Origin of the sequence: Variovorax sp. 22077 (assembly GCF_052044195.1) — a bacterium.
In the GTDB taxonomy this organism is placed as follows: domain Bacteria; phylum Pseudomonadota; class Gammaproteobacteria; order Burkholderiales; family Burkholderiaceae_C; genus Variovorax; species Variovorax atrisoli.
Window position 1 is genome coordinate 107,672 of the sequence record NZ_JBQEQC010000013.1, and the last position, 103,732, is coordinate 211,403.

The 103,732-nt window shown below is 67.3% G+C and carries 105 protein-coding genes and 1 pseudogene (1 of these 106 only partly in view); 60 read left to right on the forward strand and 46 right to left on the reverse strand.

Features of this window, described 5'->3' with window-relative positions; all coding sequences use genetic code 11:
• The 4 genes in view from ACTJLF_RS19770 to ACTJLF_RS19785 are tightly spaced (at most 50 nt apart) and all read left to right on the forward strand, a layout consistent with a single transcriptional unit that may run on beyond the window.
• A protein-coding gene (locus ACTJLF_RS19770; RefSeq protein WP_126186117.1) for a BlaI/MecI/CopY family transcriptional regulator crosses the window boundary here: on the forward strand, positions 1–299 show its 3' portion. It extends 85 nt beyond the left edge of the window; only the last 299 of its 384 coding nucleotides appear in the window; its start codon lies off the left edge, out of view; the stop codon is at positions 297–299.
• The gene (locus ACTJLF_RS19775) at positions 296–2,065 is read left to right on the forward strand and encodes a M56 family metallopeptidase (protein WP_440883769.1); all 1,770 of its coding nucleotides are present in this window, start codon (positions 296–298) and stop codon (positions 2,063–2,065) included. The genes ACTJLF_RS19770 and ACTJLF_RS19775 overlap by 4 nt, the downstream gene beginning before the upstream one ends.
• A gap of 50 nt (positions 2,066–2,115) precedes the next feature.
• Positions 2,116–2,937 carry a class D beta-lactamase gene (blaOXA, locus tag ACTJLF_RS19780; RefSeq protein WP_440883770.1) on the forward strand — a complete coding sequence of 274 codons (822 nt, stop codon included), beginning with the start codon at positions 2,116–2,118 and terminating at the stop codon, positions 2,935–2,937.
• On the forward strand, positions 2,934–4,106 hold the full coding sequence (locus ACTJLF_RS19785) for an acyltransferase family protein (protein WP_354413612.1): 1,173 nt from the start codon (positions 2,934–2,936) through the stop codon (positions 4,104–4,106). Before blaOXA ends, ACTJLF_RS19785 begins: the two co-directional genes overlap by 4 nt.
• A gap of 83 nt (positions 4,107–4,189) precedes the next feature.
• Here ACTJLF_RS19785 and ACTJLF_RS19790 read toward each other — a convergent pair whose 3' ends face one another.
• Positions 4,190–5,146: a LysR family transcriptional regulator gene (locus tag ACTJLF_RS19790; protein ID WP_132752812.1), complete on the reverse strand. Its 957-nt coding sequence runs from the start codon at positions 5,144–5,146 to the stop codon at positions 4,190–4,192.
• Positions 5,147–5,248: 102 nt separating this feature from the next.
• On the opposite strand from ACTJLF_RS19790, the gene ACTJLF_RS19795 reads away from it, so the two are divergent.
• The 6 genes from ACTJLF_RS19795 to aroQ are packed head-to-tail and all read left to right on the forward strand — an operon-like array spanning position 5,249 to position 9,585.
• Positions 5,249–6,178, forward strand: a complete 930-nt coding sequence (locus ACTJLF_RS19795; protein ID WP_145759951.1) for a ketopantoate reductase family protein — start codon at positions 5,249–5,251, stop codon at positions 6,176–6,178.
• A complete protein-coding gene (locus ACTJLF_RS19800) occupies positions 6,175–6,567 on the forward strand; it encodes a VOC family protein (RefSeq protein WP_440883771.1) in 393 nt (130 codons plus the stop codon). The genes ACTJLF_RS19795 and ACTJLF_RS19800 overlap by 4 nt, the downstream gene beginning before the upstream one ends.
• Before the next feature lie 26 nt (positions 6,568–6,593).
• Positions 6,594–7,055, forward strand: a complete 462-nt coding sequence (locus ACTJLF_RS19805; protein WP_440883772.1) for a MaoC family dehydratase — start codon at positions 6,594–6,596, stop codon at positions 7,053–7,055.
• The gene (locus ACTJLF_RS19810) at positions 7,052–8,281 is read left to right on the forward strand and encodes a CaiB/BaiF CoA transferase family protein (protein WP_019657423.1); all 1,230 of its coding nucleotides are present in this window, start codon (positions 7,052–7,054) and stop codon (positions 8,279–8,281) included. The genes ACTJLF_RS19805 and ACTJLF_RS19810 overlap by 4 nt, the downstream gene beginning before the upstream one ends.
• A gap of 13 nt (positions 8,282–8,294) precedes the next feature.
• Positions 8,295–9,116 carry a shikimate dehydrogenase gene (aroE, locus tag ACTJLF_RS19815; protein WP_184606566.1) on the forward strand — a complete coding sequence of 274 codons (822 nt, stop codon included), beginning with the start codon at positions 8,295–8,297 and terminating at the stop codon, positions 9,114–9,116.
• A 25-nt stretch (positions 9,117–9,141) separates the two neighbouring features.
• Positions 9,142–9,585, forward strand: coding sequence for a type II 3-dehydroquinate dehydratase (gene aroQ, locus ACTJLF_RS19820; RefSeq protein ID WP_019657425.1), 444 nt, complete (start codon positions 9,142–9,144; stop codon positions 9,583–9,585).
• Positions 9,586–9,598: 13 nt separating this feature from the next.
• On the opposite strand, the gene ACTJLF_RS19825 is transcribed toward aroQ, so the two are convergent.
• Entirely contained in the window at positions 9,599–9,964 is a 366-nt protein-coding gene (locus tag ACTJLF_RS19825; RefSeq protein ID WP_440883773.1) for a DUF1016 N-terminal domain-containing protein, read from the reverse strand.
• A gap of 210 nt (positions 9,965–10,174) precedes the next feature.
• Positions 10,175–10,957, reverse strand: coding sequence for an IclR family transcriptional regulator (locus ACTJLF_RS19830; RefSeq protein ID WP_416492096.1), 783 nt, complete (start codon positions 10,955–10,957; stop codon positions 10,175–10,177).
• A 162-nt stretch (positions 10,958–11,119) separates the two neighbouring features.
• Between ACTJLF_RS19830 and ACTJLF_RS19835 the strand changes: the two genes are divergently transcribed.
• The 5 genes from ACTJLF_RS19835 to ACTJLF_RS19855 all read left to right on the forward strand — a co-directional run bounded on the left by ACTJLF_RS19835 (position 11,120) and on the right by ACTJLF_RS19855 (position 15,963).
• The gene (locus tag ACTJLF_RS19835) at positions 11,120–12,127 is read left to right on the forward strand and encodes a TRAP transporter substrate-binding protein (RefSeq protein WP_019657428.1); all 1,008 of its coding nucleotides are present in this window, start codon (positions 11,120–11,122) and stop codon (positions 12,125–12,127) included.
• Between the two features lie 23 nt (positions 12,128–12,150).
• Complete coding sequence (locus tag ACTJLF_RS19840) at positions 12,151–12,594, forward strand: type II 3-dehydroquinate dehydratase (RefSeq protein ID WP_026346707.1); 444 nt, start codon at positions 12,151–12,153, stop codon at positions 12,592–12,594.
• A 72-nt stretch (positions 12,595–12,666) separates the two neighbouring features.
• Entirely contained in the window at positions 12,667–13,248 is a 582-nt protein-coding gene (locus ACTJLF_RS19845) for a TRAP transporter small permease (protein ID WP_126186086.1), read from the forward strand.
• Positions 13,245–14,525 carry a TRAP transporter large permease subunit gene (locus ACTJLF_RS19850; RefSeq protein ID WP_184606563.1) on the forward strand — a complete coding sequence of 427 codons (1,281 nt, stop codon included), beginning with the start codon at positions 13,245–13,247 and terminating at the stop codon, positions 14,523–14,525. Before ACTJLF_RS19845 ends, ACTJLF_RS19850 begins: the two co-directional genes overlap by 4 nt.
• 1 nt (position 14,526) lies before the next feature.
• Entirely contained in the window at positions 14,527–15,963 is a 1,437-nt protein-coding gene (locus ACTJLF_RS19855) for an ELWxxDGT repeat protein (protein ID WP_440883774.1), read from the forward strand.
• Here the strand turns inward: ACTJLF_RS19855 and ACTJLF_RS19860 are convergent.
• The 9 genes from ACTJLF_RS19860 to ACTJLF_RS19900 form a co-directional block, all read right to left on the reverse strand.
• A complete protein-coding gene (locus ACTJLF_RS19860) occupies positions 15,944–16,873 on the reverse strand; it encodes an alpha/beta fold hydrolase (protein ID WP_354327811.1) in 930 nt (309 codons plus the stop codon). The two genes, ACTJLF_RS19855 and ACTJLF_RS19860, sit on opposite strands and share 20 nt — an antisense overlap.
• Positions 16,870–18,036: a pyrroloquinoline quinone biosynthesis protein PqqE gene (gene pqqE / locus ACTJLF_RS19865; RefSeq protein WP_354327812.1), complete on the reverse strand. Its 1,167-nt coding sequence runs from the start codon at positions 18,034–18,036 to the stop codon at positions 16,870–16,872. The genes ACTJLF_RS19860 and pqqE overlap by 4 nt, the downstream gene beginning before the upstream one ends.
• On the reverse strand, positions 18,014–18,283 hold the full coding sequence (gene pqqD / locus ACTJLF_RS19870; RefSeq protein WP_019657435.1) for a pyrroloquinoline quinone biosynthesis peptide chaperone PqqD: 270 nt from the start codon (positions 18,281–18,283) through the stop codon (positions 18,014–18,016). The genes pqqE and pqqD overlap by 23 nt, the downstream gene beginning before the upstream one ends.
• Positions 18,280–19,029 carry a pyrroloquinoline-quinone synthase PqqC gene (gene pqqC, locus ACTJLF_RS19875; protein WP_354327813.1) on the reverse strand — a complete coding sequence of 250 codons (750 nt, stop codon included), beginning with the start codon at positions 19,027–19,029 and terminating at the stop codon, positions 18,280–18,282. Before pqqC ends, pqqD begins: the two co-directional genes overlap by 4 nt.
• Before the next feature lie 4 nt (positions 19,030–19,033).
• Positions 19,034–19,954, reverse strand: a complete 921-nt coding sequence (gene pqqB, locus ACTJLF_RS19880; protein ID WP_145759943.1) for a pyrroloquinoline quinone biosynthesis protein PqqB — start codon at positions 19,952–19,954, stop codon at positions 19,034–19,036.
• Between the two features lie 52 nt (positions 19,955–20,006).
• Entirely contained in the window at positions 20,007–20,081 is a 75-nt protein-coding gene (pqqA, locus tag ACTJLF_RS19885) for a pyrroloquinoline quinone precursor peptide PqqA (RefSeq protein WP_019657501.1), read from the reverse strand.
• Between the two features lie 39 nt (positions 20,082–20,120).
• The gene (locus tag ACTJLF_RS19890) at positions 20,121–22,349 is read right to left on the reverse strand and encodes an outer membrane protein assembly factor BamB family protein (RefSeq protein ID WP_126186093.1); all 2,229 of its coding nucleotides are present in this window, start codon (positions 22,347–22,349) and stop codon (positions 20,121–20,123) included.
• A gap of 116 nt (positions 22,350–22,465) precedes the next feature.
• A complete protein-coding gene (locus ACTJLF_RS19895) occupies positions 22,466–23,518 on the reverse strand; it encodes a ThuA domain-containing protein (RefSeq protein ID WP_260310637.1) in 1,053 nt (350 codons plus the stop codon).
• A gap of 626 nt (positions 23,519–24,144) precedes the next feature.
• A complete protein-coding gene (locus ACTJLF_RS19900; RefSeq protein ID WP_354327815.1) occupies positions 24,145–24,429 on the reverse strand; it encodes a ribbon-helix-helix protein, CopG family in 285 nt (94 codons plus the stop codon).
• Positions 24,430–24,911: 482 nt separating this feature from the next.
• Here ACTJLF_RS19900 and ACTJLF_RS19905 point away from each other — a divergent pair, with 482 nt between their 5' ends.
• Both ACTJLF_RS19905 and ACTJLF_RS19910 read left to right on the forward strand, forming a co-directional pair.
• Positions 24,912–25,922 (forward strand): Bug family tripartite tricarboxylate transporter substrate binding protein, encoded by a 1,011-nt coding sequence (locus ACTJLF_RS19905; RefSeq protein WP_416492131.1) that lies wholly within the window; start codon positions 24,912–24,914, stop codon positions 25,920–25,922.
• Positions 25,923–25,933: 11 nt separating this feature from the next.
• Complete coding sequence (locus ACTJLF_RS19910) at positions 25,934–26,299, forward strand: chorismate mutase family protein (RefSeq protein WP_354327816.1); 366 nt, start codon at positions 25,934–25,936, stop codon at positions 26,297–26,299.
• A gap of 65 nt (positions 26,300–26,364) precedes the next feature.
• On the opposite strand, the gene ACTJLF_RS19915 is transcribed toward ACTJLF_RS19910, so the two are convergent.
• The 4 genes and pseudogenes from ACTJLF_RS19915 to ACTJLF_RS19930 all read right to left on the reverse strand — a co-directional run bounded on the left by ACTJLF_RS19915 (position 26,365) and on the right by ACTJLF_RS19930 (position 31,052).
• Positions 26,365–26,553, reverse strand: coding sequence for a hypothetical protein (locus tag ACTJLF_RS19915; RefSeq protein ID WP_354327817.1), 189 nt, complete (start codon positions 26,551–26,553; stop codon positions 26,365–26,367).
• A gap of 300 nt (positions 26,554–26,853) precedes the next feature.
• Positions 26,854–27,521: pseudogene (locus ACTJLF_RS19920) on the reverse strand (manganese catalase family protein); the annotation flags it as partial.
• Positions 27,522–27,810: 289 nt separating this feature from the next.
• The gene (locus tag ACTJLF_RS19925; protein ID WP_440883775.1) at positions 27,811–29,976 is read right to left on the reverse strand and encodes an amylo-alpha-1,6-glucosidase; all 2,166 of its coding nucleotides are present in this window, start codon (positions 29,974–29,976) and stop codon (positions 27,811–27,813) included.
• Positions 29,973–31,052 carry a glycosyltransferase family 4 protein gene (locus ACTJLF_RS19930; RefSeq protein ID WP_354327878.1) on the reverse strand — a complete coding sequence of 360 codons (1,080 nt, stop codon included), beginning with the start codon at positions 31,050–31,052 and terminating at the stop codon, positions 29,973–29,975. Before ACTJLF_RS19930 ends, ACTJLF_RS19925 begins: the two co-directional genes overlap by 4 nt.
• Positions 31,053–31,253: 201 nt before the next feature.
• Here ACTJLF_RS19930 and ACTJLF_RS19935 point away from each other — a divergent pair, with 201 nt between their 5' ends.
• The 4 genes from ACTJLF_RS19935 to ACTJLF_RS19950 all read left to right on the forward strand — a co-directional run bounded on the left by ACTJLF_RS19935 (position 31,254) and on the right by ACTJLF_RS19950 (position 35,177).
• Positions 31,254–31,901, forward strand: a complete 648-nt coding sequence (locus tag ACTJLF_RS19935; protein ID WP_126186102.1) for a diguanylate cyclase — start codon at positions 31,254–31,256, stop codon at positions 31,899–31,901.
• 166 nt (positions 31,902–32,067) lie between these two features.
• Entirely contained in the window at positions 32,068–32,388 is a 321-nt protein-coding gene (locus ACTJLF_RS19940) for a co-chaperone GroES (RefSeq protein ID WP_019657453.1), read from the forward strand.
• A 56-nt stretch (positions 32,389–32,444) separates the two neighbouring features.
• Positions 32,445–34,067, forward strand: a complete 1,623-nt coding sequence (groL, locus tag ACTJLF_RS19945) for a chaperonin GroEL (protein ID WP_019657454.1) — start codon at positions 32,445–32,447, stop codon at positions 34,065–34,067.
• Between the two features lie 357 nt (positions 34,068–34,424).
• Positions 34,425–35,177 carry an IclR family transcriptional regulator gene (locus ACTJLF_RS19950; protein ID WP_416492091.1) on the forward strand — a complete coding sequence of 251 codons (753 nt, stop codon included), beginning with the start codon at positions 34,425–34,427 and terminating at the stop codon, positions 35,175–35,177.
• Between the two features lie 45 nt (positions 35,178–35,222).
• Here ACTJLF_RS19950 and ACTJLF_RS19955 read toward each other — a convergent pair whose 3' ends face one another.
• From ACTJLF_RS19955 to ACTJLF_RS19975, 5 genes are all read right to left on the reverse strand, one after another.
• Positions 35,223–35,711: an aminoacyl-tRNA deacylase gene (locus ACTJLF_RS19955; protein ID WP_019657456.1), complete on the reverse strand. Its 489-nt coding sequence runs from the start codon at positions 35,709–35,711 to the stop codon at positions 35,223–35,225.
• Between the two features lie 64 nt (positions 35,712–35,775).
• The gene (locus ACTJLF_RS19960) at positions 35,776–36,099 is read right to left on the reverse strand and encodes an AzlD family protein (RefSeq protein ID WP_126186103.1); all 324 of its coding nucleotides are present in this window, start codon (positions 36,097–36,099) and stop codon (positions 35,776–35,778) included.
• The gene (locus tag ACTJLF_RS19965; protein WP_354413635.1) at positions 36,096–36,866 is read right to left on the reverse strand and encodes an AzlC family ABC transporter permease; all 771 of its coding nucleotides are present in this window, start codon (positions 36,864–36,866) and stop codon (positions 36,096–36,098) included. The genes ACTJLF_RS19960 and ACTJLF_RS19965 overlap by 4 nt, the downstream gene beginning before the upstream one ends.
• Positions 36,863–37,762, reverse strand: a complete 900-nt coding sequence (locus ACTJLF_RS19970) for an AraC family transcriptional regulator (protein WP_440883776.1) — start codon at positions 37,760–37,762, stop codon at positions 36,863–36,865. The genes ACTJLF_RS19965 and ACTJLF_RS19970 overlap by 4 nt, the downstream gene beginning before the upstream one ends.
• 268 nt (positions 37,763–38,030) lie before the next feature.
• Positions 38,031–38,993 (reverse strand): LysR family transcriptional regulator, encoded by a 963-nt coding sequence (locus ACTJLF_RS19975; RefSeq protein ID WP_440883777.1) that lies wholly within the window; start codon positions 38,991–38,993, stop codon positions 38,031–38,033.
• Between the two features lie 91 nt (positions 38,994–39,084).
• On the opposite strand from ACTJLF_RS19975, the gene ACTJLF_RS19980 reads away from it, so the two are divergent.
• Genes ACTJLF_RS19980 through ACTJLF_RS19995 form a run of 4 tightly spaced genes read left to right on the forward strand, consistent with a single transcriptional unit; the run spans position 39,085 to position 44,424 of the window.
• Positions 39,085–40,311 carry a CaiB/BaiF CoA transferase family protein gene (locus tag ACTJLF_RS19980; RefSeq protein WP_440883778.1) on the forward strand — a complete coding sequence of 409 codons (1,227 nt, stop codon included), beginning with the start codon at positions 39,085–39,087 and terminating at the stop codon, positions 40,309–40,311.
• Between the two features lie 36 nt (positions 40,312–40,347).
• Positions 40,348–41,634: a DUF1254 domain-containing protein gene (locus ACTJLF_RS19985; protein WP_440883779.1), complete on the forward strand. Its 1,287-nt coding sequence runs from the start codon at positions 40,348–40,350 to the stop codon at positions 41,632–41,634.
• A 37-nt stretch (positions 41,635–41,671) separates the two neighbouring features.
• On the forward strand, positions 41,672–42,649 hold the full coding sequence (locus ACTJLF_RS19990) for a Bug family tripartite tricarboxylate transporter substrate binding protein (RefSeq protein ID WP_416492086.1): 978 nt from the start codon (positions 41,672–41,674) through the stop codon (positions 42,647–42,649).
• On the forward strand, positions 42,646–44,424 hold the full coding sequence (locus ACTJLF_RS19995) for a carboxylesterase/lipase family protein (protein ID WP_126186110.1): 1,779 nt from the start codon (positions 42,646–42,648) through the stop codon (positions 44,422–44,424). Before ACTJLF_RS19990 ends, ACTJLF_RS19995 begins: the two co-directional genes overlap by 4 nt.
• A 69-nt stretch (positions 44,425–44,493) precedes the next feature.
• Here ACTJLF_RS19995 and ACTJLF_RS20000 read toward each other — a convergent pair whose 3' ends face one another.
• Positions 44,494–44,865 carry a response regulator gene (locus tag ACTJLF_RS20000; RefSeq protein ID WP_019657465.1) on the reverse strand — a complete coding sequence of 124 codons (372 nt, stop codon included), beginning with the start codon at positions 44,863–44,865 and terminating at the stop codon, positions 44,494–44,496.
• A gap of 176 nt (positions 44,866–45,041) precedes the next feature.
• Between ACTJLF_RS20000 and ACTJLF_RS20005 the strand changes: the two genes are divergently transcribed.
• A complete protein-coding gene (locus tag ACTJLF_RS20005) occupies positions 45,042–45,329 on the forward strand; it encodes a hypothetical protein (protein WP_440883780.1) in 288 nt (95 codons plus the stop codon).
• A gap of 204 nt (positions 45,330–45,533) precedes the next feature.
• A complete protein-coding gene (locus tag ACTJLF_RS20010; protein WP_440883781.1) occupies positions 45,534–45,914 on the forward strand; it encodes a hypothetical protein in 381 nt (126 codons plus the stop codon).
• A 69-nt stretch (positions 45,915–45,983) separates the two neighbouring features.
• Here ACTJLF_RS20010 and ACTJLF_RS20015 read toward each other — a convergent pair whose 3' ends face one another.
• Positions 45,984–46,733, reverse strand: coding sequence for an SDR family NAD(P)-dependent oxidoreductase (locus tag ACTJLF_RS20015; RefSeq protein ID WP_354426354.1), 750 nt, complete (start codon positions 46,731–46,733; stop codon positions 45,984–45,986).
• A 193-nt stretch (positions 46,734–46,926) separates the two neighbouring features.
• Between ACTJLF_RS20015 and ACTJLF_RS20020 the strand changes: the two genes are divergently transcribed.
• From ACTJLF_RS20020 to ACTJLF_RS20055, 8 genes are all read left to right on the forward strand, one after another.
• Complete coding sequence (locus tag ACTJLF_RS20020) at positions 46,927–47,928, forward strand: LysR family transcriptional regulator (RefSeq protein WP_440883782.1); 1,002 nt, start codon at positions 46,927–46,929, stop codon at positions 47,926–47,928.
• A gap of 809 nt (positions 47,929–48,737) precedes the next feature.
• The gene (locus ACTJLF_RS20025; protein WP_440883783.1) at positions 48,738–49,670 is read left to right on the forward strand and encodes an isocitrate lyase/PEP mutase family protein; all 933 of its coding nucleotides are present in this window, start codon (positions 48,738–48,740) and stop codon (positions 49,668–49,670) included.
• Positions 49,670–51,070 carry a 3-isopropylmalate dehydratase large subunit gene (gene leuC / locus ACTJLF_RS20030; RefSeq protein WP_440883784.1) on the forward strand — a complete coding sequence of 467 codons (1,401 nt, stop codon included), beginning with the start codon at positions 49,670–49,672 and terminating at the stop codon, positions 51,068–51,070. The genes ACTJLF_RS20025 and leuC overlap by 1 nt, the downstream gene beginning before the upstream one ends.
• Before the next feature lie 16 nt (positions 51,071–51,086).
• The gene (gene leuD, locus ACTJLF_RS20035) at positions 51,087–51,704 is read left to right on the forward strand and encodes a 3-isopropylmalate dehydratase small subunit (protein ID WP_126186216.1); all 618 of its coding nucleotides are present in this window, start codon (positions 51,087–51,089) and stop codon (positions 51,702–51,704) included.
• A gap of 44 nt (positions 51,705–51,748) precedes the next feature.
• A complete protein-coding gene (locus tag ACTJLF_RS20040; RefSeq protein WP_126186215.1) occupies positions 51,749–52,483 on the forward strand; it encodes a Sua5/YciO/YrdC/YwlC family protein in 735 nt (244 codons plus the stop codon).
• 169 nt (positions 52,484–52,652) lie between these two features.
• On the forward strand, positions 52,653–53,651 hold the full coding sequence (locus ACTJLF_RS20045; protein ID WP_440883785.1) for a Bug family tripartite tricarboxylate transporter substrate binding protein: 999 nt from the start codon (positions 52,653–52,655) through the stop codon (positions 53,649–53,651).
• 89 nt (positions 53,652–53,740) lie between these two features.
• Positions 53,741–54,733 carry a Bug family tripartite tricarboxylate transporter substrate binding protein gene (locus tag ACTJLF_RS20050; RefSeq protein WP_440883786.1) on the forward strand — a complete coding sequence of 331 codons (993 nt, stop codon included), beginning with the start codon at positions 53,741–53,743 and terminating at the stop codon, positions 54,731–54,733.
• Positions 54,734–54,955: 222 nt separating this feature from the next.
• The gene (locus ACTJLF_RS20055) at positions 54,956–55,771 is read left to right on the forward strand and encodes a GntR family transcriptional regulator (RefSeq protein WP_126186213.1); all 816 of its coding nucleotides are present in this window, start codon (positions 54,956–54,958) and stop codon (positions 55,769–55,771) included.
• Positions 55,772–55,821: 50 nt separating this feature from the next.
• On the opposite strand, the gene ACTJLF_RS20060 is transcribed toward ACTJLF_RS20055, so the two are convergent.
• Complete coding sequence (locus ACTJLF_RS20060) at positions 55,822–56,742, reverse strand: AraC family transcriptional regulator (protein WP_440883799.1); 921 nt, start codon at positions 56,740–56,742, stop codon at positions 55,822–55,824.
• A 203-nt stretch (positions 56,743–56,945) separates the two neighbouring features.
• Here ACTJLF_RS20060 and ACTJLF_RS20065 point away from each other — a divergent pair, with 203 nt between their 5' ends.
• On the forward strand, positions 56,946–57,788 hold the full coding sequence (locus ACTJLF_RS20065; protein ID WP_416492075.1) for an oxidoreductase: 843 nt from the start codon (positions 56,946–56,948) through the stop codon (positions 57,786–57,788).
• Positions 57,789–57,807: 19 nt separating this feature from the next.
• Here the strand turns inward: ACTJLF_RS20065 and ACTJLF_RS20070 are convergent, their stop codons facing one another.
• From ACTJLF_RS20070 to ACTJLF_RS20100, 7 genes are all read right to left on the reverse strand, one after another.
• Positions 57,808–58,221, reverse strand: a complete 414-nt coding sequence (locus ACTJLF_RS20070; protein ID WP_416492074.1) for an ester cyclase — start codon at positions 58,219–58,221, stop codon at positions 57,808–57,810.
• A gap of 84 nt (positions 58,222–58,305) precedes the next feature.
• The gene (locus tag ACTJLF_RS20075; RefSeq protein ID WP_132752936.1) at positions 58,306–59,082 is read right to left on the reverse strand and encodes a molybdopterin-binding protein; all 777 of its coding nucleotides are present in this window, start codon (positions 59,080–59,082) and stop codon (positions 58,306–58,308) included.
• Positions 59,079–59,942 carry a cytochrome b/b6 domain-containing protein gene (locus ACTJLF_RS20080; protein WP_440883787.1) on the reverse strand — a complete coding sequence of 288 codons (864 nt, stop codon included), beginning with the start codon at positions 59,940–59,942 and terminating at the stop codon, positions 59,079–59,081. The genes ACTJLF_RS20075 and ACTJLF_RS20080 overlap by 4 nt, the downstream gene beginning before the upstream one ends.
• A 52-nt stretch (positions 59,943–59,994) precedes the next feature.
• Positions 59,995–60,624, reverse strand: a complete 630-nt coding sequence (locus ACTJLF_RS20085) for a hypothetical protein (protein ID WP_126186209.1) — start codon at positions 60,622–60,624, stop codon at positions 59,995–59,997.
• Positions 60,625–60,781: 157 nt separating this feature from the next.
• Positions 60,782–61,381 (reverse strand): TetR/AcrR family transcriptional regulator, encoded by a 600-nt coding sequence (locus tag ACTJLF_RS20090; RefSeq protein WP_126186208.1) that lies wholly within the window; start codon positions 61,379–61,381, stop codon positions 60,782–60,784.
• A 168-nt stretch (positions 61,382–61,549) separates the two neighbouring features.
• Positions 61,550–62,986, reverse strand: coding sequence for an MFS transporter (locus tag ACTJLF_RS20095; RefSeq protein WP_126186207.1), 1,437 nt, complete (start codon positions 62,984–62,986; stop codon positions 61,550–61,552).
• A gap of 23 nt (positions 62,987–63,009) precedes the next feature.
• Positions 63,010–63,483: a nuclear transport factor 2 family protein gene (locus ACTJLF_RS20100; protein ID WP_126186206.1), complete on the reverse strand. Its 474-nt coding sequence runs from the start codon at positions 63,481–63,483 to the stop codon at positions 63,010–63,012.
• A gap of 387 nt (positions 63,484–63,870) precedes the next feature.
• On the opposite strand from ACTJLF_RS20100, the gene ACTJLF_RS20105 reads away from it, so the two are divergent.
• On the forward strand, positions 63,871–64,443 hold the full coding sequence (locus ACTJLF_RS20105; RefSeq protein ID WP_240650232.1) for a TetR/AcrR family transcriptional regulator: 573 nt from the start codon (positions 63,871–63,873) through the stop codon (positions 64,441–64,443).
• A 115-nt stretch (positions 64,444–64,558) separates the two neighbouring features.
• Here the strand turns inward: ACTJLF_RS20105 and ACTJLF_RS20110 are convergent, their stop codons facing one another.
• The 3 genes from ACTJLF_RS20110 to ACTJLF_RS20120 are packed head-to-tail and all read right to left on the reverse strand — an operon-like array spanning position 64,559 to position 67,442.
• Positions 64,559–65,293, reverse strand: a complete 735-nt coding sequence (locus ACTJLF_RS20110; RefSeq protein WP_416492071.1) for a response regulator — start codon at positions 65,291–65,293, stop codon at positions 64,559–64,561.
• A 4-nt stretch (positions 65,294–65,297) separates the two neighbouring features.
• A complete protein-coding gene (locus ACTJLF_RS20115; RefSeq protein WP_440883788.1) occupies positions 65,298–66,074 on the reverse strand; it encodes a nuclease-related domain-containing protein in 777 nt (258 codons plus the stop codon).
• An 18-nt stretch (positions 66,075–66,092) separates the two neighbouring features.
• A complete protein-coding gene (locus tag ACTJLF_RS20120) occupies positions 66,093–67,442 on the reverse strand; it encodes a hypothetical protein (RefSeq protein ID WP_440883789.1) in 1,350 nt (449 codons plus the stop codon).
• Here ACTJLF_RS20120 and ACTJLF_RS20125 point away from each other — a divergent pair.
• Complete coding sequence (locus ACTJLF_RS20125) at positions 67,426–68,586, forward strand: porin (RefSeq protein WP_440883790.1); 1,161 nt, start codon at positions 67,426–67,428, stop codon at positions 68,584–68,586. The two genes, ACTJLF_RS20120 and ACTJLF_RS20125, sit on opposite strands and share 17 nt — an antisense overlap.
• Before the next feature lie 158 nt (positions 68,587–68,744).
• A complete protein-coding gene (gene pilQ / locus ACTJLF_RS20130; protein WP_416492862.1) occupies positions 68,745–70,859 on the forward strand; it encodes a type IV pilus secretin PilQ in 2,115 nt (704 codons plus the stop codon).
• A gap of 13 nt (positions 70,860–70,872) precedes the next feature.
• Here the strand turns inward: pilQ and ACTJLF_RS20135 are convergent, their stop codons facing one another.
• The 3 genes from ACTJLF_RS20135 to ACTJLF_RS20145 all read right to left on the reverse strand — a co-directional run bounded on the left by ACTJLF_RS20135 (position 70,873) and on the right by ACTJLF_RS20145 (position 73,736).
• Entirely contained in the window at positions 70,873–71,145 is a 273-nt protein-coding gene (locus tag ACTJLF_RS20135; RefSeq protein WP_126186388.1) for a hypothetical protein, read from the reverse strand.
• Positions 71,146–71,427: 282 nt separating this feature from the next.
• Positions 71,428–72,123 carry a response regulator gene (locus ACTJLF_RS20140; protein WP_019658728.1) on the reverse strand — a complete coding sequence of 232 codons (696 nt, stop codon included), beginning with the start codon at positions 72,121–72,123 and terminating at the stop codon, positions 71,428–71,430.
• Positions 72,120–73,736, reverse strand: coding sequence for an ATP-binding protein (locus tag ACTJLF_RS20145; RefSeq protein WP_440883791.1), 1,617 nt, complete (start codon positions 73,734–73,736; stop codon positions 72,120–72,122). Before ACTJLF_RS20145 ends, ACTJLF_RS20140 begins: the two co-directional genes overlap by 4 nt.
• A gap of 195 nt (positions 73,737–73,931) precedes the next feature.
• Here ACTJLF_RS20145 and ACTJLF_RS20150 point away from each other — a divergent pair, with 195 nt between their 5' ends.
• Both ACTJLF_RS20150 and ACTJLF_RS20155 read left to right on the forward strand, forming a co-directional pair.
• Positions 73,932–74,093 (forward strand): hypothetical protein, encoded by a 162-nt coding sequence (locus tag ACTJLF_RS20150; RefSeq protein WP_164713632.1) that lies wholly within the window; start codon positions 73,932–73,934, stop codon positions 74,091–74,093.
• Entirely contained in the window at positions 74,090–74,917 is an 828-nt protein-coding gene (locus ACTJLF_RS20155) for an intradiol ring-cleavage dioxygenase (RefSeq protein ID WP_126186390.1), read from the forward strand. The genes ACTJLF_RS20150 and ACTJLF_RS20155 overlap by 4 nt, the downstream gene beginning before the upstream one ends.
• A 55-nt stretch (positions 74,918–74,972) precedes the next feature.
• Here ACTJLF_RS20155 and bamA read toward each other — a convergent pair whose 3' ends face one another.
• Both bamA and ACTJLF_RS20165 read right to left on the reverse strand, forming a co-directional pair.
• Positions 74,973–77,375: an outer membrane protein assembly factor BamA gene (bamA, locus tag ACTJLF_RS20160; protein ID WP_126186391.1), complete on the reverse strand. Its 2,403-nt coding sequence runs from the start codon at positions 77,373–77,375 to the stop codon at positions 74,973–74,975.
• 83 nt (positions 77,376–77,458) lie between these two features.
• Entirely contained in the window at positions 77,459–78,127 is a 669-nt protein-coding gene (locus ACTJLF_RS20165; protein ID WP_126186392.1) for a nuclease-related domain-containing protein, read from the reverse strand.
• A gap of 201 nt (positions 78,128–78,328) precedes the next feature.
• Here ACTJLF_RS20165 and ACTJLF_RS20170 point away from each other — a divergent pair, with 201 nt between their 5' ends.
• Both ACTJLF_RS20170 and ACTJLF_RS20175 read left to right on the forward strand, forming a co-directional pair.
• Entirely contained in the window at positions 78,329–79,489 is a 1,161-nt protein-coding gene (locus ACTJLF_RS20170; RefSeq protein ID WP_440883792.1) for a porin, read from the forward strand.
• A 382-nt stretch (positions 79,490–79,871) separates the two neighbouring features.
• On the forward strand, positions 79,872–80,483 hold the full coding sequence (locus ACTJLF_RS20175; RefSeq protein ID WP_145759911.1) for an ATP-binding protein: 612 nt from the start codon (positions 79,872–79,874) through the stop codon (positions 80,481–80,483).
• A 24-nt stretch (positions 80,484–80,507) separates the two neighbouring features.
• On the opposite strand, the gene ACTJLF_RS20180 is transcribed toward ACTJLF_RS20175, so the two are convergent.
• Positions 80,508–81,434: a LysR family transcriptional regulator gene (locus tag ACTJLF_RS20180; protein ID WP_184606507.1), complete on the reverse strand. Its 927-nt coding sequence runs from the start codon at positions 81,432–81,434 to the stop codon at positions 80,508–80,510.
• Positions 81,435–81,552: 118 nt separating this feature from the next.
• Between ACTJLF_RS20180 and ACTJLF_RS20185 the strand changes: the two genes are divergently transcribed.
• Both ACTJLF_RS20185 and ACTJLF_RS20190 read left to right on the forward strand, forming a co-directional pair.
• Complete coding sequence (locus tag ACTJLF_RS20185; protein WP_132801826.1) at positions 81,553–82,518, forward strand: alpha/beta fold hydrolase; 966 nt, start codon at positions 81,553–81,555, stop codon at positions 82,516–82,518.
• Between the two features lie 106 nt (positions 82,519–82,624).
• Positions 82,625–83,416, forward strand: coding sequence for an SDR family NAD(P)-dependent oxidoreductase (locus ACTJLF_RS20190; protein WP_019658668.1), 792 nt, complete (start codon positions 82,625–82,627; stop codon positions 83,414–83,416).
• A gap of 125 nt (positions 83,417–83,541) precedes the next feature.
• Here ACTJLF_RS20190 and ACTJLF_RS20195 read toward each other — a convergent pair whose 3' ends face one another.
• On the reverse strand, positions 83,542–84,522 hold the full coding sequence (locus ACTJLF_RS20195; protein ID WP_164713621.1) for a LysR family transcriptional regulator: 981 nt from the start codon (positions 84,520–84,522) through the stop codon (positions 83,542–83,544).
• A gap of 43 nt (positions 84,523–84,565) precedes the next feature.
• On the opposite strand from ACTJLF_RS20195, the gene ACTJLF_RS20200 reads away from it, so the two are divergent.
• From ACTJLF_RS20200 to ACTJLF_RS20210, 3 genes are read left to right on the forward strand one after another with little or no spacing between them, the layout of a single operon-like run.
• Positions 84,566–85,879, forward strand: coding sequence for an MFS transporter (locus ACTJLF_RS20200; RefSeq protein ID WP_126186318.1), 1,314 nt, complete (start codon positions 84,566–84,568; stop codon positions 85,877–85,879).
• Complete coding sequence (locus tag ACTJLF_RS20205; protein ID WP_126186319.1) at positions 85,876–86,781, forward strand: polysaccharide deacetylase family protein; 906 nt, start codon at positions 85,876–85,878, stop codon at positions 86,779–86,781. Before ACTJLF_RS20200 ends, ACTJLF_RS20205 begins: the two co-directional genes overlap by 4 nt.
• Entirely contained in the window at positions 86,781–87,434 is a 654-nt protein-coding gene (locus ACTJLF_RS20210) for an aspartate/glutamate racemase family protein (RefSeq protein WP_126186320.1), read from the forward strand. Before ACTJLF_RS20205 ends, ACTJLF_RS20210 begins: the two co-directional genes overlap by 1 nt.
• 104 nt (positions 87,435–87,538) lie before the next feature.
• On the opposite strand, the gene iaaH is transcribed toward ACTJLF_RS20210, so the two are convergent.
• The gene (iaaH, locus tag ACTJLF_RS20215) at positions 87,539–88,975 is read right to left on the reverse strand and encodes an indoleacetamide hydrolase (protein ID WP_440883793.1); all 1,437 of its coding nucleotides are present in this window, start codon (positions 88,973–88,975) and stop codon (positions 87,539–87,541) included.
• A gap of 139 nt (positions 88,976–89,114) precedes the next feature.
• Between iaaH and ACTJLF_RS20220 the strand changes: the two genes are divergently transcribed.
• The 12 genes from ACTJLF_RS20220 (at position 89,115) to ACTJLF_RS20275 (ending at position 100,313) form a co-directional block, all read left to right on the forward strand.
• Entirely contained in the window at positions 89,115–90,122 is a 1,008-nt protein-coding gene (locus tag ACTJLF_RS20220; RefSeq protein WP_126186322.1) for an ABC transporter substrate-binding protein, read from the forward strand.
• Between the two features lie 27 nt (positions 90,123–90,149).
• Complete coding sequence (locus ACTJLF_RS20225) at positions 90,150–91,004, forward strand: ABC transporter ATP-binding protein (RefSeq protein WP_126186323.1); 855 nt, start codon at positions 90,150–90,152, stop codon at positions 91,002–91,004.
• Positions 91,001–91,759 (forward strand): ABC transporter permease, encoded by a 759-nt coding sequence (locus ACTJLF_RS20230; protein ID WP_126186324.1) that lies wholly within the window; start codon positions 91,001–91,003, stop codon positions 91,757–91,759. The genes ACTJLF_RS20225 and ACTJLF_RS20230 overlap by 4 nt, the downstream gene beginning before the upstream one ends.
• Entirely contained in the window at positions 91,738–92,496 is a 759-nt protein-coding gene (locus ACTJLF_RS20235; protein ID WP_019658673.1) for an ABC transporter permease, read from the forward strand. The genes ACTJLF_RS20230 and ACTJLF_RS20235 overlap by 22 nt, the downstream gene beginning before the upstream one ends.
• Before the next feature lie 147 nt (positions 92,497–92,643).
• A complete protein-coding gene (locus tag ACTJLF_RS20240; RefSeq protein ID WP_440883794.1) occupies positions 92,644–93,420 on the forward strand; it encodes a class II aldolase/adducin family protein in 777 nt (258 codons plus the stop codon).
• Between the two features lie 47 nt (positions 93,421–93,467).
• Positions 93,468–94,307, forward strand: coding sequence for a TauD/TfdA dioxygenase family protein (locus ACTJLF_RS20245; protein WP_019658675.1), 840 nt, complete (start codon positions 93,468–93,470; stop codon positions 94,305–94,307).
• A 97-nt stretch (positions 94,308–94,404) separates the two neighbouring features.
• Positions 94,405–95,139, forward strand: coding sequence for a GntR family transcriptional regulator (locus ACTJLF_RS20250; RefSeq protein WP_019658676.1), 735 nt, complete (start codon positions 94,405–94,407; stop codon positions 95,137–95,139).
• Between the two features lie 55 nt (positions 95,140–95,194).
• Positions 95,195–96,028 (forward strand): SDR family oxidoreductase, encoded by an 834-nt coding sequence (locus tag ACTJLF_RS20255; RefSeq protein ID WP_019658677.1) that lies wholly within the window; start codon positions 95,195–95,197, stop codon positions 96,026–96,028.
• Positions 96,025–97,200 (forward strand): pyridoxal phosphate-dependent aminotransferase, encoded by a 1,176-nt coding sequence (locus ACTJLF_RS20260; protein ID WP_440883795.1) that lies wholly within the window; start codon positions 96,025–96,027, stop codon positions 97,198–97,200. The genes ACTJLF_RS20255 and ACTJLF_RS20260 overlap by 4 nt, the downstream gene beginning before the upstream one ends.
• A 13-nt stretch (positions 97,201–97,213) precedes the next feature.
• Positions 97,214–98,095 (forward strand): alpha/beta fold hydrolase, encoded by an 882-nt coding sequence (locus tag ACTJLF_RS20265; RefSeq protein WP_019658679.1) that lies wholly within the window; start codon positions 97,214–97,216, stop codon positions 98,093–98,095.
• Positions 98,095–99,375, forward strand: a complete 1,281-nt coding sequence (locus ACTJLF_RS20270) for a Zn-dependent hydrolase (protein WP_126186326.1) — start codon at positions 98,095–98,097, stop codon at positions 99,373–99,375. Before ACTJLF_RS20265 ends, ACTJLF_RS20270 begins: the two co-directional genes overlap by 1 nt.
• Positions 99,372–100,313: a cupin domain-containing protein gene (locus tag ACTJLF_RS20275; protein ID WP_164713624.1), complete on the forward strand. Its 942-nt coding sequence runs from the start codon at positions 99,372–99,374 to the stop codon at positions 100,311–100,313. The genes ACTJLF_RS20270 and ACTJLF_RS20275 overlap by 4 nt, the downstream gene beginning before the upstream one ends.
• A 209-nt stretch (positions 100,314–100,522) precedes the next feature.
• Here ACTJLF_RS20275 and ACTJLF_RS20280 read toward each other — a convergent pair whose 3' ends face one another.
• From ACTJLF_RS20280 to ACTJLF_RS20295, 4 genes are all read right to left on the reverse strand, one after another.
• Positions 100,523–100,861, reverse strand: a complete 339-nt coding sequence (locus tag ACTJLF_RS20280) for a type II toxin-antitoxin system RelE/ParE family toxin (protein ID WP_126186328.1) — start codon at positions 100,859–100,861, stop codon at positions 100,523–100,525.
• Entirely contained in the window at positions 100,858–101,181 is a 324-nt protein-coding gene (locus tag ACTJLF_RS20285) for a type II toxin-antitoxin system ParD family antitoxin (RefSeq protein ID WP_126186329.1), read from the reverse strand. The genes ACTJLF_RS20280 and ACTJLF_RS20285 overlap by 4 nt, the downstream gene beginning before the upstream one ends.
• Positions 101,182–101,338: 157 nt before the next feature.
• Positions 101,339–101,842, reverse strand: a complete 504-nt coding sequence (locus tag ACTJLF_RS20290) for a hypothetical protein (protein WP_440883796.1) — start codon at positions 101,840–101,842, stop codon at positions 101,339–101,341.
• On the reverse strand, positions 101,839–103,732 hold a 1,894-nt coding region (locus ACTJLF_RS20295; RefSeq protein ID WP_440883797.1), incomplete at its 5' end, for an RHS repeat-associated core domain-containing protein. The genes ACTJLF_RS20295 and ACTJLF_RS20290, both read right to left, overlap by 4 nt.

Sequence of the window (103,732 nt, forward strand, 5' to 3'; positions counted from 1 at the left end):
TGAAGCAGGTTCATCTGGCCGTGCAGGTCGACCGGCCCGAAGCAACCTACGCCACCGTGTTGAGGCAACTTCAGCTCATGCATGCCAAGGGGCTGCTGCGGCGCGACGAGAGCGAGCGGTCCCATGTCTATGCGGCGGCCCAGAAGAAGAACGCGCTTCAGACCAATCTGCTCAAGGAGCTGATCAACAAGGCCTTCGCCGGCTCAGGGAAGGCGCTGGTTCTGGCCGCATTGCGAGGACACGTGACGCAGGAGGAGCGCGACGAGATACGGCAGATCCTGCACGGAGAGGACCAGTGAGCGAGCTGTCCTTCGGCGTCGTCGACGCCCTGGGTCACGCGCTGCTGCATTTCGTGTGGAAGGGCGCTCTGCTCGGCATGGCAACCGCCGTCCTGCTGAGATCGCTGCGCCACGGCAGACCGCAAGCCCGCTATGCGCTGCTTCTTGGAGCCTTGATGCTTTGCGTCGCCATACCCGCCCTCGACGCGTACCGGTACCTCGCCGCCGGCGCGGCAGTCCCTGACGCAGGGGGCATCAGGAACTGGCGTGGATGGCCGGCCGCTTTCCCGAGCGGCTTCATGCCCTGGCTGGTGGCAGCCTGGCTGCTTGGCGTTGTCGCCATGTCGATACGCCTCGCCTCCGGGCTGCTCTGGGTCGCTCGCGCAGCCGCCTGCCATCGTGGCCGGGAAGATGCGAAATGGCAGGCGCACGTGTTGCGCATGGCCGCGCACTGGGGCATTCGCCGCCACATCTCGCTGCGCATCGTGCCCCGGCTCGAACGGCCGCTCACCGCGGGCTGGTGGCGCCCGGTCATCCTGCTGCCCGCCGCATTGCTGACGCAGATGCCGGCCCCTTTGCTCGAGGCCTTGCTGGCGCATGAGGTTGCCCACATCAGGCGCTTCGATTACCTGTTCAACCTGCTGCAGGTTGCCGTGGAAGCCCTGCTGTTCTACCACCCGGTCGTGTGGTGGTTGTCCCGCGAGATCCGCATCGAGAGGGAAAAGATCGCGGATGAACTCGCAGCCAGCTATCTCGGTGAACCTCGCCGGCTCGCGTTGGCGCTGGAGCAATTGAGCCATCTCGATCCCGGCTCTGCGCCGACGCCGTTCCTCGGGCAATTTGCCGGCAGAGGCGAGCTTTCGGACCGCATCCGGCAACTGGTGCGTCCAGGTCATCGCTCGCCGCATTGGAGGGCCGTTGTTCCTGCCGCCACCTTCGCGGTGCTGGCGGCAGGCGTTGCGCTCGTCACGCTCCGTGCGGAACCCCTCCACGATGCGGTTGCACACGCCCCCGATGACGCGATCAAGGCACTTGGTGGTTCGATCCGATCGAATCACGCCTTGTTGATCGACGACAGCTCGGGAAGCGTGCTGTTGCAGAAGAACGCTTCAGAAGTCGCGCCCGTCGCCTCGCTGACCAAGCTGGTCACCGCCATGGTGGTACTCGACGCGAGGCCCGACATGGAAGCCATGGTCAGCATCGACGCGATCGATGCCGGCGGGGCGGATCGCGAGCGCGTGGGGATTCCCGTGGGAACGAACCTGCCCTTCAGGGAGGTCGTGCGGCTTGCGCTCATGTCTTCGGACAATCGTGCGACCTATGCGCTCGCCAGGCGGTATCCCGGAGGCATGGCCGCGTTCGAGACCGCGCTGCGAGCCAAGATATCCGCACTGGGTCTGGCGCATACCAGTTTGAGCGAGCCCACGGGACTTTCCGCGCGCAACACTTCCACTGCGGCCGACATGGCTGTGGTGGCCCTTGCAGCCTCGCGCTATCCGGCCATCGCGCAGGGAACGACGATCGCCGCCGACACCATCGACATCGACGGCAGGAAGATCGAATACCGCAACACCAATCCCCTCGTCGGCCAGCGAGGCTGGGACATCCAGTTGTCGAAGACGGGATTCATCGATGCGGCAGGGCGCTGCCTGGTCATGCGCCTGCGCTCTTCGGGACGCAGCTTCACGATGGTGCTGCTCAACTCCAGCGGGACGGCAGCACTGGCCGAAGACACCACCAACATCCGAAACGCGCTCCAGGGCATTGCCGCAGGGCATCGTGCCTGACGGCCGGTTCACGTCGCCATCATCCAATCCCTTTGCGAACTCGACATCGAATGAAGACACTGCGTCGCCTTGCTCCCACCGTTTCCCTCTGTATTGCCGCGCTGCTTGCGGCTCCCGTGGCGCATGCCCGGACGCTGTGTACCGTGATCGCGGATGCCGACACCGGTGAGTTCGTCGTCAAGCAGGGGCGGTGCGACGAAAGGGTCACGCCTGCGTCCACCTTCAAGATCGCGCTTGCCCTGATGGGCTTCGATTCCGGATTCCTGAAGAACGAGCATGCGCCCGTGCTGCCCTTTCGCGAAGGCTATCCCGCCTGGAACGAGAGCTGGAAGCAGCCGACGGATCCACAGCGCTGGCTGAAGTACTCGGTGTTCTGGTTCTCGCAGAGGGTGACGTATGCACTGGGCAAGGAGCGATTTGCACGCTATGCCGAGGAGTTCGCGTACGGCAACGCCGACGTATCGGGCGACCCAGGGAAAGGCAATGGGCTGGAGCGGTCCTGGGTCTCGTCCTCTCTGAAAATCTCGCCCCTGGAGCAGATCGGCTTCGTGAGAAAGCTGATCCACGACCAGTTGCCCGTATCGCGCGGCGCGTCCGAGATGACGCGCCGGACCATCGAGGCCATCGAACTGCCGGACGGATGGACTGCGCACGGAAAAACCGGCACGGCCTACCCCAAGATGCCCGATGGTTCCAGCGACGAGGCGCATGGATACGGCTGGTACGTGGGCTGGATCACCAAGGGAAAGAAATCCTTCGTGTTCGCACGGTTGGACCAGGACGAGAAGAAGGCATCGCCGCCCACCGGCTTGCGTGTACGTGATTCGCTCCTGCCGACGCTGCCTGCACTTCTCGGTCCCACGGCGAAGTGACCGCCGTCGGCGACGATCGACGCAGCGCGCGGATCGACGTGCTGCGGGGCATTGCGATCCTGCTCGTTCTGCTGCACCACTTCAACATCGCCTATCGGCTCGAGGACACGCTCCTTGCACGTGCCATGGGCTGGGAGGCGGTGCGAGCGCTGGTTCGCAACGGTAACTACGGCGTGACGATGTTCTTCGTCATCTCCGGCTTCCTGATCACATCGAATGCCAAGAGGCGGTGGGGTGCCCTCGAAAAGATCAGGCCGCTGGAGTTCTACGGCATGCGCGTGGCCCGAATCGTGCCGTGTCTCCTGCTTCTGCTGGTGGTCGTCAACCTCCTGGCTTGGGCGGGCATCGCGATCTTCCAGAACCGCCCGGCCTCGGGAGCGCCGGTCTCCCTCTGGCTCGTCAACCTGGCCTCCCTGACCTTCTGGATGAACGTCCTGCTGGATCGGTACGGGTGGGTCAACTATGCGCTGGGCGTGCTTTGGTCCCTGTCGGTCGAGGAAGTGTTCTACCTCTGCTTTCCGATTCTTTGCGTGGCGATGCGCCGGGAACGCCGCCTGCTGTTGTTCTGGACGACGCTGATCGCGTTCGCGCCGGTCTACCGCCTGATGCACCAGGGCGATGAAGCCGGATTCCTCTACGCCTACTTCGCATCGTTTGACGGCATCGCTGTCGGCTGCTGCATGGCCTTGCTCGACGAACGTGTGACGCTCACTGCGCGTGCAAGAGGATTGCTTCAGATCGGCACGGCAGCCTCCATGGTCTTCCTCTACCTCTACTGGCCCATCTCGCAGAGCAATGTCCTGGGCGTTACTGCGATGTCCTTCGGCACTGCCATCTTGCTGCTCGGTACAAGCGATCGATCAGGTGGAGAGACCAGCACTCGCATGGGATTGGGGCGTGCATTCGAATGGCTTGGGCGGCGCAGCTATGAGCTTTACCTGTTCCACCTCGTCTTGCTGGGAGGCTTGCGGACCATGTTCCCGCCCCGGCTGGCCGATGGCGACGAGAAGATGTTCCTGCTCAGCGCCTTCCTGATCCTGACGCTGGGAGTGGGCGAAGGCATCGCTCGTTTCTACAGTGAGCCCCTCAACTCGCGGATTCGCCGCCGCATCGCAGCCTCGAACCCCATGAGGGGCACCGGAGATCCAGCGAGCAGTTCGAAGAACTGACAGGGCTCGCAGGCCCGCTGCCACTGGGGCTGATGGTTGCAGCGAGGGCGAGGGCGAGGGCGCGGGAGCGGCGTGCCCCTCAGCTAGCTGCTCGACCTGCCCTTGACCCTCTTCGAAGCGAACAGCGCTTCGCAAGACGCGCGCAGCCAGCGGCTGGCCGGGTCCTGGTGATAGCGCGCATGCCAGTGCTGCTTGACGGTGAAGGGCGGTACCGGCACCGGGCAATCGTGGACCTTCAGGACGCCGGGATTCGAGTTCGCGAGGGTCTCGCCGATGTGGCGCGGCACGGTAGCGATCAGGTCGGTCGTGGACACGACGGCCGCAAGCCCGAGAAACCCCGGCAGCTCCAGCAAGACACGCCGCTCGACCTTCTGCCGCTGCAGTGCCGCCTCCAGCAGCAGCACACCGGTGCCCCCGACGATGCCGACATGGGCCTCGGCCTTGTACTCGCGCAGGCCCAATCCCTTGGCGCCGATGCGCGGATGGCGCGCGTTCACCAGGCACACCCAGTCCTGTGGATAGAGGACCTGCTGGTAGAAGCCCGATTCCAGCTGGGGCACCAGGCCGATCGCGAGGTCCGCCTCGCCCGATTGCAGCGCCTGGGCGGTTTGCTCGTCGATGCGCGCGGCCTCCAGGCGAACGCCGGGCGCGACTGCCCGCACGTGCGCCAGCAGGCGTGGCAGCAGGGTGATGTGGCTGGCGTCCGTCATGCAGATGCGAAAGCGCCGTGTCGCGATCGACGGGTCGAAGGGCTCTGCAGGCGCGGCCACGCGTCGCAGTGCGGCCAGGGCTTCCCGCACCGGCACGATCAGCTCCTGCGCGCGCGGTGTGGGCTGCATGCCCGTGGGGGTGCGAACGAAAAGATCGTCGCCCAATTGCCGGCGCAGGCGGCCGAGCCAGTTGCTCACGGTCGGCTGGCTCTGGCCCATGGCCTCGCCCGCCCGCGTCACGCTGTTCGTGCTGTAGAGCAGGTCGAACAGGCGCAGCAGCCTGATGCTGAGAAGGGACGCGTCACCTTCGATGTCGTCGTCATGGTCCAAGCCGCACCTCCATTTCAATATGAAATGTAGATCATGGCGGGCATGCTATGTGCAACATGGGTGCCGGAGCCTATCGTCGGGTCATTCCGAACGGAGACTCACATGAAGATCTATTTTCTCGGCGCCGGCGCCCTGGGTTGCGCCATCGGCGGGACCCTTGCCGCCGCGGGGTCCGACGTCACACTGATCGACCCCTACCAGGCCCACGTCGACGCGATCAACCGCGACGGCCTGCGCATGAAGGTCGGCGATTCGGAGCGTATCGTCAGGGTACGCGCCGCGCTCGACGCCGCGAAGCTGGAGGCCCCGGACCTCCTCATCGTGCTGGTCAAGTCCTTCCACACGCGAGCAGCCATCGAAGGGGCACGAAACATCGTGGGGCCCGACACGGCCGTGATGTCGCTGCAGAACGGCATGGGCCATGAAGAAATCCTCTCGGAGGTGGTGGGCGCCGGGCATGTGCTGGCCGGCAAGACCTACGTCGGCGGCGTGATGCTCGCTGCGGGTCATGTCATTGCCGGCACGCAGGGCAAGCGCACGGTGATCGGCGAGATCGACGGCCGCATCAGCGAACGCGCCAAGGCGATCGCCGCCGAGTTCGAGCGCGCCGAGCTGCCGTGCGAGGTCAGCGGCAACATCCTCGGCGCGATGTGGGACAAGCTCCTGATCAACGTGGCGACCGGCGCGCTCAGCGGCATCACCGGCCAGGTCTACGGAAGCCTCTACGCGGTGCCGGAGATCGAAGCCACGGCCATCGCCGCGGTGGCCGAAGCGATGACGGTTGCCGAGGCCGGCGGGGTGAAGCTTTCGATCAAGGCCCCGCGCGACGCATGGGTGATGGCTGCCGAGGGTCTGCCCTACGAATTCAAGACCTCGATGCTGCAGAGCCTGGAGAAGGGCTCGATCACCGAGATCGACTTCATCAACGGCGCGGTCGTGCGCATCGGCCGGAAATACGACATACCGACGCCCGTCAACCAGACGCTGGTCGCCGCGATCAAGGGCATCGAACGCCGCATGGAGGCGAAATGAACACCCGTGCCATACCGAAAGCCTACGTCGAGCACGTCGCCATCTGGGTGCGCGACATCCATTGGCACATCAAGTTCTTCCACGACGTGTGCGGCATGACCATGCGGGAGGTGCAGGGCACCGTGGAGGAGCCGATCCAGTACTGGACGCTCGGGGGCATGCAGTTCATGGCCAAGCCCGAACACGACGGCCCCGAGGGGCGGCTGGGCCATCTGGGCGTGATGTGCGAAGACCTCGAGGCCGCACTGGCGGCTGCAAAGGCCTTCGGCGTCACCGAGATGCCGCAAGGCCGCAACTGGCTGCGCCTGCCCGATGGCCTGGCCGTCGAATTCATCCAGGCCAGCCCCGGCGCCGTTGCCAAGGCGCTGGCGATCGATCCACGCGCCTGAACCTGATCGAACCGGAGACCTACGCAATGAACACACTCACCAACGAAGACAAGTACTGGGACGACGCCGTCGTCGGCGAGGAATGCATCAGCCCGCCGTACGAAGTGACGGAAGCCCGCGTGATGGCCTACGCCGATCTCACGGGCGACCACACGCCCGTCCATACCGACGAGGCCTACGCCCGCACCACGCCTTTCGGCACCCGCGTGGCCCACGGACTGTTCGGCCTCTCGATCGCCGACGGCCTGAAGACGAAGAGCGACATGCGCTTCATGCCGGGCATGTCGCTGGGCTGGGAGTGGAGCTTCGTCGCGCCCATCAAGCTCGGCGACACGGTGCGGGTGAGATTCCGCGTCGAGTCCAAGCGCGAATCGAAGAGCAAGCCCGGCTGGGGCATCCTGGTGCTGCCGTCGGAACTGATCAACCAGCGCGACGAAGTCGTGCAGAAGGGTGAGCATCGCGTGATGGTGCCCAGGAGGCCGGCATGAACGCGGCGGCACAGCAGGCATTGCCCCTGGCGGGAATGCGCGTCATCGACTACAGCCACTTCCTTGCCGGTCCCTACGTGGGCCGGTGCCTGGCCGCGCTGGGCGCCGAAGTCATCAAGGTGGAGCGCCCCGGCTCCGGCGATGCCGGCCGGCAGCATGCCTGGTTCGTCGGCGACCACAGCGGCTACTTCCTGCAGCAGAACATGGGCAAGAAAGGCCTGTCGGTCAACACCAAGGACCCGCGCGGCCGCGCGCTGATGAAGAAGCTGGTCGACAGCGCCGACGTCTTCGTCGAGAACTACCGCCCCGGTGCGCTCGAAAAGCTGGGCCTGGGCTATGCGGAACTGGCCGAGACCAACCCCGGCCTCGTCTACTGCTCGATCTCCGCATACGGCCATACCGGACCGGACTCGCACCGCGCCGGCTTCGGTCTCATTGCGGAAGCCAAGAGCGGCATCATGCAGATGGTCGGCAATCCCGGCGAGGCGCCGCCGCTGCTGCGCATCTCGCTCGGCGACATGTACACCGGCATCCACGCGGTGGCGGCGATCAACGCCGCGCTGCTGGGCCGCGTGAAGTCGGGCCGCGGACAGCATATCGACATGGCGCTGTACGACACGCTGGTGTCGATGCACGAATACGCGGTGCAGTGCTACACCCTGTCGGGCGGCAAGGAGGTACCGGTGCAGACCGGCCACGACATGCCCAATTCGACGCTGTACGGCGTGTTTCGCGCGCAGGACGGCGACCTCGTGATTGCGGCGCAGGTCGACGATGCATGGAAGCGCTTCGCCGCTCTCGTCGAGCAGAACGGCGGACCCGCCGGCTTCGGGAGCGACACGCGCCTGCACGATGCGGCCGGACGCAACGCGAGCCGCCTGGAGATCCTCGAAGTGGTTCGTCCTTGGGTGGCGCAGCGCCCCGTGGCCGAGATTCTGAAGATGCTCGACGGCATCGACGTGCCCTGTGCCAAGGTTCAGCGCATCGACGAGGTGTTGGCCGATCCACAGATCCAGGCGCGCGGCATGGTGGTGGAGCAGGAGCACCCGGTGCTGGGCAAGATCCGCCTGCCCAACCTGCCCTTCCGCATGTCCGGAGGCGACACCTCGATCACGCAGGTGGCACCGGAACTCGGCGAGCACAACGCCGAGATCGCCGCGAGCCTGGGCTACGACGCCGCCCAGATCGCCGAGATGCAGGCCGACGGCGTCCTTTACAGCGCATGAGCGGGAGGGCAGCATGACCGACCGCTACGCCGTCATCGGCAATCCCATCGGCCACACCAAGTCGCCGTTCATCCACGGCAGCTTTGCGCAGGCGACCGGCCAGGACATCGAATACGGCGCCATCGAAGGCTCCCTCGAGCGCTTCGCGGACGACGTGCACGCGTTTCGCAAGGCGGGCGGGCTGGGCCTGAACGTGACCGCGCCGTTCAAGCTGCAGGCACTGGCCCTGGCGACCGAGCGCCTGGAGCGTGCCGAGCTGGCCGGTGCCACCAATGCGCTCAAGTTCGAAGGCGACCGCATCCTTGCCGACAACTTCGACGGCGTGGGCTTGACCAGGGACATCCAGAGCAACCTGGGTTTCTCTCTCAAGGGCGCGCGCATGCTGGTGCTCGGTTCGGGTGGTGCGGTGCGCGGAGCCCTGCTGCCCTTTCTCGCGCAGCAGCCGGCCGAACTGGTGCTCGCGAACCGGACCTTGCCGAAGGCGGTCGACCTCGCTGCGCAGTTCGCAGCGCATGGCCCCGTGCATGCCTGCGCCTATGCAGACCTGGCCGGGGAGCGCTTCGACATCGTCATCAACGGCACCTCGGCCAGCCTCAAGGCCGAGCTGCCACCGGTGCCCGCGGAGACCTTCCAGAACGCCAGGCTCGCCTACGAACTGGCCTACGGCAAGGGCCTGACGCCCTTCCTGCGGCTGGCCCAGAACGCAGGCGTGCCCAAGCTCGCCGACGGCGTGGGCATGCTGGTCGAGCAGGCGGCGGAAGCCTTCCTGTGGTGGCGCGGCGTGCGCCCCGACACCCGTCCGGTCATCGAGCGAATGACCATCCCGCTGGTCTGAGGCCGCGACAACAAGGAGAGACCCGATGAAGATCCTCATGCTCCACGGCATCAACCACAACATGTTCGGCAAGCGCGATCCGAAGCAATACGGCACCACGACGCTCGCCGAGATCGACGCGAAGCTGCAGGCGCTCGGCAGGGAGCTGGGCGCGGAGGTCGAGAGTTTTCAGACCAACAGCGAAAGCGCCATGTGCGAGCGCATCCACCAGGGCTTCGCCGACGGCGTCGACGCGGTCCTGATCAACGCGGGCGCATGGACGCACTACAGCTACGGCATACGGGATGCGCTGGCGATCCTCACGGTACCGGTGGTCGAGCTGCACATGTCCAATATCCATGCGCGCGAGGAGTTCCGGCACCACTCGGTGTTCGCTGACATCGTGAAGGGCCAGATCTGCGGCTTCGGGCTGGACAGCTACCTGCTTGCACTGCGTGCTGCCGTGTCGGCGGTGCGCGGCGTGAGCTAGCGCGGCAGCGCGGCTATCGGGCGCTCGAACCGCGTGGGCGCGGTGCATCGCGGCCCTTTTCTCGCACAAGTTGTGCGAGAAATTCCGGCTCGGTGTAGGTCTCGTGGAACTGGCGCATGCGCCACAGGCTCGCTGCCGAAAACCCGGCGGTCCCGGGGAATGATGCCCGGAGATCCCGCGCCAGCCGGTCGACCACCGCATCGCCCCAGCCGCGACGTGCCTGCTGCTCGCGGATGGCCTGTCCGATGTCCCAGTACAGCCCCACCAGCTCGCGGTTGACCGCGCGTGCGGCGGACAGCCGCGCACCGTCGATGCGATGTTTGAGATCCTCGACGAAACGGGCGTAGTCGAACGGGGTGGAAGCGGTGGAGGCAGGCACCGGGCAAATATAGTGCCTTGAGTGCCTGTGGAAGGTGCTGCGCGCGTTCAGTGATGGGCTGCATCCCAGGCAAGGGCATGACGCACATGCGGGATGGGCGTTGCTTGCCGGGCTGCGCAGGGGTTTCGTGGCTTCGGTGCCCCGGTGCTCTAAGGCCGGCGCCTGCCCGATGGCAGGCGCAGACCATGGAGATCGAGAAAGAGAAGGGGGCTACGCCCGCTTCCTGAAAAGCGCCGATCCGCCGCTGGCGCGCGCGACATCGGCGGCAGCCTCCATCAACGTGGAACCGAGCTCCTCCATGCGCTGCGGCGTGAGCCGTACGGCCGGACCCGCGATGGTGATCACGCCGATGGCCTGTCCTGCGTTGCCCCAGACGGGCGCCGCCATGGCCGTCATGCCGGGAGCGAACACTTCGTTGATCATGCTGAAGCCGCGCTGGCGCGCGGCTTTCACGTAGGTCATCACGGCCTTGAGGGTGGTGGGTGCCTTGGGGCCGAAATCCTCGGGCTTGCCCAGGCCCTTCTTTGCGACGAGTGCCATCGCATCGTCATCGGCCAGGGTGGAGAGCCACGCGTGCCCCGCGGCGCTGCACGACAGCGCCACCGACAGGCCCATGTCGGGGTCGTAGCGCAGGCCGTGCGTCGCCCCCTGCGCCTTGGCGACGAAGGTGAGGTCGTCGCCGTCCACCACCGCGAGCCGCACGAGTTCGCCCGATGCCTTGGCGAGCTGGTCGAGCAACGGCTGCGCCACGTCCACGACGCCCGAGTTGCTGAGGAAGGACAGGCCGATGGAGACGAGCTTGATGGTCAGGACATAGTGGCCGTCGCGCGCCTCCTGCCGCACGTAGCCGTATCGGATCAGCTCGGTCAGCAGGCGATGCGAGGCGCTCAGCGGAATCTGCAGGTCGGCCGCGAGCGTGGACAGCGCCACGCCTTCCGGATGGTTCGCCAGATATTCCAGCACCTTGAAGCTGCGCCCCAGCACTTCGCTCATATGAATCTCCCGGTTGCACGTCGCGGCGTCCTTCGCGACGGAGTGAACTCTAGCAGAAGCAGGGAAGGGATTTCCATAGTGGAAATGTTTTCCGGAAATTTCTAGTATTCGGGCACCACGGTCCACGCACCGCCTCTCTGTTTCCTTCCTGGAGTCAACCTCGTGAAACTTCTTCGCACCCTCGCCATCGCTGGTTTCTGCATCGGCCTTGCCGCGCCCTCGTGGGCCCAGCAGGAGCGCACCATCCGCTTCGGCCACCTCAACAACACCGACCACCCGGTGAGCCTTGGCGTGAAGCGCTTCGCCGAACTGCTCGCGGCCAAGAGCGGGGGCAAGATGAAGGTGCAGGAATTCCCGGCCAATCAGCTGGGCAACGAGATGCAGCAGCAGTCGGCGTTGCAGGGCGGCGTGCAGCAGATGTCGGCACCGGCGACGACCTCGCTCGCGGGGATCGTCAAGGAGTTCGGCCTGATCGACTTTCCCTTCGCCGTCGCGAACTTCGAGCAGGCCGACCAGCTGCTCGACGGTCCGCTCGGCCAGGCGCTGATCGCCAAGCTGCCCGAGAAGGGACTGGTGGCGCTCGGCTACTGGGACCTGGGTTTCCGCAACGTGACCAACAGCAAGCACCCCATCACCAAGGCCGAAGACCTCCAGGGGCTGAAGATTCGCGTGATTCCGAACCCGGTGTTCCTCGACACCTTCAAGGCGTTCAAGGCCAACCCCGTGCCGATGCCCTTCGCCGAGCTCTATGGCGCGCTCGAATCGAAGGCGGTCGACGGCCAGGAGAACCCGTTCGCCGTGATCCTCTCGAACAAGTTCTACGAAGTGCAGAAGTTCGTGAGCGCCACCAACCACGTGTACGCGGCCAACATCGTGCTCGTGAGCAAGAAGTTCTGGGACCAGCTCACCCCCGCTGAACAGAAGTGGATGCGCGAGGCCGCCGACGAGGCGCGCAGCTACCAGCGGCAGGTCAGCCGCGCCGCGGCGCAGAAGGCGGTCGGCGAGCTGCAGGCCAAGGGGTCGCAGTTCAACGAAGTGAGCCCGAAGGAACAGGTGCGCATGCGCGAGATCACGCAGCCGGTGATCGACAAGTTCGCGACCCAGTACGAGCCTGCGACGGTCAAGCTCTACAACGACGAGCTCGCGCGCATCCGGGGCGCGAAGCAGTGAGCGAAGGGAACCGGTCGAACATCATGAAATTCCTCGTCCTTCACGGCCCCAACCTCAACCTCTTCGGTCGTCGCGAGCCTCACATCTACGGCAGCACGACGCTGGCCGAGATCAACGCGCGCATCGACAAGCTCGCGCGCGAACTCGACATCACGGTGGAGACGATCCAGTCGAACCACGAAGGCGCGCTGGTCGATTTCCTGCACGAGCACATCGACGACGCGCAGGGCGCACTGGTCAACCCTGCCGGGCTGACCCAGCACGGCGTGCCGCTGCACGACGCGATCAAGGCCATGCCGTTTCCGGTGGTGGAGGTCCACATGTCGAACATCGCGGCCCGCGAGACGTGGCGTGCGCACTCGATCATCTCGCCGGCCGTGCGCGGCACGGTGCAGGGGCTCGGACCCCAGTCCTACCTGGCCGCGCTGCGCGCGCTGGTCGAGATCGTCCGCGACGCGAAGCAGTAGGCCACACCCATCCACCCACCCCCAACCCGCCCGCCCGCCGCGGGCGGGTTTCCTTCGACAAGAAGAAACAACATGAATCGATGGATCGACCGTGCCTGCCGGGCCGTGGAGGCGCTCATCGCGGCCTGCCTCGCGGTGATGGTGCTGCTGGTGTTCGGCAACGTGGTGCTCCGCTATGGCCTCAACTCGGGCATCACCGTGTCCGAGGAGGTCTCGCGCTGGCTCTTCATCTGGATCACCTTCCTCGGTGCGCTGGTCGCGCTGCGCGAACGTGCTCACCTCGGCGTGGACATGGTGGTCGCCAAGCTGCCGCCGCTGGGCCGCAGGCTGTGCCTCGGACTGAGCCAGCTGACGATGCTCTACGTGCTGTGGCTGCTGTTCGAAGGCTGCCTGGCCCAGACGAAGATCAACTGGGACGTGGAGGCCCCCGTCACGGGCGCTTCGATGGCCGTGGTCTACGCCTCGGGCCTGGTGTTCTCCGTGCTGGCGGCGCTGCTCCTGGTCTTCGAGCTGGTGCGCCTTCTCACCGGCCGCGTTGCCGATGACGAGCTCGTCGCGATCCAGGAGTCCGAGGAGGCGACCGTGCTCGCACAGGTGCTCGCCGAAGGCTCTCCCGCAGCGGCGCATGTCTCGCAGAAGGAGCGCGGCAAATGACCATCGCCGTCTTTCTCGGCTCGTTGCTGATCGCGATGGCGATCGGCATGCCCATCTCCTTTGCACTGCTGGTCAGCGGCGTGGCGCTGATGTGGCAGCTCGACCTGTTCGATGCGCAGATCCTGGCGCAGAACCTGATCGGCGGCGCCGACAGCTTTCCGCTGCTGGCGGTGCCCTTCTTCATGCTCGCCGGCGAGATCATGAACGTGGGCGGCCTCTCGCGCCGCATCGTCGATCTTGCCCTCGCGCTGGTGGGCCATGTGCGCGGCGGCCTGGGCTACGTGACGATCATGGCCGGCTGCCTGCTGTCGGCGCTGTCGGGCTCGGCGGTGGCCGACGCGGCCGCGCTCACTGCGCTGCTGCTGCCGATGATGGTCTCGGCCGGGCACGAGAAGGCGCGCTCCGGCGGCCTGATCGCGGCCACCGGCATCATCGGGCCGGTGATCCCGCCGAGCATCGGCCTGGTGATCTTCGGCGTGGCGGCCAATGTCTCGATCTCCAAGCTCTTCCTCGCGGCGATCGTGCCGGGCCTGCTCATCGGCGGGGCGCTCTGGGTCACCTGGGCCTGGCTGGTGCGCCACGAGAAGATCGATCCGCCGCCGCGCAAGTCGGCCCGCGAGATCGCGACGGCCGCACGCTCGGCCGGCTGGGCGCTGATGCTGCCGGTGATCATCCTCGTGGGCTTGCGCATGGGCGTGTTCACGCCCACCGAGGCGGCCGTGGTGGCCGCGGTCTACGCGCTGTTCGTGGCGACCGTCATCTACCGCGAGCTGAGCTTCGCCGACCTCTACAAGGTGTTCGTGAGCGCCGCGAAGACCAGCGCGGTCGTGATGTTCCTGATCGCGGCGGCGATGGTCAGCGCGTGGCTGATCACGGTGGCCGACCTGCCTTCGAAAGTGGTGGCGCTGCTCGAGCCGTTCATGGGCAACAAGATCCTGCTGATGATCGCGATCATGGTGCTGGTGATGGCCGTGGGCACCGCGATGGACATGACGCCCACCATCCTCATCCTCACGCCGGTGCTGATGCCGGTGGTGAAGGCGGCGGGCATCGATCCGGTCTACTTCGGCGTGATGTTCATCATCAACAACTCGATCGGCCTGATCACGCCGCCTGTGGGCGTGGTCCTGAACGTGGTCGCGGGTGTCGGGCGAATGCGCATGGACGACGTCACGCGCGGCGTGCTGCCGTTCATGGCGGCCGAGTTCGCCGTCATGTTCCTGATGGTGCTCTTCCCGCCGCTGGTGACGGTGCCGGCGCGCTGGTTCGGGGGCTGACATGCGGATGCAGTCGTCCATCCACCTGGCACGCCCTGTCTTTGCGCTGTGCGTCGCGTTCTCGCTGCTGCTGCCGTGCGTCACGCAGGCGCAGGACCCGACGCGCGAGGTGCTGCCCGAGCAGAAGCAGGCGCGCGCCTTCGTTTCTCCGACCGGCCTCGCGCGGCTGGGTTCGCGCATGCTCTTCACGGCCTTTCACGTGGACACGGGCCAGGAGCTCTGGAGCACCGACGGCACCACGGCCGGCACCTTCCTGGTGAAGGACATCCACCCCGGCTTCCGCGGCGCGTTCCCGACCTGGCAGACCCGCTTCGGTCCGCATGTGTACTTCACGGCCACCGACGGCGACAGCGGCCTCGAGCTCTGGCGCAGCGACGGCACCGCCAAGGGCACGCAGCGCGTGGCCGACCTGAACCCGGGCATGGCCGATGCGTTGCCATCCGAGCTGACCGTGTGGCGCGACGCGCTCTACTTCGTCGCGAACGACGGCAGCCATGGCTTCCAGCTCTGGAAGACACAGGGTGACGCGCAGAGCACCCGGCGCGTGTCCTCGGTCGACGCCGGACCCGGTACGGTGGTGCGCCAGCTCACAGCGACCGGCCGCAGGCTGTTCTTCACCGCGACCAGCCGCGCGCAAGGCCATGAGCTGTGGGTCACCGAGGGCACGCCGGAGAGCACGCGGCTGGTGAAGGACATCCGGCCGGGCGCCGAGGATGCCGGCATCGCCAACCTCACGGCGCTGGGCGACGAGGTCTGGTTCACCGCGAGCGACGGCCAGCACGGCATCGAGCTCTGGAAGAGCGATGGCACCGAGGCGGGCACGGCGATGGTGAAGGACATCCGGCCCGGCGAGGCCTCCTCGCGGCCGGCGCATCTCACTGCCGTCGGGCGCACGCTGTACTTCGCCGCCGAGGACGGCGCGCATGGCATCGAGCTCTGGAAGAGCGACGGCACCGGCAAGGGCACGGTCCTCGTGAGGGATGTGCGCGCCGGCGCGGCGAGTTCGGTGCCCGGGCCTCTCGTCGCATTCCGAGGCCGGCTCCACTTCGCGGCCACCGACGGCGAATCGGGCGTGGAGCTGTGGACCAGCGATGGCAGCGCCGCCGGTACGCGGCTGCTCAAGGACCTGGGCCCCGGCCCGGGCAGCGGCTCGCCCGCTCGCTTCGCGGTGGCGGGGCAACGTCTGTGGTTCTCGGCGAACAACGGCGTGCACGGCGTGGAGCCCTGGATCACCGACGGAAGCACGGCAGGCACGCGCCTGGCTGCCGATGGGGCGCCAGGGCCGCGCCATGCGATGCCGCTGGGCTTCGTCGAGCTGGGCGGCGCCGTGTTGTTCGTGGCAGGCGACGGACTGGGCAACGAGCGCCTGTGGTCGGCGAAGCCGGGCGCACGTGCCGCAACGCTGATCGGCGATCCGCTCAGGGAACGCCTGCGCTGAAGCCGGCACAGGAATCCAGCGCCCGCTGCCAGGCGGCAGCAAGCGCCGGATGCGCGGGGTCGTGCCCCGCGCCCTGCACCAGTTCCAGGGTTGCCCAAGCGCCGAGCGCCTGTGCCAGTGCCTGAGCCCCGTCGGGCGGGCACAGGGCATCCTGGGCACCCTGAACGATGTGGACCGGCACAGCAGCTGGCGCGGCCGCGCAGCGTTGCAGCAGCGTGGGATCGTCGAGCCAGCATCCGTGACGCAGGTAGTGGCTCATCACGCGGTAGCGCGGCACCAGCCCTCGCAGCCAATCGGCGTCGTCTTCGGGGACCGGGGCATTCGAGCCCGCGAGGCGCTGTTCCCACGCGAACCAGCACTTCGCCGTCTCGCACTGCTGTTGCGGCGTGCCGCCGGCGAAGATATCGGCGAGCAGAAGCGGCATCGGGCAGTGCCGTTGCCGGGCCAGCTCCCACAGTGCCTGCCAGCCCGGGCCGCCTTGGTGCGCGGTGCCGGCGAAGAATTCGCGGACGTCGCTGTCGCGCGAGAGAAAGGGATTGCGCAGCACGAGGCCGGAGACGGCCTGCGGCTGGTCCACCGCGTGCACCAGCGCGAGCGTCGCACCCCAGGAGCCGCCCGCCACCAGCCATTGCGCAATGCCCAGATGCGCGCGGAGAAGCCGCAGGTCGGCGAGCAGGTCGGCCAGCGTGTTCGACGTGATGGCGCCGGCAGGCGTGCTGCGGCCCGCGCCGCGCTGATCGGGGCAGATGATGCGGAACCGGTCCGGATCGATGCCGCGGCGCAGCGCGGGCGAACACCCGGAGCCTGGGCCGCCGTGCAGCAGCAGCAACGGACGCCCGCGTGGATTGCCATGCTCCTCGACGTGCATCCGGTGCCCGCCGCCGAGCTGCAGGCCATGGACCTTCGTCATCCGAGCGCGTTCTCGTCGCTGCGAAAGACGAGCTGGCCGGCACGCCTCGCACCGGGCACGAAGCGGATCGGTGCGGCGTCGCTGCGAAGATCGGTCGCGGCATCGACCATCGCTTCGACCTCATGATGGTGCGGGCTGCGCGGGCACACCGGGTCGGTGGCGGCCGCATCGCCGGTCAGCAGGAACGCCTGGCAGCGACAGCCGCCATGGTCCTGCTCGCGGTGCTCGCAGCTGCTGCAGGTGGGGCTCATCCAGCCGGTGCCGCGGTAGGCCTGGAATGCGGCGCTGTCCTGCCAGATGTCGCGCACCGGATGCTCGCGCACGTTCGGAAAGTCGAGGCCGGGCAGCATCCGGGCGCTGTGGCACGGCAATGCCACGCCGTCGGGCGCCACCACGAGGAAGACGCTGCCCCATCCCGCCATGCAGGGCTTGGGCTTGCCCTCGGCATAGTCGGGCACCACCCAGAGAATGCGCATGCGGCCCTCCAGGCGCGGCCGGTGCGCATCGACCACGGCCTCGGCCTGCGCGAGCGCGGCGCGCGAGGGCATGAGCATCTCGCGGTTGCGCCACGCCCAGCCGTAGTACTGCACGTTGGCCAGCTCGAGGAAGTCGGCCTCCATGGCCTCGGCCATCCGGACGATGCGATCGACATGCGGCAGGTTGTAGCGGTGCATGACGCAGTTCAGCACCATCGGATAGCCGAGTTCCTTGATCGTGCGCGCCACGCGTTGCTTGAGATCGAAGGTGCGCGTGGAACTCAGGAAATCGTTGAGCTCGCGGCTGGAATCCTGGAACGAGAGCTGGATGTGGTCCAGGCCGGCCTGGCGCAGCGAGGCGGCACGCTGCGGCGTGAGGCCCACGCCGGAGGTGATCAGGTTGGTGTAGTAGCCCAGCTCGTGCGCCGCCGCGACCAGCTCGCTCAGGTCCTCCCGCAGCAGGGGTTCGCCGCCCGAGAAGCCGAGCTGCACGGCACCCATGGCACGCGCCTCGCGGAACACGCGGATCCACTCCGCGGTGCCGAGCTCCTCACGATAACGCGTGTAGTCGACCGGATTCGAGCAGAAGGCGCAATGCAGCGGGCAGCGGTAGGTCAGCTCGGCCAGCAGCCACAGCGGTGGCCTTGCGCCTGCGTGCTGGCGCTCACCGGATCCAGTGGCGTCCACGAGCCTGCTCCAGGAATTCGAGCACGTCGGCGTGCAGGTCGGCTTCGCCGAAGGTGCGCTCCAGGTCGGCCACGAGATCGGCGACCGCCGTCCGGCCGTCGCAGCGCCTGAGGATCTCCGCGGCCGGCATGTTCAGCCTCACCATGCCTTCGGGGAACAGCAGCACATGGCACTGCTGCGTCTCCTCCCACTGCAGCCGGTACATCGTGGAAAGCGCGGGCTGCGCGCTGTCGGTCCATGCGGTCATGGCTGCTGCTCCTTGGGGAGGTTGTCGGGATACGCTTTCTCGATCGCGTCCAGCATCGCCCAGAGGATGTCGAGCTTGAACCCGAGGATCTGCAGCGCGCGTTCCTGTCGCTCGCGCGTGGTGCACCATTGCTTCGCCACCTCGAGGCCGTGCTCCACGTCGCGGTCGGCCAGAGGGATGCGGCTGCGGAAGTAGTCGAGCCCGGAAGCGTCGATCCACGGGTAGTGCGAGGGCCAGCCGGCCAGGCGGTCCTGATGGATGCGTGGCGCGAACATCTCGGTCAGCGATGAGATCACGGCCTCCTGCCACGGCGCGTGGCGTGCGAAATTGACATACGCATCCACCGCGAAGCGCACGCCGGGGACCACGAGCGCATGGGAGTCCAGCGTTTCGCGCCGCAGGCCGGTCGCCAGGCCGAGCCGGGTCCATATCTCGATGCCCCCGGCGTTGGTTCCTTCGTGATCGCCGTGGCCGTCGTGGTCGAGCATGCGCACGATCCAGCGGCGGCGGGTCCCGCGGTCGTCGCAGTTGGAGAGGATGGCCGCATCCTTGATCGGAATGCGGCACTGGTAGTAGAAGCGGTTCGCGACCCAGCCGCGAACCTGGAAAGGCTGCAGCTCGCCCGCGTTGAGCCGTCGGTTGAAAGGGTGCCGGCTGTGATAGCGCGACTCCATGGCCCGCAGGTGCGATTCGAAGACATCGGGCGGCCACGGGGCCTGTTGTTCCTGCTCTTGCATCTGCATCATCCGGTCAGACCTCCAGCTCCATGCCGTCGAACGCCACTTCGATGCCGCGCCGCGCGAGCTCGGCACGCTGCGGACCGTCTTCATCGAGGATGGGGTTGCTGTTGTTGATGTGGATGAGAACCTTGCGCCGTGCCGCGCAGCCATCGAGCGCCCGGAGCATGCCGGGTCCTCGGGGGCCGTCGCATTGCGGCAGGTGGCCCATGTCGGCGGCGAGCTTGCGGCCCAGGCCCGCTGCGACCATTTCGTCCTCGGTCCAGAAGGTGCCGTCGATGAGCACGCAGTCGCAGGCGTCCAGGTACCCGCGCTCGGCATCGCCCACCTGTGCCATCCCCGGCGCATAGAGCAGCCTCCGGCCGCTGGCGGGGTCTTCGATCTGCACCGCGGCGTTGTGGCCGGCGGCTGCGGCCTGCCGGCGGGGCGAATAGGGCGGTGCCTTGCCGGGCACGGGCAGTGCCCGCATGCGAAGGCCGGCCACCTCGTGCCACGCGTCGCCGTGCGGGGCAAGGGGCATGGCATGCCAGCTCACCCCGCAATAGTTCTGGAGGGCCTTCAGCAGCGGCAGGCTGCTGCTGAGGTCCTCGTGCGTCTCGGGTGTGCAGTACAGCTGCAGCGTGCTGCCTTCGCGCAGGCTCAGCAGGCCCGTGACATGGTCGATCTGTGAATCCATCAGCACCACCGCCTCGATCGGCGAGTGGCGCAACCCGTGGCGCGGCCAAAGGGCCGGCGACGCGCGCAGCTGGGCCCCCAGGTCGGGCGACGCGTTCAACAGGAGCCAGCGCTCTCCATCGGCCGACACCGCGATGGAGCTCTGGGTGCGGGGGCTGGCCCGGATGCGCCCGGCACGCTGGCCTGCACACAGGCGGCAATTGCAGTTCCATTGAGGAAAGCCTCCACCCGCTCCCGAACCGAGAACCAGAATCTTCATGGGGAAAAAAGAAAAGGCACCGGCGCGGAGCCGGTGCCTGGGTGACCCGCGCTCAGCGGGTGGAGATGTACATCGTGATCTCGAAGCCGAAACGCAGCTCTTCGAACTCAGGCTTGCACCATTTCATCGTATTGCTCCTTCACTGGTTGGGGGATTGAGGACGGAATCAGTACACGACAACCTTGCCCGTCGGGCGCGGGCTGTGGCAGTCGTTGTAGAAGTATTCGCCGCGCGTGTCAAAGGTGTGGGTCGCGGATTGGCCCGGCGCGAGCCTGAAGTCGAACCTGCCTTCGAAGAACTGCGTGGCGCAGTGCGTGTTGGCGTTGGTCGCCGGATTGGTGAAGGTCACCGTGGTGTTCACCGGCACGCGCATGAAGGTCGGCGTCATCGCGTTGACGGCCGTGGACTCGGCAGTGCCGGGCTCGTTCGTCGCGGTCTGCACGCGCGCGAGGAACACGGTGTTGGGCGTCGGCAAGGCGGCTCCTTCCACCGGATCGCCCGACACCGGCCGGCGCACCTCGGGCGGCTGCGGCGTCGGCGCGGGGGCCACGGTGCCGCCCACCTTGAAGGCCCACAGGTAGTCGCCGCGCGGTGCCGAGTTGCCGTAGGGAATGCTCGTGCCGCCGGCGAACACCGCGATGTATTGCTCGCCGTCGATCTCGTAGGCCACCGGGCTCGCGCTGATCGCGGCGCCGGTCTGGAAGCGCCACAGCTCGCTGCCGTCGCCCGCGTCGAGCGCGAGCAGGTTGCCGTCGGGCTGGCCGATGAACAGCAGGTCTGAGGCCGTGCTCAGGATGCCGTTGCCGTGCGCGAGCGAGTAGGGCATGGGCTTCTTCCACTTCACGAGGTTGGTGGAGGGGTCCACCGCCACCACGGCGCCGGTCATGTAGGTGCCCGGCGGGCGCAGCCCGTTGCTGGCCTCGGACAGCGAATGCGCCGCGGACACATAGCCCATGCCGGTGTAGACCAGGCCGGTGCGGGGGCTGAAGGACTGGTGGTTCCAGTTGGCGCCCCCGCCGTGGCCCGGGATCGACAGCAGCGGAATGTCCCAGTGCGCATCGAACAGGCAGCCCTTGAGGTAGTTGGGCACGGCGCGGTTGGGATCGCCCGGGACCGCGGTACCCAGCGGCTGGTCCACGATGCAGGTCTCCGTCCATGCGCCCTGGCGCGGGATGGGCTGGGTCGGCCAGCTGGCCTGGCGTGCGTCCTGCTTGACCGGCATCTCGTCGATGCCCAGCGGCGCGCTGCCGTCCTTGCGATCGAGGATGTAGTACATGCCGGTCTTGCTGCCGTAGATCACGACCTTGCGGTCCTCGCCGGAGATCTTCACGTTGGCGAGCACCGGCGACATCACGTTGTCCATGTCCCAGATGTCGTGGTGCACCGACTGGAAGTGCCACTTGTATTCGCCGGTCTTGAGGTCGAGCGCGACGATCGAGTTGGCGAACAGGTTGAGCCCCGGCCGCGTGGACCCGTTCTGCGAGGAACCGCCGCGCACGTTGCCGAAGGTCCAGTACACCAGGCCCAGCTCGGGGTCCACCGCAGGGTGGACCCAGGGCGTGGCGCCGGTGCGGTCCGATTCGGGTGCGCCGCCCCATGTGTCGTAGCCCCGCTCGCCTGCGCGCGGCACGCCCCAGAAAGTGGTCAGCACCTTGCCCGTGGTCGCGTCGGCCGAGAAGGCAGCGCCCCGGTTGCCGTCGTTGGTGCCCACGTACAGGCGCTTGTCGTGATAGACCAGCGCCACCTTCTGCACCGAGCCCTGGTAGTCGGGGTCGGTGGTGCTGCTCGGGTACTGCTTGATCCAGACGACCTTGCCCGTGTCCTTGTCGAGGGCGATGAGCCGGTTGCCCGTCGCCACGGTGTAGACCAGTCCGAGGTCCTTCGCCACCGCCACGCCGCGGCGCGTGATGGCGCCATAGGGCGTGGTCCATTTCCATTTCGTCACGCCCGTCTTGCCGTCCACGGCGATCAGGTTGCCGACCGCAGACTCGATGTAGAGCACGCCATCGACCACCACCGTGGTGCTCTGGTTGTTGCCGGTGTTCGTTCCACCTTCGATGCGGTTGACCCATGCGCCGCCGAGCTGGCCCACGCGTGCCTTGTCGATCTTCGCGAGCCGCGAGTAGTTCTGGTTGCCGAGGTTGCCGCCGACCTTCGGGAAGTCGCTGTCGCCCGCGGTGCAGCAGTCCGCGAGATCCGCCGCCGCGGGGCCGGGGCCGGATGCGGGCGGTCCGGGCGGAGGCGCGGAAGGGCTCGGGGCGGGCGCCGGTGCAGGCGGCGGCGAGATCCAGGGCAAGCTGCCGCCGGAGTCGCTGCCGCCGCAGCCCGCGAGCAGCAGGGGCGAGGTGATCACGCCGCAGGTCAGCAGCATCGCTGCCATCGATTTGAGTCGCATGATGAAGGTCTCCACTCCAGGTTTTGGTTGTCTGCGATACGAAGGAGGCGCCGAACCACCACGTGCATGTCATGCACGCGGGGCTCGCTGTCGTTCGAAAGGGAAGGGACTGCCGACTACGGCGTGGTGCAGAACGGGGTCAGGCCCATGGCCGACTTCACGCCCTGGACCACCAGCTTCTGGAACACGTCCGCGCCGGGTCCGGTGGAATTCGCGGTGAACGAATGGTCGTTGTGGCCGAGGGTCGTCAGCCATGCGCGGCCACCGTCGTAGTACTGGCACCAGGCCACGGGATGGAAGTCCGCATGGCCCGGGTGCGGCGCGGAGGTCAGCGGCTTGAGCGTGGAGGTGTCGACCTTCGCGATGAACTTCACCTTCGTCGGGAAGGGCGCGAGGTTGTACCACTCGTCTTGGAACGTGAAGCGCTTGGGCAGGTCGGCCGTGGAAGGATCGTCGGCGACGATCTCCACGTCGCCCGAGCGGTTCGGCCCGTGGTTGTAGAAGTTGGCGTTGCCCAGCAGGCCTTCGTAGTAGGGCCAGTTGTATTCGGCGCCGAAGGCGTTGTGCAGCCCCACGAAGCCACCGCCGCGACGCATGTAGTTGCGCAGCGCGGTGCGCGCGGCGTCCTGGCTCGTGGTCACCGCGCCGTTCCACAGCGTGTCGCGGTTCGAGCTCGCGAAGATCACGGCCTTGTAGTTGTTGATGCGGCTGCCGAGCACCGACACGTCCTCGGTCCAGTCGGCCGTGATGCCCGCGTCCTTGAGCATGCGCACGAGCCCCGCCTGCATCACGTTGTCGGGGTTCATCGTCGGGTTGAGACCCGTGCCCATCGGCGTGCCGAGGTTGGCGTGGCGCGGGCCGGCCGTGCGCGAATAGATCAGCACGCGATCAGGCGTGGAGGCGAAGGCGCCCCAGTCGTTGTAGCACTTCGGGTCGGTGCCCCTGCAGACGTTGTAGTACGTGTCGAAGCTGTCGTCGGGCGCTTCGGCGACAGGATCGGTGGGATTCGAGGGCGTCTGGCCGGCAGGCGCCGGCTCGGTCGGCGTGCTCGAGGGCGCAGGTGCGGCCGCGACAGGAACGGGGACGAAGCCCCCACCGCCGCCGTCGCCACCGCCGCAGGCGGCCAGGGTCAATGCAAGGATCGCGCTCGACGCGAGACCGAGAGTCAATGAAGGGGCTGATTTCAACGAAGTCTCCTTTTTGTGATCTGAGGCCAAGATCGCGTGAGCGCGCTCTGCCGGAATGTGTCGACTGCCCCTTGCTGGCCGGCGGGAGCAGACGACGGCGAACGGAAGCGCCGGCCCATGGAAACAGGAAAGGACGCTGCTCTTGGCTCCTGCATGCGAGCGGGCAGCAGCAGTCCACTCTCCCGACACGCGGGAGGTGCTGACTCAGGAAGCAATGAAGACGGAACGCGCGAGCGAGCTCAGGACGGCGCGTTGGGCACGCGCCGGAGATCGTGTGCGGACGGTGGACGGAACAGTGGCACGGATCGACTCCAGAACAGGCGGACGAGGGCGTTCAGGCCCGATGGAGAAAGATCATAAGCAGGATTGGAAAGTATTTCCATAATAGAAATCCCTTCCTTTTGCTTTTGGAAGTCGCCCTTGCAGTCGCATTCATTCGCCGGCACAACCGGCCTTGCACGAGATCAGAAGCGCCGGCCAAGCCGCAATGGACTGCCGAACAGCGAAGAGCCTCGTTAGTGCCGCTTGGGGTGCTCGCGGCTGACGGGTCGTCTACCAGCGGCTCGAAGAGCCAGGAACCGTACTTGTTCGATGCACGTCATGTCCCTTCAGCGTGCAAGTTTGCGGGCGGGAGGGCGCAGCACCTTCTTGCCGGCCGCGCGAGCCTGGAGGTAAGCCTCCGCCTCCTCCCAGGCAACCGATTCACCCGTGCGCTTCAGTGCGGCCCACCGCTTTTCGGCGGTTCGATCCAGCTCATCGATCATTTCGCTGCGCTCGACCATCTCGAATATGGCTTCCAGGATGAACGCATGTGAAGACTTTCCCGATCTCGCAGCTGCCGCCGCAACGCGGGCCATCAGGTCTTCTTCAATTCGAATGGTGGTCGTCGACATGTGCTGGTGGACCTCCTGTGTCGGATCGAGGCAATGTAGCGGCCTTGGAGCATCTCGGTCGCCGGTACTCATCTCGTACGAGCGGGTCTGGCTCTGGAATGGAGGGCCCGGGCGGTTGCTGCGCATCGGGGGTACGCAGCGCGGACAGCTGCAGGGAATTCCCCACTTCTTGCACTGGCTCGAATCTTCTTCCCCTCGCACGCGGATGCGATTGGTTGAGCTGTTCCGGCTCCAGAACGCAGTGATCGCAGTCCGCTTCACGCAAGCGCCTGGCAGCGAACTTGCACCACAGACAAGGTCGATGGGCGATGGAGGCGATCGCTCGTCGTGACGAGCGATCGGCATGTAGCCCGGGGGGAGGGGCGCTGTTGCGCACCATGCAGCAGTTGAACCGGCGGGCCAGCGGCGAAAGACTCGGCGCTCCGTTTTCAACCTTCATCATCATGTTCCTTACCTCGTTTCGATCATCCGTGGCGCGCCTGATGTGTCTGGCGGGCGCGCTCGCGTGCGCCGGCGCGGTCTACGCACAGTCTTCCGGTGCGGCACGCGCGGACGCACGTTCTTCGGCCGGCTCTCCCATGACGCCGGAGGCGGTGCACTGGCCCACGCGACCGGTGCGCCTGGTCGTGGGTTTCGGCGGCGGTTCTTCGCCCGACTTCGTGGCGCGGGTGCTCGCTGAGCCGCTTGCCAAGCTGCTGGGCCAGCCGGTGATCGTGGAGAACCGGCCCGGCGCCAGCGGCAATATCGCGGCAGATATCGTCGCGAAATCCACCGACGCGCACACGGTCGGCATCCTCATCAACGGCAACATGACCATCGCCAAGGTGCTGAATCCGTCCATCTCCTACGACCCGCAGAAGGACCTCGTGCCGCTGAGCATCATCTGCACTGCGCCGCTGGTGCTCACCGCGGCGCCGCAGGTCGCGACGATGGACGCGCGGGGCTTTCTGGATGCGGCGCGCGCTGCCGGCAGCAAGTGGAGCTACGGCACGCCCGGCATCGGGACGATCGGCCATCTCGGCATGGAACTCCTCAAGGCGCGCACCGGTATCGGTGCGGTGCACGTGCCATACCAAGGCAACCCTCAGGTTGTGACAGGCCTGGCCAGTGGCGAGCTGCAGCTCGCCTTGCTGCCGCCGGGTCTTGCCGAGCCTCAGGTCAAGGCCGGCAAGCTGCGTGCGATCGGCGTGACTTCATCGCGCCGATCGGCACTTGTTCCGGACTATCCGAGTCTGCAGGAGGCGGGATTGCGCGACTTCGAACTGGAGATCTGGACGGCCGCTGCGGCTCCTGCCAGCCTGCCTGCGCCGATCGTGCGTCGTCTGAACGAGGCGCTCGCGGAGATCGTTCGCTCGCCCGAGGTCCGTCAGAAGCTTTTCCAGCACGGCTACGAGGCCGTGGGCATATCGGGCGATGCGCTGATCAGGAGGGTGAAGGCCGACACAGCAGCCCTGACCCAGATCATCGCGAGCCGGGGCATCAGGCTCGAATGAGAGGCACAGCGATGACGTCAGAAAACCGCCGCGCCGACGGCGCACCTGGCGAGGCCTTGCACACTGCTCGGGGTCCAGATCATGCGGACACGATCCTGCAGTCATTGCGCGCCGAGCTCGATGGGCTGGACCGCAGCCTGCTTGAAACCCTCAGGCAGCGGCTGGACTGCTGCTGCCGCATCGGCCTGCACAAGCGCGACCACGCCATACCGATGATGCAGCCCCAGCGCATCGGCGTGGTGCAGGAGCGTGCGGCCGCCTTCGCCGCGGAGCACGGCATGAATCCCGAGTTTCTGCGCACACTCTACGAACTCGTCATCACCGAGACCTGCAGGCTGGAGGACGAGATCATCGGTACACCTGTCGCGCCTGCGTGATTGCCGGCATTGGTGCAAGAATTTCGAGACGCAAGTCTGCGCGCGGCAAACGATCGCAGCAGGTATCAGAACTGCCCCTGTCCATCACCCGTGCGGTCGTGCACCCAGCGCATGGCCTGTTGCTGGGTGTGGCGCATCGCCTCGGCGCGGGTGGCGTAGGCGATCTCGTCCGTGTCATTGGGCAGGCGCGTCTCGACCGGGCGTGGGCCAGGGCCCAGGCAGACCACCACGGGCTCGAAGCAGCCGCTGCCCACCGGCCTTGCGCTGAACTCGAAGCGCCACCCCGATAGATGAAAGGCAGCCGTTCAGGGTCCGCGCGCTCGGGCTCTTCAATGCCGGTTCTCATGATGTGAAGCCGAGGGCGCAGCACCGGCGCCTCGGCGGCCGGGTCTCGCGATGTGGCGGGAGCTGTCGCCGCGCAAGTTTTGCTGGATATCGGTAAAGCATGCGGAATTCCTGGTACTGCCGGGTCAAGCGGGTGGCGTGGCAGACGCTTGCGCCGTCGACCCGGGGCAGCAGAAGGTCATCGTTCACGCCATACGCGCTCTCGCGTCCTATTTCGGCGCTTTCGTCGGCTTTGTCGGCCCCACGGCTGCGTTAAGCAGCGCATCGGCTGCGCCGTCGGCCGGGACCTCGCCCGAACCGAGCTCGGCGCCAGTCAGCGGGTCGCCGTCGCGCATCGATTGCGTGCGCGCCGCCATCTGCTGGAGCACCGGCACTTCCTCGTCCGAGAGCTCGACCGTCGCCAAGTCATCTCCGCCGCCCACAGGCGCGGAATCCTGGGTCATGGGCATGAAATCCCACTTCTCGCCCTGGTTCCAGGGCCGCGCAGCTCCGGCTCGCCCCTGGACATGCGGAAGTAGACACTGGTGAAGCGCGGATCACCCGGCAGCTTGCCCGGCGGGAAGTTGGGCGTGATCGCATAGAGCGCCTTCTCGAAGGACTTCTGGTGAGCGATCTCGCGCGTCATCAGAAACCCGAGGGCCTCCTACACGCCGGGATCGTCGGTGAGATTGATGAGGCGCTCGTAGACGATCTTGGCCCGCGCCTCGGCCGCGATGTTGGAGCGCAGGTCGGCGGTGGGCTCGCCGATGCTGTCGATGTAGGCGGCTGTCCAGGGGACACCCGCGGAGTTCACGAGGGCCGGACCGCCCCCTTAGAGCACCTGCGTCAGATGGCTGTCGTTGCCTGCGCCGGTGATGCTGCGATAGAGCTCGCCCTCCACGGCGCCAGTCTGTTCTGGCGCTCGGCCGCGAAGCGGCACTGCCTGAGCACCTCGACAAGTCCGGCCCTGGCCAGCAGGGCGCGCGTCTGAGCAATTTCCGCCTGCAAGCGCAAGCGCCGGCTCTCTTCTCTCGGATCTTCATCACGCATGTCGCGGGCACGGCAACCGGTGTGCCCGATGCTCTTGCGCTTCGATGCCCGTCTCACCCGGGACTGGCCTCGCCGAATGATCGCCCTCGGCAGGAGCTGGGTGCGCCGCAGCGCAACCGCCCGTCGGGACGGGACGGCTAGAGCTGCAGGTTCACCTGCACGGCAGGTCTGCCTGGCAGGTGGCGAGCGACCGCGACGACCCGGTTGTCCTGTGCGCGCTGGAAGTGCAGGTCTACGCTGCCTTCGCCCACCTGCAGCCCGAGCAGATGCAGCTGATCGATGTCGGTGGGCAGGCGCGGGTGGACGATGCTGACCTCGCGGCGGATGCCGTCCACCTGCAAGCCCAGGCAGGCTTGCAGCATCAGGAACACCGAGCCCGCCGCCCATGCCTGGGGCAGGCAGGCTACGGGGTAGGCCACGGGCCCCTGGCCGGGCTGGCGCTCGAACCCGCAGAACAGCTCCGGCAGCCGCATGCCGAAATGCGTCGCCGCTTCGAACAGGTTGTCGAGGAGGCGCACCACGCCGTCCCGCTCTCCATACAGCGACATGCCTGCGGCGCACAGGGCAAGGTCGTGCGGCCACACCGATCCGTTGTGGTAGGACATGGGATTGAAGCGCGCCGCCTCCAGCGGCAGGGTGCGCATGCCCCACCCCGAATCAAACTCCGACGCCAGCAGCTGCTGTGCGACCGCCTTCGCCCGTCCCGCGGAAGGCACCTGCGTGAACAGGAGATGCCCCGCGTTCGACGCGCGCACCGCGCAGGGTCTGTTGCTCCCATCGACCGCCAGTGCGTAGAACTGCCGTTCGGGCAGCCAGAACTGCTGCTCGATCGCCTGCGCGACCTGCACTGACCGGCGCTGCCAATGGTCGGCCTTCGCGTCGGCGCGCAGCCGCGCCATGACCGCCATCGCGCGGAAGGCGGCGCAGGCATAGCCCTGCACCTCGACCAGCGCGATGGGCCCTTCGGGCGTACGGCCGTCCGCATGGAAGATCGAGTCGTGGCTGTCTTTCCATCCCTGGTTGGCCAGTCCGCTGCTCTCCCCACGCTGGTAGGCCAGCAGGCCCGAAGGATGGCGTGCCATGCTGCGCTCCATCCATTCGCAGGCCGCCAAGAGCGCCGGCCAGATGTGTTCGATCGCTGCGGTGTCTCCGGTGCGCTGCACGTAGGCACCCGCGAGCGCGACGAACAGCGGCGTGGTGTCGACACCGCCGTAGTAGTGGCCAAAGGGAAGTTCCTCGACCGCTGCCATCTCGCCCTTGCGGGTCTCGTGCATGATCTTTCCGGGTTCGGCGTCGTGGAAGCTGGAGGTCTGGTGCGCTTGCCGCGCCGCGAGGAACCTCAGCACACCGAGCGCCAGCGCGGGGTCGAGCCACAGCGTCTGGAATGCGGTGACGATGGCGTCCCGGCCGAAGGGCGTCGAGAACCATGGAATGCCCGCGTAAGGGTAGGGTCCCGTGGGCATGTCGGTCGTGAGCAGGGCCAGGTCCGCCCGGGACCGGTCGAGCCAGCCCTGGAACAGCCGCCCCGAGGCCTGCAGCCTGGCCCCTCGTCGTCGCCGCGCGCGCATCCGCCAGCGCGCGAGCACGCCGGCCTCTCGGAAGCGCTCGGGTCCCGCGGAAGCTGGCTCGGTGCCGACCTCCACGAACAGGGTCCAGCTGCCGCGCGCCGCAAGCGCGACGTCGAATGCGGCCTGCTGGGCGCTCAGGCGCTGCGGTGCTTCGGAGAAGTCGATGCATGCGCAGCGAAGCAGATCGTCGAGGCCGCGGTAGCGCAGCACGGCGCGCCGGGTGCCGACCTCGGGAGTGCCGAACTCGCCGCGCTGCGCGCGCACCTGCCCGCGGACTTCGAACATGTCGCGGAAGTCGGCCGCGAAATCCAGCGTCAGCGGCACGCGGGCCGGCTGGTCGCTGTAGTTGACCAGCCGCAGGCGCTCGAACAGCCGCGCGCCCCAGAGGAAGCGCTTGCGCTCAAGATGGATCACGCCCTGCGGCGTCGAGTCGGACCCGAGCACGGGCAGCGGATGGTTCGTGAGGTTCGCAGTGAAGTGGACGTTGTCGCTGCCCACGCCGCTGGACAGCAGCGACGGCAGGGCGCCGTCCAGCCGCAGCACGAAGCTCGACAGCATGCGCGTGTCGTGGTGGAACATGCCGTCGACGCCGCCGCCGATGTCGCCGCGAGCGTCCATCACGACGTAGGTGTCCGCCTCCTTGAGCACGAAGGCGTGTTGAACCGCGCGCTCGGGCGCGGTCTCGGCCTCGGCCTCGGCCTGCGCGGTGGCTGGTGCGTCACTGCTCATGCTCATGCGAACTCGCGGTACAGCGACTGCGGCGGCAGGGCCGCGTCTGCATCGTCGTGGCCGGTGAGTCGTCTGTACTGCTCGACATAGGCGCTGGCCATCGCGCGCGCCGAGAAGCGGTTGTCGAATGCCTGCCGCACGCGGCGCCGATCGAGTTGATCGATGGTGTGCACGGCTTCGACGGCCTGCGGCTGGCTCTCTACGATCCGCCCGCTGACGCCATCCTCGATTACTTCCGGCACCGAGCCGCAGCGCCATCCGATCACCGGCGTGCCGCAGGCCATGGCTTCGATCATCACGAGGCCGAAGGGCTCGGGCCAGTCGATGGGGAACAGGAGTGCCGAGGCGCCGCCAAGGAATGCGGACTTCTCGGCATCGCCGATCTCGCCCACGAACTCGATGAGCGGGTCGTCCAGCATCGGGCGGATCACCTGCTCGAAGTAGTTCGCGTCGGCCGCGTCCACCTTGGCCGCAATCTTCAACGGCAGCCCGGCCCTCTTTGCGATCGCAATGGCCCTGTCGGGGCGCTTCTCGGGCGAGATGCGCCCGAGGAATGCCAGATACCGGCCCGGGCCCGGTTCGAACGCATAGATCGACTCGTCCAGGCCGTGCGGGATGGTGGCCACCCAGTTCGCGAAGGGCAGAGGCTTTCGCTGGTGACGGGAGATGGACACCAGCGGATAGCGGTGCCAGCGCTTGTAGGCCATGGGCAGGTCAGCGATGTCCAGCCGGCCGTGCAGCGTGGTGAGAGTGCGTGGCGCGATGTCCTCGAAGAAGGGGAAGTGCAGGAGGTCGGTGTGGAAGTGCAGCACGTCGAACTCGTCGGCGCGGCGCTTCAGTTCGGCAAGCATGTTCAGGTGGCTCGCGAGGTCCGATTTCAGCGGCGCCGGGTCCAGGCGCAGGGCCTGCGCGCGCATGGGCACGAGCTGCGCCCGCGTGGACGTGTCGGCCGAGGCGAACAGCGTGACCTCGTGGCCGAGGTCGACCAGTGCGTTGGTGAGGTGGGCGACCACCCGCTCGGTGCCGCCGTAGAGCCGTGGCGGCACGGCTTCATAGAGGGGTGCGATCTGCGCGATCTTCATCGTCAAGACAATCTCCTCGGAAGGGAATGAATAAACAAGGATGAGGCGAAGATTTGGAGGCCCGTACGGCTTCCGAGCGGCCATCTGGAGGTGCCTGCGCGCATTTCAAGAGGGCGTCGCGCCGTTGAACCTCGGGCGCCGCGCGGGTTCAAAATGCGCCTGTTTCCTCAAGCGTTTCGTCGTAGTCCTGGTGAGGTGCGAATGAACATCTTCGAGACCATCGCGGCCCAGGCGGCCGCCATGCGCCTGCCGCTGTATGCGGTAACGGCCACCCGCGTCGCTCGCCGCAGCGACGCGGCCCTGCTTTCGATGCACTGGCACGGTTTCTTGCGGCAGACGCCGCTGAAGCTGCCCGGCGTCGTCCTTCCCTTGCGGTCGGTGGCCCAGTCGGTCGCGCAGCTGGATCTTTCGGGCGAGGGTCCCGGTGGGCTTGAGCATGCATTGCTGGAGGCCGCCTGGCAGTTCGGCGCCTGGGAACTCGAGCGGGTCGAGCGGCCCGGGTGGTGGCGGCTGGGTGTTCCGGCTACGGAGGTTCGCGACGCCATGTGCGCGTTCGGCTTCATCGAAGACGAGGAAGAGGCGCAGGAGCACACGATTGCGGATGCACCCGACCGCCGCGAGATGCTGCGCGAAGCCGGCCGCCGGGGCTATGTCCGCTGGCTGTTCAGGCCTCGCAAGTACGGCATCTGGTCGGTGGTCCGGGAGGACGCCGACGAGACCCTCGACAGTTCGGGCGGGCGCACGCTGCCCTGTCCGGTGCTGCCACGCGCCGTCGGCGGCACGGCAGGCAGTGCGCGGACGGTGTACAGGCTCGGGCATTCCAGCCGTCTCGTGCTCGGGCGAGGCTGAAAAAATTAGTCACAAAAAAATCGGCGCCTGCGGCTCTTGAACGCCCGGCGCGCCGCCCATAGCTCTCGCGCGCCGGCGCTTGTGCGCTGGGGAATGAACCGATCGCGCCGCCGAACGGCGGCGAGGTTCTCTTTTTGATGACCTGTTATCGCTTAGGAGATCGAACATGAAACTTCATCCTCTTTACGACCGGGTGATCGTCAAGCGAATCGAACAGCAGCGCAAGACGGCTTCGGGCATCGTGATTCCGGACTCGGCCGCCGAGAAGCCGGAGCAAGGCGAGGTGCTCTCGGTGGGCCAGGGCAGGCTGCTCGCGGACGGCACCTTGCGGCCCTTGCACCTGAAGGCCGGTGACCATGTGCTGTTCGGCAAGTACGCGGGCCAGACGGTCAAGGTCGACGACGAGGAACTGCTCGTGCTGCGCGAGGACGACGTGCTCGCCGTGATCGAAGGCAGCGAGCGCGGCAATCTCAGGCGCGTCGCCTGACGCCCCGGCCGTCCGGTTTCATCCAACGTGTGTGAGTGAAAAGGAGCAATCTCAAAATGACTGCGAAAGATGTCCAGTTTCATGACGACGCCCGCCAGCGCATCGTTGCGGGCGTGAACATCCTTGCCAATGCAGTGAAGGTCACCCTGGGGCCGAAGGGCCGCAACGTGCTGCTGGAGCGCAGCTTCGGCGCGCCGGTCATCACCAAGGACGGCGTGTCGGTCGCCAAGGAAATCGAGCTTGCCGACAAGTTCGAGAACATGGGCGCGCAGATCGTCAAGCAGGTCGCCTCGAAGACCGCCGACGTGGCCGGCGACGGCACGACCACGGCGACCGTGCTGGCCCAGGCCATCGTGCAGGAGGGCATGAAGCACGTCGCCTCGGGCATGAACCCGATGGACCTCAAGCGCGGCATCGACAAGGCCACGGCCGCCGTGCTCGACGAACTACAGAAGCTCTCGAAGCCCATATCCACAGGCAGGGAGATCGCGCAGGTGGCTGCACTTTCCGCTAATTCCGACGAGGCGATCGGCAAGATCATCGCGGACGCGATGGAGAAGGTCGGCAAAGAAGGCGTGATCACGGTCGAGGACGGCAAGTCGCTTGACAATGAACTCGACGTCGTCGAGGGCATGCAGTTCGATCGCGGCTACCTGAGCCCCTACTTCATCAACGATCCTGAGAAGCAGGTGGCGCAGCTCGAAGACCCGCTCGTGCTGCTGCATGACAAGAAGATCTCGAACATCCGCGAGTTGCTGCCGGTCCTGGAGGCCGCAGCGAAAGCCGGCCGCCCGCTGCTGGTCGTGGCCGAGGAGGTGGAAGGCGAGGCGTTGGCCACGCTTGTGGTCAACTCGATGCGCGGCGTGCTCAAGGTCGCTGCCGTGAAGGCCCCGGGCTTCGGCGATCGCCGCAAGGCCATGCTCGAGGACATCGCGGTGCTCACCGGCGCCACGGTGATCTCGGAGGAAACGGGCAAGCAGCTCGACAAGGCCACGCTCGAAGATCTCGGCCATGCCAAGCGCATCGAGGTGCACAAGGAAACCACGATCATCATCGACGGCGGAGGCGACCAGAAGCGCATCGACGCGCGCGTGAAGTCGATCCAGGCCCAGATCGAGCAGGCCACCAGCGACTATGACCGCGAGAAGCTGCAGGAGCGCGTCGCCAAGCTCGCCGGCGGTGTGGCCGTGATCCGCGTGGGTGCTGCAACCGAGGTCGAGATGAAGGAGAAGAAGGACCGCGTGGACGATGCGCTGCACGCCACGCGCGCGGCGGTAGCCGAGGGCATCGTGCCCGGCGGGGGCGTCGCCCTGCTGCGTGCCCGCGCGGGGTTGTCCGAGCTCCACGGAGCGAACGCCGACCAGGATGCGGGCATCCGCATCGCGCTGCGCGCGCTCGAAGCGCCGCTGCGCGCCATCGCTTCGAATGCCGGCGTCGAGCCTTCGGTGGTCGTGGCCGAGGTGCTCAAGGGCAAGGGCAACCACGGGTACGACGCAGCCACCGGCCAGTACGGCGACCTGGTCGAGCTCGGCGTGATCGACCCGACCAAGGTCACGCGCACAGCGCTGCAGAACGCGGCGTCCATCGCGGGCCTGATCCTCACCACCGATGCGACCGTCGCGCAGATGCCCGCACCCCAGAAGGCGCCTGCCGTTCCCGCAGGCGGCATGGACTTCTGAGTTCGGCACCCGCCTTGCGGCGGGCATGCCTCGGGGGCCGACCGGGTCCCCGAGGCCATCCCGCAGGTGACGGCGAGGCTGTCGTGGAGCCCGGCGAGCGATCGACCGGGCTCTTTTCTTTACGGGCAGGAAGGTCGCCTGCGTCACATGCCAAGTCATTCCGGGCGCTTGGCCACATCCGCGGCATGCTTGCAGCGCTGCAATTTCGCCATGGCACCGGCCCGGCGCCGACCCCGCGCAGGCGGTGATACTCGGGCCAGACCGATTTATCGTCGCAGCCGCGCGCATGGGGACACGGCCCGGGTCGCATCCTGCAGTACCTCCCCCGCCGCGGCATGGCATCCTGGAGGAAATCACGTGCCGGAAAAATCCATGTCCAGCCTGGGACGCATGCTGGGTGTTCTCGATCTCTTCGACGACACGCACCTGACGCGCACGGCGGACGACATCGCGGTGGCGCTCGGCGTATCGCTGCCCACGGGCTATCGCTACGTGCGCATGCTGCTCGAAGCCGGCCTGCTGCAGCGCGTGGAGGACTCCCACTACGCGCTGGGGCCGCGCATCATCCTGCTCGACCACTACATCCGCAAGGCGGACCCGGTGCTGCGCGAGGGCATTTCCGTGATGCGCGAGCTGGTCGCGGCCACCGGCTTCGACTGCGTGCTCTCAGGCCTTTTCGGGATGCAGGCACTCGATACCCACCGCGAGATGGGCGGCGCTCCGGCAACGCTGGCCTATGGACGCGGACGGCCCCGTCCGCTGTTCCAGGGTGCCGCACCGAAGGTGCTGCTGGCGAATTTCACGCCGGCCCAGCTGCGCAAGGTCTTCGACGCGCGCCACGACGAGATCGTTCGCAGCGGCCTGCCTGCCGACTGGAGCGAATTCCGCAAGGGCTATGCGGCGATCCGCAAGGCAGGCCACTATGTTTCCATCGGCGAACTCGAGCCCCAGCTCGCGGCGGTGGCCGCGCCGATACTCAAGGCCGATGGCGGCGCATGGGCTGCGATCTCGCTGGTCTTCGACACCTCGCGCCTGGCCATCGTCGATCTCGACAAGATCGTCCAACTGGTCATCGAGGGGGCGTCGCGCATCGGAAGCCGGCTCGCCTAGCCCGCGTCGATCTCGGGCCCGCTGTCCATGGGCCATGCGCGCTGATCAGTTTCCGGAAGGCGTGAGCGGTCCTCGCTTGACAAGGTCGCACAGCACACCGCGGCTGACCCGCAGGAGTTCGGCGCTACGGATCTGAAGCGTCGAATCATTTCGCCCGGTGCCGCAATAGATGGTTTCCATTGCGGTCACTCCGGAGTCGATCACCACCTGCGCCTCATTGATTGGCAAGGGCGCGACGCCGCCCGGGACCATCGCGAGGAACTGTGCCAGCTCCGTGTCGGTGGCCATCTGCAGGTCCGCCCTCCGCACGCCCAGGGCATCGGCGATCTTCTTGTAGTCCGCGCGCTCGGGCGCCTGCATGGCGGCGATCGCGTAGCGATCTCCCGGCAGGCGAAAGGCCAGGCTCTTGACCATCGCATCGGGGTCGAAGGGAAGCAGGTGCCGTGCGTCGCTGAAGCTCACCACGGGGGCGTGGCTGTGCACTTCGAAGATCGCATCGCACGACGTCAGGAAGGCGCGTATGGTGGGGCTCATCGCATGGGGTTGGAGGAACTGTGGCGCCGCGGCGGGCTGGTGCTGTTGCCGTGCATTCGCATACTCATGGGACAGTTGCCATGCCGAAGCCAAGACGCAGCAGGGCCACTGCCACGACGCCCACGATGATCGTTCCCAGGAGCGGAAGGCGCATCGAGGCTGCGGCCGCGAGCAGGCCCGCGAGCGTTTCCGGCCACCCGGTGACCAGCAGGGTTGGCGCGATGATCGTCACGAACATGACGGGCGGTATGGCGTCCATTGCTGCTTTCGCGCGGCCGCGAAGGGCGGTTCGATCCCCGCGCACCAGCAGCATGCCGGCAACCCGGGTGAGATAGGTGACGAAGGCCATCGCCACGATCGCTTCGAGGGTGGTCGCGTGGACTGTCATGTGGACTGCGGCTCCTGTGCGGCCTGCGGCGGCGCCGCGAAGTAGGCCACCGCGATGCCGGCCGCGGCGCCGGCCATCACGTGCCACGGCGCGCCCAGGGTGTGGAACACGACCGCCGACGACAGGCCGCTGGCGGCGATGGCGAAACCCGTGCGCCGCCAGCCTGTCCAGAACCTGGCCGTCATGCCGATGAACAAGGCCGCCAGCGCGAAGTCGGCGCCGATCTGCCGGGGATCGCCAAGATAGGCGCCCAGCCACGCGCCGGCCATCGTCGCACCGGTCCACGCGGCAGTGAAGACGAGCGCCAGGCCCATCCAATAAGACCAGGTGATGAGGCGGCCCGCACGCGCGCGCTGCTCGGCGAATCCCCATGTCGGGTCGGTCAGGAAGGTCAGCGCCACGCACATGCGCAGGGGGGTCATGCCGGCCCTTGCGAACTTCGGAACAAGGGTCAGGCTCATCAGCGCGTGGCGCACATTGATCAACAGGGTGGACAGCAGGATCGGCCCGAGCCTCGGTCCGTCGCTGCCCCATAGCTGGACGGCCGCGAACTGCGATGCCCCTGCATTCACGAGCAGGGACATCCATCCGGCCTCCGCGGCCTGGATGCCCTTGGACCTGCACAGCGCGCCGAGCAGCAGGCCGATCGGAACCGCCACCGTCACCGCAGGCAGGATGTCCCGTGCGCCCTCGGCGAACGCGACGAGCGTGGAGGCTCGGCGATCGGGTGTTGCAGCGGAAGAGGCGGGGCCCTCGCTCGGCCTCATTTCGACACCCCGTCGCGGTAGGCGCCGGGAGTCACGCCGACCCTGGCCTTGAAGACCCGTGTGAGGTGGGCCTGGTCGGCGAAGCCGGTGGCCGATGCCACGGTGATGGGCGCTTCCCCCCGGCGAAGCCGGCGCTTCGCCGCCTCGATGCGGCGGCCGACCAGGTAGGCATGCGGCGTGGTCCCTGCTTCATTGCGAAAGATGCGGATCAGGTGGAACCGGCTCACGCCGACTTCGCCGGCGAGGTCAGCCAGGGCCACGTCGTTCGACATGGCCTGGTCGTCCAGCATCGACTTGATCCTGGACACCCGCCGTTGCTCCCGCCCTCGCAGGGTCTCGGGGCGGAGGGGCTCGGCATGCCGCTCGAGGCAGCAGGCGTAGGCCAGCAGCAGCGTTTCTTCCGTGCCCAGCGACCAGCCGGAGTTCTCCAGGGCCAGGTGCGCTGCCACCAGGCGGACGGCAGCGCCAGGATCCCGGATCACGCGGCTTCGGAAATGCGGCTGGACATCGTGGCCCGTGATCTCGGCCGCGAGGCGTCGCACGAGCGGCACCGAAGGGTAGGTCACCCGATAGCTGTAGCCCTCGGCGTCGTGAGGCACCCCGTCGTGCACATCCTCGGGGTTCAGCAGTGTCAGGTCCCCCGGGCCGGCGCGGTGTCGCGTGCCCCGGAGCCACAGGGTGCCGCAGCCCGAGGTGATGGCCCCGATCACGAAGGTCTCGTGTGCATGCAGGGCATACCGATGCTTTCTGAAGGTCGCGGTCAGGCAGTCCACCCGTTCCTCGCCGCTCATGCGTCCGGACGTGAAGAAGCGCGCCTCGTCCCGGGCCGCTTCGCGCACTCCGCGGCCGGCGGCTCCTGTCGCCGCTTTTTCTTCAGGATGTGCGTCTTCTCGCATGAAGCCATTCTTGCAGTGCAGTAAACGCCTGTCTTGAAGAAAATTGACACGTCCGATTCGGCATAGGGTCCGATAGTCGAGGCTCGCAACGCCCGCCCGCCGGTTCTCGCGCGGCAGCGCAGTGGCGAAGAGGGAAGCGCGCCCCATCGGATGGCCCCTCACGGAGAAGAACTCCTGGAAGTCCCCGGCAGCCGCCATCGATCTCGCCGCTCGCGGCGATCGCCGATGCTCCGGCGAGGCTTCTCACTGCCGGGTCGCCCGCCCGGCCTCAACGTTCGTCGGAAGCGGTCCGGCGCACGCTGGCCTGTCGCACCGCGTCGACGAACGCGAGCATCGCGGCGCTTCTCTGAAGCCCGTCCCGGCGGAAGAACAGACCGAAGGAGGGCAGCGGCATCTTCGGCGTCACGTTGAGGCGTCGCACCCCGCCGCGTGCGATTTCGTCGCTTGCGTGCTCCCGGCGCACCGCGCACACCAGCGAGGGATCGTGGCGCAGCAGCGTGCCGATGGTCACCGAGGAGATGGCCTCGATGACCGGCACCGGCGGCGTCACGCCGTCGTCGAGAAAGGCGGTCATGAAGGCCTGCCGGACGAGCGTTTCCTTCGGCGGCACCATCCATGCCGCCGCCTGCAGGTCGGCCCACCGCAGCCGTCCGCGGCGATGGAGCTTGTTGGCGTTCGCAGTCAGCACGCAGAGCTCGTCCTTGAGCATCACCACCGGCTCCAGCAGGCGCGCGGTGTCTCCGGCCAGCAGCTCGGGTGTGATGGCGCCGAAGACGCCATCGAGTTCGCCTTCGAGCAGCCGCTGGATGAGTTCCTGCACGCGGCCCTCGCGCAGCTGCACCGACACCCCGGGCATCTGCCGGCGCAGGGCCGCCACGGCGGCGGGCACGGTCGCCGTGACCGAGGGCGCGCCGATGCGCAGCATGGCCAACGCGCCGCTCTGCATGGCCTCCACGTCTTCGGTGGCGCGCTCGAGCTGGTTGAGCACCGCGCGGGCGTGGAAGACTGCGCCGGCGCCGAGGGCGTTGGCATGGATGCCCTGGTGGCTGCGCTCGAACAGCCTCGCACCGAAGCAGGACTCGATCTCGCCGAGCATCTTGCTGATCGCCGGCTGGCTCAGGTGAAGCCGCGCGGAGGCGCCGCGCATCGTGGCCGTTTCCGACAGCGCGACGAGCAGTTCCAGGTGGCGCAACCGCAGCTTGCGCACGAGGTGGTCGGTCTTGCTGTCCATGGGAGGGCTCCGGTTGGCGATTTCGATTCGTGATCACTCCCTCACAATTATCGAATTTTCAAGAATCGCCCAGGCCGATAAGGTCCGGGCGATGAATTCCACGAACAAAGAGACAACCACGAGGACGGAGGTCCACCGCCCCGCGGGGCCGCTCGAAGGTGTGCGCGTCCTCGACATGGGGCAGTACATCGCCGGTCCGGGTGCGGCCATGGTGCTGGCCGAGCTCGGCGCCGAAGTGATCAAGGTCGAGCCGCTCGCGGGTGACCAGGCCAGGCACATCGGCCGCTATGGCGAGTCAATGATCCGCGCCTACAGCCGCGGCAAGCGCTCGATCGCGCTGAACCTCAAGAGCGAGGCCGGCCTGGCCGTCGCCTGGCGTCTCATCGAGGCCAGCGACGTCGTCATCCAGAACCTGCGCCCGGGCGCCATCGAGGCGCTGGGGCTCGGACCGGACACGGTGCGCGCGCGCTTTCCGCAGATCGTCTTCCTGTCGATCTCTGGCTTCGGCACTCAGGGGCCTTCGGCCCTGCGGCCCGGCTACGACATCGCGGCGCAGGCCGAGAGCGGGTTGATGTCGCTGACCGGCGAGCCCGACCGCCTGCCGCAGAAGGTGGGCGTTCCCGTCATCGATGCGGCGGCGGCCCACCTGGGTGCGCAGGCCGTGCTGGCGGCCCTGTATGCGCGTGCGCGCACTGGCCGCGGCGAAACCGTGCGCACCTCGCTGCTCGAAGTGGCGATGCACCTGCAGGCCGCCACTTGGTGCGACTACCTCGGTGGCGCGCCCGAGCCCACCCGCATCGGCGACGGGCAGCCGCACAACGCACCCGCGGCCGAGGTCGTGCCCACGCGTGACGGCCACATCGTGCTGTCGGCGTACGCGGACGAGCACTGGGCACGCTTTTGCCGCGTGATGGGCCGCGACGCGCTGGCAAGCGATCCGCGCTTTCGCACCAACGCACTGCGCGTGCAGCACCGCGAGGCGCTGCGCGGCGTGCTGCGCGAGTGCCTGTCTTCCTTTACCAGCGAGGAGTGCGTGGCGCTGCTCAGCCGCAACCAGATCGTGGTCGGCGCCGTGCGCAGCTACCGCCAGGTGCTCGACAGCGCCGACGTGCAGGCCAGCGGCATGCTGGTCGACGCCGTGGCGCCCGACGGCAGCCGCTATGCCTCGCTCGCGCTGCCCTACACGCTCGGCCACGCACCGCGGCCGACGCCGTCCGCAGCGCCTGCTTGTGGTGCGGACACCGACCGCGTGCTCGGGGCGCTGGGCTTCGACGCCGACGAGATCGCGCGGCTGCACGGCATCGGCGCCGTGGCCTGAGCGCGGCTGCATTTCCTTCGACCGTTTCAGAAATCCATGACCATGCATACCGATGCGGCCATCGACTCGGCCGCCGACGCGCAAACCGCGACCGAAGCCGTAGTGATCCAGACCTTGCCGCTCTACGAGATGATGCGCATGCGGGCCGCCACCACCGCGCGCCGGCATCCTGTCCTGGGCTTTGCGGCGCCCGAGCGGGACTCGCGCATGCGCTGGGTCAACCAGTTCACTCATACGCACCGCCGTCTCGGACCCCAGGACAAGGAGGTCGTGAGCCCCAACAACGACACGGTCTACAGCAATGCCTGGCTCGATCTGTCCGAAGGCCTGGTGGTCATCGAGTCGCCCGAGATGGGTGAGCGCTACTGGACGCTGGGCCTGCTCGACGCCTGGACCAACCCCTTCGCCTACATCGGGCGTCGCACCACCGGCAACCGGCCGCAGCGCACGCTGGTGCATGCGCCGGGCTGGCATGGCGAGGTGCCGCAAGGCATCACGCACAAGATCGCGGCGGGCGGCAGCGACGTCTGGCTGATCGGCCGCCTCCTGGTGGAGGACGACGGTGCCGACGCGCAGCGCGTGCGCGCGAGCCAGGCCGCCTTGCGCATCGTGCGGCCGGACGGCAGCGACGCGGCGATGCGCGTCGACACCTGGATCGACGGCCTGGACACGCGCGTTCCGGAGCCGTCGCGTTTTCGTGCGGTGGTGGACGAGGCGCTGCGCCGCAATCCGCCGCCGGCGGGCGAATCGCTCGACTGGCCGCCACTGACCGCGATGTTGGAGGCGGCCCTGCCCGCGGTGTACGAGCGACTGCGCCATGCGGGCCAGCCGCACGACCTGGGCGGCGGCTGGGCCATCCCGGTGATGGTGCGTACGCACTGGGGTGACGACCACCTCACGCGCGCGCGCATCGCGCGCAACTTCATCGGTGCGCTCGGCGTGGAAGAAGCCATGTACCCCACGGCCGAGGTGGACGCGGACGGCGACGTGCTGCATGGCGGGCGCCGCTACGAACTGCGCTTTGCGCCAGGGCGCGGCCCGCAGGTGGATGCGTTCTGGTCGCTCACGATGTACCGGCGCAGCGACTGCCTGTTCGTGGCCAACCCCATCGACCACTACTCTATCGGCGACCGCACGCCGGGCCTGCGTCACGAGCCGGACGGCGGCCTGGCGATCCGGCTGCAGGCCGACGATCCGGGCCCCGGCGTGAACTGGCTGCCGGCGCCGGCCGGCGAGCCGTTCTATGTCGTGCTGCGGCTGTACCAGCCCGGAGCCGATCATCTCGCGCTGCGGTTCGACTACCCCCCGATCCGCGCGCTCTGAGTCCCTGCCACCCACAACAACGACGGAGACAACCACCATGGCCATCCAACGCCGACGCCTGCTCGCCTCGGCTGCCGCCGGGCTCGCACTTCCCTGGAGCGTGCCCTCGCTCGCGCAGCCCTGGCCGCAGCGGCCGATCCGCATGGTCTCGCCATACGGCGCCGGCGGGTCGAACGACATTCTCACGCGCGTGCTCGGCGACTACCTCTCGCGCCGCCTGGGCCAGGGTATCGTGGTCGAGAACAAGGCCGGCGCGGGCACGCGCATTGCCAACGACTACGTGGCCAAGGCAGCGCCCGACGGCTACACGCTGCTGCACGCGGCCGCGCCGATCGCCATCGGCGAGGCGCTCTACAAGGACCTGCCCTACGACGTGCACAAGAGCTTCGCCGCGATCGGCAGTACCGCCATCGCGCCGCTGTTCCTCGTCGTCAACGCGCAGGCGCCGTACAAGACGCTGGCCGAATTCATCCGCTACGCCAAGGACAACCCCAAGGGCGCGACCTTCGGCTCCCCCGGCGCCGGCTCGGCGCCGCATCTCACCGCCGAGCTGCTGCTGCGCGCGGCCGGCGTGAAGGGCATCGTGGTGCAGTACCGCGGCGATGCGCCCGCCTACACCGAACTGCTGGCCGGCCGCATCGACGGCACGCTGACGGCCATCTCCACCGCCGTGCCCCACATCCAGGCCGGCAAGCTGCGCGTGCTGGGGGTGGCCAACGAGGAACGCACGCAGCTTTACCCCGACGCGCCGACCTTGCGCGAACAAGGCCTGGCGAACGTGGTGGGTTATGGCTGGTATGGCCTTCTCGCGCCCGCGGGCACTCCGGCCGACGTGATCGGTCGTCTGAGTGCGGATCTCCGGGCCGCCCTGGCCGACGGCGAGGTGCGGCGCAAGGCCGAGGCCGTGGGCCTGCAGCTGCGTGGCAGCAGCCCCGCGGAATTCACCGCCTTCATGGCTGGCGAGACGCGCAAGTGGGCGCAGATCATCGAAGCCGCCCACATCACGGCCGAATGATGCGCACGCTGTTTCGCATCGTCGGCGGGCCGGCCAGGCTTGCCGGCCTGATCGTCCTGCTGGCGTCGGGGCTGCTTTGCGGCTGCGCGGCCATTGCGCCGGGAGACGGCGGCGGACTGCGTCGGCTGACGAGCTACGGGCCGGTCATCGGGCTCGACGACGCGGCCGCGAACGGCACCTGGAGCTGGAAGGGCGTGCCTTATGCGCAGCCGCCGGTCGGTGCATTGCGCTGGCGTGCGCCGCAGGATCCGCAGCCCTGGACCGCCGCAAGGCGCGCGACCGCCTTCGCGCCGGCCTGCGTGCAGACGCAGCGGCTCTACGGCCCGGGCTTGAACAACCGCTACGACGAAACCGTCGGCACTGCCCTGGGCCGCACGGTCGGCTCGGAGGACTGCCTGTACCTCAACATCTGGACGCCCGCATCGCGCGCCACCGCGCCGCGGCCGGTGATCGTGTTCGTGCACGGCGGCAGCAACATCACCGGCTACACGGCCGACCCGGTGTACGACGGCGCGGAACTCGCCCGCCACGAGGACGCCGTCGTGATCTCGGTCAACTACCGCCTGGGCATCTTCGGCTTCCTCGATGCTGCAGCGCTCAAGACCGGCCGGCGCGACGAAGACTCGGGCAACTTCGCGCTGCTGGACATCGCCAAGGCGCTCGAATTCGTGGCCGGCAACGTCGCGGCATTCGGTGGCGACCCGGACCGCGTCACGCTCATGGGGCAATCGGCCGGCGCGGTGAATGTCTATGCGCTGTTGACTTCCCCGATGGTGGCGGCGCGCCCGCAGCCGCTGTTTCATCGCGTCGTGGCGATGAGCGGCGGCCTGTCGACGGCTGCAACCTTGCCGCGTGGCGGCATCCCCGCCGTGCTGCCCGCGCCCGTGTGGGCCGCGCGCGGCGAGGCCCTGGTGCTCGATGCGCTGGTCGCCGCTGGTCGCGCGGCCGACGAAGCACAGGCGCGTCGCCTTGTTGCCGCCGAAGGCGCCGCATCCACGGCGGCATGGCTGCGCACGCTTGCGCCGGATGCTTTGCTCGAGGTGGTGCGCACGCGCCTGACCGCTCGCGGCATGGCCGCCTCCAACCCGATCCCCGACGGCTGGGTGCTGGCCTCCGACCCGATCGGCGCCGTGCGCGAAGGCCGTTACCTGCGGGTGCCCGTGCTCGCCGGCCACACGCGCGACGAAACCAAGCTTTTTCCCCAACTCTTCGCGCTGAGCGCTGACCTGGGTGGCCGCAGCGGCCGGCTGCTGAGCGACGCGCAGGTGTTCTCCCTTGCATGGCGCTACGACCCGGAGGCCCCACCGCAGACCACGGTGGCCCAATGGATTCCCGCGGCCTTCCTGCCGGTGGACACCCCGGCCACCGGCTTCGACGCACGCACCGCGCAGCTCGATCGTCTCTGGTTCGCAGCCATCCGCGACGACATGCTCAATGCATTGCGCACGCGGCAGGAGGCCGTGTGGGCCTACGAGTTCGAGTGGGACGAGTTGCCAGCGCCCTTCGACCGGATCTTCGGCGCCGCCCACACCTTCGATCTGCCCTTCGTGTTCGGCAACTTCAGCCCGTCGCTGTATGCACGCTTCGCGTTCACGCGTGCCAACGCGCCGGGCCGGCTCGCGCTCTCGGACGCGATGATGCGCAGCCTCGGCGCCTTCGCCCGCCAGGGCAGACCGGACGATCCGGCCCTGGGCGTGGTTTGGCCGGCGTGGCCGTCGCGGCTGGTCTTCGATGCGGGGCCGATGCGGAAGGTGATCTCCGTGCGCACGCCGTGAAGGCGCGGACCCTCGGGATCGACTGGCGCTTGGCCGGCGGGATTTGCGTGGCGGCCGGCGATCGGTCTTTCAGGGCGCAATGCCTTTGCACCAATCGAAGAACAGATCCAGCTCCCTGGACTTGTCGAACAATGCGTCGGCGCGCAACTCCGCGCATCGGCGTCGCATCTCAGGCGTTGGGTAGTTCGTGAGAACCACCATGCGCTGGTGCGGACGGCGGTCCTGACCTGCTCGCAGCACCGTCAGGCCGGATCCCTCCCGCAGGAACAGGTCGACCACCGCCAGCTGCCAGGCATCGCCCAGGTCTTCCAGAAGCGCGACGGCTTCGGTCGCGGTTTCGGCAACGCCGACGACCTCGGCGTCCGCGAGCTCTTCCAGGGCGGGGATCAGGTTTTCCCTGATCGTGATGCTGTCCTCGACGAGCACGGTGGAAAGCGGCATCACGGTGGCGCGGGGAAGCGCAGATGAGGTTGTGGGCATCAATAGGACTGACTGCCCGCAATTGGTACCGAGAAGTCTCACATGGCGTGTAGGCCGTCGTCGCGACTTGGCCTGCCTGTCTTTACCTTCGGCCTCTTTTGAATAGGATCAAGGAGTGTTGAACGACGAGGAGCCGCATGACATCCCAGACCTCCAGGCCTGCGCAGGAAGATCCTTCGCGCATCGCGAAGGCCTTGCAAGAGAACACGCAGGCGACAGATGCCGTTCAGGAAGTTGCAGAAGAACTGGCCGTGGTGCACGCGGTGCTCGACAGCGACATTCCCAAGGAAACGCTGACACCGGAAGTCGACAGGGCCGTCGAGCGGACAGAGCAGCTCGAGAAGCAGCTCAGTGAGTCCGCGGCCGACCTCCAGAAGGTGAACGAGACATTGCGCGAAGAGCTGTCCAGGCGTTCCACCGCGTAGCGCCTCGCGAGCCGCTGTGCCCCTGCGGCGCGCGGCACGGGCTCCAGATGTGCCCTGAGCTCGGCATGAAGCACGAATGCACGTCGTTTCTCGACCCCGCCCACTTCTTATCTTTCGATGCTTCGCAGCCGACCCCACGCGGTCCCGGGAGAACTGCGGTAACGTCCTCGGGGATCACTCCATATACAAACTCTGCGATCGCCGATGGACTATCTCGCCGAACTTCGCCAGCAGGGCTTCCACCCAGCCGATGACGAGCCCGACTCCGATGGGCGCCGGGAATTCAACGCCGATCTCTTTCGCGGATCGGGGGACGAGGTCACGGTTCAGGTGTATGCCGTTGATCGAGAAGAGTTGGAGCGCGCGGTCATGCCCACGCTGGAGGCCGTGCTGCCGCACGTCGATGCGATGGTCGACGCACTCGGCGAGATCGATGCCGACCTGGCACAGGTCATCCTCTATCGAGGACGCCTCGGGCTGCACTTCTGGTCCCGGGGCGTGAACAACGAGTTCACGGCCGTCTACACGCACAACGACGGCCACTGGGATTTCCAGGCGTTCGCAGACATCTTCAGCGCGAGTTAGGCGGGCGTCGCGCCGATGCCGACGGCGCGTACGCGTTCGCCCTGGGGCACTCCAGGTGCCAGGGCCGCCTCAGACCTGCGCCATGCCGCCGTCGACGAACAGCTCGATGCCGTTGACGAAGCTCGCGGCGTCGGAAGCGAGGAAGGCGACGGCCTTGCCGATCTCGCCAGGCTCGCCCAGGCGGCCCAGTGGCACCTGTGATGCCAGGTGGTCGAAGAGCCCCTGGCGCGCCTCCTCGGGCACGAGGCCGCCCAGGCCGGGCGTGCGGACCGGGCCGGGACTCACGGCGTTCACGCGGATGCCGCGGTCCTTGAGGTCCAGGGCCCAGGAGCGCGCGAAGTTGCGCACCGCCGCCTTGCTCGCGCTGTAGACGCTGAAGCTGGCCGTGCCCTGGATGGAGGTGGTGGAAGAGGTGAGGATCACCGAGGCCCCGTTGCTCAGCAAGGGCAGCGCCTTCTGCACCGTGAACAGCACGCCCCGCACGTTGGTGCCGAAGATGCGGTCGAAGTGCTCTTCGGTGATCGCGCCCAGCGGCATCATGTCGCCGCCGCCGGCATTGGCGAAAAGGATGTCCAGCCGCCCGGCCGTCTTCGCGATGTGGGCATAGACGGCATCGAGGTCCGACAGCACCGATGCGTCGGCGCGCAGCGCCGTGGCCGAGGAGCCGATCTGTTCGACCGCCGCGTCCAGTTCCTGCTGGCGACGGCCGGTGATGAAGACGCGCGCGCCCTGCGCCGCGAGTTCCTTCGCGGCACCGAGGCCGATGCCGCTGCTGCCGCCGGTGACGAGGGCGATCTTGCCTTCGAGTTGCTTGTTCATGGTGTGCTCCGTTTCATGAATGGATGAGGATGGAATCGATGCCTCGCGACGTTGCGCTGCACTTCTGCAGCGGCTCTTCGCTGGGGCATGGAGGAAATGTAGGCTTCGCTCATTGAATGAAAAAGGGCGCGGAATGGAATGACTATCCATGTACATGGATAATCGAGGGCTTGTTCCGCAGCAAGGAGTGCCCATGGACCAACTGCTGGCGATGCGCGCCTTCGCCCGCGTGGTGGAAGCCGGCGGGTTCACGCGCGCAGCCGACTCGCTCGACATGCCCATCGCCACGGTGAGCAAGCTGGTGCGCGAGCTGGAGGCCCATCTCGGGGTGTCGCTGCTGCAGCGCACCACCCGCCGCGTGACGGTGACGCCAGAAGGCCAGGACTACCACGCCAAGTGCACGCGCATCCTGCGCGACCTCGAGGACATCGATGCCTCGTTCAATCTCGCCCGAGGCAGGCCGCGCGGCCATCTGCGCATCGACGTCGGCGGATCCACCGCGCGCGACGTGCTCATTCCGCTGCTGCCGGATTTCGTGGCGCGCTATCCCGACATCCGCATCGACCTGGGCGTATCCGACCGCCCGGTGGACCTGATCGGCGACAACGTCGACTGCGTGATCCGCGGCGGCCCGCTGGACAGTTCATCGCTCGTGGCCCGGCACCTGGGCAATGCAGAGCTCATCACCTGCGCCACGCGAAGCTATCTCAAGCAGTTCGGCACGCCTGCCTACCCGGAAGAACTCAGGAACGGCCACCGCCTGGTGAGCTATGTGTCCAGCCAGACGGGCCGTGCCATGCCGTTTCGCTTCGAGCGCGCCGGCGAGAAGATCGAGATCAAGGTCGAGCATCGCATGGGCGTCAACGAAAGCAACGCACACCTGGCCGCCTGCGTGGCCGGTCTGGGGATCGTGCAGACATTCACCTATGCGGCCGATGCGTCGCTGCGAGACGGCTCGCTGGTGGAGATCCTGAAACCCTGGCGGCCGGCGCCCTATCCCTTCCATGTCGTCTACCCGCAGACCCGGCATGTCACCCATCGGCTGCGGGTCTTCATCGATTGGCTGGTCGAGGTTTTTCCTTCGCGGCTGAAGGGCGCAAGGTCTCTTGCCGATACGGCATCCTCGTCCTCCGCCTCTTCCTCGGGGGCACGCACGCGGCACGTGACGGGCGCTGGCCAGCGTCCGGTCCAGTGATCCGAGTGCGCATACAGAGCTTTCACCGCCTGTGTGCAGCCTGCCGCGCTCGGGTTCTCGAACTGTCATGCGCCAACGGCGAGTGATAGAGGCTTCGAGCGGGCCGCGTTCGCAGTGACCGTTCTCAAGGTGCCGACGGATGCAAGCCTGTTGAGCTGATCGATTCGGCTGCCACGTCGGTTCGCAGGGCGGGGCGCGCCCGAGTCGGCGGTCTCCGGAAAGCGGGAAAGACAGGGTCATGGCTGCAGAACACCTGTCCGGAGCGGCGGCTCACGCATGAAAAAGCCGCCTCGAGGGGCGGCTTCGGGAATGTGGTCGTGAACTCTTACGCGGTCCACGCTACGGCAAATTCTTTTGCATGAAGTCATTGTTGTTTTTCTCGTCGTAGTGACTTCGACGCGCTGCCGTGAGATTCGGCTTGCCTGGCCAGGCAACGCTCAACAGGTGTGAGCGAGCCGCCATTGTATCAGGCGGCGCCACGCTGGCAGACGCGCCCACTTCCAGGGGCTGTGGGCGTCGTCCCCGGGCAGCCCGAAGCAATCTGCGCACGGAACTCGTTGTGGACGCTCGAACAAGAGCACTGACGAAGCGTCTGCAAGGTATGGCGGGCATGCGGTGCCCACGATGGCGATCAGTCCCGCGGCGGGACGGGTCGCGGCCACGCAGTCCTACCTCGATCGCGGCATGAACGGCTTCTCCACTTCGCTGAGGCCCCTTGGAACGCTGGCCGGACGAAATTACCGAGGGTAATCACCCGGGGCAGGGTTCTTGTTGGCGATGTCCTGTTGTTATTAGAATATGATGACATCATGACAAATCCTCTTTTCGAGCATCGACGGTCGCTGAGAGACTTGATCTCTCAGTCGGGCATGGTCGTGGCGCCCGGCGCCTATGACGGCATCGGAGCCAGGCTGGTTGCCCAGGCCGGGTTTCCCGCGGTCTACATGACCGGGGCAGGCACGGCGATGGCCCGCGGCTTTCCGGACTTTGGCCTGCTGACGCAAACGGAGATGGCCGACAACGCCGGTGTGATGGCGCGGTCGGTCGATGTCCCGGTGATCGCCGATGCCGACACGGGCTACGGCAATGAACTGAACATCACGCGCACCGTGCGCGAGTACGAGTCGCGAGGCGTCGCGGCGATCCACATCGAGGACCAGGTGTCGCCCAAGCGATGCGGTCACCTCGAAGGCAAGGAAGTGGTCACGCGCGACGAGTTCGTCTCGAAGATCCGCGCTGCCGTCGAGGCGCGCCGCTCCAACGAGTTCCTGATCATCGCCCGTACCGATGCGCGCGCCATGCTGGGCCTGGATGAGGCCATCGACCGTGCGAATGCGGCCATCGACGTCGGTGCCGACATCGCATTCGTCGAGGCGCCGCAGACGAACGAGGAGGTCGAGCTGGTGCCGAGGCGGGTGCGCGGCGCATGTCTTCTCAACATCGTTGGAGGCGGACGCACGCCGGTGCTCGACGTGTCGGTTGCGGAAGCGATGGGCTACAAGCTCGCGATCGTGCCGGGCCTGCTGCTGAGCGCTGCCATCGAAGCCGGGGACGCCGCACTTGCTGCACTCAAGTCCACGCGCGTCGTGCCGCCGGTCGCCGCCGCAGTCGCGGAAACGTTCCGGCGCTTCGGTGCAGACGACTGGGATGCCTTGCGCCGTCGCTTCAATGCCGGCGCGGGAGCGATCGATCCCTCCGCGCCTGCCGTGGGCGTGCTCGGCCGCGCCGGAGGCACCGCGTGATGGCCGGGCGGACTCTTTTCGACAAGATCTGGGACGCGCACGTCGTACGCGACCTCGGGGACGGATGGGCGCTGCTTCACATCGACCGGCACCTGCTGCACGACCTGTCCGGCTCGGCGTCGCTCGCGGACATGGCCGAGCGCGGACTCGCGGTGCACGATAGCGATCTCGTGTTCGCGACGCCCGACCATGCCGTCTCCACCCGGCCCGGTCGCGACGGCACGACCTACCTCGCGGGCAGCAAGCTGTGGTCGGCGCTCAGGCAGGGCGCGCAGCGGTTCGGCATCCGGCTCTTCGACCTTGGCGAGCGGGGGCAGGGCATCGTGCATGTGGTGGGGCCGGAGCAGGGCATCGTGCTGCCGGGCCTGACCATGATTTGCGGCGACAGCCACACCTGCACGAACGGTGCGCTTGGCGCACTGGCACTGGGGGTCGGCTCCAGCGAGAGCACGCATGCGCTCGCGACGCAGACCTTGCGCCTGCAGCGGCCCAGGCACATGCGCATCCGCTGTGAAGGAACCCTGGGCTTCGGCGTCACGGCCAAGGACCTGGCGCTGCACATCATCGGCAGGCTGGGCGCCAATGCCGGGGTGGGTCATGCGGTCGAGTACGCGGGCTCCACGATCGAGTCACTCGATGTCGAGGCGAGACTGACCTTGTGCAACCTCACGGTGGAACTCGGCGCCCGTTCCGGCGTGATCGCCCCGGATGATCGGACGATCGAATATGTGAGGGGGCGCCGATTCGCTCCGAAGGGCGCCGACTTCGACGCGGCGGTTTCTGAGTGGCGCCAGCTGAAGACCGATGCCGACGCGGTCTTCGACCGCGAGGAGTTCATCGATGCGCGCCTGGTCGTGCCCACGGTCACCTGGGGTACGAGCCCGGAGCAGGCGATCGCGATCGACGCGCGGATTCCCGCTCCGCACGTTGCGGCAGGCGGCGGCGCCGATGCGACGTCGCAGGCGCTCGACTACATGGGCCTGGAGGCGGGTGCGCCCATCGCCGGTACGCCGATCGACTGGGTGTTCATCGGCTCGTGCACGAACGCCCGACTTTCCGACTTGCGCGCGGCAGCCGACGTGGCCCGCGGCCGCCGCGTCGCGCCTCACGTGCGTGCATGGGTGGTCCCGGGTTCGGAGGACGTCAAGCGCGCTGCGGAAGCCGAGGGGCTGCACCAGGTCTTTGCCGCCGCCGGCTTCGAGTGGCGCGAACCCGGTTGCGGCATGTGCGTCGCGGCCAACGGCGAGCAGGTGCCGCCCATGGCGCGTTGCGTCTCGACGTCGAACCGCAACTTCGTCGGCCGCCAGGGCCCGCAGGCGCGCACGCACCTGGCCAGCCCCGCGATGGCGGTGGCGGCGGCCCTGACGGGCCGCCTGAGCGACGTGCGAGCACTTGCCTGACCCGGAGCACCCAGCCATGCAACCTTTCACGATCGTCAGTGGCGCAGCCATCCCCTTCATGCGCGCGAACGTCGACACCGACGTCATCGTGCGGATCGAGCGCCTCACCAGCCTGCCGAAGGACCAGCTCGGCCCGTTCGCGTTCGAATCGCTGCGCTACCTGCCCGACGGCAGCGCCGATCCGGCGTGCATCCTGAATGCGGAGCGCTTCCGCCACGCGCCGTTCCTGCTGGCCGGCGACAACTTCGGCTGCGGATCGTCGCGCGAAGGCGCCGTGTGGGCCTTGATGTGCCTGGGAATCCGCGCCGTCATCGCGCCCAGCTATGGCGACATCTTCTATGCCAACTGCTTCCAGAACGGCATGCTGCCGATCCGGCTGCCGCTGGACCGCATCGAGGCGCTGGCTGCCCGGTGTGCCGATGGTTCCGCGCTGACGGTCGACCTGCGGACGCAGACGATCCAGTGCAGCGACGGCGGTCCCCAACCGTTCGCCATCGACGCGACCCGCCGCGAAGCGCTGCTCGGCGGCCTGGACGCCATCGGCCTGACGCTGCGCGACGACGCCTTGATTCGCGCATGGCAGGACAAGGATCGCGTGCAGCGCGCTTGGGCCTGGAATTCAGTGCGCGCCTAGTTTTCATGCCTTCGACAACTTCCACCAACCCTCAGGAGACTTGCATGCCCACCCTCGACATCGCGGGCGACGCCCGCCGCATCATCGACGTCGTCAAGAACGGCGGTATCGCGCTCGTGCCACAGCACACAGGCTACGCCATGTGCGGCGCCTCGATGGAGCCGCTCAGGAAAATCTTCGATACCAAGCAGCGCGGCGGCCACAAGCGCAACGCCATGGCCGCCGACCTGGAGACGCAGCGCGACATGATGACCCTCGGCAAGCGCGAGCAGGAGATGGTCGAGGCGATCGTCCTCGACTACGACCTGCCGCTCGGCGTGATCGGGCCGTTCCGGGCGGACCATCCGTTGCTCATGAAGCTGGGCGACGACGCCTTGAAGGCCTCCTCGGCCGGAGGCACGATCGGCAACCTGCTCAATGCTGGCCCCCTGCACAGGGAGTTGACGCGGCTCTCGCGCGAAGAGCTGGTGCCGCTGTTCGGCTCGTCGGCCAACATCTCGGGCACGGGATCGCGGTTCAGGCTGGAAGACGTCCAGCCCGAGCTGCACGAGATCGCCGACATCAGGATCGATCACGGCCTGTGCCGCTATCACATGTACGGCCGCTCCGGCACGCTGATCAATTTCCAGACGATGCAGGTGATCCGCTTCGGCGCGTGCTACGACCTGATCGCGGACGTCCTCAAGCGCTGGTTCCGGGTCGAACTGCCGCGCGACCCCGGCATGGCCGCGCTGCCCTCGGGCCACGTCAACGAGTTCGCCTTGCAGAACGTCGCCTGAATCGGCCAGGGCAGGCGTGCAGCCCCGCCCTCGCCAGCCGCCTCGCCCGGAGCGGCGTCCACGCAAATGCCGGCGCGGGTGAGGAAGTGACGGTTGTCCGATGCGATCAGGTCGCCGTCGTGCTTACCGGGCGCGCCATCTGATTCGAAAAAAAGCGAAGGAGACAAGCATGGCTATCCATTCCCCGAAGCCGCCCTGCCGGGTGTCGCGCCGCGGCGTGCTCGCACTGGCTGGCGGCCTCCTGGCCGCGCCCTGGGCGCGGGCGCAGAAGTCCTCGTGGCCGCAGCAGCCGATCAAGTTCGTCATCGGCTACCCGCCGGGCGGCGGAGGCGATGGCGTCGGGCGGCCGCTGGCCCTTGGCCTGGAACGCCACCTGGGCGTGCCTGTGGTGCTCGACTACCGCCCCGGCGCGGGAGGCGCCATTGCCGCCCAGCTGGTCGCCAACGCGCCCTCGGACGGCTACACCCTCTACCTGGCGGACAACGGCGCGATCTCCGTGACGCCGGCCTACCGGGCCGTGGCCTACCGGCCGACCGACTTCAGCTACATTGGCGGCATCGGAGAACTGCCCATGGTGCTGGTCGTGCACCCCGATGTGCAAGCCAGGGACATCCGGGAGCTGGCGGCGCTTTCGCACAAGCGGCCCAAGGGGCTGTCGTATGCATCGGGCGGGGTGGGAAGCATCCCGCACCTGGAGGCGGAGATGATGCGGCTGGAAGCGCGCATGAACACCGTGCACGTGGCCTACAAGGGATCGGGACAGGCGAGCACGGACCTCATCTCCGGCGTGGTCGACTTCGCGTTCTTCGCTCCCACCGGCGTGGCGCAGCACGTGCAGTCCGGCCGCCTCAAGGCGCTCGCCGTCACCACGCGCCAGCGGATCGCGGCCCTGCCATCCGTGCCGACGGTGGGAGAACTCGGCTTTCCGTCGCTCGAGGCGACCTACATGAGCGGCGTGCTCGCACCCAGGAACCTGCCGCCCGCGGTGTTCGATCGCCTGGCTGTCGCACTCTCCACCGTGCTGGCCGACCCCGAGGTCGTGCGAAACCTGGAGACCAGCGGCCTCGTGGTGGCGCATCGAGCGCCGGCACCCGCTCGCGAGGCCTTCGAAAAGGACCTGGACAGATGGCGCAACCTGATCAAGGCTGCGAACCTCAAGCTGGACTGAACGCCACCGACGCTCAGCGCAGACTGCCTCCGTTCGAAGAGCAGCGGATCACGCCAATCATTTCAAGAGACAAGACGAGAGACAAGATCGTGCGACACACAGGACAGAACGCAGGGCGACGCGCCGCGCTGGTCGCGGCCCTTGCCGCGATGGCATGGCTGGTGCCATCCGCCGCCTGCGCGCAAGACGCGCCATGGCGCCCCGCCAAGCCCGTGACCATCGTGGTGCCCTACGCCCCCGGCGGCGGGACGGACACGGTGGCGCGTGCGGTGGCCCGTCAGCTCGGTGTGTTCTGGAAGCAGCCGGTGATCGTCGAGAACGTGCCGGGCGCCGACGGGCTCATCGGCACGCGCCGCGTCATGGATGCCCACCCCGACGGCTCCACGCTGCTGCTGCAGGTGCCATCCATCGCCTTGACGCGCTATACCCCCGGGCTGAGAGGCGTCGATCCGCTCCAGCGGCTGCAGCCCGTCACGGCGGTGGCCCAGGCCTCCAACGCGATCGTGGTGAGCGGCAAGATGCCGGTCAAGACGCTGGCCGAGTTCGTGGCCTACTGCCAGCGCGCAGGGCAGCGGTGTTCGCTCGGCACCACCGACAACCAGTCGCGCCTTCTCTCGCATCAGTTCGTCGCGGAGTCGAAGCTTTCCGATGCGGTCGTCGTCAACTATCGCGGCACCAGCGCAGTCGTGTCGGACCTGGTCGCCAACAACGTCAACCTGTCCTTCACGGGCATCGCGGCGGCACTGCCCCATGCCAGGGCGGGCACGCTGCGGTTCCTCGCGACGACCGGCGACGGGCGCAGCGCGGTGCTGCCCGAGGTGCCAACGGCGAAGGAGGCCGGCTTCGGGCAATACCGCTCGATCAACTGGTTCGGCGTCTTCGGCCCCCTGGGCATGCCGGCTCCCGTGACGCAGGCCATCGTGGCCGCGCTGCGCGACGCGGTGAAGGACGGCGACGTGCAAAGAACGATTGCGGCGGCGGGGGCGGAGCCCGTCGTCAATTCACCGGCCGAGTTCGCAGCGCAAGTGCGTGAAGAGAGCGAGCGCCTCGGCTCGCTCGTCAAGCGTCATCCGCTGGAGTGAGCAGGCCGGCTGCAGGCATGCCTGTGGCGGGCCGGTCCCACCCATTCGAGCCAGGGTGCCGCAGCAACCCGGTCGGAACGGTGCCGGGGGGGCGCCGGGATTCCAGACGCTGCGGAGACTGGCGTGTGCATGAATGCTGTCGCCGGCTGTCCTGTTGCTATCAACACCCGACCATCGACAGGCTATGCTCGCGCCTTCCAAAGCTCCCTGCCACCGACGTTGATGAAACCCGCGAAAGCCCAGGTCGAACTCGCCGCATCCCCCTTGCCCCGGGCGCCGGGCACATCGCTGCACCGCCAGCTCTTCGTGGTCCTTCGCGACGAGATCGTGCGCGGCGTGTATTCGGCTTCGGGGCTGTTGCCGAAGGAGGAGTCGCTGTGCGAGCGTTTCGGCGTCTCGCGCATCACGGTGCGGCGAGCCCTGGCGGACCTGGCCGCGCAGGGCCTGGTGGAGCGGCGGCATGGGCGCGGCACCTTCGTGCTGCAGGACCGCTTGCCGCTGGTGCGGGCGCGACCCAGCCTCTCCCTGATCGACAGCCTGCGCCAGACGGCGAGCGAGACGCAGGTGCAGGTGCTGCGCGTCGAGCGGGTCGAGGCACCTTCGGACGTGGCCGCACTGCTGCAGCTCGCGCCGGGAGAAAAGGCGGTGCATGCGCTGCGCCTGCGCAGCATGAACGGCACGCCGGTCATGCTGTCCGATGCGTGGGTGCCCGAACAGCTGGGCAAGCAGGTCACGGCTACCTCGCTTCGCAAGCAGGCGCTCTATGAGATCCTGATGGCCCAGGGCGTGAAGTTCGGCCGCGTGATCCAGGAAATCACGGCCGAGCTGAGCGATCCGGTCCGAGCGAAGCTCATGCAGACGGAAGTCGGAGCGCCCCTGCTGAAGATCGTTCGCGTGCTGCACGATCCCGCCGCGAGGCCGGTCCAGTACATCACCGTCACCATGACGCCCGAACGCAGCCGCATCCTGATGGACATCCCGGGTGAGACCGTCAACACGCTGAGCGCGGGTCAGTTCGTACACGAGGTCGCCGGGTAGGCCGCCTGCTGCGCGGCGCTCCTTTGCGTCGCTGCGGGTGTTCCTGGCCCTCAGTGCGCAGCCACATACACCGCGTGCGGCGAGGGGTCCGGCGCCGCGAAGGCCTGGCGCATGCGGAAGGCCTCCTCGGCCGGGCCGCGGCCGAACATGCGCTTGAACTCCCGGCTGAAGTGCGAAGGGCTTTCGTAGCCCACCTGGGCACTCGCCCGCGCGGCGGTGATCTGGTTCCTGGCCATGATCAGCCTGGCCTGATGCAGGCGGGTCGTCTTCAAGTACTGGATCGGCGACGTCGAGGTGATGGCCTTGAAATGGGCGTGGAACGAGGTGGGGCTCATGCCTGCCTCATCGGCGAGCTGGTCGATGTCGAGCTTCTTGTGGAAGTCCGCATGAATGGTCCGGATCGCCTTGGCGATCTTGCCGAAATGTCCCTGGCGGGTGAGCGAAGCCCTGATGACGCTTCCCTGCTCGCCGGTGAGAACGCGGAAGTAGATCTCGCGAACCAGGCCCGGCCCCAGGATCGGGGCTTCGAGGGGCGAGTTCATCACCTCGAGGAACCTGAGGACGGCGCGAGCCAGGCGTTCGTCCATCGGCGTCGACGTCAGGCCCCTGGGGGCCGCTTCCTTGGCGGAACCGTGCTCGTCGAGCTGCATCATGAGGTCGGCCGCGACCTTGAAGTCGAGGCGAAAGTAGATCGCCAACAGCGGCTCTTGCGCCGACGCGTCCGTGTCCATCGAGAAGGGAACAGGCACGGACACGGCGAGGTAGTGCTGCGCGTCGTAGAGATAGACCTCGTCGCCGAGGAACCCGCGCTTGCGGCCCTGGAGAACGATGACGATGCCGGGCTCGTAGAGCACCGGCGCGCGGGCCAGCGGCCGGTCGGACCTGAGGATCCGGACATCGGGAAGTACGGTGAGGTTGTAGCCCTCCGACGGCGAGAGCGGCTCTGCCAGCTCGATCATCCGACGCTGCATGTCCGGGATCTGCGGCGATTCGTTCGGGGCCTTGTTCGGCGTCTTGTCTGGCGTTCGAGCGTCGTTCATTTCGGTCGCCAATCTGCCATGGTGCGGCCTGCCAGTCCATGGGTTTGTGGTTTTAGGCAAGCCAAGCGTGCGACCTGGCATTTCGGGTCTGCTCTCCGGCTCCTAGGATCGATCGATCTTCCAAGGAGCCGAACATGAGCCACACCGCACGCAAAACCTTCCTCGTCACGGGAGTCACTTCGGGATTCGGAAAGGCATTCGCCGCAGCCGCCCTTGCCGAGGGGCACACGGTCCTCGGGACCGTGAGGAACGAGGGCAGCGTGGCGGCATTCGAGCAAAGCGCTCCCGGACGTGCGCATGCCGTCGTGCTCGACGTCACCGACTTCGACGCGGTCGAAAGACTCATCCCCGAGCTGCTTGCCAGGCACGGGCAGGTCGATGTGTTGGTGAACAACGCCGGCTATGGGCACGAAGGGACGCTCGAGGAGTCCAGCCTCGAAGAAATGAGGCGGCAGTTCGACGTCAATGTCTTCGGCGCCGTCGCGATGATCAAGGCCGTCCTGCCATCGATGCGCACGCGTCGCAGCGGGCACATCATCAACATCACCTCCATGGGCGGCTTCATCACGATGCCGGGGATCGCGTACTACTGCGGCAGCAAGTTCGCGCTGGAAGGCATCTCCGAGGTGCTCGGCAAGGAAGTCGCGGGCTTCGGGATCAAGGTCACCGCGATCGCGCCCGGGTCGTTCCGCACGCACTGGGCCGGCCGCTCGATGGTGCGGTCGGCGCGCACCGTCGAGGACTACGACGCGCTCTTCGATCCGATCCGGAAGGCCAGGCAGGCCAAGAGCGGTTCGCAGATCGGTGATCCGGCCAAGGCGGCGCGGGCGCTCCTGGCGATCGTCAACGCCCCGAACCCGCCTGCGCACCTGCTCCTGGGGACGGATGCGCTGGGGCTCGTGCGGGCCAAGCTTGCCGCGCTGTCCAGCGAGATCGATGCATGGGAGACGGTGACGCGGTCCACCGATCACGCGTGAGGCTCGAAGTGCTTCTTCGCTAGGAATGGCCGGCCGCTCCATCCTGCCGCAGCTGAGCCTCGATGGCCATCCTGTCGATGACGGACCACACGGCGATGATCCTCGTGTCGTGGAATTCGTAGAAGACGTTTTCCGAGAACGAGACCTTCACCCCGTTCACGGCGAGACCAAGGAAATTCGCCTTTGGCGTGCAGTCGAATCGAAGCCGGCTCGCCACGAACGGCGGCTGGCAGACCAGCAGTTCGATGTCGAAGCGGAGGTCGGGAATGTCGGTGAAGTCCTTCTGCAGCATCAGCCGATAGCCCCCGACCCCCAGCTGCCGCCCGTTGTGCCGGACTTCGTCGTGAACGTAGGCTCCGAGGTCGTCGAGGTCGCGCCTGTTCAGGCACGCGATGTAGTCCCTGTAGAGACCGGCGAGCGCATCGGCATTCATCTTGCCTCCTGATTCTGTAGGAACGGGAACGGTACCTCATGCAAGGGCATGACGCGTACGTGCGGGGTCGCGGGGGCGGGTGGATCAGATCCCGGCATACCACTCATAGCCGCGGTCTTCCCAGAAGCCGCCCTTGCCGCCGAACAGCGTCGAGAAGCCATCGACGACCTCGATGCGCATCAGGTACTTCGCCTGCTTGTAGCCGAGCTGCCGTTCGACCCGCAGTCTCAGCGGTGCGCCATGCTGGACGGGAAGATCCTTTCCATTCATGCCGTAGGCCAGGATCGTCTGAGGGTGGTAGGCATCGATCAGGTCGATGCTCTCGTAGTAGCGCCCGTTGCCGTCGAGCGTCTTTTCAAGCTCGTCTGCGCAGTGGAGCACGACATAGCGGGCGCCGGGCTTCAATCCTGCGGCGTCGAGAACATGGGCGAGCGGTACGCCCTGCCACTTGCCGATGGCGCTCCATCCCTCGACGCAATCGTGGCGCGTGATCTGGGTGCGGGAAGGAAAGCGTTTGAGTTCGGCGAGCGACAGGCTCTGGGGGCGCTCGACCAAGCCGTCCACCTGCAGCCGCCAGTCCGTGAAGCTTCCTTCCAGAAGCCGGGCGTACTCGTTCGAGTCCGGCATCTGCGTGCCGTTGGCGCGAAAGACCGGCGAGAGGTCCGCTTCGGTGTATTCCCGTGCCAGCGCGTGCCTGGAGAGCAGGGCCCTCTGGCCTGCCAGCGTCAGCTTCTCGGTCTGGCGCAGCAACGCATCCAGGTTGTCGTCTTGAACCAGGCGGTCGCAGCCGGTCAGTGCGAGGGCGCCTGCCCCCGCGGCAAGGCGCGCAAGGAAGTTTCGGCGCGAAGATTGCCGCGTCATGGTCTGACTCCTTCATCGGTGATGGCGTATTTGCCGTTGAGCATCGAGCGCACGTTGTTCCACAGGCCCGACGCGATGACCATCACGACGTGAACGACGACGAACGACACCAGCAGGAATGCGGTGACGAAGTGGATCGTGCGAGCCGACGCGCGCCCACCGAAAAGATCGGGCAGGAAGTGGAAGGCAGCGTCGAGGCCGGGCGACATCGTCAGGCCGGTCAGCACCATCAGCGGTAGCAGGCCGAACACCACCACGAGGTAGCTGAGCTTCTGCAGGGCGTTGTACTGGCGTGCCTTTTCGCCGCGCGCGAAGCGCAAGCGGGCGTGATCGAGGATCTCGTGCCACAAGTGCCGAGGTGCAAGCTGGCTTCCGTTCGGCAAGAGGTCTCGGCGGAAATGGCCTCGCCAGAATCCATGGGCCAGGTACAGCAGGCCATTGAGGACGAGCAGCCACGCAAAGAAGAAGTGCCATCGTCTGCCGGCTCCCAGGTCGTGGTACGAAGGAATGGTCAGCCAGGTGGGGAAGGCTCTCGGGGTCGCGCTGCCGCCTTCGTCGGAGACGCCGAGAAAACCGGTGGTCACGACATGGAGCGGGCCGATCTGGAGGAAGCCTTGGGACGCGCTGCCGATCTGCCTCGTGCCGATGGACAGCAAGGCTGCATCCGGGTCGGCGCCGTACTGCCCCCAATACAGCCGCGGATGGGCATTGAAGATCTGCAGCCCGCTCAGCAGCAGGAACGAAAGGCACAGCACGTTGAGCCAGTGCGTCGCCCGCACGGTGAGCGAATGCCGCCGTATGAAGCTTCGACGCGCAGCGGACGGCGTCGTGTCGGGGATGGAGTGTGAGGATGTGCTCATGAAAAAAGCATCCCGGCCGGCCAGGCGCGGACGCTGGCCGGCACGGGACTCCTTACATGGGAGGAACGACACCGTCCTTGCCGACGATCAGCTGGCCCGCTGACAGGCCGTCACCGCTTTTTTCCGCGGGAATGAACACGACGGCGCCTGGCTTGACGTCCTCTGGCGTTGCCGGCACCAGCGTGACGATCGGGGTGCCCTCGGGGATCGAGATCTTCTTTTCCTTGCCGTGGTAGTTCACCGTGACGGTGCTGCCGTTGACCGACTTGACTGCGTCGGCGACGGTGGCATTGGTCATGGTGCTGTTGGGTTTCAGGTCCCACCCATAGCTGCCTTCGCCCATGCCCTTGAGTTGCGGCGGCAGGATGAGAACTTCCAGGGCGCCGTCGCCGCCTTCGGAGCGGGGGAGCGATGCGATGCCCACGAAATCTCCCGGCTTGATGTCGCTCATGTTGGCCTTCGCGACCGCCGATGCCTTCCAGCCGGCCTTGAGCGTCACGGTGACCGGCTTTCCTTCGCGTGAGTTGACCTGCAGACGGTCGCCGCTGAGCGAGACGACGGTGCCGCGGATGCGCACCTGGTCGGCAGGGCCTGCGGCGACGGCCGCCGTGAGCGTGCCGATCGCTAGCAGCACGCTGGTTGCGCCTGCGGCAAGGAGCTTGGAAGCTTTGGGGAATTGCATGGTGATTTCCTGTGCGACGTGCGTCGCGGATGAAGGGCGCGTGGTGGATGGCATCGAAAGCCGCGCCGCAGAGGCTTCCGATGAAACTCTTATCTATCTACTAGTTGATAGACAAAAGGGTTAAAAAATGACTGTGCCAAGGGTCGAGGCCTGGCGGTCAGCGTCGGGCTTTGGGCGCCAGCAGCTGTTCGACGCCCTGCTGCACCACGTTCGCGAACGCGGCCGGATCGCCGTAGACGCGGGCTGCCAGCATTCCACCGTGGACAGTGGCCATGAGGGCCATGGCCTCGGACTGCGCATCGCTTCGCAGCTTGAAGGTCCCCTGTGCGGCACCGTCTTTCAAGACACCCGCCAACCACGTGGCGAGATCGCTGAAGTGCCCTCGGACCTCATCGGCGACTTCCTTGGGGATCGCGGGCAATTCCGACCCCAGCATCGCGCAGATACAGAACGGCGCCGTCTCGTCGCGGATGCACGTCTCCCAGTAGCCGGTGTATGCACGGATGCGGGCCAGCGGATCGGCGACTTGCTTCGCCAGCGCGGCCAGGCCTTCGCGACCTTGTTCACGGTATCTTCGCAGGACGGTTTGCACGAGTTCGGCCTTGCTCGGGAAGTGATGGTGGATGCTTGCCTTGCTGATGTGCACGGCCTCCGAGATGTCGGCGTAGCTGAAGCCGTTGTACCCCTTGGTCGCGAGGAGCCCCTGAGCGCAGTTGGCGATCTCGGCTGCCTTGGGAGAGAGGTCTGGAAGGTTCATGGCCTCAGTCTATCTACTAGTTGGTCGACAAGTCAAGGGCCCCGAAGCCCATGGCGTGTGCAAGGACGCGCCGTGGACCGATGCGGCTGCATGCAGCAAAAAGCAGTGGCGCAGCCGCCGCGAGAAGAGCGCATGGGATTCCTTTGTCGAGCCGACAGCGGCCGAACGTCAGCGCGGCACGGGCCTTGGAGCGGCCTGGATGCCCGACCTCGAAGCGACGACGGAGAGCACGGCAGCGAGGGACAGGCTGGCTCCGGTGCACAGCATGGCCGCGATCAATCCCTTCGCCATGGACATCGGGTCGGGTGAATCGCCCGCGATGCTGAAGAAGACGCCGCCGATGACAGCGACGCCCAGGGCCGCACTGATCTGCAAGGCCGAATTCGTGAGGCCGGCAATCATCCCCGAACCGGTCGCCGGCGCACGATCGATGACGGAGCGCACGAGGGTCGGCAGCGCCCAGCCCTGCCCGAAGCCGAGGAGACCGACTGCGACCATCAACGGCAGTTGAGCAGGCATTTGCGCGGGCGCCTGGGCCACCAGCGCAGCGAGGTACAGGCAACCCGCCACCTCGAACAGCATGCCGATCGCAGGAACCCAGCTGCCGAAGATGCGCACAGCCAGTGGTGTCGTCAAGGGCCCGATGAAGAAGCCGACGCCGAAGGGCAGGAACACCAATCCGGTCTCCAGGGGACCCAGGCCGAGCGCCGATTGAAGGTAGACCGAGAACACCAGGAAGAACGCGGAGACGACGTAGAAGAACAGCACGCCCGCGAGACCGCTCATCAGGCCGGGCATGCGGACCAGGTCCACGCTGACGAGCGGCACGCCGCCTCGTCGGGCGAATGCCCTCTCGTAGCGCCAGAAGCAGAGGCCGGCCAAAGGCATCGCGATGAGCATCGCGCATGCCCACCATGGCCACCCGCGCTCGCGTCCCTCCACCAGCGGCACGATCAGCAGACCCAGCGTGAGCGCGCAAAGCAGCACGCCGCCCCAGTCGATCGGCGCCGGGCTGTCGCCGCGGGCATCGGGCAGCAGTGGCAATCCTCCGATCAAGACGGCGGCCACCACCGGCAGGTTGATCAGGAAGATGATGCGCCATTGAAGGTTCAGGATGTCCGCGGAGATCAACGCGCCGCCCAGTGCCTGCGCGACCACTGCTGCGAACCCGACAGCGGCGCCGTAGAGTCCCAGTGCGCGTGAGCGCTCCTGAACCGGGAACAGGGCATGGATGGACGCCAGCCCTTGAGGTGCCATGGCCGCGGCGCTCAAGCCCTGAAGCACGCGCCCGACGATCAGCATCGAAGGCGAGGTCGCGAGGCCGCACAGCAGGGACGTCAGCCCGAAGCCGCTGATCCCCGCGAGGAACACTCGTCGCCGGCCGAAGAGGTCGCCGAGCCGTCCCCCGGTGATGAGGAACACCGCGTAGGCTGCGGCATAACCGGAAATCACCAGCTGCAGTTCCGCTGCGCTTGTGCCGAGGTCGCTGCGAATGGACGGCAGGGCGACGTTGACGATGAAGAAGTCCAGCGGGGGCAGGAACGCCCCCACCAGCAGCACCGCGAACGCCAGCCAGCGGCGCGTGTCAGAGTTGTTCGTCTGCATGGTTCGAGCTGCTGGAGCGCCCATCAGGCGGGACGGCCAAAGCGTTCGGTTCCCGCGACAGGAACCCAGTTCTGCAACGGCGTGGCGAAGTGCGTCTCGAACACGCGCTCCCGGAACGCCCACCGCCCGCTTCTTCGTTCATAGATGTCTCTGTACTGGCCGCTGACCTGCAGCGGGCCTTTCTCGATGTCGTAGAAGAGGCAATTCGCCGCGACCACGCCGCGGCCGTGGTCGCCGTCCACCGTGATCAGCGCATTCGCCATCCAGTGGTGCATGTGCGGCATGCGCCTCATGTTGACGCGCGCCTGCGCCAGGATGGCATCGAGCCCCTCCGCGTCTCCGTTCGCACCGAGCAGCAGCCGCGAGTCGGGGTGCCACAAGGTCGCGAGCAGCTCCTCGTTCATGGTGTCGAAAGCCTCCGCGTAGTTGGCGATCAGTGCATCGATGGCAAGTCGGCTTTCGATGGCATCCAGGCGTGCTTCAAGTTCTTTCGACATACAGGTTCTCCGTGGGTGGTTGGCACGAACCGTCCGTGATCGCACCAAGAAATATACCGATCAGTACAGAAATAAGGAAAAAAAGAGCAGCTCGTGCTGCGGGGAGGATCTGGGCCTTCTCAACGTCGGTGCGAAGGTCCCGAGGCCCGTCTTCGACCGGCCAGGTACCGTTGTCTACGCATCGCGCAAATTAAGTATCGATCGATACAAATATACGGATGCGGGAGACGCATGTCAACCGCGTTGAGCGTCGGCGAACGCGGAAGGCTCCGCCTTGTCCGGAATTTATGTATCGATTAGTATGTAAATTTTCGACTGGCGGAGATCTTCATGGCTCAAAGGGGCCGACCACGCACTTTTGACCGCGATGCGGCACTTACCTCGGCCATGCACCTGTTCTGGGAGCATGGCTTCGAATCGACTTCGTTGTCGCAGCTGAAAGCGGCCATCGGCGGGGGAATCGCCGCGCCGAGCTTCTATGCGGCCTTCGAGTCGAAGGAGGCGTTGTACAAGGAAGCGCTCGAGCGCTACATGAGCCTCTATGGCAATGTGACCCGCAGCCTCCACGATCCTTCGATCGCGCCGCGAGAGGCGGTGTACCTTGCGTTGCACCGATCGGCCAAGATGCAATGCGAGGCAGGGCATCCCAAAGGCTGCATGGTCGCGCTGGGCGTCATGGGCGCATGCTCTTCAGGCAGCGAGGCCATCACCGAACTGCTCCGGAACATCCGCAGCCGCACCCGCGCCGGATTCCGTTCGTGCGTGGAACGAGGCATCGAGAGCGGCGAACTGCGCCAGTCCACGAACGCGCCTGCGCTGGCCGCGGCTTTCGACAGCTTCTTTCTGGGCATCTCGGTCCTTGCCCGCGATCGCGTCCGGTACTCGGTCATCGAGAACGCCGTGATCGACGCCATGGGGATCTGGGATGCAGCGTCTGATCGATCGGATCCACGCCATTGATTTCTTCTCATCGCACTGCCGGCATCGATCGCGGGACGAGGGTGGCGGCGCAGGCTGGAGCCTGCCCCCTCCGATGCAGCCGGCATGAGTCGACTTCAGCAGCTGCTGCCAGGGCCTATGCTTCGTTGAAGGGCATCGGCCGCTCGGTGCCGTGGTAAGCGCAGACGCCCTGCGCCATCTGCGATTCCCAAGCGAAGCCCACCCCATAGACCGAGCGAATCCAGTCATGTGCGGTCGAGACGGTCGCCAGCTTCTTCCTGAGGTTCTTGATGTGTGTGTCGACCACGCGCTCGTTGACTTCCAGCGCTTCCGGAAATGCGGCTTCCAGCAGCTTGGAGCGCGTCATCACCTTGCCGGGCTCACTGGACAGCGCTCGCAGGAGGAGCGACTCGCGGCGCGTCAGCGGCAGGTGGTGACCGTCCAGGATCGCACAGCCGCGGACTGTGCCGAACGTGATCGGCACGTATGCCTGCTGCGCTCGCTGGCGCTGCGCGCAGCGGCGCAGCACGGTGTCGATGCGCACCGCCACTTCCCTGGGGAAGAAGGGCTTGCACACGTAGTCATCGGCGCCGAGCTCGAAGCCGCGCAAGCGGTCCGACTCCTGCGCGAGCGCGGTCAGCACGATGATCGGATGGTCGCTGCGCGCGCGGATCTTTTCCAGGATCTGCAGGCCGTCGACGCGCCGCAGCGCCACGTCCAGCAGGGTCAGCGCAGGCGGCGAGGTCAGGATGCGCTGCAGTGCGACCGCACCATCCTCGATGTGTTCTGTCTCGTGCCCGGCGCGGTGCAGTTCGTCCAGCAGCACGGAGGCGGCGTCGTGCCCTTCCTCCACCAGCAGGATGCGGCTCATCGCGTCATTGGAGTTTCAGCGGGCCGGGGTGCGCGGCCCCTATCGGGGCTCGTGCGATCTTCGCGGCGTGCGTGCTGCGGTCGCGGCAGTTGCGCATGTGGTCGTCCACCGTGAGCTCGCCCTGCAGATCGGTCAGCAGCTGCAGCGTGCGATCGATGGCAGCGTTGTCGAGCATGGGATAGCCCTGCTCGCTGCGGCCGTTGTTGCGTGCCACGCGCGCGATGTAGGGCAGGTCCTGGGGCGTGATGACGACGGTGGGCATCACGCCTTCGAGCTCCACGCCTTCGAAGGGAAGCAGGACGAAGTACTGCACGCGCAAGTCCGCGGGCATGAGGCTGCGCAGATGCGTGGTCTTGCGGCCGCACTGCCACGCCGGGTCTTTCACCTCGCGTGCCAGGGAATGCCCGTGCTGGCGCAGGAACCAGCGCGGCACCGTGTGCGTGGAGGTCTTGCGATAGACCACCGCGTTGCGCCAGCCCTTCACTTCGAACAGGTACACGCCTGCCTGGCACACCAGCGCCACGTCGAAGCGAGCGGTGGGAACGGCACTGCCTTCGTACATGGGAATCACGAGGTCGCGCAGTATGTGCATGCGGCTGAAGGCGGGCTGGAAGGCAGCGGCGAGCTGTTGCATGGCCAGCGCGGTCGCGGCGTTGGTCTCCTGTTCGCCACCGGGGGCGCAGATGCCGCGCGCGAGCGCCACCACGTCCGTCTTCTTGTGTCCGTGGCTGGCCAGTGTCAGCACGGGACGGGCAGGAACCTTGTGCAGGGCTGTAGTCATTCGATGCTCCTTCAAGACTCAAGGATTGCGCAACTTCCGGGAGACTTCGTGCAGAAAAGGCGATGGCCGGATCCGCCCTGTCCATGGGGTCTGCTCCGCCTGCGCGGAGCGCGGGGCGGCGATGGCGTCCATCGAGGCGCCGCCGCCCATGTTTCCCATGAGGACGATCCACGCAACCGCTAGTTCGCCCCTGGCAACGGCCAGTGCGTGAAGGTCCAGCAGGAGGCCCTGGAAATCCTCCATCAGCTGCACCTCGGAAATCTCGCCGCGGTCGCGCCGCAGCTTCGACGCCTCGAAACTCGCGCGCGCCATCTCGGCGTGCGCGGAGGCGGTGTCGGCAATGTCGCTTCGGATCTGCAGGCGGCGCAATGCTTCGGCGATCTGCTCACGGGCCTGCCCGATCGCGCTTGCATAGCGGGGCTCGGCGGGCACGTCGACGTCCTGCGACTCGCCGGTTGCAGCCTCGCCGATGGTGCCCGAAGGCATCGCCATCGGATCTGCGCCGTACAGCGCAGCGGCCGGCCGGATGTCGCTCCTGTTGGCAAGCACCGTCATCGGCAGCTCGCGCGGCACTTTGGCCGCGAAGCGGGGCAGCGATCTGTCCTGCAATGCATCGGAGAGCATCTCGCCGAGCGCTTCCTCGCTCGTGCTGCAGCGCCTCGCCAGATAGGCGATGTAGCTCGCGCGTTGCGCCTGCAGCTTCTCGATGGTCGCCTGGGCGTCGGACCGGCGCTGCGCCAGCTGCTTCGCGAGGTCGTCGTACGGCAGCTTCGCGTCCTTCATGAGTGCCATCTGCCGGGAGACGGCCGCATGCGCGTTCTCCAGGTAGCTCGACTCCCGCGCATTCACCTTGAGCGCGACGTAGGTCGCGGCGATGCCGGCCTGCGCATTGCTGCCGAGCGATGCGGCCATCAACCTGTCGAGTACGGGGTCTTCGAAGGCGGACCACCACGAGCGCGAATCGGCCTGCGCTCGTGTGGATGCGGATGGCATTCCTTGCCTCGTGTGGTCGATGAGCATGCCTGCGGCCAGCTGTCGCGAAGTGCGATCGACCATCGCGATGCTCGTGCTGGCACACGCGATGGCGAGTGCGCCGCACACGGCCGGCAGCAGGATTCGTGAACGCATCACCTTCGGGGCTCCAGCTTCGTCATGCACGCATCTTTTCAGGCGATCTGGGAGAAATTTGAACGACCGTGTAAAGCCGCCAGCGCGCAGCCATGACGTGCGCGCACAACACTCGACGCGCTGGAAAACCAAACCACCAAATTCCTCCCGAATTGGACGAAACGATGCGTACAGCCGGTCGATACCGAGCGGCCGCATCAGACCTGAAACTGGAGAACCCTGAATGAAGAAATCCCTCACGGCACTCGCTGCCCTGGCCGTCTGCGGCCTGGCCTCTGCCCAATCGTCGGTCACGCTGTTCGGCGTCGTGGACGCCGGCCTGACCTACCAGTCGAGCACCGCGCGCGACCCCATCACCGGCGCGTCCGTCAAGCAAAGCAAGACCAGCCTGGGCAACTCCGCCTACAACTCCAGCCGCATCGGCTTTCGCGGCACCGAAGACCTCGGCGGTGGCCTGGCCGCCAGCTTCTGGCTCGAGGCGCCCATCAGCAACGACGACGGCGCCACCGGCATCTCCACCTTCAGCCGCCGCTCCACCGTGAGCCTGTCGGGCGGCTTCGGCGAGCTGCGCCTGGGCCGCGACTACACGCCCACCTTCTGGAACGACACCGTCTTCGATCCGTTCGGCACCAACGGCTCGGGCAGCAGCGTGATCAACACCGTCAGCGGCAACACCACCATCAACAACGCCAACTACGTGCGCGCGAGCAACTCGATCGGCTACTTCCTGCCGCCGAACCTGGGCGGCTTCTACGGCCAGTTCCAGTACAGCCTGCACGAGAACGCCAGCATCAGCGCCACCAGCACGACGGCAGCGACCAGCAGCAGCGCAGGCCGCTACGTCGGCGGGCGCTTCGGCTACGCCAACGGGCCGCTGGACATCGCGCTGGGCGTGGGCCAGAGCATCGCGGTGGACACCACCACGCTGGAGCGCAAGGTGCAGACGATCAACCTGGGGGCGTCGTACGACTTCGGTCCGGTGAAGCTGTTCGGGGAGCTGTCGAACGTGAAGAACAAGTTCGACTACGCGGCGCTTGGCAACACGCACGACAGCTACAACGGCTACCTGATCGGTGCGACGGTGCCGGTGGGCGCGGGGCTGATCCGCGCGTCGTACTCGCAGGTTCGCTACAACGAGGGTGGGGCGGGCATCACGGGCGAGGACCCGCTGGCGCGCAAGTTCGCGATCGGCTACGTGCACAACCTGTCCAAGCGCACGGCGCTGTATGCGACGGTGGCGCGGGTGAACAACCGCAATGACGTGAACTACACGGGCAGCCTGGTGTCGGCGAGCACGACCGGCTACGGCAGCACGGGCACGGGCTACAGCGGCCTGCCGCGTTCGTCCACAGGCTACGACTTCGGCATCCGACACGCGTTCTGAGCGTGTAGGTAACTAGACGGGGCAGCGGGTGCGCCGCAAAGGCGTCGCGGAGCCCGTTCCCGCCGCGCGCAACGGCTTGCGCGGTCTGCGGAACGCGCTGCACTCGGGAGGGAAGCTCAGGGCAGCGAGGAGAAGGTGCCGATTTTCAAGGCAGTCAAATGAACAAACAGATAGTCGCGTTCGCGCGCCGGTTTCGCGCGGCCGTGTTCCTGCTCGCTGCCTTCGGGGCGCTCGCGGCGGCGCAGGCGCAGAACAGGATCGAGTCGGTCACGGGGTCCTTGCAGGCAGGCAGTGAAGTGCTGCGCGTCGACTTCTCCGAGCCGCTGGCCTCCGCGCCCGACGGCTTCGCCATCCAGTCGCCTGCGCGCATCGCGCTCGACTTCACGCGCATGGGCAGCAGCCTGGGCCGTGAGGCCATCGAGATGAACCAGGGCAACCTGCGTTCCGTGAATGTGGTGCAGGCGGGGGAGCGCACGCGTCTCGTACTCAACCTGAAACAGGCGACCACCTACAAGACCGAGGTGCGCGGCAAGTCGCTGCTGGTGTCGCTGCAGGCCGCGGCAGGGCCCGCGCTGGTGGCCGCCACCTCCATCGAATTCGCGGAGAACCGCAATCGCGACGTGCTGCCGCTGCGCGACGTCGACTTCCGCCTGGGTACCGAGGGCGCGGGCCGCGTGATCGTGAGCCTGCCCAACGACCAGGTCGGCGTCGACATCCGCCAGCAGGGCAGGAACCTCGTCGTCGAATTCACGAAGTCGCAGCTGCCCGAGGGCCTGAATCGCAAGCTCGACGTGGCCGACTTCGGCACGCCCGTGCAGACGGTGAGCCTGCAGCAGGCCGGTGATCGCGTGCACATGCTGATCGAACCGCGCGGTGACTGGGAGCACAGCGCCTACCAGAGCAACAGCCAGTTCGTGGTGGAAGTCCGCCCGCGCAAGATCGACCCTGCCAAGCTGACGCAGGGGGTCGGCTACAACGGCGAGAAACTGTCGCTGAACTTCCAGAACATCGAGGTCCGCGCATTGCTGCAGGTGATCGCCGACTTCACCAACTTCAACATCGTCACCTCCGATTCGGTCAACGGCACGCTGACGCTGCGGTTGAAGGATGTGCCCTGGGACCAGGCGCTGGACATCATCCTGGAGGCGAAGAACCTCGGCATGCGCAAGAACGGCAGCGTGCTGCGCATCGCGCCGGAGGACGAGCTCAACGCCAAGGACAAGATCAAGGCCGAGGCCCAGGCCACCCTGCAGGGACTGGAGCAGCTGCGCACGCAGTCGTTCCAGCTCAACTATGCGAAGGCGGCCACCGTGGCGCAGGGGCTCATGGGCAGTGGCAGCGGGGCCGGGGGCGGCTCCGGCGGCACGACGCGCATTCTGAGCACGCGCGGCAGCGTGCTGGCCGAGGTGCGTACCAACCAGCTCTTCGTGACCGACATCCCCTCGCGCCTGGCTCAGGTGGCCGAGCTCATCCAGAAGCTGGACGTGCCGATCCGGCAGGTGCTGATCGAGGCGCGCTTCGTCGAGGCGACCGACACCTTCAGCAAGTCGCTGGGCGCCAAGCTGGGCGGCGGTTTCGTCAATTCGAACTCGTCGGTGGGCGTGACGCCTTCGGTGAGCTCCAGCACCACCGGCGGCGTGACCACCACCACGAGCACCAACACCTATTCGAGCACCAGCTTCGTCAACCTGCCCGCGACCAGCAGCACCGGTGATGCGGTCGGAACGTTCGCGCTGTCGCTCTTCAACTCGGGCCTCACGAAGATGCTCAACCTCGAAATCTCGGCGCTGGAGGCCGACGGCAAGGGCAAGGTGGTGTCGAGCCCTCGCGTGGTGACGGCCGACCAGACCAAGGCGCTGATCGAACAGGGCACCGAGCTGCCCTACCAGGTGGCCACATCGAGCGGCGCGACCTCCATCGCGTTCCGCAAGGCGAACCTGAAGCTGGAGGTGACGCCGCAGATCACACCCGAGGGCAACATCATCCTGGCGCTGGAAGTGAACAAGGACACCGTGGGCCAGTCGACCACCGCGGGCTATGCCATCAACACCAAGCACATCCAGACCGAGGTGCTGGTGGAGAACGGCGGCACCGTCGTCATCGGCGGCGTCTTCGAGCTCACCGATACCAACTCGGAATCGCGCGTGCCGGTGCTCGGCGAACTGCCCATGGTCGGCCCGCTGTTCCGAACTCGCAGCCGGGTCAACAACAAGACCGAGATGCTGATCTTCATCAGCCCGAAGATGATCTCGGATCGCAACGCGGCGCGATGAGTGATGGATGGCCTCAGGCGGCCTTCGTCCGCAGCCGCCCGGAGCCGGCGCGGCCGCGCCGGCAGCTGCTCTCGCGCAGGCTCGGGCTCGTGGAGCCGGTTGCGGTGATCGGCATGAGGGTGGACTGGCTGTAGCTCCCCGCCGCGGTCGACTCGCCGTGGGCGCAGGTGTCTCTGCCCGCCACGAAGATGCCGAGGACCAGGGCACCAAATGCCAGCAAGCCGGCGAAGCGCGGAGCCCAGGACGGCTTGCGGTAGCGCGCCATGGCCACAGAAGAAAGCAGCATGCCGCTGCCCCATCGGGCCCGCCCGAGGGGTTCCGGGAAGCCGCCTCGTGCGTGTGCCGGTGCCGCCAGGCCGTCGTGATGCAGGCCCTGCAATGCCCCACGTGATGCGTGAGATACGCGCCATGCGCCTTCTGGGCTTCGATACCGGTGACTGTTCATGCCGGTATCGTGGACTTCAAAGCGGGAGAAAAATGGGATGGCTGCGCTGGCTCGCAGTCGACTTCCGCGCCGAAACCTTCCGGGGATGAGGTGATTGTCCGTTCCTCGGGTCGCGGCTACAGCTCAGTCCGGAGCCGGGGCCTCCCACGCAAAGCCAACGCCGTACACCGACCGTATCCAGTCGTGCTGCGGAGTCACCGCGCCGAGCTTGCGGCGCAGGTTCTTCACATGGCTGTCGATGGCCCGCTCGGTCACGTCCACCGTGTCGTCGTAGGCCAGTTCGAGCAGGCGGGCGCGCGAGAAGATGCGGCCCGGGTGCCGCGACAGCACCTGCAGAAGCCCGAACTCGCGCCGCGTGAGGTTCAGCGGCGTGCCTTCCAGCGAAGCGCGCCAGTGCACGTCGTCCAGCAGCAGTCCCGTCGCGTGACCCGGCGGCGAGGAGCCCTGGGCGGCGTTCGGCGCGGTGCGCCGCAGCACGGCGCGCACGCGCGCGACCAGCTCGCGCGGCGAGAAGGGCTTGCACACGTAGTCGTCGGCGCCGAGCTCCAGGCCCAGCAGGCGGTCGACTTCCTCGATGCGCGCCGTCAGCATGATGATCGGGTGCGGCGTGTGCTCGCGCGCGCGGCGCAGCACCTCGATGCCGTCGAGGCGCGGCAGCATGATGTCCAGCAGCGTGAGGTCGGGCGGCGAGGCGACGATGCTGTCGAGCGCGCTCTGCCCGTCCGCGAAGTGCTCGGTCTCGTAGCCCGCGTGGCGCAGGTAGTCCTGCACCACCGAGGCGATGTCGGTTTCGTCTTCGACGATGACGATGCGTGTCATGACGTTGCTGCCAGTGGAAGGGTGAGGGTCAGGCGCAGACCTCCCAGCGGCGAGGCCGACGCGTCGATGGTGCCGCCGTGCGCTTCGATGGTCGCGCGGCAGATGGAGAGGCCCAGCCCGGAGCCGCCGTGTTCGCGGCTGCGCGAACTCTCGCCGCGGAAGAGGCGGTCGAACAGGCGCGGCAGTTCGGCCTCGGCAACGCCGGGCGCGCTGTCGTCGAATACCAGCGTGAGCCGGTTGCCCGTCCATGCGCCTTCCACGGCGACGTCAATGCGCAGTTCGCCGCCCTCGTCGGTGTAGGCCAGCGCGTTCTCCAGCAGGTTCATGAAGACCTGATGCAGCCGGTGTGCGTCGCCCTCGACGACAGGCTGTGCGGAGGCGTCGATGCGGTCTACCGCACGGCGGTCCACGGTGATGCGGCGCGCGGCGAAGCGATCGCGCGTGTGGTCGAGCGCCTCCTTGAGCAGCGAGATCGGGAAGACCGTGGCCGTGAGCAGGTCGTTCTGCGGCTCGCGCATGCTGCTGCGCAGGTCGTCGACGAGCTGGCCCAGGCGGATCACTTGGCGGTGCAGCCGCAGCGCGGTGCGTTCGTCGAAGGTGCGCACGCCGTCCTGCAGCGCCTCGATCTCGGCGCGCATCGCGGCCAGCGGCGTGCGCAGCTCGTGGGCGGCGTCGGCCAGCCAGGCGCGGCGCGAGGCCTCCATCGTGTCCAGCCGTTGCGCCATGTCGTTGAAGGTTCGACCCAGCAGCGCCAGTTCGTCCGAGCCCTGGACCGCCACCCGGGTGGAAAGCCGGCCGCGTGCCACGTCCTGCGCGGCCTGCGTGAGCTCGTCGATGGGCCGGAACCAGCGGCGCGCGAGCAGCCACGACAGCACCAGCGCGAAGCCGAGGCCGCACAGGCCGGTGAGCACGATCACGCCCGACTGCCGCCAGACGAAGGCCCGGTCGGCTTCGCTCTCCAGACCCTGCAACGGCATCAGCGCCAGGTACCCGATGACGCTGCGGTCGCGCCGGATCGGCACGCGCGCCGCGTTGGCGAAGTCACCTTCGGCGCCGACCACGCGCGCACCGCGCGCGTCGAGCACGGCCAGCCGCTGGAAGATGGAGTCCGGCATCTCGCGCGGATCGCGGAAGAACCAGGGCGGGGGCATGGTCGGGAACCGGCGGGGCACCAGCTCGAGATGCTGCGATCCGAAGCCGGGCTCGGGCGGCGGCGGAGGAGGCGGGCTGCCATCGCCCGCCGGGAAGCCGTCGGTCTTGCCGTCCGGCGCAGGGTTGCCCTGCATCGCGCGGTCCTCGTACCACGGCGGCAGCCGCCGTTCGTCCGAACTGCCGCCGGTGCCGTTGTCGAGCGCGGCGGCCAGCCGTCCCATCTGCAGGCGGCGCCACACCTCGTCGTTGTTTTGAAGGCTCTTCCAGTCGCCGTGGGCCGCGTAGTACTTCAGCAGGGTCTGGGAAAGCCAGTCCATGCGCCGGATCTCGATCTCGGCCACGTACGAGCCCAGCCCGCGCTGCAGCGCGATGATCGACAGCCCCGCGAAGCTGATCAGCAGGACGATCAGCAAGGCGGCCAGCGCCAGGAAGATCTTTCTGGAAAGGGTCAGGTGCGGCATGGGCTCGAAGGGGCAATGCCCCATTCTGCGGCATGCACGGCGGGCGGGCTGACAGTCAGACAGGCAGGCAAAGACGGGAGGCGGACCGGGTGGGAGGGCACCCGATCATTGCGGCCGAATGTGGAGGAATATGGGAGAACCGCTTTTCCTGCGTTCTCCATGATTTCTCCCCGTTGCGCCCCCACGATGCCGGCCATGACCCCTCCCACGGCCCACATGGACCTGCCGCTGCTGCTGGCGATCACGGTGTTCTTCTGGCTGCTCGCGCAGGCCTGGGCACTGATCGTCTTCTGGGCGGAGAGCCGGGCCACACGACCCTCGTCGCCCGATGCGGCGGAAGAAAGAAGGAACCCATGACCTCCACCCCCCATCCGCGCGCATCCATCGGACGCCGCGGCCTGCTGGCCGCCTTCGGCGCGGCGGGCCTGTCGGCAGCCGCGAACGCTGCACCCGCCGCAGCGCACCGGCTTGCGCTGACGGCGCAGACCACGGAAGGCCCGTACTACCTCGATCTCGCGCTGGAGCGTTCGGACATCGCCGAGGGATTGGAGGGCGTGCCGCTGGAGGTGCGCTTCAATGTGTGCGACGCGACTGGCCGGCCGCTTCCGAAACTGCGCGTGGACCTGTGGCATTGCGACGCGCAGGGCCGTTACTCGGGCTTCGGCGAGCAGGGCGACGACCGCTCGCTCACCTTCGAAGGCAAGACCTTCCTGCGCGGCAGCCAGTTCACCGACCGGGACGGCGGCGCAGCCTTCGCCACCATCTATCCGGGCTGGTACGCAGGGCGGACGACGCACATCCATTTCAAGGTGATCAATGGCGTCCGCGCCGTTCTCACGTCGCAGTTCTTCCTGCCCGATGCGCTGAGCGAGTTCCTCTACACGCAGGTCTCCTCCTACCGGCGTGCGCGGCTTCGCGACACGCTCAACAGCGCCGATGGCATCGCGCTGAAGGCCGGTGCCACGGTGCTCGGCTCGGTGCGCGAGGAACGGCAGCGCTACGTCGCGACGCTCGCGCTGGTGGTCGATCCGGCGGCGAACCCGGCGGTCGACCGGCCGCCCCGCCCCGGCAGCCCGCCGCCTGGAAAGATGACCTCCGAAGGGCTGGGCCTTTCGCACCCGCGCTCGCCGGAGGGCGCAGCGCGCGTCCGCGCGATCGTGCCGCCCCGGGCCGAGGGCTGAGCGGCCGGCGCCTGGATCGCCCAGCCTGGGCGCCGCACGAAGAAGCCGCTCGCACTCAGAACGAGGTTCCGATCTGGAACTGGAAGCGCTGTGTGCGGTCGGCCGAGATGTTGTTCGCGGTGTCGGCCTTCTGGTAGACCAGCGGAACCGCGTAGGCCAGCCGCAGCGGGCCCAGCGGCGAGATCCAGCTGATGCCGATGCCGGTGGAGGCGCGGATGCGGTTCTGCGCCTTCCATTGCGCGTCCGTCATGCTCGCGGTGCGGTCGGCGAACACGTTGCCCGCGTCGAGGAAGGTGTACAGGCGCAGCGTCTTGTCGTTGCCCGCGCCCGGGAAGGGCGTGCTGAACTCCATGTTGAAGATCGCCTTGCGCGTGCCGCCGAGCGCGCCGCCCGTGACCGAGTCGGCCGGGCCCAGCGAGTTCTGCTCGAAGCCGCGGATCGAGCCCAGGCCGCCGGCGTAGAAGTTCTTGAAGATGGGGTAGGTGCTGTCGCCCAGCGCGCGCGCGTAGCCGAGCTGTCCGTTGATGGCCAGCGTGTATTGCTTCGACAGCGGGAAATACTGCTGGTACTGGTAGTTGGTCTTCAGGTAGCGCAGCTCGCTGCCAACGCCCATCTCGAGGTTGGCGCTCTGCAGACGGCCGCGCGTGGGCACGAGCGCACTGTCGCGGTCGTCGCGCGACCAGCCCAGCGTGGCGGGAATGGCGATCATGCTCGAAGTGGCGCAGCTGACGCTCGGCGCGGTGCCCGTGCATTTGAAGTAGTCGAGGTACGCCTGCGGCGTGGCGGTGTACACGTACGAGCCGTCGACCAGCGTGTAGGTGCCGTTGGTGCCCGGCGTGAAAGACCAGCGCTCCAGGCCGATGCCCAGGAACACCGTGTCCTGCTCGCCCACCGGGAAGCCGAAACGGACGGAGCCGCCGTCGCTGGCGAGCTTGTAGTTGCCGTCGGCCTCGTAGTAGGGCCGCGTGGTGGTGTGGAACACGTTCAGCGTGCGCGAGATGCCGTCCTTGGTGAAGTACGGGTCGGTGGCCGTGAGCGAGATGGTGCGGTTGTACGAGCTGGTGTTCACGTTCAGGCCCAGGTAGTTGCCGCTGCCGAACACGTTCTCCTGCGTGATGCCGAAGGTCAGCGATACCTTGTCGGTCGACGAGTAGCCCGCGCCCAGCTGCAACGAGCCGGTGGGTTTCTCGGCCACCGTCACCGCCAGGTCGACCTGGTCGGGCGAGCCGGGCACGTCGACGGTATCGACGTTCACGTCGGTGAAGAAGCCCAGGCGGTCGATGCGGTCGCGCGAGGCGCGAATCTTGTTGCCGTCGTACCAGGCGCCCTCGTATTGGCGGAACTCGCGGCGGATCACCTCGTCGCGCGTCCTGGCGTTGCCGCCGATGTTGATGCGCCGCACATAGGCGCGCCGCGAGGCCTCCGCCTTGAGCACCAGCGTCACGCGGTTGTTCTGCCGGTCGATCTCCGGCTCGGCCTTCACGCGAGCGAAGGCGTAGCCGAAGGTGCCGAAGTAATCGGTGAAGGCCTTGGTGGTGGCGGCCACGTCCTCGCCGTTGTAGGGCTTGCCGGGGCGGATGGTCACGAGCGTCCTGAACTCGTCCTCGCGGCCCAGGTAGTCGCCCGCGAGCTTCACGCCGGCCACCGCGAACTTCTCGCCCTCGGTGATGTTGATCGTGAGGGTCAGCGTCTGCCGGTCGGGAGAGATGGCGACCTGCGTCGAGTCGATGCGGAACTCCAGGTAGCCGCGCGTGATGTAGTAGGAGCGCAGCGTCTCCAGGTCGCCGTTGAACTTGCTGCGCGAGTACTGGTTGGACTTGGTGTACCAGTCGAGCCAACCGCCCGTGTCCTGGTCGAACAGATCCAGCAGCGTGCTCTCGCTGAAGGCCTTGTTGCCGACCACGCGCACTTCCTTGATGCGTGCGGGTTCGCCTTCGGTCACGGTGAAGGTGATGTTCACGCGGTTCCTCTCCAGCGGCGTGACGGTGGTGACCACCTGCGCGTTGTAGAGGCTGCGGCCGATGTACTGCCGCTTGAGCTCCTGCTCGGCGCGGTCGGTCAGCGCCTTGTCGTAGGCCTGCCCCTCGGACAGCCCCACCTCGCGCAGCGCCTTCTGCAGTGCCGCCTTGTCGAACTCCTTGGTGCCCGCGAACTCCACGTCGGCGATGGAGGGGCGCTCCTCCAGCACGACCACCAGCACGTTGCCGTTCACGTCGATGCGCACGTCCTTGAAGAGGCCCAGCTTGAAAAGCTCGCGGATGGCAGCGCTGCCGCGCTCGTCGCTGTAGGTGTCGCCGGCTCGCAGGCCCATGGTGGCGAAGACGGTGCCGGGCTCGACGCGCTGCAGGCCTTCGAGCCTGATGTCGCGCACGGTGAAGGGCTCGACCGCCCAGGCGGAAGAAGCGGCGGTGAAGGCAAGCAGCGCGGCGGCGGCTGCCAATGGCTTGGGAAACTGCATCGCTGCATGGTTTCCGCCAAAGTCGGAGAAATTTGGGACCTTGACCGGGCTGCCCCGGCGCGACCGGGGTCTTTGCCTGCGGCCTACTGCAACCCCATCGCGTTCGAAGCCGCCCATGCCGATGCCCTGGCAGCTGCGGCAGGCTGGGTACTTCCCTCGCGGCAGTTGCGAAGGTGATCCTCCAGCGTCAGCCCGCCCTGGATCTCGAGCAGTCGCTGGACGGTCCGATCGATTCCCTGCTCGTCCAGCAGCGGGTAGTTGCGCGCGAGGCGGCCGTTGTTGCGAACCAGGCGTGCGATGTAGGGCAGGTCATGCTGCGTGATGACGGCCGCCGGCATCACGCCTTCGAGTTCGATGCCTTCGCAAGGCAGCAGCACGAAGTACTGCAGCCGCAGCTCGTCGGACAGCAGGCTTCTGAGCTGCGTGGTCTTGCGTCCACCCTGCCATGCGGGGTCTTTCACCTCGCGCGCGTTCTTGTCGCCGTGCAGGCGCAGAAACCAGCGCGGCGGCGACTGCTGCGCCTTCTTGCGGTAGACGAAGGCATTGCGCCATGCCTTGATCTCGAAGAGATACACGCCGGTCTCGCACACCAGCACTGCGTCGATGCGTGCGGTGGGCACGGTGTGGCTCTCGGGCATCGGGATGATGAGGTTGCGAAGGATGCGCAGGTACGAGAAGGTGGGGCTGAATGCGCTGGCGAGCTGCTGCACGCCCAGCGAGGTGGCGGTGTTGCCTTGCAAGGCCAATGTCATGGGTGACTCCTTTCGGCAGGAGCATCGCGCCGCTTCTGGGAGACTTCTTGCACGAGGCGTTTCCGTCGGTGGACCTTCAAGGTTTGCGTGCAAACAACAACTGCCGCCCGGCGAGGACCAACCACAAGATTCCTCCGAATTTGAACGGGACCATGCGTGCCTGCTGCTCGATGTGGAGCCGCTGCAACCGGAGAACCCTGAATGAAGAAATCCCTCACGGCATTCGCTGCCCTGGCCGTCTGCGGCCTGGCCTCTGCCCAATCGTCGGTCACGCTGTTCGGCGTCGTGGACGCCGGCCTGACCTACCAGTCGAGCACCGCGCGCGACCCCATCACCGGCGCGTCCGTCAAGCAAAGCAAGACCAGCCTGGGCAACTCCGCCTACAACTCCAGCCGCATCGGCTTTCGCGGCACCGAAGACCTCGGCGGTGGCCTGGCCGCCAGCTTCTGGCTCGAGGCGCCCATCAGCAACGACGACGGCGCCACCGGCATCTCCACCTTCAGCCGCCGCTCCACCGTGAGCCTGTCGGGCGGCTTCGGCGAGCTGCGCCTGGGCCGCGACTACACGCCCACCTTCTGGAACGACACCGTCTTCGATCCGTTCGGCACCAACGGCTCGGGCAGCAGCGTGATCAACACCGTCAGCGGCAACACCACCATCAACAACGCCAACTACGTGCGCGCGAGCAACTCGATCGGCTACTTCCTGCCGCCGAACCTGGGCGGCTTCTACGGCCAGTTCCAGTACAGCCTGCACGAGAACGCCAGCATCAGCGCCACCAGCACGACGGCAGCGACCAGCAGCAGCGCAGGCCGCTACGTCGGCGGGCGCTTCGGCTACGCCAACGGGCCGCTGGACATCGCGCTGGGCGTGGGCCAGAGCATCGCGGTGGACACCACCACGCTGGAGCGCAAGGTGCAGACGATCAACCTGGGGGCGTCGTACGACTTCGGTCCGGTGAAGCTGTTCGGGGAGCTGTCGAACGTGAAGAACAAGTTCGACTACGCGGCGCTTGGCAACACGCACGACAGCTACAACGGCTACCTGATCGGTGCGACGGTGCCGGTGGGCGCGGGGCTGATCCGCGCGTCGTACTCGCAGGTTCGCTACAACGAGGGTGGGGCGGGCATCACGGGCGAGGACCCGCTGGCGCGCAAGTTCGCGATCGGCTACGTGCACAACCTGTCCAAGCGCACGGCGCTGTATGCGACGGTGGCGCGGGTGAACAACCGCAATGACGTGAACTACACGGGCAGCCTGGTGTCGGCGAGCACGACCGGCTACGGCAGCACGGGCACGGGCTACAGCGGCCTGCCGCGCTCGTCCACAGGCTACGACTTCGGCATCCGACACGCGTTCTGAGCGTGCGACCTCGCCGTGCGAAGGAACGGGCGTGCACCCGCCGCCTCTTTTCCTTCGCGCGGCTCTTTCTTTTTCCGCTTCCTTCTTCGCTCCTGCCAACCGGCAGTGAGCTTCCAATCATGAACCGATTCCGACTTCTCGCGAGCGTGCTGGCGGCATCCGGACTGACCGGCTGCATCATGCTGCCCCCGCCGCCCATGCCCTATCGTCCGCCGCCGCCGGGTTTCCGCGGCGAAGGCCCGTGGCCGATGCGCTTCGACAATGCGCAACGCCCGCCGCCTCAGGAAAGGAGTGCTTGCGAGGTCGACCGGGCGCCAGCTCAGGAACGCTGCACGCGCGACCCCTCTGGCGAATACACGCCTCGGCCTGCGGGAGTGCGCTGATGAGCGGCGCGGGGCAGCTGCAAACGGGGAGCCTTGGTTTCATCATCGCTGCCGTGATCGTGCTGGGCCTTGGCGGCGTGGTCGGCACGATGTGCTCGCTGTTCTTCGCCAACCTGCGGCAGGGCGCCAGGGCGCGAGAGCTCGCCGCGCAGGCCCGCCAGGAGACGCTGCAGCGCCTGAGCGCCAGCCGACCGCAGGACATCCGTGCACTGCTTGGCGCTGCCTCGATCCGGCCCGATTCAGGAGCCATCCGCCTCGACGTCAGGCTGCCGCCGGAAGCAATGCGCGTGTTCGCGATCGAGTCGGAGTTGCATGAGCTGCTGGCGAAGGTCATGGCCTATGCCGCCGGCGTGATGCGCGCGGGCGGCACGCTTCAGCTGTCGGCGCATGCCGATCGCGAGCAAGCGGTGATCCACTGGCGCGACCTCGATGCCGTCGACATGCATCCTCCACTCGCGAAGTTCTTCGACAGCAGGCATTCGGCCGCAGTGGTGGCCAGCGCGAGGGCCTGCGAGCGCATTGCCGGTCATCATGGCGGACGCATCTATTCGGCCCCGCTTGGCGGCGGAGTGCTGGGGCTCACGTTGCGACTGCCGCTGCTGAAGGGATGAATGCCTGGGATCGGCAGCTCGTGGTCACCTGCCGACGCCCGCTGGTCCGCCTTTCTCCCATGGCGAACCCTGCAAGGCCTCCACCAGGAAGTCGACCATCACCCGCACCTTGGCGCTGAGGTGGCGGCGGCTTGCGTAGATCGCCAGGATGTCGATGGCAGGCATGCGGTAGCCAGGCATGACCTCGACCAATCGACCAGCCCGCACGTCCTCTCCGACCACGAAGCTCGGCTGCCAGATCACGCCGACGCCGGCGATCGCCGCTGCGCGGGCGGTTTCGCCATTGTTGGCCCTCAGGGCCCAGCGCACCCGCACGGACTCCAGCGTGCCGTCGGGGCCTGCGAACTGCCACTCATCCGATGTGGCGCCGTACGTGTAGCCGAGGCACTGGTGCCGGGAAAGGTCCGCCGGGACTTCGGGCATGCCATGAGTCGCCAAGTACTCGGGTGAGGCACACACCAGGTTCTGCGAGCGGCCCAGGCGGCGCGCGATGTGGGTGCCCGACATGGTCCGCGAGATGCGGATGGCGAGGTCATAGCCCTCTTCGACGATGTCGACCACGCGGTCGATGAGCGCGACGTCCAGTTCCACGTCGGGGTACTTAGCCATGAACCTGGGCCACACGGGCGCCAGCACGATGCTGCCGAAACTCAATGGTGCGTTGATGCGCAGGCGTCCGCGCGGCTGGAGCGAGGCGGTGGTGGCCAGCGCTTCGGTCTCGGCCACTTCCTCGAGGATCGACTTCGCCCGATCGAACAGCGCTTCGCCGCCCTCGGTGAGCGACAGGCGCCGCGACGTGCGGTTGATCAGCCGCGTGCGCAAGTGGGCCTCCAGCTCGTTGACATAGCGCGTCACGTTGGCTGGAGAGGTGTCCAACGCGTCGGCCGCCTTGGTGAAGCTGCCCCGCGCCACCACCGTGACGAACACCTCGTAAGCGCGCAGACGGTCCATGGCGGTTGGTTCCAATCATTCAGGAAAGCTGAATGAGTAAACCATCTTTGGGCACTTTCTGGAAGCGAAGCTGAATCATAAATTTCGCTCACCTCGAAACACACAAAGGAAATTCAGCATGACATCGACCCAGCCCACCTCCCTTTCCAGCCCTGTCCGGCGCACGCTGATCGCTGGCGCAGCCGCGGTTGGCGCCGCACTTGCCATGGGTGCCCCGGCGCATGCCGCACCGGTCGTCGACGCCGTCCCTGGCTTCCGCGCAGGCAGCGCGCAGGTGAATGGCACCCGCATCGACTACCGCATTGGCGGCACCGGCCCGGCCGTCGTGCTGCTGCATGGCTATGCCGAGACCGGACACATGTGGAATCCGCTGATGCCGCTGCTCGCGAAGACGCACACGGTGGTCGTGCCCGACCTTCGCGGAGCCGGCAATTCGTCGAAACCCGAGACGGGCTACGGAAAGAAGAACATGGCCGTCGACATCCATGAACTCGTCCGCTCGCTGGGCATCCGCAGCGCCAGCATCGTGGGTCATGACATCGGGCTGATGGTGGCCTACGCGTACGCTGCCCAGTTTCCTTCGGAGACGGACAGGGTGGTGCTCATGGATGCCTTCCTGCCCGGTATCGGCGCATGGCAGAACGTCTGGCTCCTTCGCGACCTCTGGCATTTCCACTTCCACGGCCCGACGCCGCTGGCGCTCGTGAGTGGGCGCGAGCGCATCTATTTCGAGCATTTCTGGAACGACTTCGCGGCCGATCCCAAGCATTCGGTGCCCGAGGCCGATCGCCGGTTCTATGCAAAGGCCTACGCACAACCTGGCGGCATGCGCGCGGGATTTGAATATTTCAAGGCCTTCGAGCAGGATGCGGCAGAGTTCGCGGAACTGGGCAAGACGCCGCTGCCCATGCCGATGCTGGTTCTCTCCGGCGAAAAGGCGGGCGGCACGTTCCTGATCGAACAGGGCAGGATGGTGGCGACCAACGTGCAGGGCGTGATCGTGAAGGGGTCCGGGCACTGGCTGATGGAAGAGGCGCCAGACCAGGTCATCCCCGCGCTGATCGCTTTCCTGGGACAGGGCTGATGGGGCTGCCTCCTCACCGACAGCGAGTGCCTGCCGCGCGCCGTCGTGCCAACGGCACGGGTGCAGGCCTTCACGGACACAAACTTCGAACCTAAGGAGAACGGACATGGACCTTCAACTCAGTGGCAAGCTGGCGCTGGTCAGCGGCAGCACGGCCGGGATCGGCTACGCCATCGCGCGCACCCTGGCCCAGGAGGGCGCGAGCGTCATCGTCAACGGCAGGTCACAGCCGGCGGTCGACGAGGCGGTGGATCGCATCCGCCTGGAGACGCATGGCACGGTGACGGGCTATGCCGCAGACCTCAGCCGGGCCGACGCCGCCGAAGAGGTCGTGCGCCGTCATCCTGGCATCGGCATCCTCGTCAACAACCTCGGCATCTTCGAAGCCAAGGCTTTCGAAGACATCCCCGATGAAGACTGGCAGCGCTTCTTCGACGTCAATGTTCTGAGCGGCGTGCGCCTTGCGCGCCTGGTGTTGCCGGAAATGAAGCGCACGAACTGGGGACGGATCATCTTCATCTCGAGCGAGAGCGCGGTGCAGATTCCGACCGAGATGATCCACTACGGCATGACGAAGACCGCGCAGCTCGCGGTTTCGCGCGGCCTTGCGGAATCGGTCGCCGGCACGAACATCACGGTGAACAGCGTGCTGCCGGGCCCGACGAAATCGCGCGGCGTCGGCGACTTCGTGGAGGGCATGGCGCGATCGAGCGACAAGAGCTTCGAACAGGTCGAGGCCGAGTTCTTCGACCACGTCCGCCCCACGTCGCTGATCAAGCGCTTCGCTTCGCCGCAGGAGGTGGCCTCGCTCGTGGCCTTCGTGGCAAGTCCGCTCGCGTCGGCAACCACCGGGGCCGCGCTGCGCGTCGACGGCGGTGTCGTCAAGAGTGCCTTCTGACGAAGGCCGGCTTTCGAACTGCCGCGAGACCTGCGCGGGACCTGCCTGAGCCCGCGCCTGAGCTGCGACTGGGCCGCTGCTTCGCTCGATCGTCCGGACTCGTAGCCGCCGCTGCGTGGTCAGGCTCAGCGACTGTCCACGTCTGCCGCCTCATCCGGCAGGCCCCGGTTGGTGCGAACGAAGCTCTGCAGATGCTTGAGGAATGCGTTGGCGGCGGGGGTGAGCGCTGCGTCATTTCGCCAGTAGACACCCATTTGACGCTTGACGGTCGGTCGAACCAGCATCCGGGCCTGTACGCCTGCGCGGCCCGAGAGCTGTCGGACGTTCACCGGAAGGGCCGCAACGCCCATGCCTGCGGCCACCATGCTGATCAAGGTGGAGGAGAAGGTCGCTTCGTAGGCAGGCACCGGTTTGAGCCCGGCGGCCTCGAATGCGTCGTCCGCCAATGCCCGTGACGGGCTGCGCTCGGGCAGGCAGACCAGAGGGTGCTGCGCCAGCTCGCGCCAACTCACCGAGCCGCGTTGCGTCAGCGGATGGCCGTCGGGCATCAACGCCACCAGATGGTCCCTGTACAGGGTGACTTCCGACAGGCCTGGCTCGCCTTCGATGAGCGTTCCCACGCCGAGGTCCACCTCTCCCCGGCGCACCTGGTCGCGGATGGTCTCCTCGAATCCATCCTTGAGGATGCACTGGATACCCGGGTGGCGTTGCCGGAAGGACTGCATGACCCAGGGCAGCAGGGTGGCTGCGACCACGATGGACGCCGCCACCGTGACCCTGCCGCGCTTGACCTGGGCGAGGGCGCGGGATCCGGCGACCGCCGCCTCCAGATCGTCGAGCGCCTTGCGAGCCAACGGACGGAACTCGGCCCCTGCCTCGGTCAAGTGGACCACGCGCGTGCTGCGATGGAAGAGCTTCAGGCCGATCTGTGCCTCCAGTTCCTTGACCAGGGTGGACAGGGCAGAGGGCGAGACATGCATGCGCTCGGCCGCGCGCGCGAACGCGCCCGTGTCCGCGACGGCCAGGAATGCCTTGATCTGCCTGAGCGTAATATTCATGTTTGGAGAATAATCGTTCAGATCATTCTGATTGTCTGATGATTGCATGGGTGCTGCAATGACGCGAACACAAGCAATGCAGGAGATGCCCATGACATCAGCTTCCACCGCCCGCGTCGCGCAACAGGCCGACGCACGGTCGGCCCGCAAGACCACCAGCCCCCGGCGCGTCGCCGCCGCAAGCCTGATCGGTACCACCCTGGAGTTCTACGACCACTTCATCTTCGGCACCGCCGCGGCGCTGGTCTTTCCGAAGCTGTTCTTCCCGCAGTCCGATCCCTTCATCGCCACCCTCCTGTCGCTGCTTTCGTACGGCATCGCCTTCGTCGCGCGCCCTGTCGGTGCCGCGATCTTCGGCTCGCTCGGCGACAAGGTCGGCAGGCGCTTCGTGCTGGTCTCGACGCTCCTGATCATGGGGCTGTCCACTTTTCTGATCGGCCTGCTTCCCACCTATTCACAGGTCGGGCTGCTGGCTCCGCTGACGCTTGCGGTCCTGCGCTTCGCGCAGGGGCTGGCGCTCGGCGGCGAATGGGGCGGGGCCGCACTGATGGTCAACGAGTTCGATACCGCAGGGCGCCGCAGAGGCTTCTATGGAAGCCTGGTGCAGGTGGCAAGTCCGATCGGAGTGCTCATCGCCAACGGAATGTTCGGCTTCATCAACACCATCACCGACGACGCCGAGTTCATGGACTGGGGATGGCGGATTCCCTTCCTCGCCAGCATCTTCCTGGTCGGCATCGGCTACTTCATCCGTCGCACGGTGTCCGAATCGCCGGTGTTCCAGAGCCTGGAGCACGGTTCGCGCAAGGCCCAGGCTCCGCTGATGGAGACGCTTCGCCACCACTGGCGCCAGGTTCTGCTCGCCATCGGCGTGCGTGCGGGCGAAGGCGTCATCTGGTATGTCTTTTCGATGCTGCTGCTGATCTACGTGCCGACCCGGCTGGGTCTTCCGCGCCAGCTGGCCCTGAATGCCGTGCTGTGGGGTGCTGTCGTCGGCGTGGTCGCGATCCCGCTGTTCGGGGCCTTGTCGGACCGCTTCGGCCGCAAGGGGATGCTGCTGGCCGGCGTCGCCGCATCGATCGTCTGGTCCTTCGCCTACTTTCCGCTGCTGGAGACGCGCATTCCCTCGCTGGTCATCCTGGCTTCCGTGGTCGGCATGGTCTGCCAGGCTTCCTTGTGGGCGCCGCTGGCCGCCTTCATTCCCGACATGTTCGAGTCCAGGGTGCGGTGCACCGGCGCATCGCTGGGCTTCCAGCTGGCAGGCGTCTTCGGCGGCGCGCTGGCACCGAGCATCTGCATCTGGCTGCTCGATCGTTTCGACAATCCCCTGTACATCTCCTTCTATTGCGCGATCGGTCTCGCGACGATTGCCTTGTGCGTGTCGAAGGCCAGGACGCAGCAATGAACGCGCCGGCCAGGGATTTCGTCGGCTATGGCCGCAGCCGGCCCGACTTCGAATGGCCGGGCGGCCGGCGGGTCGCCGTCAGCGTGGTTGTCAACTACGAGGAAGGCGGGGAGAACTGCGTCCTGGAGGGCGACACCCATTCCGAGGCCCTGAACAGCGACGTGGCTGGTGCAGTGGCTCGTGCAGGCCGCCGCGACCTCGTGGTGGAGTCGCACTACGAGTACGGAAGCCGGGTCGGCCATTGGCGGATCCTGGAACTGCTGCGCGAGTGCGGCTTGCCTGCCACCTACTTCGCGGTGTCCGGCGCACTGGAGAAGAACCCCGAGGCGGCGCGCTCGATCGTCGATGCCGGCCATGAGGTGGTTTCGCATGGTGCGCGCTGGATCGACCACGACGGCATGCCCGAGGCGAAGGAACGCGAGCACATGGTGCGATCGCTCGATGTGCTGGAGCGCCTCTGCGGCCAGCGCCCGGTCGGCTGGTACACCGGACGCGTCAGCGCCAACACGCGCGCCCTGGCGGTGGAGCAGGGGCTCATGTACGACAGCGATGGCTACAACGACGACCTTCCCTACTGGACGGACGTGCGCGGTCATTCCCATCTGGTGCTGCCCTACAGCTTCGATTGCAACGACATGCGCTTCGCTTCGGCGCCGGGCTTCGACACGCCGGACGACTTCACGGACCACCTGCGCCGCACCTTGGCCTGCCTCCGCCGCGAGGCGAACCGTCACCCCGCGATGATGTCCATCGGGCTGCACCTGCGCCTGGCGGGAAGGCCCGGACGCGCGGATGCGTTGCGCGATTTCCTGCGGGAGGCGTCCGCTTTCCCCGATGTGTGGTTCTGCCGTCGCCGGGACATCGCCGACTTCTGGCGCAGCAGGTTCCCGGCGGGCCGTTGATGAGAACGCTGTTCCTCAATCCCAACTCGAGCGACGAGATCACCGCCACGCTGCGGCGGCACATCGCGCGGTGCGGGTGGCACGCCGACGAATGGGAGGTCGCGAAAGTGGAGGGCGCCCCTCGGATCATCGGTACCGCGCTGGAGAACGCGCAGGCAGTCGAGGCCCTGGATCGGAGCCTTCGCAGCCTTCGCGCGGGCTTCGATCGGGTCGTGGTGATGTCTTCGCTCGACACGGGCTATGACATCGTGCGCAGGCAACTTGGGGACGCGGCCTTCGGCTTCACCCGCAGCGTGCTCGCGCAGCACCGAAGCCTGGGCCGCAAGCTGCAGGTGATCACCTTCGACATGAGCATGACGGCGCTGTACGAGCGTGCGTTCGACGCCACCGGCCACGGCTCGGTCGTGGGCAACTGGAGGGTCTTGGACGCCATGCCTGCTGCCGTGGCGGCCCGGCCGGACGATGCCCTCGCAGAGCTGCGGAGACTCTGCCGCGAACTGGAGCCCGCTTCGCAGGACAAGATCTTTGTGGTGGGTGCCGTCGGCCTGGAGCTGGCCGCGGCATTGCGGGCAGAGGGGCTGCATTCGGTCATCGACCCCGTGGCCGATCTCCTGGCCTGGCTGCGCGCTGCCGAATCAAGCGCTTCCGGTTAGCGTCCCTGCCTCTGGGTTGATCTCGCCCCGGCCGCGCGATTCGCTGCATGGCTTCGATGCGCGCGAGCCTTGCCCTTGCCCATTAGGGCTTTCGCCAGTGGGTGTCAGCAGCGCAGCTGCACCGCGTCCGCGACGGGCGCCGGGGGCAGCACCGCTTCCACGCCGAGGGCCAGCGCCAGCAGTGCCGAGTCGGTGCCCTCGGCGCCGGTCAGTTCCAGTCCGGCGGGCAGGCCCTCCAGGGTCAGTCCGATCGGCAGGCTCAATGCCGGCAGGCCGGCCATGCCGGCGGGGCCGGTGTTGCGGATGTAGGCCGAGAAAGCGGTGGTGGCGCGGCCGCAGAGCATGACTTCCACGTCTTCGCCGATGCGCGCGGCGGTCAGCGGGCTCGTCGGAAAGACGAGCGCGGCGAGCGCGTGCCGTGCGAAGCATTCCCGGTAGGCCGCCTGCATGCGTGGGCGCAGCGTGTGCAGTGCGCGCGCGTAGGCCTCGGGGGTGATCGCGGTCGCGCCGAAGAGGCGCTCGAAGAGCGGCCGCACGTCGGGGCTGACCACGGCATCGGCGAGCGCGCGCGCATCGAAGGGGCGGTCGTGCCGCGCGAAGTAGGCCGCCAGCGCGGGCAGGATCTCGAACAGCGAGATCGTCATCGATCCTTCGCGAAACAGCGCATCGGCCTCGGACAGGTCGCAGGGCACCAGCACGGCGCCGGCCTCCGCGAGCCGTTCGAGGCTCTCGCGCGCCAGCCGCTCCACGGGCGGATCGAGCTCCTCCCAGAAGCAGGCTTGCGGCACGCCCAGCCGCACGCCCGCGAGCGGCGTGGCGCCGAGCTGAGCGGGGCCTCCCGCCACCGCGTGGTCGATCAGGACGCAGTCATCCACGCACCGCGCCATGACGCCGGCAGTGTCGAAGGTCGGCGAGATCGGCACGAGGCCTTCGTCGGGCCAGCGGCGCACGGTCGGGCGGAAGCCCGTCAGTCCGCACAGCGCGGCAGGGACGCGCACCGAGCCGCCGGTGTCGGTGCCGATGGCGGCCGGCGCGGCGCGCAGGCCCAAGAGTGCTGCGTTGCCGCCGCTGGAGCCCCCTGTCACGCGGGCGGGGTCGAAGGGATTGCGCGAGGGGCCGAACCCGTGGTTGTGGCCCGTGACGCCCTGCGACCATTCGTGCAGGTTCGACTTGCCGAGCACCAGCGCGCCCGCATCGAGCAGCCGCTGCGTCACGCCCGCGTGGAGGCGCGGGCGGTGATCGGCCATCCACGGGCTGCCGGCTGTGGTCGGCATGCCGGCGACGTCGATGTTGTCCTTGAAGGCCAGCGGCACGCCGTGCAGCGGACGTGTGCCCGGCGCCGGGCGCGGCGCGGCGTCGAGCGCCGCGGCGGCGGAAAGAAGCGCGGGCGGGTCCAGGTGCAGGAAGGCGCCGTAGGACGCGGTCGCGCCGGCCCTGTTCAGCAGGGCCTGCGCGTAATCGGTGACGCGCAGTTCGCCGGACCTCATCAGGGCGGCAGCCTCGCGGGCGGACAGGTCGGTCAGCGCATGCATTCGGTTCATGGGAAGTTCGAAGTGGGGCGGAAGCTGCACTCCGGTGCATGTTTCGGGCCAATTTCCACTTCCGTGCGCCAAAAAACAGCCCGAAATGGCATGGCATGAATACTGCTTAAAGAAGTTTTTGTATTCACGAGGCCATCCAATGTCTTTCAAGTCCTTGCGTATCCTGGCCGCCGTCGCGACGTCGATGGCTCTTCTGGCGGGCATGCCCGCGTCCGCCGCCGAGAAGGTTTCGCTGCGCCTCAAATGGCTGGCGCAGGCGCAGTTCGCCGGCTTCTACGTGGCCAAGGCCAAGGGGTTCTATGACCAGGCAGGCCTCGACCTCACCATCAACCCCGGCGGTCCCAATCTCAACGTCGAGACGCTGGTGGCCTCGGGCAACGACACCTTCGGCCTCGCCGGCGGCACCGAGACCGTGCTTCTCGCCCGCGAGAAGGGCCTGCCGCTCGTATGCATCGGCGTGACCGTGCAGAACACGCCCTTCACCTATGTGACCTACAAGGATTCCGGGATCACCAAGGTGAAGGACTTCGCGGGCAAGAAGGTCGCCACCTGGTTCACCGGCACGCAGTACACGCTGTACTCGATGCTCGCCTCGGCCGGCGTGAAGCAGAGCGACCTGACCATCGTTCCCCAGTCGGGCTCCATGGCGCCGTTCGTCGAGAAGCAGTTCGACGTGGCCGCGGCCACCTACTACAACGAGCTCAACACGCTCAAGGAACAGGGACTGGGCGACAAGCTCACGCTCATCAAGCCCGACGACTACGGCGTGGTGGTACAGCAGGACACGGTGCTGGTTTCCGAGAAGTACCGCAACGAGAAGCCGCAGCAGGTGCAGGCCTTCCTCACGGCCACCATCAAGGGCTGGAAGTACGCGCTGCAGAACAAGAAGGAGGCCATCGACATCGTCATGGCCGCGGCCCCCAGCCTCAATCGTGCGCACCAGGAAGCCATGCTCGACGAATTCGAGAAGCTGGTGAAGGCCGGCAAGGGCTCTACCGATGGCATCCTCGCCATCGACCTGCCCACCGTCGAGAAGATGCAGACCCAGCTCGTGGGCTACAAGGCGCTGAAGGCTCCGGCGGATCTCTCGAAGGCCTACGACCCCAGCTTCTGGACGCAGGTGCCCGTGGCCGACAAGAAGTTCTGAGCCCCATTGCCGTCGCGACCCGAAGCCATGAAATTCATGCCTCATGAAGTGATGCCGCCCGCCGCCGTGGGCGATACGGCGCCGCCCATGCTCGAACTGGTCAACGTGTGGAAGCGCTTCGGTGACGCGCAGGCGCGCACCGTTGCGGTGTCGAGCGTCAACCTGCGCATCGCCAAGGGCGAGTTCGTCACGCTCGTGGGCCCATCGGGTTGCGGCAAGTCGACGCTCTTCAACATGATCGCCGGGCTGCTGCCGCCCGACGACGACGGCTCGCTGCTGTTCGGCGGCGCGCCGCAGCGCGACGGCCAGCTGCTGGGCAAGGTGTCGTTCATGCCGCAGCGCGACCTGCTGTTTCCGTGGCGCACCGTGCTCGACAACGCCATCCTCGCGCTTGAAGTGGAGGGCGTGCCGCGCAAGGAAGCGCGCGAGCGGGCCCGTGCGATGCTGCCGGAGTTCGGTCTCGCAGGTTTCGCGGGGCACTATCCGCACCAGCTCTCGGGCGGCATGCGCCAGCGCGTGGCCCTGATGCGCACCTTCCTGTTCGAGCGCGACCTGATGCTGCTCGACGAGCCCTTCGGTGCGCTCGACGCGCTCACGCGCAGCCGCATGCAGCACTGGCTGCTCGAAATCTGGGCGCGCCACCGGCGCACGGTGCTCTTCATCACGCACGACATTGACGAGGCCATCGTGCTGGGCGACCGCGTGCTGGTGATGAGCGCCCGCCCGGGCACCGTCAAGAGCGAGACCGCGATCGACCTGCCTCGCCCGCGCGATCCCTCGGTGGTGCTGACGCCGGAGTTCATCCGCATCAAGCAGCGCCTGCTCGCCGAGATCGAGGAGGAAAGCCGCAAGACCTTCGCGCAGGAGGGCACTGCTTCGTGAACGCCTTCCTGCAGCGTGCAGTGCGCTCTCCCGCGCTGGCCTTCGTGGGGCTGGCTCTGGTGTGGGAGCTCTGCGTGCACGCCTTCGCGCCATCGCCAAGGCTGCTGCCCGCGCTCAGCGCCATCGCGCAGGACGCGTGGTCGGTGTGGCCCCAGCTGGTGCGCGGCTTCGGCCGCACGCTGCTGGAGACCGTGCTCGGCTTCGCGACCGGTGCGCTCTTCGGCTTCTTCTGCGGCACGGTATTCACCTACTCGCGCTGGATGGAGCGCTCGGTGTTCCCGCTCTTCGTGGTGTCGCAGACGGTGCCGGTGGTGGCCTTCGGCGCGCTCATCGTCATCTGGTTCGGCAACTCGCTGCTGGCCAAGGTGATGACCGCCTTCTTCCTGACCTTCTTCCCGGTGACGGTGAACACGCTGCGCGGGCTCAAGTCCTGCGACCCGCAGCGCGTCGCGCTGATGAAGAGCTTCGGCGCGGGCCGCTTCGTCATGTTCTTCAGGCTGGCCGTGCCTTCGGCGCTGCCGCAGGTGATGGTCGGGCTTCGCGTGGCCATCGGCCTGAGCCTGATCGGCTCGGTGGTGGGCGAGTGGTTCGGCGAGACCGTGGGCCTGGGCGTGATGCTCATGGAAGCGATGAATGCCGACCTCGTGGTGCGCCTGTGGGTCGTGATGTTCGCCTGCGGGCTGATGGGTGCGCTGCTCTACGGGCTGCTCACCTTCGTGGAAAGGAGGCTCGTATGGTGGCGCAGCGAAAGCTGATGGCATCGCCCGTCGTTCCGGTGGTGCTGTGCATCGTCGTGCTGCTGGTGGTGTGGGAGGGCGCGATCCTGCTCTTCGGCATCCCACCCTTCGTGCTGCCGAGCCTGGACGCGATCGTGCGGCACGCGTTCAGCGATACCGGCCGGCTCATGGCCGCGCTGCTGTCCACCCTGGGCGAGGCCCTCGGCGGCTATGCGCTGGGCAGCCTGCTCGGGCTGCTGCTGGCGGTGGTGCTTCTGCTCGCGCCGCCGCTGGAGCGCATCGTGATGCCGCTGGCCGTGGCGGTGAACGCGGTGCCGACGGTGGCCTATGCGCCGCTCTTCCTGATCTGGTTCGGCCTCGGCGCGGCATCGAAGATCGCCCTGGTGGCGCTGGCCGTGGGCTTCACCATGCTGGTGAATGCGCTGCACGGACTCAAGCAGGCCGATGCCGCGGCGGTGAACCTGATGCGCAGCTTCGGGGCAGGCCAGCTGAAGATCGTCTGGCGCCTTCGCCTGCCGGTGGCGATGCCGTCGGTGGTCACGGCGCTGCGTGTCTCGGTGCCGCGCAGCATGATCGTGGCGATCGTCGGCGAGATGCTCGGCGCCTACGCGGGGCTCGGGCGAATGATCTATGAATCGACGCAGCAGGTGGACCTGCTGAGCGTGTGGGCGGCGGTGCTGGTGGCGTCGATCGCGAGCATGGTTTTCTACGGCCTGCTGGTCTGGATCGACCAGAAACTGGTGTGGTGGCGATGAACGAACAACACCCCAGTCTTCGCGCACTTCGTGTCGCGCACGCCTTCCCGCTTGCAGGAGGCAACACCAGCGGGCCGGCAAAGCCGGTTCCGCGGTGTTGCGTGAACAGACACCGGATCTGGCGTGGCGCGTGACGAAGCAATCGATATGACAGCGATCAAACCCCATCCTTGCGTGTACCCCGAAACCGAAGCCGAACTGCGCGTGCAGCTCGCCGCCTGCTACCGGCTGGTGGCGCACTTCGGCATGGACGACCTGATCTACAACCACATCTCGGCGCGCGTGCCGGGGCCGGAGCACCACTTCCTCATCAATCCCTACGGGCTGGTGTTCTCGGAAGTGACGGCTTCCTCGCTGGTGAAGATCGACCTGGAGGGCAACAAGGTCGACGACACCGACGCCGAGGTCAACCGCGCCGGCTTCGTGATCCACAGCGCAATCCATGCGGGACGTCCCGATGCGCTGTGCGTTCTGCACACGCATTCGGAAGCCGGCACGGCGATCGCCGCCATGCCCAACGGCCTTTCGCCGCTGAGCCAGTTCGCGATGCGCTACCAGGGCCACACCGCCTTCCATGACTACGAGGGCGTCGCGCTGGAGACCGGCGAGCGCGAGCGGCTGGTGCGCGACCTGGGCGCGCACCACACGCTGGTGCTGCGCAACCACGGCATCCTGACCGTGGGGCGGACCATCCCCGAGGCCTTCATCCTCATGTACTACTTCGAGAAGGCGGCCAAGGTGCAGCTGCTCGCGCAGGGCGGGCTCGCCCCCGGCGAGTCGCTGGTGTATCCGCAGCCCGAAGTGAGCGCGCTCGCCGCGCGCCAGTTCACCGAATTCGCCGGCGACATCCTGCCGCCCGGTACGCGCGAATGGCCTGCGTTCCTGCGCATGCTGGAGCGCACCCAGCCCGACTACCGGCTCTGAGCGCCGGCAACTTCCCTACTCCTCATCCACAGAGACTCATTCCGACCATGCAACTCGAGAACCTCACCTCCTTCATCGGCACCGAAGTCAAAGGGCTGGACCTGCGCGAGCCCGTGAGCGACGACGACTTCGCGGTGCTGCGCGAGACGCTCAACCAGCGCTCGGTGCTGCTGTTTCGCGGCCAGCGCATCAACGAATCGCAGCACGTGGCCTTCTCGCGGCGCTTCGGACCGCTGCTGGGCCACGTGCTCACGCAGTTCCTGAAGAAGGAGCATCCCGAGGTCTACGTGCTGTCGAACGTGTCGGAGAACGGCAAGCCCATCGGAAACCACAAGGAAGGCTGGAACTGGCACTCCGACCTTTCGTACAAGGCGGAGCCTTCCATGGGCGCGCTGCTCTATGCGCTCGAAGTGCCGCCGGTGGAAGGCGACACCTTCTTCGCCTCGATGCACGCCGCCTACGACGCGCTCGACGACGCCATGAAGGCGCGCATCCGCCACCTCACCGCCACCCACAGCTATGCCAACTACTACGGCAAGGCCTTCGCCGACCGCAACCCGCTCACGCCCGAGCAGCTGGCCGCTACGCCCGACGTGGTGCACCCGCTGGTGCGCACCCATCCCGAGACCGGCCGCCTCTCGCTCTACGTGGGCGAGGACGTCGTCAAGCAGATCGACGGCCTGCCCGCGGAGGAGAGCGCGGCGCTGCTGGCCGAGCTGAACGCGCACGCCATCTCGCCGGAGTTCAGCTACCGCCACAAGTGGCTGGCCGGCGACCTGCTGGTGTGGGACAACCGCTGCACCATGCACCGCGCCACGCCCTACGACGACAACACGTACCGCCGCGTGATGCACCGCACCACCGTGGCGGGCGACAGGCCGTTCTGACCGGATCGCCGCAACCCCGCCACGATAGAGACCAGAGACGCGTCGAGGGCCTGTGCCCGACAAGAAACGAACACAACCACAACAAGGAAGGCAGAACATGGAACCGAACGACCCCGAGATGGTGGAGCCATCGGCGCTGCGTGCGCGCGAGCGCCAGCGCGGCAAGGGCGCCACGCTGTCAGACGAGCTGAAGGACACGCTGGAGGACCTGATCGTCAGCGGCGTCATGAAACCCGGCGCGCGGCTCGACGAGGCCGAGCTGGCCGAGCGTTTCAAGGTCTCGCGCACGCCGGTGCGCGAGGCGCTCAAGGCGCTGGCCGCCACCGGGCTGGTCGACCTGCGCAGCCGCCAGGGCGGCGTGTGCGTGGCGCGCATCTCGCTGCCGATGCTCATCGAGATGTTCCAGATGATGGCCGTGATGGAAGGCCTGTGCGCCAAGTTCGCCGCGCGGCGTGCCAGCGAGGCGCAGAAGCAGCGCATGAGCCAGCTGCACGACGAGCTGACCAGCATCCTCGCCTCGGGCGACCACTCGCGCTTCTACGACGTGAACCAGGACTTCCACGACGCGCTCTACGAGGCGTCCAACACCCACTACCTGGCCGAGCAGACCCGTGCGCTGCGCAAGCGGGTGCGCGTGTACCGCCGCTACGTGACCTTCCAGCCCGGGCGCATGAGCGCCACCATCGGCGAGCACGGCGCCATCCTCGACGCCATCCGGCGCAACGACCCGGGCGCCGCGTTCAACGCCGCCATCGACCACGTGAGCCTGCTGGAGGACGACATCGTCGACCTGATCGCCGCGCTGTCCGAGCAGGACGCGGGCGTCGCCTGAGCCTTCCTTCTTCCATTCCCTTTCCGATCGCATTCCCGCATCCCAGGACAACCCCATGAAACTCGAACTCGAAGGCAAGACCGTACTCATCACCGGTGCCTCCAAGGGCATCGGCCTTGCGGCCGCCCATTCGTTCGCGGCCGAAGGCTGCCATCTGCAACTCGCTGCGCGCGACGGCGTCGCACTCGCCGCGGCCAAGGAGGAAATCGAGAAGCTCCACCCGGTCAAGGTCAACATCCACCCGATGGACCTGGCCGCTCCCGGCGCGATGGTCCAGCTGGCCGAGGCGGCCGGCCACGTCGACATCCTCGTGAACAACGCGGGCGACATCCCCTCCGGCCCCATCGAGTCGCTCGACTTCGCGGTGGTGCGCCGCGGCTTCCAGCTCAAGGTGCTGGGCTACATGGAGCTCAGCCAGATCTACTACGCGCGCATGAAGGCCGCGGGCGGCGGCGTGATCGTGAACGACATCGGCAACTCCGGCGAGAACTGGGACGCCAACTACATCGCCGGCTCCACCGGCAACGCGGCCGTGATGGCCTTCACGCGCGCGCTCGGCGGCGTGAGCCTGGACGACGGCATCCGCGTGGTGGGCGTGAACCCGGGTCCGGTGGCCACCGACCGCATGGTCAAGCTCATGAAGCGCCGCGCGCTCGACACCCATGGCGACGAGGGCCGCTGGGAAGAGCTGTTCGACAACTACCCCGGCGGGCGCCCCGCCACCCCGGTGGAAGTGGCCGAGCTGATGGTGTTCCTGGCCTCGCCGCGCGCGAGCTACATCACCGGCACGGTGGTGACCATCGACGGCGGCATCGCGGCGCGGGGCTCGATCATCAAGACCAGCAAGAAGGCCATGGCGGCCGAGCAGGCGCAGAGGCTCGCGGCATGAACGCGGCGCTGAACCCCGCGAGCGCAGTGCCGGCCGTGACCAGCGATGCGGAAACCCGCAACCGCTATTTCGATCGCCTGTTCTCCAACCCCGATCTGATGTGGCTGGGCCAGAACACCAACCACTTTCCGCTTCACCCCGCCGTGCGCAAGGCGCTGCACGATGCCGTCGACGACGAGAGCTTCCACGCCTACGCGCCGCCGCTGGGCATGGAGGCGCTGCGCTCGGCCATCGTGGCCGACCTCGGCGTGCCCGACCAGTCGGCCGTGGTGACCGACGGCGCGGTGTCGGCGCTCGCGCTGGCCTGCCGTGCCTTCTGCGCGGCGGGCAAGGGCTTCGTCACCACCGACCCCGGCTGGAAGTGGCCGCTGCAGTTCGCGGCCAAGGCTGGCTCGGCGATCACCGAGATTCCGATCTACGGACCCGAGCACGGCTTCAAGCTCTCGGCCGAGGCGCTGGCCGCGTCGACCGACGCGAACACGGCCGTCATCTACCTCGTGGACCCGAACAACCCGCTGGGCACCACCTACACCGAGGACGAGATCCGCGCCTTCGCCGAAAGGGCCCGCGAGATCGGCGCCATCCTCATCCACGACTGCACCTACCGCGACTTCGCGGACAGCCACACGATGGCCTCGCGCTTCTATCCGGAAGGCACGGTCACCATCGTGAGCTTCTCCAAGTGGCTGGGCCTCGCGGGGCTTCGCCTCGGTGCGCTCGTCGCCTCGCCGGAGCTGCTCGCGCGCATCCTGCCGCACTCGCAGGCCCCGCTGGGCGCGAGCGTGCTGGCGCAGCGCGCGGCCATCGCTGGCCTGTCGGTGAAGGCCGAATGGATGGCCGAGGTGATCACACAGCAGCGCGAGAACCAGCGCATGATCGTCGACGCCTTCGCGAAGCTGCCGGGCTTCGAGGTGCCGGTGTTCCCGTCGCAGGCCAACTTCATCGTCGTCGAATGCAGCAAGGCGGGGGTGACGCCCGAGGCGCTGGTCACCGCGCTCGGCGAGCACGACATCATGGTGCGGCAGGGCACCTACCACACGCCGCGCTTCGGCCATCGCTTCGTGAAGATCTCCACCACCGTGCCCAGGGCCTGGGCGCAGGCGCTGTGCGACGTGTTGCCGCAGGCGGTCGAGCGCGCACGCTCGCTGCCGGCGACGGCGGCGCTGTTCTGAGGAGGCGTCGACGATGGGATTCGCCACCACACCCGACGGCATCCGCCTCTACTACGAGACCGCCGGCAGCGGCACGCCGATCGTGTTCGTGCACGAGTTCGGCGGCGACCACCGCAGCTGGGAACCTCAGATGCGCTACTTCGCGCGGCGCCACCAGTGCGTGACTTTCGGCGCGCGCGGCTATCCGCCCTCGGACGTGCCCGCCGACGTGGAGCGCTATTCGCAGGCCATCGCGGCCGACGACATCGTGGCCGTGATGGACGCGCTGGGGCTCGCACGCGCCCACATCGTGGGGCTGTCGATGGGCGGCTTCGCCACGCTGCATTTCGGCCTCCGGCATGCGAAGCGGGCCTCTTCGCTCGTGATCGCCGGCGCGGGTTACGGCGCCGAGAAGGAGCACGAGGAATACTTCCGCGGCGTCTCGCTCGAGGTCGCGCGGCAGTTCGAGGCGCAAGGCTCCGAGAAATTCGCCCGCACCTATTCGCTGGGCGCGAGCCGCGTGCAGTTCCAGAACAAGGACCCGCGCGGCTGGCAGGAATTCGCGACCTGGCTCGGCCAGCACGACGCCGTGGGCGCGGCCAACACCATGCGCGGCGTGCAGGCGCGGCGGCCCTCGATCTACGACCTGGAAGGCGACCTGCGCGCGATGGCCGTCCCCTCGCTCGTGGTCGTGGGCGACGAGGACGACCACTGCCTGCAGCCCGGCATCTTCCTCAAGAAGACGCTGCCGGCCTGCGGCCTGGCGGTGATGCCCAAGACCGGCCACACGCTCAACCTGGAAGAGCCCGCCGCGTTCAACGCCTTGCTCGCGGAGTTCTTCGCGCAGGTCGAGGCCGGCCAGTGGAAGCCGCGCGATCCGCGCGCGCTGCCCAGCCAGATCATGAAGACCGACTGATGGACACCGCCGCAGCCACCCAGGTGCAGGGCGCCTGGCGCATCGACGCCGAGCGGCTCTGGAGCCGGCTCATGGCGCTCGCGCGCATCGGTGCCACGCCGGGCGGCGGCGTGGACCGGCAGGCGCTGAGCGCGGAGGAGATCGCGTCATGGCACGCGATGATCGACTGGGCGCTGTCGGCCGGGCTGGAGCCGTCGACCGACGCGGTGGGCAATCTCTTCATCGCGCTGCCGGGCGCCGACCGCGATGCGCCGCCCGTGCTCGCGGGCAGCCACCTGGACAGCCAGCCCGGCGGCGGCCGCTTCGATGGCGTGTATGGCGTTGTCGCGGCCCTCGAGGTGCTGACCACGCTGGCCGAGCGCCGCGTGCAGCCGCCGGTGGACATCGTCTGCGTGGCGTGGATGAACGAGGAGGGCTCGCGCTTCGCGCCCGGCATGATGGGTTCGGAATCCTTCGCCGGCGTGCGCAGCCTGGAGGCCGTGCGCGAGGTGCGCGATGCCGACGGCGTCGCGGTCGGCGATGCGCTCGACGCGCTGCATGCGGCGTTTCCTGCGCTGCGGCGGCGGCCGCTGGGCTTTCCGGTCGCGGCCTACCTGGAGGCGCACATCGAGCAGGGACCGGTGCTGGAGGCGCAGCAATGCACGATCGGCGTGGTCACCGGCATCCAGGGCAAGAAGACCTTCGACATCGTGATCGAAGGCGAGCGCGGCCATGCAGGCACGCTTGCGATGGCCGACCGGCGCGACGCGTTGGAAGCCTTCACGCGCATCGCGGCGGCGCTCTACACCGAGATAGGCGGCCACGACGACCTCGTGAAGTTCACCATCGGCCGCCTGCAGGTCGAGCCGAATGCACCCTCGGTGGTGCCGGAACGCGTGACGATGCGCATCGACCTGCGGCATCCCGACAACGCGGTGCTTCGCCACCTGGGGCAGCGGCTGGCCGAGCTGTGCGAGGCCTTGGCTGCGCCGTGCCGCGTGCGGGTGACCGCGCTGGTCGACGCGCCTTCCAACGGGTTCGATGCTTCGCTGCAGCAGTCGATCGCACGGGCTGCAGGACGCATCGGCGTGCCGCACATGCCGATCCTCTCGGCCGCGGGCCACGACGCGCGCCACATGGCACCGCTGTGCCCCAGCGCGATGATCTTCATTCCGTGCCGGGGCGGCGTGAGCCACGCGGAACACGAATGGGCCGAGCCGGCGCACGTGGCAGCCGGCGCCGACGTATTGCTGAACGTGCTGCTTCCCTACGCGGCAGCCGGGGAGGGCGAGACACCATGAATGCCACCGTGGCCGCCGACGTGGTCGACATGGCCGACCTGCCGATGCAGCACCCGCACGCCCCGGCCAGCGCGGCGCAGGCCAGGGCGCGCTTCTTCAACTCCGGCAACGCCTTCAACGTGAAGCTGCCTGAGGTGCCCGCGCGGCTGTTCGCGCCGCCGCAGGAGGGGCGCTTCGGCGTGTTCGACTGCGACCAGTCCCAAGCGCTCGGCTGCGGCTTTGCGGCCACCACGCCGCTGATGCTGGCACGCTACGTGCGCATTGCGGCACGCGACACGCTGCTGCCGCTGGATGTGTGTGCCACCGGCTCGGTCTGGTATGTGATTTCCGGGGGCGGACGCGTGACGGGCGCGGTCGAGGGTTTCGCCTTCGGCGCAGGCGACGTGTTCCTGCTGCCGGGGGCAACGGGCTACCGGCTGCAGGCCGGTGCCGAAGGTGCGCTGCTCTGGAGCGTCGGCAATGAGCCGCAGCTGGCTTTCGAGCGTACGCAACCGGCGCCCGTGACCGATGCGACCATCGACGCAGTGCACTATCCGGCCGCGGAGATCGAGCGCCAGCTGGCGCTGATCTTCTCCTCCGGCACGCGCGAGGAGACCTCAGGCCGCGCGCTGATCTTCTCTTCCGACCGGCAGGCCGCTGCGCGCAACCTCACCCCCACGCTGACGCTGAGCTTCAACACGCTGCAGCCGCACACCCACCAGCGAACGCATCGCCACAACTCGGCCGCCATCACGCTGGTGGTGCAGGGCGAGAGCTGCCATTCGATGGTCGGCGGCGAGCGCTGCCCCTGGGCTCCCTGGGCCACGCTGGTGACGCCGCCGGGCGCACCGCATTCGCATCACAACGTGGGCGCGCAGGGCGCCCGCTTCCTGATCGTTCAGGACGGCGGGCTGCACTACCACGCGCGGACGATGGGATTCGAGTTCCTGGAAGGCTGACCTGTCCGCTGCGCAGGCGTGTGCGAGATTCTCCACCGCTAACTGGATATATGCGCAGGCTCGACCTGAGCCCGCCGCCTGCGCTGCTGTGCAGACATTCAGGCTTGCTGTTTCGGCCAAAGGTGCATGGTCAGAGCGGTCTCGAGACCCGGCAATCTGCTGGGATCGCTTGATTTCAAACGGGCCGCATTCGTGCCAGGCGGAACGACTCAGGGCGAGCCCAGCTCGTCGATCAGGGCGGCGACGTAGTCGGTGCGCGTGTGAAGCACATCCACCACGTCCACGAAATCCGGATGCCGGAAATAGACGATCAGGTAGGGGTATCGGGAAAGCTTCCATGAGCGCAGGCCAGGCATCCCCAGTTCGGCCTCGAGGCGCGGCGACCCGGCATCGGGGTTTCGCTTGATGAGCCCATATGCTTTCTGAAGCTCGTCGATCAGACCCTTTGCCGCGCTTGGAGCCTGCATGGTCGCCGCGTAGTACTGAATCGCCGCGGAAATCTGCGCGCCGGCACGAGGGCGGACAAGGAATCGCTTCGCACCCTTCACGCGCGGGCCGATTTCTTCTTCGTGGCCTTTGCGGGTGGGGCCTTGGTCTTTCTCTCGGCAGCGGCACCCGACAAGCTCGTCACTGCCGTCTGGGCATGGGCGATTTCAGCGCGCAGTCCGTCGAAGTGCGCGGACGTCCATTCCACCGCGGGCCCGGATTCGAGGCCGGCAAGAATGACCGCTCGAAATTGCTCGCGCGCCAGATCCCGACGGATGAGGTCGCGCATGTACTCGCTGGCATTGCCATAGCGCCGGTCTGCAACCTGCGCATCCACAAATGCCTTCATTTCGTCAGGAAGCGAAATATTCATAGTCGTCATGCAAGACACTCTAACGCACTATGGCAAGCTTTGCCATTCGCGGTCAGAGGCCCTTGGAATGACCGTTGACCATCGCTTCGCGCCACTTGCACTTCGTAGTGCTCCTGGCGACTAGACGTCTCGGCCATTTCGGCCGATGACGGCCTTCGGCCGGCGCTCATCGGCCCTCGGGCAGGAACAGTCCCCAATAGGAGTCCAGTGCGTCCCGGCTGAGGCGCGATTGTCTCTGGCTTTCGATGCGCGATAGGAGCACCAGCGCTACACATGCGGCTTGTCCGTCGTCCAGGGATGCGAGAAAGCCGGACTCTTCTTCCCTGAACACGTTGCCGAGGTTCAGGTGCATCTCGATGAACTGCTCCGAGAGCAAATCCTCGTGGGAGCCTGCGATGTACAGCAGCAGCGATGGAAACGCGCACCGATAGGCTTCGATCTCGAGTTGATCGATGCTCTGCCATGCGTCGAGCTGCAATGCGAGGATGGCCGTCCAATCGACCTCCGTCCACAGCCTGCCGCCCAGATGATCGTTGATACGCGCGGTTCCTTGGCCGTCAAAGCCCAACGAGGCGTCGTCGGCAAAGCATTCCGCCGGAAGCCTCTTCTCGGGAAAGGCTTCCAGTATCCGGCGGCGCAGGGATTCCTCGTCGAGGTCTTGGCGGTTCATGGCGTGCCTGCGCAGTTCTTGTAGGCGTTCCAGACGTTGCCGGCCTGTTGCCTGTGGTTGTAGTCGCCGCCCGCAAAGCACTGGTTCATGATTTCCTCGCGCGCTCGCGCGCATTGTCCGAACGCCTGTCTTCTTGCCGAAAGCTGAGAGGGGCTCATTCCGGATGTGCAGGCACCCAGCCTGTCCGACTGTCCGCATTTTTGCTTGTAGTCGTCGTGCAACCTGTCGTATTCATCCGGCGAGCAGTTTCCTCCGTAGCCGGGACTCGTACGGCTGATGGCATTCTTGTGGGCCTGGCCCAATGTATCGGCCTTGGGGTCGATCGGCACTCCCCAGGGGTCCGTCTTTGCGGCGGTATTGCTGTGCTGGGGCGTGTCGCCTGACAGCCCCAGCGCGACTGCGCCGAGCACCAGCGCCGTCCCGACGCCGGCGCCGATTGCGCACCCCGGAACGGCGCCCACGCCGCCGCCCCACACACCGATGCTGGCGCCCACGGCGCAGCCTGCGGGGTTGAGTCCGAGGGGATCGATCCATTCCAGCGGATTGGCGGCGTACGAATAGGGATTCGGTCCGCCTTGCAATCCGATCGGATCCTGGTTGACATAGGTGCCTGGGCGCGGATCGTAGTAGCGATGTCGGTTGTAGTGCAGGCCCGTCTCCGCGTCGTGATGCTGCCCCGGCAGCCGGATCGGTTGGTCAATGCCGTGGGGGTTGTATTCTTCCTGCAGGTTGCCCCAGGGGTCAGGTCGTGCCATCCACACGGGATCGCCATGCTCGTCCGTGAGCGCCTGTGGCGTGCCGAGCGCATCGCAGTGGTAGTGACGCACGATGATCGGGGAGGGCAGAGCGCGCGCCACCGCCAGCTGCAAGAGGTCCTCCATGTTCCGGCGGATGTCCGTCGGCAGGTTCTTGAACGCATCCCCCAGGGCCTGCTGCGCCTGCCGACCCGTGGTCTGTGCAGCCGGCGCGCCAGTCGACGCAGCGTCTACCATTTCCAGTTGTATCAGCGGGGTGAAGCTGCCCGGCTCGTAGATCGTGTGCGTGGTCTGCTTGTCCCCGCCTGGGCGCCAATGCTGGGTGCGCACTCGCCGATCGCCGTCCCACCCATAGCAGGTGCGGCTTTCCTGGACCTCCGCCAGTGGATGGGCGCGTTCCCTCACGGTCTTGCGCAGGCGCCGGCCATGGGCATCGTAGGTATAGCTGCACACGTGGCTTGCCTGCTTGTCGAACATCTGCACCTCGACAAGGCGGTTGGCGCCGTCGTAGTGCATCAGGAGCCTGCGCCCGTTTGCGTGCATGGCTTGCGTCCGGTTGCCCCTGCTGTCGTAAAGATAGGTCGCGTCCTCGCTGCATCCGATGCGGTTGCCGTGCCACCGCGCTACACCGTCGGCCGGCAACGCGGGCGTCGCCCCGTTCAGCCCCAGCACGTCGAACCCGCTGTCGAACCACTGGCTGCGGACCTGCGCGGCCCAGCCATCGGTGTCCCGGATCGGGCCTGGGGCCGGGCCCTGCGAATACTCCTCAGGCAGGGAGGGCAGCCGATTGCCGGCGGGGTCGAACGGCCATCGCTGCTCGCCATCTGCGCTGAGGGCACCGATCAGGCGGCCTGGTGCGTCGTAGCGGTAATGCACGTCGCCGCCTGCGGTCTGGAGGGCAGCGAGCTGACCGGCAGCGGCGTAGCGGTAGTGACGCTGGCGCCACTGCCCGAGCAGATGGGAAGGGATGGCATCCGCGGCCCGCCCCCGGCGGGCTCCTTCCACCTGCACATCCTCCAGACGACCCAGTGCGTCCCAGCGTCGCTGGGTGACGAGCACGTCGGCCTCGTCGTGCAAGCGCTGCTGCCGGCGCGTCTCGCGGTGAAGGGCGTCGCGCTCGATGTCCAGCAGGCTG

What these genes read in the sequence shown, in the direction of transcription:
- blaOXA (WP_440883770.1), top strand. Translation starts at nt 2,116, where the DNA reads ATGAAGACACTGCGTCGCCTTGCTCCCACCGTTTCCCTCTGTATTGCC.
- ACTJLF_RS19795 (WP_145759951.1), top strand. Translation starts at nt 5,249, where the DNA reads ATGAAGATCTATTTTCTCGGCGCCGGCGCCCTGGGTTGCGCCATCGGC.
- ACTJLF_RS19800 (WP_440883771.1), top strand. Translation starts at nt 6,175, where the DNA reads ATGAACACCCGTGCCATACCGAAAGCCTACGTCGAGCACGTCGCCATC.
- ACTJLF_RS19805 (WP_440883772.1), top strand. Translation starts at nt 6,594, where the DNA reads ATGAACACACTCACCAACGAAGACAAGTACTGGGACGACGCCGTCGTC.
- ACTJLF_RS19810 (WP_019657423.1), top strand. Translation starts at nt 7,052, where the DNA reads ATGAACGCGGCGGCACAGCAGGCATTGCCCCTGGCGGGAATGCGCGTC.
- aroE (WP_184606566.1), top strand. Translation starts at nt 8,295, where the DNA reads ATGACCGACCGCTACGCCGTCATCGGCAATCCCATCGGCCACACCAAG.
- aroQ (WP_019657425.1), top strand. Translation starts at nt 9,142, where the DNA reads ATGAAGATCCTCATGCTCCACGGCATCAACCACAACATGTTCGGCAAG.
- ACTJLF_RS19830 (WP_416492096.1), bottom strand. Translation starts at nt 10,957, where the DNA reads ATGAGCGAAGTGCTGGGGCGCAGCTTCAAGGTGCTGGAATATCTGGCG.
- ACTJLF_RS19840 (WP_026346707.1), top strand. Translation starts at nt 12,151, where the DNA reads ATGAAATTCCTCGTCCTTCACGGCCCCAACCTCAACCTCTTCGGTCGT.
- ACTJLF_RS19845 (WP_126186086.1), top strand. Translation starts at nt 12,667, where the DNA reads ATGAATCGATGGATCGACCGTGCCTGCCGGGCCGTGGAGGCGCTCATC.
- ACTJLF_RS19850 (WP_184606563.1), top strand. Translation starts at nt 13,245, where the DNA reads ATGACCATCGCCGTCTTTCTCGGCTCGTTGCTGATCGCGATGGCGATC.
- ACTJLF_RS19855 (WP_440883774.1), top strand. Translation starts at nt 14,527, where the DNA reads ATGCGGATGCAGTCGTCCATCCACCTGGCACGCCCTGTCTTTGCGCTG.
- ACTJLF_RS19860 (WP_354327811.1), bottom strand. Translation starts at nt 16,873, where the DNA reads ATGACGAAGGTCCATGGCCTGCAGCTCGGCGGCGGGCACCGGATGCAC.
- pqqD (WP_019657435.1), bottom strand. Translation starts at nt 18,283, where the DNA reads ATGACCGCATGGACCGACAGCGCGCAGCCCGCGCTTTCCACGATGTAC.
- pqqC (WP_354327813.1), bottom strand. Translation starts at nt 19,029, where the DNA reads ATGATGCAGATGCAAGAGCAGGAACAACAGGCCCCGTGGCCGCCCGAT.
- pqqB (WP_145759943.1), bottom strand. Translation starts at nt 19,954, where the DNA reads ATGAAGATTCTGGTTCTCGGTTCGGGAGCGGGTGGAGGCTTTCCTCAA.
- ACTJLF_RS19890 (WP_126186093.1), bottom strand. Translation starts at nt 22,349, where the DNA reads ATGCGACTCAAATCGATGGCAGCGATGCTGCTGACCTGCGGCGTGATC.
- ACTJLF_RS19900 (WP_354327815.1), bottom strand. Translation starts at nt 24,429, where the DNA reads ATGTCGACGACCACCATTCGAATTGAAGAAGACCTGATGGCCCGCGTT.
- ACTJLF_RS19905 (WP_416492131.1), top strand. Translation starts at nt 24,912, where the DNA reads ATGTGTCTGGCGGGCGCGCTCGCGTGCGCCGGCGCGGTCTACGCACAG.
- ACTJLF_RS19910 (WP_354327816.1), top strand. Translation starts at nt 25,934, where the DNA reads ATGACGTCAGAAAACCGCCGCGCCGACGGCGCACCTGGCGAGGCCTTG.
- ACTJLF_RS19925 (WP_440883775.1), bottom strand. Translation starts at nt 29,976, where the DNA reads ATGAGCATGAGCAGTGACGCACCAGCCACCGCGCAGGCCGAGGCCGAG.
- ACTJLF_RS19930 (WP_354327878.1), bottom strand. Translation starts at nt 31,052, where the DNA reads ATGAAGATCGCGCAGATCGCACCCCTCTATGAAGCCGTGCCGCCACGG.
- ACTJLF_RS19935 (WP_126186102.1), top strand. Translation starts at nt 31,254, where the DNA reads ATGAACATCTTCGAGACCATCGCGGCCCAGGCGGCCGCCATGCGCCTG.
- ACTJLF_RS19940 (WP_019657453.1), top strand. Translation starts at nt 32,068, where the DNA reads ATGAAACTTCATCCTCTTTACGACCGGGTGATCGTCAAGCGAATCGAA.
- groL (WP_019657454.1), top strand. Translation starts at nt 32,445, where the DNA reads ATGACTGCGAAAGATGTCCAGTTTCATGACGACGCCCGCCAGCGCATC.
- ACTJLF_RS19955 (WP_019657456.1), bottom strand. Translation starts at nt 35,711, where the DNA reads ATGAGCCCCACCATACGCGCCTTCCTGACGTCGTGCGATGCGATCTTC.
- ACTJLF_RS19960 (WP_126186103.1), bottom strand. Translation starts at nt 36,099, where the DNA reads ATGACAGTCCACGCGACCACCCTCGAAGCGATCGTGGCGATGGCCTTC.
- ACTJLF_RS19965 (WP_354413635.1), bottom strand. Translation starts at nt 36,866, where the DNA reads ATGAGGCCGAGCGAGGGCCCCGCCTCTTCCGCTGCAACACCCGATCGC.
- ACTJLF_RS19970 (WP_440883776.1), bottom strand. Translation starts at nt 37,762, where the DNA reads ATGCGAGAAGACGCACATCCTGAAGAAAAAGCGGCGACAGGAGCCGCC.
- ACTJLF_RS19975 (WP_440883777.1), bottom strand. Translation starts at nt 38,993, where the DNA reads ATGGACAGCAAGACCGACCACCTCGTGCGCAAGCTGCGGTTGCGCCAC.
- ACTJLF_RS19980 (WP_440883778.1), top strand. Translation starts at nt 39,085, where the DNA reads ATGAATTCCACGAACAAAGAGACAACCACGAGGACGGAGGTCCACCGC.
- ACTJLF_RS19985 (WP_440883779.1), top strand. Translation starts at nt 40,348, where the DNA reads ATGACCATGCATACCGATGCGGCCATCGACTCGGCCGCCGACGCGCAA.
- ACTJLF_RS19990 (WP_416492086.1), top strand. Translation starts at nt 41,672, where the DNA reads ATGGCCATCCAACGCCGACGCCTGCTCGCCTCGGCTGCCGCCGGGCTC.
- ACTJLF_RS19995 (WP_126186110.1), top strand. Translation starts at nt 42,646, where the DNA reads ATGATGCGCACGCTGTTTCGCATCGTCGGCGGGCCGGCCAGGCTTGCC.
- ACTJLF_RS20000 (WP_019657465.1), bottom strand. Translation starts at nt 44,865, where the DNA reads ATGCCGCTTTCCACCGTGCTCGTCGAGGACAGCATCACGATCAGGGAA.
- ACTJLF_RS20005 (WP_440883780.1), top strand. Translation starts at nt 45,042, where the DNA reads ATGACATCCCAGACCTCCAGGCCTGCGCAGGAAGATCCTTCGCGCATC.
- ACTJLF_RS20010 (WP_440883781.1), top strand. Translation starts at nt 45,534, where the DNA reads ATGGACTATCTCGCCGAACTTCGCCAGCAGGGCTTCCACCCAGCCGAT.
- ACTJLF_RS20015 (WP_354426354.1), bottom strand. Translation starts at nt 46,733, where the DNA reads ATGAACAAGCAACTCGAAGGCAAGATCGCCCTCGTCACCGGCGGCAGC.
- ACTJLF_RS20020 (WP_440883782.1), top strand. Translation starts at nt 46,927, where the DNA reads ATGGACCAACTGCTGGCGATGCGCGCCTTCGCCCGCGTGGTGGAAGCC.
- ACTJLF_RS20025 (WP_440883783.1), top strand. Translation starts at nt 48,738, where the DNA reads ATGACAAATCCTCTTTTCGAGCATCGACGGTCGCTGAGAGACTTGATC.
- leuC (WP_440883784.1), top strand. Translation starts at nt 49,670, where the DNA reads ATGGCCGGGCGGACTCTTTTCGACAAGATCTGGGACGCGCACGTCGTA.
- leuD (WP_126186216.1), top strand. Translation starts at nt 51,087, where the DNA reads ATGCAACCTTTCACGATCGTCAGTGGCGCAGCCATCCCCTTCATGCGC.
- ACTJLF_RS20040 (WP_126186215.1), top strand. Translation starts at nt 51,749, where the DNA reads ATGCCCACCCTCGACATCGCGGGCGACGCCCGCCGCATCATCGACGTC.
- ACTJLF_RS20045 (WP_440883785.1), top strand. Translation starts at nt 52,653, where the DNA reads ATGGCTATCCATTCCCCGAAGCCGCCCTGCCGGGTGTCGCGCCGCGGC.
- ACTJLF_RS20055 (WP_126186213.1), top strand. Translation starts at nt 54,956, where the DNA reads ATGAAACCCGCGAAAGCCCAGGTCGAACTCGCCGCATCCCCCTTGCCC.
- ACTJLF_RS20060 (WP_440883799.1), bottom strand. Translation starts at nt 56,742, where the DNA reads ATGCAGCGTCGGATGATCGAGCTGGCAGAGCCGCTCTCGCCGTCGGAG.
- ACTJLF_RS20065 (WP_416492075.1), top strand. Translation starts at nt 56,946, where the DNA reads ATGAGCCACACCGCACGCAAAACCTTCCTCGTCACGGGAGTCACTTCG.
- ACTJLF_RS20070 (WP_416492074.1), bottom strand. Translation starts at nt 58,221, where the DNA reads ATGAATGCCGATGCGCTCGCCGGTCTCTACAGGGACTACATCGCGTGC.
- ACTJLF_RS20075 (WP_132752936.1), bottom strand. Translation starts at nt 59,082, where the DNA reads ATGACGCGGCAATCTTCGCGCCGAAACTTCCTTGCGCGCCTTGCCGCG.
- ACTJLF_RS20080 (WP_440883787.1), bottom strand. Translation starts at nt 59,942, where the DNA reads ATGAGCACATCCTCACACTCCATCCCCGACACGACGCCGTCCGCTGCG.
- ACTJLF_RS20085 (WP_126186209.1), bottom strand. Translation starts at nt 60,624, where the DNA reads ATGCAATTCCCCAAAGCTTCCAAGCTCCTTGCCGCAGGCGCAACCAGC.
- ACTJLF_RS20090 (WP_126186208.1), bottom strand. Translation starts at nt 61,381, where the DNA reads ATGAACCTTCCAGACCTCTCTCCCAAGGCAGCCGAGATCGCCAACTGC.
- ACTJLF_RS20095 (WP_126186207.1), bottom strand. Translation starts at nt 62,986, where the DNA reads ATGCAGACGAACAACTCTGACACGCGCCGCTGGCTGGCGTTCGCGGTG.
- ACTJLF_RS20100 (WP_126186206.1), bottom strand. Translation starts at nt 63,483, where the DNA reads ATGTCGAAAGAACTTGAAGCACGCCTGGATGCCATCGAAAGCCGACTT.
- ACTJLF_RS20105 (WP_240650232.1), top strand. Translation starts at nt 63,871, where the DNA reads ATGCACCTGTTCTGGGAGCATGGCTTCGAATCGACTTCGTTGTCGCAG.
- ACTJLF_RS20110 (WP_416492071.1), bottom strand. Translation starts at nt 65,293, where the DNA reads ATGAGCCGCATCCTGCTGGTGGAGGAAGGGCACGACGCCGCCTCCGTG.
- ACTJLF_RS20115 (WP_440883788.1), bottom strand. Translation starts at nt 66,074, where the DNA reads ATGACTACAGCCCTGCACAAGGTTCCTGCCCGTCCCGTGCTGACACTG.
- ACTJLF_RS20125 (WP_440883790.1), top strand. Translation starts at nt 67,426, where the DNA reads ATGAAGAAATCCCTCACGGCACTCGCTGCCCTGGCCGTCTGCGGCCTG.
- pilQ (WP_416492862.1), top strand. Translation starts at nt 68,745, where the DNA reads ATGAACAAACAGATAGTCGCGTTCGCGCGCCGGTTTCGCGCGGCCGTG.
- ACTJLF_RS20135 (WP_126186388.1), bottom strand. Translation starts at nt 71,145, where the DNA reads ATGCTGCTTTCTTCTGTGGCCATGGCGCGCTACCGCAAGCCGTCCTGG.
- ACTJLF_RS20140 (WP_019658728.1), bottom strand. Translation starts at nt 72,123, where the DNA reads ATGACACGCATCGTCATCGTCGAAGACGAAACCGACATCGCCTCGGTG.
- ACTJLF_RS20145 (WP_440883791.1), bottom strand. Translation starts at nt 73,736, where the DNA reads ATGCCGCACCTGACCCTTTCCAGAAAGATCTTCCTGGCGCTGGCCGCC.
- ACTJLF_RS20150 (WP_164713632.1), top strand. Translation starts at nt 73,932, where the DNA reads ATGACCCCTCCCACGGCCCACATGGACCTGCCGCTGCTGCTGGCGATC.
- ACTJLF_RS20155 (WP_126186390.1), top strand. Translation starts at nt 74,090, where the DNA reads ATGACCTCCACCCCCCATCCGCGCGCATCCATCGGACGCCGCGGCCTG.
- bamA (WP_126186391.1), bottom strand. Translation starts at nt 77,375, where the DNA reads ATGCAGTTTCCCAAGCCATTGGCAGCCGCCGCCGCGCTGCTTGCCTTC.
- ACTJLF_RS20165 (WP_126186392.1), bottom strand. Translation starts at nt 78,127, where the DNA reads ATGACATTGGCCTTGCAAGGCAACACCGCCACCTCGCTGGGCGTGCAG.
- ACTJLF_RS20170 (WP_440883792.1), top strand. Translation starts at nt 78,329, where the DNA reads ATGAAGAAATCCCTCACGGCATTCGCTGCCCTGGCCGTCTGCGGCCTG.
- ACTJLF_RS20175 (WP_145759911.1), top strand. Translation starts at nt 79,872, where the DNA reads ATGAGCGGCGCGGGGCAGCTGCAAACGGGGAGCCTTGGTTTCATCATC.
- ACTJLF_RS20180 (WP_184606507.1), bottom strand. Translation starts at nt 81,434, where the DNA reads ATGGACCGTCTGCGCGCTTACGAGGTGTTCGTCACGGTGGTGGCGCGG.
- ACTJLF_RS20185 (WP_132801826.1), top strand. Translation starts at nt 81,553, where the DNA reads ATGACATCGACCCAGCCCACCTCCCTTTCCAGCCCTGTCCGGCGCACG.
- ACTJLF_RS20190 (WP_019658668.1), top strand. Translation starts at nt 82,625, where the DNA reads ATGGACCTTCAACTCAGTGGCAAGCTGGCGCTGGTCAGCGGCAGCACG.
- ACTJLF_RS20195 (WP_164713621.1), bottom strand. Translation starts at nt 84,522, where the DNA reads ATGCAATCATCAGACAATCAGAATGATCTGAACGATTATTCTCCAAAC.
- ACTJLF_RS20200 (WP_126186318.1), top strand. Translation starts at nt 84,566, where the DNA reads ATGACATCAGCTTCCACCGCCCGCGTCGCGCAACAGGCCGACGCACGG.
- ACTJLF_RS20205 (WP_126186319.1), top strand. Translation starts at nt 85,876, where the DNA reads ATGAACGCGCCGGCCAGGGATTTCGTCGGCTATGGCCGCAGCCGGCCC.
- ACTJLF_RS20210 (WP_126186320.1), top strand. Translation starts at nt 86,781, where the DNA reads ATGAGAACGCTGTTCCTCAATCCCAACTCGAGCGACGAGATCACCGCC.
- iaaH (WP_440883793.1), bottom strand. Translation starts at nt 88,975, where the DNA reads ATGAACCGAATGCATGCGCTGACCGACCTGTCCGCCCGCGAGGCTGCC.
- ACTJLF_RS20220 (WP_126186322.1), top strand. Translation starts at nt 89,115, where the DNA reads ATGTCTTTCAAGTCCTTGCGTATCCTGGCCGCCGTCGCGACGTCGATG.
- ACTJLF_RS20225 (WP_126186323.1), top strand. Translation starts at nt 90,150, where the DNA reads ATGAAATTCATGCCTCATGAAGTGATGCCGCCCGCCGCCGTGGGCGAT.
- ACTJLF_RS20235 (WP_019658673.1), top strand. Translation starts at nt 91,738, where the DNA reads ATGGTGGCGCAGCGAAAGCTGATGGCATCGCCCGTCGTTCCGGTGGTG.
- ACTJLF_RS20240 (WP_440883794.1), top strand. Translation starts at nt 92,644, where the DNA reads ATGACAGCGATCAAACCCCATCCTTGCGTGTACCCCGAAACCGAAGCC.
- ACTJLF_RS20245 (WP_019658675.1), top strand. Translation starts at nt 93,468, where the DNA reads ATGCAACTCGAGAACCTCACCTCCTTCATCGGCACCGAAGTCAAAGGG.
- ACTJLF_RS20250 (WP_019658676.1), top strand. Translation starts at nt 94,405, where the DNA reads ATGGAACCGAACGACCCCGAGATGGTGGAGCCATCGGCGCTGCGTGCG.
- ACTJLF_RS20255 (WP_019658677.1), top strand. Translation starts at nt 95,195, where the DNA reads ATGAAACTCGAACTCGAAGGCAAGACCGTACTCATCACCGGTGCCTCC.
- ACTJLF_RS20260 (WP_440883795.1), top strand. Translation starts at nt 96,025, where the DNA reads ATGAACGCGGCGCTGAACCCCGCGAGCGCAGTGCCGGCCGTGACCAGC.
- ACTJLF_RS20265 (WP_019658679.1), top strand. Translation starts at nt 97,214, where the DNA reads ATGGGATTCGCCACCACACCCGACGGCATCCGCCTCTACTACGAGACC.
- ACTJLF_RS20270 (WP_126186326.1), top strand. Translation starts at nt 98,095, where the DNA reads ATGGACACCGCCGCAGCCACCCAGGTGCAGGGCGCCTGGCGCATCGAC.
- ACTJLF_RS20275 (WP_164713624.1), top strand. Translation starts at nt 99,372, where the DNA reads ATGAATGCCACCGTGGCCGCCGACGTGGTCGACATGGCCGACCTGCCG.
- ACTJLF_RS20285 (WP_126186329.1), bottom strand. Translation starts at nt 101,181, where the DNA reads ATGACGACTATGAATATTTCGCTTCCTGACGAAATGAAGGCATTTGTG.
- ACTJLF_RS20290 (WP_440883796.1), bottom strand. Translation starts at nt 101,842, where the DNA reads ATGAACCGCCAAGACCTCGACGAGGAATCCCTGCGCCGCCGGATACTG.